This window comes from Caballeronia sp. GACF4 (assembly GCF_023631025.1).
GTDB lineage: Bacteria > Pseudomonadota > Gammaproteobacteria > Burkholderiales > Burkholderiaceae > Caballeronia.
This window is the reverse complement of record NZ_JALQDW010000020.1, coordinates 111,635-225,099: the sequence shown is the minus strand read 5'-3', so window position 1 is coordinate 225,099 and position 113,465 is coordinate 111,635. Positions and strand designations below refer to the sequence as shown.

The 113,465-nt window shown below is 61.6% G+C and carries 108 protein-coding genes, 2 pseudogenes and 1 riboswitch (2 of these 111 running past the window's edge); of the genes and pseudogenes, 54 read left to right on the top strand and 56 right to left on the bottom strand.

Going from position 1 to position 113,465, the window contains the following annotated elements:
• From NCR40_RS20435 to NCR40_RS20425, 3 genes are all read right to left on the bottom strand, one after another.
• On the bottom strand, nt 1-626 hold the 5' portion of the coding sequence (locus tag NCR40_RS20435) for a LysR family transcriptional regulator (RefSeq protein WP_250510490.1). It extends 280 nt beyond the left edge of the window; 626 of the gene's 906 nt are visible here — the first part of the coding sequence; the start codon lies at nt 624-626; its stop codon lies beyond the left edge, outside the window.
• A 69-nt stretch (nt 627-695) separates the two neighbouring features.
• Complete coding sequence (locus tag NCR40_RS20430; protein WP_250510472.1) at nt 696-2,762, bottom strand: 2Fe-2S iron-sulfur cluster-binding protein; 2,067 nt, start codon at nt 2,760-2,762, stop codon at nt 696-698.
• Between the two features lie 7 nt (nt 2,763-2,769).
• A complete protein-coding gene (locus NCR40_RS20425; protein WP_250510471.1) occupies nt 2,770-3,390 on the bottom strand; it encodes a glutathione S-transferase family protein in 621 nt (206 codons plus the stop codon).
• A gap of 395 nt (nt 3,391-3,785) precedes the next feature.
• Between NCR40_RS20425 and NCR40_RS20420 the strand changes: the two genes are divergently transcribed.
• Both NCR40_RS20420 and NCR40_RS20415 read left to right on the top strand, forming a co-directional pair.
• Entirely contained in the window at nt 3,786-4,091 is a 306-nt protein-coding gene (locus NCR40_RS20420) for a helix-turn-helix domain-containing protein (protein ID WP_250510470.1), read from the top strand.
• Between the two features lie 2 nt (nt 4,092-4,093).
• A complete protein-coding gene (locus NCR40_RS20415) occupies nt 4,094-5,383 on the top strand; it encodes a HipA domain-containing protein (protein ID WP_250510469.1) in 1,290 nt (429 codons plus the stop codon).
• A gap of 141 nt (nt 5,384-5,524) precedes the next feature.
• Here the strand turns inward: NCR40_RS20415 and NCR40_RS20410 are convergent, their stop codons facing one another.
• The 3 genes from NCR40_RS20410 to NCR40_RS20400 form a co-directional block, all read right to left on the bottom strand.
• Entirely contained in the window at nt 5,525-5,890 is a 366-nt protein-coding gene (locus NCR40_RS20410; RefSeq protein WP_244828939.1) for a response regulator, read from the bottom strand.
• A gap of 222 nt (nt 5,891-6,112) precedes the next feature.
• Nucleotides 6,113-6,415: a hypothetical protein gene (locus tag NCR40_RS20405; RefSeq protein WP_250467680.1), complete on the bottom strand. Its 303-nt coding sequence runs from the start codon at nt 6,413-6,415 to the stop codon at nt 6,113-6,115.
• A gap of 120 nt (nt 6,416-6,535) precedes the next feature.
• The gene (locus tag NCR40_RS20400) at nt 6,536-6,718 is read right to left on the bottom strand and encodes a DUF1289 domain-containing protein (protein WP_244828938.1); all 183 of its coding nucleotides are present in this window, start codon (nt 6,716-6,718) and stop codon (nt 6,536-6,538) included.
• Between the two features lie 238 nt (nt 6,719-6,956).
• On the opposite strand from NCR40_RS20400, the gene NCR40_RS20395 reads away from it, so the two are divergent.
• A complete protein-coding gene (locus NCR40_RS20395; RefSeq protein ID WP_250467679.1) occupies nt 6,957-8,972 on the top strand; it encodes an AI-2E family transporter in 2,016 nt (671 codons plus the stop codon).
• Between the two features lie 14 nt (nt 8,973-8,986).
• Here NCR40_RS20395 and NCR40_RS20390 read toward each other — a convergent pair whose 3' ends face one another.
• The 3 genes and pseudogenes from NCR40_RS20390 to NCR40_RS20380 form a co-directional block, all read right to left on the bottom strand.
• Complete coding sequence (locus NCR40_RS20390; protein WP_244828936.1) at nt 8,987-9,220, bottom strand: hypothetical protein; 234 nt, start codon at nt 9,218-9,220, stop codon at nt 8,987-8,989.
• A 68-nt stretch (nt 9,221-9,288) separates the two neighbouring features.
• Nucleotides 9,289-9,561 (bottom strand): annotated as a pseudogene (locus NCR40_RS31635) (chemotaxis protein); the annotation flags it as partial.
• A 43-nt stretch (nt 9,562-9,604) separates the two neighbouring features.
• Nucleotides 9,605-10,396, bottom strand: coding sequence for a 3-hydroxybutyrate dehydrogenase (locus NCR40_RS20380; RefSeq protein WP_244828935.1), 792 nt, complete (start codon nt 10,394-10,396; stop codon nt 9,605-9,607).
• Between the two features lie 154 nt (nt 10,397-10,550).
• Between NCR40_RS20380 and NCR40_RS20375 the strand changes: the two genes are divergently transcribed.
• The 4 genes from NCR40_RS20375 to NCR40_RS20360 all read left to right on the top strand — a co-directional run bounded on the left by NCR40_RS20375 (nt 10,551) and on the right by NCR40_RS20360 (nt 13,191).
• The gene (locus NCR40_RS20375) at nt 10,551-10,928 is read left to right on the top strand and encodes an ester cyclase (protein WP_250510467.1); all 378 of its coding nucleotides are present in this window, start codon (nt 10,551-10,553) and stop codon (nt 10,926-10,928) included.
• Nucleotides 10,929-11,032: 104 nt separating this feature from the next.
• Nucleotides 11,033-11,590, top strand: coding sequence for a carboxymuconolactone decarboxylase family protein (locus NCR40_RS20370; protein WP_250510466.1), 558 nt, complete (start codon nt 11,033-11,035; stop codon nt 11,588-11,590).
• Nucleotides 11,591-11,599: 9 nt separating this feature from the next.
• Nucleotides 11,600-12,433 (top strand): helix-turn-helix domain-containing protein, encoded by an 834-nt coding sequence (locus tag NCR40_RS20365; protein ID WP_250510465.1) that lies wholly within the window; start codon nt 11,600-11,602, stop codon nt 12,431-12,433.
• A gap of 50 nt (nt 12,434-12,483) precedes the next feature.
• Nucleotides 12,484-13,191, top strand: coding sequence for an SDR family oxidoreductase (locus NCR40_RS20360; protein ID WP_309848310.1), 708 nt, complete (start codon nt 12,484-12,486; stop codon nt 13,189-13,191).
• 42 nt (nt 13,192-13,233) lie between these two features.
• On the opposite strand, the gene NCR40_RS20355 is transcribed toward NCR40_RS20360, so the two are convergent.
• Nucleotides 13,234-13,992: a spherulation-specific family 4 protein gene (locus NCR40_RS20355; RefSeq protein ID WP_250467612.1), complete on the bottom strand. Its 759-nt coding sequence runs from the start codon at nt 13,990-13,992 to the stop codon at nt 13,234-13,236.
• 100 nt (nt 13,993-14,092) lie between these two features.
• Nucleotides 14,093-14,173, bottom strand: a riboswitch (cyclic di-GMP riboswitch).
• A gap of 382 nt (nt 14,174-14,555) precedes the next feature.
• Between NCR40_RS20355 and NCR40_RS20350 the strand changes: the two genes are divergently transcribed.
• From NCR40_RS20350 to NCR40_RS20315, 8 genes and pseudogenes are all read left to right on the top strand, one after another.
• Nucleotides 14,556-17,303: a bifunctional glycoside hydrolase/polysaccharide deacetylase family protein gene (locus NCR40_RS20350; protein WP_250510464.1), complete on the top strand. Its 2,748-nt coding sequence runs from the start codon at nt 14,556-14,558 to the stop codon at nt 17,301-17,303.
• Nucleotides 17,293-21,171: a tetratricopeptide repeat protein gene (locus tag NCR40_RS20345; protein ID WP_250510463.1), complete on the top strand. Its 3,879-nt coding sequence runs from the start codon at nt 17,293-17,295 to the stop codon at nt 21,169-21,171. Before NCR40_RS20350 ends, NCR40_RS20345 begins: the two co-directional genes overlap by 11 nt.
• A gap of 32 nt (nt 21,172-21,203) precedes the next feature.
• Nucleotides 21,204-21,755 (top strand): LpoB-related protein, encoded by a 552-nt coding sequence (locus tag NCR40_RS20340; protein WP_250467609.1) that lies wholly within the window; start codon nt 21,204-21,206, stop codon nt 21,753-21,755.
• Nucleotides 21,756-21,842: 87 nt separating this feature from the next.
• A complete protein-coding gene (locus tag NCR40_RS20335; RefSeq protein WP_250492983.1) occupies nt 21,843-23,231 on the top strand; it encodes a PelD GGDEF domain-containing protein in 1,389 nt (462 codons plus the stop codon).
• Nucleotides 23,224-24,234 carry a hypothetical protein gene (locus NCR40_RS20330; protein ID WP_250510462.1) on the top strand — a complete coding sequence of 337 codons (1,011 nt, stop codon included), beginning with the start codon at nt 23,224-23,226 and terminating at the stop codon, nt 24,232-24,234. The genes NCR40_RS20335 and NCR40_RS20330 overlap by 8 nt, the downstream gene beginning before the upstream one ends.
• Nucleotides 24,231-25,868: a GT4 family glycosyltransferase PelF gene (gene pelF / locus NCR40_RS20325; protein WP_250510461.1), complete on the top strand. Its 1,638-nt coding sequence runs from the start codon at nt 24,231-24,233 to the stop codon at nt 25,866-25,868. The genes NCR40_RS20330 and pelF overlap by 4 nt, the downstream gene beginning before the upstream one ends.
• Nucleotides 25,868-27,241 (top strand): exopolysaccharide Pel transporter PelG, encoded by a 1,374-nt coding sequence (gene pelG / locus NCR40_RS20320; protein WP_250510460.1) that lies wholly within the window; start codon nt 25,868-25,870, stop codon nt 27,239-27,241. Before pelF ends, pelG begins: the two co-directional genes overlap by 1 nt.
• 13 nt (nt 27,242-27,254) lie before the next feature.
• Nucleotides 27,255-28,097: pseudogene (locus NCR40_RS20315) on the top strand (endo alpha-1,4 polygalactosaminidase); the annotation flags it as partial.
• A 211-nt stretch (nt 28,098-28,308) separates the two neighbouring features.
• Here the strand turns inward: NCR40_RS20315 and benD are convergent.
• The 5 genes from benD to catA all read right to left on the bottom strand — a co-directional run bounded on the left by benD (nt 28,309) and on the right by catA (nt 33,005).
• Nucleotides 28,309-29,085, bottom strand: coding sequence for a benzoate diol dehydrogenase BenD (gene benD / locus NCR40_RS20310; RefSeq protein WP_250510459.1), 777 nt, complete (start codon nt 29,083-29,085; stop codon nt 28,309-28,311).
• The gene (benC, locus tag NCR40_RS20305) at nt 29,082-30,104 is read right to left on the bottom strand and encodes a benzoate 1,2-dioxygenase electron transfer component BenC (RefSeq protein ID WP_250510458.1); all 1,023 of its coding nucleotides are present in this window, start codon (nt 30,102-30,104) and stop codon (nt 29,082-29,084) included. Before benC ends, benD begins: the two co-directional genes overlap by 4 nt.
• Nucleotides 30,105-30,142: 38 nt before the next feature.
• Nucleotides 30,143-30,631, bottom strand: coding sequence for a benzoate 1,2-dioxygenase small subunit (gene benB, locus NCR40_RS20300; RefSeq protein ID WP_250467602.1), 489 nt, complete (start codon nt 30,629-30,631; stop codon nt 30,143-30,145).
• Nucleotides 30,628-31,986 (bottom strand): SRPBCC family protein, encoded by a 1,359-nt coding sequence (locus tag NCR40_RS20295; RefSeq protein ID WP_250510457.1) that lies wholly within the window; start codon nt 31,984-31,986, stop codon nt 30,628-30,630. The genes benB and NCR40_RS20295 overlap by 4 nt, the downstream gene beginning before the upstream one ends.
• A gap of 83 nt (nt 31,987-32,069) precedes the next feature.
• The gene (gene catA, locus NCR40_RS20290; protein WP_250510456.1) at nt 32,070-33,005 is read right to left on the bottom strand and encodes a catechol 1,2-dioxygenase; all 936 of its coding nucleotides are present in this window, start codon (nt 33,003-33,005) and stop codon (nt 32,070-32,072) included.
• Between the two features lie 175 nt (nt 33,006-33,180).
• Between catA and NCR40_RS20285 the strand changes: the two genes are divergently transcribed.
• From NCR40_RS20285 to catC, 3 genes are all read left to right on the top strand, one after another.
• Nucleotides 33,181-34,104 (top strand): LysR family transcriptional regulator, encoded by a 924-nt coding sequence (locus tag NCR40_RS20285; protein ID WP_244828892.1) that lies wholly within the window; start codon nt 33,181-33,183, stop codon nt 34,102-34,104.
• 104 nt (nt 34,105-34,208) lie between these two features.
• A complete protein-coding gene (locus NCR40_RS20280) occupies nt 34,209-35,336 on the top strand; it encodes a muconate/chloromuconate family cycloisomerase (RefSeq protein WP_250467600.1) in 1,128 nt (375 codons plus the stop codon).
• Nucleotides 35,337-35,407: 71 nt separating this feature from the next.
• Nucleotides 35,408-35,686 carry a muconolactone Delta-isomerase gene (catC, locus tag NCR40_RS20275; RefSeq protein ID WP_250467599.1) on the top strand — a complete coding sequence of 93 codons (279 nt, stop codon included), beginning with the start codon at nt 35,408-35,410 and terminating at the stop codon, nt 35,684-35,686.
• A 15-nt stretch (nt 35,687-35,701) separates the two neighbouring features.
• On the opposite strand, the gene NCR40_RS20270 is transcribed toward catC, so the two are convergent.
• Nucleotides 35,702-35,923: a hypothetical protein gene (locus NCR40_RS20270; RefSeq protein WP_250467598.1), complete on the bottom strand. Its 222-nt coding sequence runs from the start codon at nt 35,921-35,923 to the stop codon at nt 35,702-35,704.
• A 296-nt stretch (nt 35,924-36,219) separates the two neighbouring features.
• Between NCR40_RS20270 and NCR40_RS20265 the strand changes: the two genes are divergently transcribed.
• Complete coding sequence (locus NCR40_RS20265) at nt 36,220-36,504, top strand: hypothetical protein (protein ID WP_244828888.1); 285 nt, start codon at nt 36,220-36,222, stop codon at nt 36,502-36,504.
• Between the two features lie 72 nt (nt 36,505-36,576).
• Here the strand turns inward: NCR40_RS20265 and NCR40_RS20260 are convergent, their stop codons facing one another.
• The 5 genes from NCR40_RS20260 to NCR40_RS20240 all read right to left on the bottom strand — a co-directional run bounded on the left by NCR40_RS20260 (nt 36,577) and on the right by NCR40_RS20240 (nt 41,137).
• Nucleotides 36,577-37,005 (bottom strand): PaaI family thioesterase, encoded by a 429-nt coding sequence (locus NCR40_RS20260; RefSeq protein WP_250510455.1) that lies wholly within the window; start codon nt 37,003-37,005, stop codon nt 36,577-36,579.
• Between the two features lie 61 nt (nt 37,006-37,066).
• Nucleotides 37,067-37,732, bottom strand: a complete 666-nt coding sequence (locus NCR40_RS20255) for a DUF4286 family protein (protein ID WP_250510454.1) — start codon at nt 37,730-37,732, stop codon at nt 37,067-37,069.
• 53 nt (nt 37,733-37,785) lie between these two features.
• Nucleotides 37,786-39,150, bottom strand: a complete 1,365-nt coding sequence (locus NCR40_RS20250) for an MFS transporter (RefSeq protein ID WP_250510453.1) — start codon at nt 39,148-39,150, stop codon at nt 37,786-37,788.
• 99 nt (nt 39,151-39,249) lie between these two features.
• On the bottom strand, nt 39,250-40,065 hold the full coding sequence (locus NCR40_RS20245; RefSeq protein WP_250510452.1) for an IclR family transcriptional regulator: 816 nt from the start codon (nt 40,063-40,065) through the stop codon (nt 39,250-39,252).
• A 124-nt stretch (nt 40,066-40,189) separates the two neighbouring features.
• Nucleotides 40,190-41,137 (bottom strand): LysR family transcriptional regulator, encoded by a 948-nt coding sequence (locus NCR40_RS20240; protein ID WP_250510451.1) that lies wholly within the window; start codon nt 41,135-41,137, stop codon nt 40,190-40,192.
• 100 nt (nt 41,138-41,237) lie between these two features.
• Between NCR40_RS20240 and NCR40_RS20235 the strand changes: the two genes are divergently transcribed.
• Complete coding sequence (locus NCR40_RS20235; RefSeq protein WP_250510450.1) at nt 41,238-41,897, top strand: NAD(P)-dependent oxidoreductase; 660 nt, start codon at nt 41,238-41,240, stop codon at nt 41,895-41,897.
• Between the two features lie 79 nt (nt 41,898-41,976).
• Nucleotides 41,977-42,399: an H-NS histone family protein gene (locus NCR40_RS20230; RefSeq protein ID WP_350029314.1), complete on the top strand. Its 423-nt coding sequence runs from the start codon at nt 41,977-41,979 to the stop codon at nt 42,397-42,399.
• Nucleotides 42,400-42,469: 70 nt separating this feature from the next.
• On the opposite strand, the gene NCR40_RS20225 is transcribed toward NCR40_RS20230, so the two are convergent.
• Nucleotides 42,470-43,228 (bottom strand): SDR family NAD(P)-dependent oxidoreductase, encoded by a 759-nt coding sequence (locus NCR40_RS20225; protein WP_250510449.1) that lies wholly within the window; start codon nt 43,226-43,228, stop codon nt 42,470-42,472.
• 93 nt (nt 43,229-43,321) lie between these two features.
• On the opposite strand from NCR40_RS20225, the gene NCR40_RS20220 reads away from it, so the two are divergent.
• Complete coding sequence (locus NCR40_RS20220) at nt 43,322-44,224, top strand: LysR family transcriptional regulator (RefSeq protein ID WP_250510448.1); 903 nt, start codon at nt 43,322-43,324, stop codon at nt 44,222-44,224.
• A 28-nt stretch (nt 44,225-44,252) separates the two neighbouring features.
• Here NCR40_RS20220 and NCR40_RS20215 read toward each other — a convergent pair whose 3' ends face one another.
• On the bottom strand, nt 44,253-45,653 hold the full coding sequence (locus tag NCR40_RS20215) for a GntP family permease (protein WP_250467590.1): 1,401 nt from the start codon (nt 45,651-45,653) through the stop codon (nt 44,253-44,255).
• A 296-nt stretch (nt 45,654-45,949) separates the two neighbouring features.
• On the opposite strand from NCR40_RS20215, the gene NCR40_RS20210 reads away from it, so the two are divergent.
• The 3 genes from NCR40_RS20210 to NCR40_RS20200 all read left to right on the top strand — a co-directional run bounded on the left by NCR40_RS20210 (nt 45,950) and on the right by NCR40_RS20200 (nt 49,071).
• Nucleotides 45,950-47,380 (top strand): sigma-54 interaction domain-containing protein, encoded by a 1,431-nt coding sequence (locus NCR40_RS20210; RefSeq protein ID WP_244828877.1) that lies wholly within the window; start codon nt 45,950-45,952, stop codon nt 47,378-47,380.
• Nucleotides 47,381-47,514: 134 nt separating this feature from the next.
• Nucleotides 47,515-47,769 carry a hypothetical protein gene (locus NCR40_RS20205; RefSeq protein ID WP_250492962.1) on the top strand — a complete coding sequence of 85 codons (255 nt, stop codon included), beginning with the start codon at nt 47,515-47,517 and terminating at the stop codon, nt 47,767-47,769.
• 78 nt (nt 47,770-47,847) lie between these two features.
• Nucleotides 47,848-49,071 (top strand): serine hydrolase domain-containing protein, encoded by a 1,224-nt coding sequence (locus NCR40_RS20200; protein ID WP_250510447.1) that lies wholly within the window; start codon nt 47,848-47,850, stop codon nt 49,069-49,071.
• Between the two features lie 6 nt (nt 49,072-49,077).
• Here NCR40_RS20200 and NCR40_RS20195 read toward each other — a convergent pair whose 3' ends face one another.
• Nucleotides 49,078-49,647 (bottom strand): lipocalin family protein, encoded by a 570-nt coding sequence (locus NCR40_RS20195; RefSeq protein WP_250492960.1) that lies wholly within the window; start codon nt 49,645-49,647, stop codon nt 49,078-49,080.
• Between the two features lie 502 nt (nt 49,648-50,149).
• Here NCR40_RS20195 and NCR40_RS20190 point away from each other — a divergent pair.
• Entirely contained in the window at nt 50,150-51,130 is a 981-nt protein-coding gene (locus NCR40_RS20190; RefSeq protein WP_250510446.1) for an AEC family transporter, read from the top strand.
• Nucleotides 51,131-51,255: 125 nt separating this feature from the next.
• Here the strand turns inward: NCR40_RS20190 and NCR40_RS20185 are convergent, their stop codons facing one another.
• Nucleotides 51,256-51,495, bottom strand: coding sequence for a DUF4148 domain-containing protein (locus tag NCR40_RS20185; RefSeq protein ID WP_250510445.1), 240 nt, complete (start codon nt 51,493-51,495; stop codon nt 51,256-51,258).
• A 726-nt stretch (nt 51,496-52,221) separates the two neighbouring features.
• On the opposite strand from NCR40_RS20185, the gene NCR40_RS20180 reads away from it, so the two are divergent.
• Nucleotides 52,222-52,773 carry an NADPH-dependent FMN reductase gene (locus NCR40_RS20180; protein WP_244828871.1) on the top strand — a complete coding sequence of 184 codons (552 nt, stop codon included), beginning with the start codon at nt 52,222-52,224 and terminating at the stop codon, nt 52,771-52,773.
• A gap of 68 nt (nt 52,774-52,841) precedes the next feature.
• On the opposite strand, the gene NCR40_RS20175 is transcribed toward NCR40_RS20180, so the two are convergent.
• Together NCR40_RS20175 and NCR40_RS20170 are read right to left on the bottom strand one after the other, a co-directional pair.
• On the bottom strand, nt 52,842-54,239 hold the full coding sequence (locus NCR40_RS20175) for a hypothetical protein (RefSeq protein WP_250510444.1): 1,398 nt from the start codon (nt 54,237-54,239) through the stop codon (nt 52,842-52,844).
• Between the two features lie 169 nt (nt 54,240-54,408).
• Nucleotides 54,409-56,652: a hybrid sensor histidine kinase/response regulator family protein gene (locus NCR40_RS20170; RefSeq protein ID WP_250467582.1), complete on the bottom strand. Its 2,244-nt coding sequence runs from the start codon at nt 56,650-56,652 to the stop codon at nt 54,409-54,411.
• A 482-nt stretch (nt 56,653-57,134) separates the two neighbouring features.
• On the opposite strand from NCR40_RS20170, the gene hpnD reads away from it, so the two are divergent.
• The 5 genes from hpnD to NCR40_RS20145 all read left to right on the top strand — a co-directional run bounded on the left by hpnD (nt 57,135) and on the right by NCR40_RS20145 (nt 62,562).
• On the top strand, nt 57,135-57,983 hold the full coding sequence (hpnD, locus tag NCR40_RS20165; RefSeq protein WP_250510443.1) for a presqualene diphosphate synthase HpnD: 849 nt from the start codon (nt 57,135-57,137) through the stop codon (nt 57,981-57,983).
• Complete coding sequence (gene hpnE, locus NCR40_RS20160; protein ID WP_250510442.1) at nt 57,983-59,260, top strand: hydroxysqualene dehydroxylase HpnE; 1,278 nt, start codon at nt 57,983-57,985, stop codon at nt 59,258-59,260. The genes hpnD and hpnE overlap by 1 nt, the downstream gene beginning before the upstream one ends.
• Nucleotides 59,260-61,239, top strand: coding sequence for a squalene--hopene cyclase (shc, locus tag NCR40_RS20155; protein WP_250510441.1), 1,980 nt, complete (start codon nt 59,260-59,262; stop codon nt 61,237-61,239). Before hpnE ends, shc begins: the two co-directional genes overlap by 1 nt.
• Before the next feature lie 74 nt (nt 61,240-61,313).
• Entirely contained in the window at nt 61,314-61,970 is a 657-nt protein-coding gene (locus tag NCR40_RS20150; RefSeq protein ID WP_250510489.1) for a phosphorylase, read from the top strand.
• Nucleotides 61,971-62,091: 121 nt separating this feature from the next.
• Nucleotides 62,092-62,562, top strand: a complete 471-nt coding sequence (locus tag NCR40_RS20145) for an acyl-CoA thioesterase (protein ID WP_250510440.1) — start codon at nt 62,092-62,094, stop codon at nt 62,560-62,562.
• 70 nt (nt 62,563-62,632) lie between these two features.
• Here NCR40_RS20145 and NCR40_RS20140 read toward each other — a convergent pair whose 3' ends face one another.
• Together NCR40_RS20140 and hpnN are read right to left on the bottom strand one after the other, a co-directional pair.
• Nucleotides 62,633-63,583 (bottom strand): MlaA family lipoprotein, encoded by a 951-nt coding sequence (locus NCR40_RS20140; protein ID WP_244828864.1) that lies wholly within the window; start codon nt 63,581-63,583, stop codon nt 62,633-62,635.
• Nucleotides 63,580-66,240 (bottom strand): hopanoid transporter HpnN, encoded by a 2,661-nt coding sequence (gene hpnN / locus NCR40_RS20135; protein ID WP_250510439.1) that lies wholly within the window; start codon nt 66,238-66,240, stop codon nt 63,580-63,582. Before hpnN ends, NCR40_RS20140 begins: the two co-directional genes overlap by 4 nt.
• A 255-nt stretch (nt 66,241-66,495) precedes the next feature.
• On the opposite strand from hpnN, the gene NCR40_RS20130 reads away from it, so the two are divergent.
• The 3 genes from NCR40_RS20130 to NCR40_RS20120 all read left to right on the top strand — a co-directional run bounded on the left by NCR40_RS20130 (nt 66,496) and on the right by NCR40_RS20120 (nt 67,912).
• Nucleotides 66,496-67,110 (top strand): MlaC/ttg2D family ABC transporter substrate-binding protein, encoded by a 615-nt coding sequence (locus tag NCR40_RS20130; RefSeq protein WP_250492951.1) that lies wholly within the window; start codon nt 66,496-66,498, stop codon nt 67,108-67,110.
• Between the two features lie 170 nt (nt 67,111-67,280).
• Nucleotides 67,281-67,520, top strand: coding sequence for a type II toxin-antitoxin system Phd/YefM family antitoxin (locus tag NCR40_RS20125; protein WP_502801008.1), 240 nt, complete (start codon nt 67,281-67,283; stop codon nt 67,518-67,520).
• Entirely contained in the window at nt 67,517-67,912 is a 396-nt protein-coding gene (locus NCR40_RS20120; protein WP_250467576.1) for a type II toxin-antitoxin system VapC family toxin, read from the top strand. Before NCR40_RS20125 ends, NCR40_RS20120 begins: the two co-directional genes overlap by 4 nt.
• 62 nt (nt 67,913-67,974) lie before the next feature.
• Here NCR40_RS20120 and hpnH read toward each other — a convergent pair whose 3' ends face one another.
• Nucleotides 67,975-69,129 carry an adenosyl-hopene transferase HpnH gene (hpnH, locus tag NCR40_RS20115; RefSeq protein ID WP_250492950.1) on the bottom strand — a complete coding sequence of 385 codons (1,155 nt, stop codon included), beginning with the start codon at nt 69,127-69,129 and terminating at the stop codon, nt 67,975-67,977.
• Between the two features lie 13 nt (nt 69,130-69,142).
• The gene (gene ispH / locus NCR40_RS20110; protein ID WP_250510437.1) at nt 69,143-70,114 is read right to left on the bottom strand and encodes a 4-hydroxy-3-methylbut-2-enyl diphosphate reductase; all 972 of its coding nucleotides are present in this window, start codon (nt 70,112-70,114) and stop codon (nt 69,143-69,145) included.
• 463 nt (nt 70,115-70,577) lie between these two features.
• On the opposite strand from ispH, the gene NCR40_RS20105 reads away from it, so the two are divergent.
• Complete coding sequence (locus NCR40_RS20105; RefSeq protein WP_250467574.1) at nt 70,578-71,780, top strand: glycosyltransferase; 1,203 nt, start codon at nt 70,578-70,580, stop codon at nt 71,778-71,780.
• A 16-nt stretch (nt 71,781-71,796) separates the two neighbouring features.
• On the opposite strand, the gene NCR40_RS20100 is transcribed toward NCR40_RS20105, so the two are convergent.
• From NCR40_RS20100 to hpnA, 3 genes are all read right to left on the bottom strand, one after another.
• The gene (locus tag NCR40_RS20100) at nt 71,797-72,312 is read right to left on the bottom strand and encodes a hypothetical protein (RefSeq protein WP_250467573.1); all 516 of its coding nucleotides are present in this window, start codon (nt 72,310-72,312) and stop codon (nt 71,797-71,799) included.
• A gap of 196 nt (nt 72,313-72,508) precedes the next feature.
• Entirely contained in the window at nt 72,509-74,761 is a 2,253-nt protein-coding gene (locus NCR40_RS20095; RefSeq protein WP_250467572.1) for an NADP-dependent isocitrate dehydrogenase, read from the bottom strand.
• A gap of 222 nt (nt 74,762-74,983) precedes the next feature.
• Nucleotides 74,984-75,994 carry a hopanoid-associated sugar epimerase gene (gene hpnA / locus NCR40_RS20090; protein ID WP_250510436.1) on the bottom strand — a complete coding sequence of 337 codons (1,011 nt, stop codon included), beginning with the start codon at nt 75,992-75,994 and terminating at the stop codon, nt 74,984-74,986.
• Between the two features lie 173 nt (nt 75,995-76,167).
• Here hpnA and NCR40_RS20085 point away from each other — a divergent pair, with 173 nt between their 5' ends.
• The 5 genes from NCR40_RS20085 (at nt 76,168) to NCR40_RS20065 (ending at nt 82,407) form a co-directional block, all read left to right on the top strand.
• Entirely contained in the window at nt 76,168-79,326 is a 3,159-nt protein-coding gene (locus NCR40_RS20085) for a response regulator (RefSeq protein WP_250510435.1), read from the top strand.
• Between the two features lie 30 nt (nt 79,327-79,356).
• Nucleotides 79,357-80,193 (top strand): CheR family methyltransferase, encoded by an 837-nt coding sequence (locus NCR40_RS20080; RefSeq protein WP_244828854.1) that lies wholly within the window; start codon nt 79,357-79,359, stop codon nt 80,191-80,193.
• 2 nt (nt 80,194-80,195) lie between these two features.
• Entirely contained in the window at nt 80,196-80,888 is a 693-nt protein-coding gene (locus tag NCR40_RS20075) for a chemotaxis protein CheB (protein WP_250510434.1), read from the top strand.
• Nucleotides 80,889-82,028 carry a hybrid sensor histidine kinase/response regulator gene (locus NCR40_RS20070; RefSeq protein WP_250467569.1) on the top strand — a complete coding sequence of 380 codons (1,140 nt, stop codon included), beginning with the start codon at nt 80,889-80,891 and terminating at the stop codon, nt 82,026-82,028.
• A gap of 82 nt (nt 82,029-82,110) precedes the next feature.
• On the top strand, nt 82,111-82,407 hold the full coding sequence (locus NCR40_RS20065) for an acylphosphatase (protein WP_244828851.1): 297 nt from the start codon (nt 82,111-82,113) through the stop codon (nt 82,405-82,407).
• Nucleotide 82,408: 1 nt separating this feature from the next.
• Here NCR40_RS20065 and egtD read toward each other — a convergent pair whose 3' ends face one another.
• Complete coding sequence (gene egtD / locus NCR40_RS20060) at nt 82,409-83,377, bottom strand: L-histidine N(alpha)-methyltransferase (RefSeq protein WP_244828850.1); 969 nt, start codon at nt 83,375-83,377, stop codon at nt 82,409-82,411.
• A 325-nt stretch (nt 83,378-83,702) separates the two neighbouring features.
• Here egtD and rarD point away from each other — a divergent pair, with 325 nt between their 5' ends.
• The 3 genes from rarD (at nt 83,703) to NCR40_RS20045 (ending at nt 86,091) form a co-directional block, all read left to right on the top strand.
• Nucleotides 83,703-84,689: an EamA family transporter RarD gene (gene rarD / locus NCR40_RS20055; RefSeq protein WP_250510433.1), complete on the top strand. Its 987-nt coding sequence runs from the start codon at nt 83,703-83,705 to the stop codon at nt 84,687-84,689.
• Between the two features lie 554 nt (nt 84,690-85,243).
• Nucleotides 85,244-85,570, top strand: a complete 327-nt coding sequence (locus NCR40_RS20050) for a hypothetical protein (protein ID WP_250467566.1) — start codon at nt 85,244-85,246, stop codon at nt 85,568-85,570.
• 125 nt (nt 85,571-85,695) lie between these two features.
• A complete protein-coding gene (locus NCR40_RS20045; RefSeq protein ID WP_250510432.1) occupies nt 85,696-86,091 on the top strand; it encodes a hypothetical protein in 396 nt (131 codons plus the stop codon).
• 112 nt (nt 86,092-86,203) lie between these two features.
• On the opposite strand, the gene NCR40_RS20040 is transcribed toward NCR40_RS20045, so the two are convergent.
• From NCR40_RS20040 to NCR40_RS20030, 3 genes are all read right to left on the bottom strand, one after another.
• A complete protein-coding gene (locus NCR40_RS20040) occupies nt 86,204-86,770 on the bottom strand; it encodes a transglycosylase SLT domain-containing protein (RefSeq protein WP_250467564.1) in 567 nt (188 codons plus the stop codon).
• 117 nt (nt 86,771-86,887) lie between these two features.
• The gene (locus NCR40_RS20035; RefSeq protein WP_284503394.1) at nt 86,888-88,324 is read right to left on the bottom strand and encodes a DHA2 family efflux MFS transporter permease subunit; all 1,437 of its coding nucleotides are present in this window, start codon (nt 88,322-88,324) and stop codon (nt 86,888-86,890) included.
• 83 nt (nt 88,325-88,407) lie between these two features.
• Complete coding sequence (locus tag NCR40_RS20030) at nt 88,408-88,959, bottom strand: phosphonate degradation HD-domain oxygenase (RefSeq protein WP_250467563.1); 552 nt, start codon at nt 88,957-88,959, stop codon at nt 88,408-88,410.
• Between the two features lie 134 nt (nt 88,960-89,093).
• Between NCR40_RS20030 and NCR40_RS20025 the strand changes: the two genes are divergently transcribed.
• The gene (locus NCR40_RS20025) at nt 89,094-89,639 is read left to right on the top strand and encodes a DnaJ domain-containing protein (RefSeq protein WP_250510431.1); all 546 of its coding nucleotides are present in this window, start codon (nt 89,094-89,096) and stop codon (nt 89,637-89,639) included.
• Nucleotides 89,640-89,651: 12 nt separating this feature from the next.
• On the opposite strand, the gene NCR40_RS20020 is transcribed toward NCR40_RS20025, so the two are convergent.
• From NCR40_RS20020 to NCR40_RS20010, 3 genes are all read right to left on the bottom strand, one after another.
• Complete coding sequence (locus tag NCR40_RS20020; protein WP_250467561.1) at nt 89,652-89,900, bottom strand: hypothetical protein; 249 nt, start codon at nt 89,898-89,900, stop codon at nt 89,652-89,654.
• 329 nt (nt 89,901-90,229) lie between these two features.
• Complete coding sequence (locus NCR40_RS20015; RefSeq protein ID WP_250510430.1) at nt 90,230-90,604, bottom strand: VOC family protein; 375 nt, start codon at nt 90,602-90,604, stop codon at nt 90,230-90,232.
• Nucleotide 90,605: 1 nt separating this feature from the next.
• Entirely contained in the window at nt 90,606-90,920 is a 315-nt protein-coding gene (locus NCR40_RS20010) for a hypothetical protein (protein ID WP_250467559.1), read from the bottom strand.
• 158 nt (nt 90,921-91,078) lie between these two features.
• Between NCR40_RS20010 and NCR40_RS20005 the strand changes: the two genes are divergently transcribed.
• The 4 genes from NCR40_RS20005 to NCR40_RS19990 all read left to right on the top strand — a co-directional run bounded on the left by NCR40_RS20005 (nt 91,079) and on the right by NCR40_RS19990 (nt 94,486).
• A complete protein-coding gene (locus tag NCR40_RS20005; protein ID WP_244828841.1) occupies nt 91,079-91,624 on the top strand; it encodes a DUF3280 domain-containing protein in 546 nt (181 codons plus the stop codon).
• A gap of 168 nt (nt 91,625-91,792) precedes the next feature.
• Nucleotides 91,793-92,857 (top strand): beta-propeller fold lactonase family protein, encoded by a 1,065-nt coding sequence (locus NCR40_RS20000; protein WP_250510429.1) that lies wholly within the window; start codon nt 91,793-91,795, stop codon nt 92,855-92,857.
• 133 nt (nt 92,858-92,990) lie between these two features.
• Nucleotides 92,991-93,398, top strand: coding sequence for a hypothetical protein (locus NCR40_RS19995; protein WP_244828839.1), 408 nt, complete (start codon nt 92,991-92,993; stop codon nt 93,396-93,398).
• A 104-nt stretch (nt 93,399-93,502) separates the two neighbouring features.
• Nucleotides 93,503-94,486, top strand: coding sequence for a glycosyltransferase family 2 protein (locus NCR40_RS19990; protein ID WP_250510428.1), 984 nt, complete (start codon nt 93,503-93,505; stop codon nt 94,484-94,486).
• A 9-nt stretch (nt 94,487-94,495) separates the two neighbouring features.
• Here the strand turns inward: NCR40_RS19990 and NCR40_RS19985 are convergent, their stop codons facing one another.
• Nucleotides 94,496-96,850, bottom strand: coding sequence for a TonB-dependent receptor (locus tag NCR40_RS19985; RefSeq protein WP_250510427.1), 2,355 nt, complete (start codon nt 96,848-96,850; stop codon nt 94,496-94,498).
• A 164-nt stretch (nt 96,851-97,014) separates the two neighbouring features.
• Between NCR40_RS19985 and NCR40_RS19980 the strand changes: the two genes are divergently transcribed.
• On the top strand, nt 97,015-98,052 hold the full coding sequence (locus tag NCR40_RS19980; RefSeq protein WP_502801005.1) for a sensor histidine kinase: 1,038 nt from the start codon (nt 97,015-97,017) through the stop codon (nt 98,050-98,052).
• On the opposite strand, the gene NCR40_RS19975 is transcribed toward NCR40_RS19980, so the two are convergent.
• The 11 genes from NCR40_RS19975 to NCR40_RS19925 all read right to left on the bottom strand — a co-directional run bounded on the left by NCR40_RS19975 (nt 97,980) and on the right by NCR40_RS19925 (nt 108,297).
• Nucleotides 97,980-98,681, bottom strand: coding sequence for a response regulator (locus NCR40_RS19975; RefSeq protein ID WP_250467555.1), 702 nt, complete (start codon nt 98,679-98,681; stop codon nt 97,980-97,982). The two genes, NCR40_RS19980 and NCR40_RS19975, sit on opposite strands and share 73 nt — an antisense overlap.
• Complete coding sequence (pqqE, locus tag NCR40_RS19970; RefSeq protein WP_250510425.1) at nt 98,678-99,877, bottom strand: pyrroloquinoline quinone biosynthesis protein PqqE; 1,200 nt, start codon at nt 99,875-99,877, stop codon at nt 98,678-98,680. Before pqqE ends, NCR40_RS19975 begins: the two co-directional genes overlap by 4 nt.
• A gap of 15 nt (nt 99,878-99,892) precedes the next feature.
• Nucleotides 99,893-100,201, bottom strand: coding sequence for a pyrroloquinoline quinone biosynthesis peptide chaperone PqqD (gene pqqD / locus NCR40_RS19965; RefSeq protein ID WP_250510424.1), 309 nt, complete (start codon nt 100,199-100,201; stop codon nt 99,893-99,895).
• The gene (pqqC, locus tag NCR40_RS19960; protein WP_250510488.1) at nt 100,198-100,932 is read right to left on the bottom strand and encodes a pyrroloquinoline-quinone synthase PqqC; all 735 of its coding nucleotides are present in this window, start codon (nt 100,930-100,932) and stop codon (nt 100,198-100,200) included. The genes pqqD and pqqC overlap by 4 nt, the downstream gene beginning before the upstream one ends.
• A 40-nt stretch (nt 100,933-100,972) precedes the next feature.
• Nucleotides 100,973-101,902 carry a pyrroloquinoline quinone biosynthesis protein PqqB gene (pqqB, locus tag NCR40_RS19955; protein WP_250510423.1) on the bottom strand — a complete coding sequence of 310 codons (930 nt, stop codon included), beginning with the start codon at nt 101,900-101,902 and terminating at the stop codon, nt 100,973-100,975.
• Nucleotides 101,903-101,927: 25 nt separating this feature from the next.
• Nucleotides 101,928-102,497, bottom strand: coding sequence for a cytochrome b (locus NCR40_RS19950; protein ID WP_250510422.1), 570 nt, complete (start codon nt 102,495-102,497; stop codon nt 101,928-101,930).
• A 69-nt stretch (nt 102,498-102,566) separates the two neighbouring features.
• Nucleotides 102,567-103,385 carry a formylmethanofuran dehydrogenase subunit C gene (locus tag NCR40_RS19945; RefSeq protein WP_250510421.1) on the bottom strand — a complete coding sequence of 273 codons (819 nt, stop codon included), beginning with the start codon at nt 103,383-103,385 and terminating at the stop codon, nt 102,567-102,569.
• Entirely contained in the window at nt 103,382-104,332 is a 951-nt protein-coding gene (gene fhcD / locus NCR40_RS19940; RefSeq protein ID WP_250510420.1) for a formylmethanofuran--tetrahydromethanopterin N-formyltransferase, read from the bottom strand. Before fhcD ends, NCR40_RS19945 begins: the two co-directional genes overlap by 4 nt.
• Complete coding sequence (locus NCR40_RS19935) at nt 104,333-106,036, bottom strand: formylmethanofuran dehydrogenase subunit A (RefSeq protein WP_250510419.1); 1,704 nt, start codon at nt 106,034-106,036, stop codon at nt 104,333-104,335.
• The gene (locus NCR40_RS19930; protein ID WP_250510487.1) at nt 106,033-107,334 is read right to left on the bottom strand and encodes a molybdopterin-binding domain-containing protein; all 1,302 of its coding nucleotides are present in this window, start codon (nt 107,332-107,334) and stop codon (nt 106,033-106,035) included. The genes NCR40_RS19935 and NCR40_RS19930 overlap by 4 nt, the downstream gene beginning before the upstream one ends.
• A gap of 234 nt (nt 107,335-107,568) precedes the next feature.
• Nucleotides 107,569-108,297, bottom strand: coding sequence for a HisA/HisF-related TIM barrel protein (locus NCR40_RS19925; RefSeq protein ID WP_250467548.1), 729 nt, complete (start codon nt 108,295-108,297; stop codon nt 107,569-107,571).
• Between the two features lie 13 nt (nt 108,298-108,310).
• On the opposite strand from NCR40_RS19925, the gene NCR40_RS19920 reads away from it, so the two are divergent.
• From NCR40_RS19920 to NCR40_RS19910, 3 genes are all read left to right on the top strand, one after another.
• Entirely contained in the window at nt 108,311-109,342 is a 1,032-nt protein-coding gene (locus tag NCR40_RS19920) for an ATP-grasp domain-containing protein (protein ID WP_250510418.1), read from the top strand.
• Complete coding sequence (locus tag NCR40_RS19915) at nt 109,342-110,442, top strand: hydantoinase/oxoprolinase family protein (RefSeq protein ID WP_250510417.1); 1,101 nt, start codon at nt 109,342-109,344, stop codon at nt 110,440-110,442. The genes NCR40_RS19920 and NCR40_RS19915 overlap by 1 nt, the downstream gene beginning before the upstream one ends.
• 90 nt (nt 110,443-110,532) lie before the next feature.
• Nucleotides 110,533-111,120 carry an amino acid kinase family protein gene (locus NCR40_RS19910; protein ID WP_244828824.1) on the top strand — a complete coding sequence of 196 codons (588 nt, stop codon included), beginning with the start codon at nt 110,533-110,535 and terminating at the stop codon, nt 111,118-111,120.
• A 48-nt stretch (nt 111,121-111,168) separates the two neighbouring features.
• Here the strand turns inward: NCR40_RS19910 and NCR40_RS19905 are convergent, their stop codons facing one another.
• The 3 genes from NCR40_RS19905 to pqqA all read right to left on the bottom strand — a co-directional run bounded on the left by NCR40_RS19905 (nt 111,169) and on the right by pqqA (nt 112,659).
• The gene (locus NCR40_RS19905; protein ID WP_250510416.1) at nt 111,169-111,870 is read right to left on the bottom strand and encodes a (5-formylfuran-3-yl)methyl phosphate synthase; all 702 of its coding nucleotides are present in this window, start codon (nt 111,868-111,870) and stop codon (nt 111,169-111,171) included.
• Between the two features lie 33 nt (nt 111,871-111,903).
• The gene (locus NCR40_RS19900; protein WP_250510415.1) at nt 111,904-112,488 is read right to left on the bottom strand and encodes a DUF447 domain-containing protein; all 585 of its coding nucleotides are present in this window, start codon (nt 112,486-112,488) and stop codon (nt 111,904-111,906) included.
• Between the two features lie 96 nt (nt 112,489-112,584).
• Complete coding sequence (pqqA, locus tag NCR40_RS19895; RefSeq protein WP_008354335.1) at nt 112,585-112,659, bottom strand: pyrroloquinoline quinone precursor peptide PqqA; 75 nt, start codon at nt 112,657-112,659, stop codon at nt 112,585-112,587.
• Nucleotides 112,660-113,040: 381 nt separating this feature from the next.
• Here pqqA and NCR40_RS19890 point away from each other — a divergent pair, with 381 nt between their 5' ends.
• Nucleotides 113,041-113,465, top strand: partial view of a form I ribulose bisphosphate carboxylase large subunit gene (locus tag NCR40_RS19890; protein ID WP_244828822.1) — the 5' portion only. It continues 1,066 nt past the right edge of the window; 425 of the gene's 1,491 nt are visible here — the first part of the coding sequence; it begins with the start codon at nt 113,041-113,043; the stop codon falls past the right edge of the window.

Sequence of the window (113,465 nt, the reverse complement as noted above, 5' to 3'; positions counted from 1 at the left end):
TGCCGCTCGCCCTCGTAAAGACGCCATTCGGGCGGCGTCGAGGAGCCGGTGGACGTGATGATCGTATGTGCATCGAGGTCGGCGGGATGTCGCGGCGTGCCGTGTTCATCGAGATATTCGGGCGACGCGCACAGCACCCGCCGCACGTGGCCCACGGGAATCGCCTGCAGCGACGAGTCCGGCAGTTCCGCGATCCGCACCGCCACGTCGATACCTTCGTCGACGAGATTCACCACGCGATCGACGAACCAGCAACTGGCGTCGGCTTCCCGATAGCGCGAAAGGTAGTCGAGCATCACCGGCATGACATGCAGTCGGCCGAACATGACTGGCGCGGTGATGGCGAGGACGCCACGCGGCGACGAATGCGTGCCGGTCGCGGCGAGGTCGGCGCTGTCGAGTTCGCCGAGAATGCGGCGGCAGTCCTCGAAGTAGCCACGGCCTGCGTCGGTGAGACGCACGACGCGTGTGGTGCGCGTGAGCAGCCGCACGCCAAGCCGTTCTTCGAGTTCCGTGACGACGCGGCTCACCACCGATGGCGACACTTCGAGCTTGCGCGCGGCGGACGCGAAGCCTCCGGTTTCGACCACGGTGACGAAGGTCGACATTGCCTGGAAACGATCCATGTTGGGGCGCACGGCCTGCGGGCTGGGAAGTTGCCGTGCATTCTCGGGCATGCTGGCGCGCCGCGCAATCTAGAGATCGAGTAGCAGCGGCGCGCTTTGTTCCGCGGGAAGCGCGCAGCAGATCAAGGCTTCGTCGTTGCCGACATGAAACGCGGGCTCGCTTGCATAGGTCACCGCGCCTTCCCTGATGCGCGTCCTGCACGTGCCGCACGTTCCGCCGCGACAGTTGAACTCCGCGTCGATGCCGTTTGCTTCGGCCAGATCGAGCAACGAGCCGCTTTCGGGCGACCATTGCACGCGCTTGTCCGACTTGAGGAAACTCACCGATACGGCTTGCGTGGCCGCTGGCGGCATCGGCTTCGTCTCGATACCGCGATCGGCCGTGCGTCGCAGCGATGCGGGACCGAAGGCTTCGGCATGGACGCGCGTGTCGGCCACGTTGAGCGCGCGCAAGCCATCGTAGAGCGATTGCATGAACGCGCCCGGTCCGCACAGATAGAAGTCGTAGTCGTTGAACGGCAGAAAGCTCGTCAGCAAGTCGATATCGATCCGCCCCGACACCTCGTAATCTTCCTTGAAGGTCGCGCCTTGCGGGTCGCTCAGCACGCGAATCACGCGCACCGCGCCGCCCGCGCTTTGCACGAGTGCATCGATCTCGGCGGCGAACGCGCGATTGGCGAGCGTTCGCGCCGATACGATCAGCCACGTCGGGCGGATGCGGCGCTTGCGCAGGCCTTCGTAGACGACGTGCCGCAGCATCGCGATCATCGGCGTTATGCCGACGCCCGCCGCGATCAGCACGGCCGGGCGTCGCTCCAGCGCGTCGATGGTGAAGTCGCCCGCCGGCGCGCGCGCCTCGACGACATCGCCCACTTTCAATGTGTCGTGCAGGTGCGCGGACACGCGTCCTGCGCGCTTCACGCTGATGCGATACATCCCGTCCGATGGCGCCACCGACAGCGTGTACGTGCGGATCAGCGGCTTCGCTTCGCCGGGAAGATGCGCGCGAATCGGCAAATGCTGGCCGGCCGCGTGCGCCACGATGCCCGCGCCATCCGCCGGTTGCAGATGGAAAGAGCGGATGACATCGCTTTCATCGACGATACGGCTCACCCTGAACGGCCGCCACGCGTTGGCGAGCGCGGCCGCCTTCATGCGTTCGGATGCCTCCGCCCAGTCGCCCGTCATCAGCGCATTGGGCGAAAAGCCTTCGCGGCGCAGCGCCCAGCGCAAGGGCAGCGCATTCTCGCGCAGCACGATACGACGCGGCGTGAAGCGCCACAGCCTTTCCGCGCCTTGAAACGCGGCGATTTCGGGTGAATCGGTGAGCACTTCGGCGTCGCCCGTAAGTTGCAGCAGCGTGCCGCTTTCGAAGTCCGTGAAGAGCAGACCGGCGCGTCCGTTCACAAGAATATTGCCGAGCGTGTTGAAGAAGAGATTGCCCGCGAAGTCGGGAATGGTGAGCACGCCATCGTCGGAGATGCGCACGAAACCCGCCTTGCCGCCGCGATGCGACACATCCACCTGACGATGCCCGTCTTCGCGGTCGAAATACGATGCCACGAAGAAGGTGTCGGCGCGTTCGATCATCGCCCTTGCGCGTGGCGAGTGCGGATCTTCTTCGACCGGCTTCGAGCTCGAAGGCTCGGAAGGCTCGCGCACGAATTCGAAATCGCGCAGTTGAATGTATTGCGGGCAATTGCCGAAGCTCTGTTCGACGGCCACTTCGAACGCGCGGTCGCCATGGCGATGAATCACGCCGTTCATGCGGTTACGCCGCCGCGTATGCAGTTCGATGCCGAGCATGCCGACCGATGCGCCATCGTTCATGCCGGCATCGGCGGGATCGTTCTTGTCGCGCGGATGCCTGACGGCGAGAGTCGTCGCGTCAGGCGTTTGCAGAAAACCAGGACGGCCCGCGAGGAGCGTGGCCCAGGCGTCGCCGTTTCGATCGACCGCGCCCGTGACGATGAACGGCAGCTGCGCGAAGAATTGCCGATGCTGCTCCGGCATGAAGCTGCGCACCACGCGCCGCCCTTGTTCCTGCATGCGCTCGTAGACGCCCGCGGTTTTCTGCAGCGTGATTTCGCCGCGATGCCACGGCGCGTCCATCGTGACGGGACTGGAGAAGGACATGATCGTCTCAGGCCCGCAGCCCGGCCGCCGTCTTTTGGAACTCGATGAATCCGGGCAGCGCTTCCACGCGCGCCAGCCACGCGTTCACATGGCGATAACCGGACAAATCGACGTTGCCTTCGGGCGCGCTGGAGATGTAGCTGTAGAGCGCGACATCCGCGATGGTCGGATGCGAGCTGCCGATATCGGCGATCCAGTCGCGCGACTGCAATTCTTCGTCGATCACTTCGAGCGAAGCGTGCGCCCGGCCGATGACTTCTTCGGTATCGAACTTCCGGCCGAACACGGTGACGAGACGCGCCGCGCATGCGCCGTAGGCGATCTGGCCTGCGGCAACGGAGAGCCAGCGTTGCACCTGGGCCGCTTCGAGGGGCGTTTCGGGGAGCCAGCGGGCATCGCCGCTTTTCTTCGCGAGGTAGACGAGGATGGCGTTCGAATCGGCGATGACGTGATTGCCGTCGGTAAGCACCGGGATTTGGCCGAAGCGATTCAGGCGCAGGAATTCAGGCGACTTGTGCGCGTTGGCGGCGAGGTCGACGACTTCTTCTTCGTGATCGAGGGCAAGAAGGTGCAAGAAAAGCCGCGCCCGGTGGGAGTGGCCGGAGAGGGGATGGTGATAGAGCTTCATGGCGGGCTTCAGTCCTTATGGTTGGGTTCTTGGCGGTCTTCTGACGCGGAGGCGCGTTTCGCTGACCTTTACGGAGGGTCTCTCCGTGTACGAACCAAGTATGGGGACTTGTCCTGCTGAGTTGAATACCAGATGGATTCAAATCACTGTTCTTGTTTGGAGAACGGTGAGGTATTTGGGAGGCTGGAATTCCCGCTTGAGCAAGCTGTTTCCTATTTGCAAGATCCTGCGGCTATATCGGGAATGCATGCATCGCCGAGATCTGCGTTCCCGAGCGGGTACGAGATGCGATTTTTACAAGTTGTTGAGGGCCTTCGTTCCCGAGCGGATACCAAGGCAGCCTATTTGAGGCCAGCGTGGCATAATGTTCCCGAGCGGGAACGAGAGGGCCAGCTATGACTGAACAACGCAACCAGATAACAGATGTTGTCGCATTAGGTGCGCTAGTGCGGGCCGTACGCATCGCGCAAGGTTTCAAGCGCGACGAGTTGGCAACGGCGACTGGCCTATCGCCCAAATTCATCACTCAAATTGAGTTGGGGAAGGAAACGGCTCAGGTCGGGAAGGTGCTTCAGTTGCTGAGTGAACTCGGCATGCATCTCTACCTGGAAACGCCCGGCACGACATTTACAAAAGAAAGCCTCGAATCCGCATTGAAGCGACGCCGGTCGCGCCGAAACACTCCACCTGAGGCAGCCTGATCGTGACGTCTCGAACTTTGATTGCCTATGCCAACGGGCGACGCGTTGGTACGCTACTCGATGAAAACGGTGTCTGGAGCTTTGGTTATGATCCTCACTGGGTCGCAGCGAAGGATGCCTTTCCTCTATCGCCGGCTTTACCTTTAAGCAGCGACCGCGTCGTCGATGGCTCGTCAAAGCGCCCTGTGCAATGGTTCTTCGACAACCTGCTTCCAGAAGAAGCCATGCGCGAGGCGCTCGCCAAGGAAGCGTCGATGGATGCCAGCGACGCATGGGGATTACTCGCTTATTACGGTCGCGAAACCGCGGGTGCGCTTTCGCTAATGGCCGAGGGTGAAACCGAGCCTGGAGCTGACCGGGCCCCGCTGGCGCTGGAAGAACTCGAGAGGCGCATTCAGGCGATGCCGACACACGCGCTGACTGCGACTTCGCCGAAGCGAATGTCGGCGGCAGGTGCTCAGCAAAAGCTGCTCATCATTCTGACGGGGGAGCACCCTGAACATGAGTTGTTCGAGCCAGTGGGCGCCGAGCCTTCCATGCATCTACTCAAGCCGGATATGCGAATGGCCGGCTATCCCCATTCGGCCATCAACGAGTTCTTTTGCGCGCGGCTGGCGCGCCAGTTGAGCTTGCCCATACCCAATACCCATTTTCTGCGCGTGCCTTCGGCGTGTTACGTCATCGACCGCTTTGATCGTGACGTCGCGAGCGCACCAATGTCGCGAATTCACATGCTCGATGCGACCCAACTGCTTAATAAGGATAAAGCGTTCAAATACAACAACGCCAGCGCCAAAGCGCTTGGAGAGTGTGTGTCCCTGCTCGGAACGAAAGCATTGGCCCGACTCGCACTTTTTAGATGGACTGTGTTCAACGTCCTCGTGGGCAATGCGGATGCACATCTGAAGAACGTTTCGTTTTTCTCGCGTTCTTCCGGCTACGCACTTGCACCCTTCTATGATCTCGTTAGTACAGTCGTCTATAGCACGCCCTCGTACCATGAACACGGCGAGCGCTGGCCTCATGTGGAGCTCTCCATGCCCATCGGCAACGCAAGGCGCTTTGCCGAGATATCGCGTGCAAATGTGCTCGCGTTTGCTGAAGAACTCGGAATACGTGCGTCGGGCGCGGAGAAGGACTTGGAAAAGATGCTCGCTGAACTGCCCGGCGCCATTGGACGAACGCGCGCAGAGGTCAACATCGTTGCTCAGCCTAGCGCCGGTGAAATTCGGCTCCTGGACAGCATCCAACATATGCCGCTGAGCGAAATGAGCCGAGCGCTGAGCTTATAACGAGCGCCAAAAACGCAGGTCGATCTATGCCGCTGCACGACGGATAACAACGTCTTCGCGGCTATGCCGGAACTGTCGGATAAATATTCGTTTATGGCGAGTGCGCGTTCTGTTCAACAACGCGCCGCCGCGCCTACGCTCTCAATCCAGTCCCGCCGCAGCCTGCCATTCCTCAAGCGCTCGTTCGAGACCACTAAACGTCACCGGCTTATGCATATACCCGTCGAACGACGGAAAGTCGTTGTCGCCCAATTCCGTGCGCCCTGTCATCGCGATCATGTATGCGTCGTGAGAAGCGCCTTCGGCCCGCAAGCCCTCACACATTTCACGGCCGTCGCCATCGGGTAGCTCGACATCCGCGAGGATCACATCGAAGGTATGTGCATGCGCAAGTTCGCGTGCGACGCCGCAATCGTGAGCAAGCTGAACCTGATGCCCCAGTTTGCCGATCAGCGAAGCAATGCCTGCCGCGAAATCGCGATCGTCGTCCAACACCAGAATTTGCATAAGTCGCCCCGTTCGCGCGTTGGTTGAGTTGCTAGCTTCCTATGCAATTCCTATGCAAGGACAGTGCCATCAGCCCGCGATAAACACAGCGCCTTGCGCCGTGTGGCCGGGCCAACGAAGCGAACGGTCGTATCAGCCGCGATTTGGAATAGTTACCGGGCAAGCGCGCTCATTGTTGACGAGACTGCTACGCGCATCAGGCGCCGCGGGCCACGCGCAACCTTAATTCTGGGGCGGCACATTCGCCTTGTTCCCCGCCAGCGGCGACCCATACCCGCCACTATTCGCGTTGTTAGGCAGTCCATTGACTAGTTGCGCTCGCGGATCGCTCGGATTCAAATTCAACTCTCCCGCCTGCGCATTCCCGTGCGTCGGGTACTGGCTTCCAAGCGGCGCGTCCGGCATGAGCTTGGGGTTGTTCTGAGGCGCGCTCATATCCGTTTCCGCACTCGGCGGATGCAACTGCGCAAACGCGCTCGACGCCGCGAGCAACAAGCCCGTAAAAACACAAAGGCGAACGTTCATGACAAAACTCCCGAGGTGGCGGCGCGAAGCGGTCCGCATTGCTTGAGTCTAGACCCGCGCCGTGCCACGAACGCTGATCTCCCTACCGTCGACCAGTCCAGCGTTTGTCTCAAGCGCGCGCTATTTCTTGTGTTTCTTGAGTTTGGCTTTGCGCTTGCCGCGCTCATCGATTATCCGCACGCGATGCTTGTCCTTCATCTTCTTCCATTCCTTGCATTCTTCCTTCGTGCGCAGGCAACCAATGCAGAAGCCCGTCTTTTCATCGAACTTGCAGATGCTGATGCAGGGCGAATCGACTCCCATGATTTATCCGTGAAAGTGCCGCATGGGCGTGACAGTGGGCCAACAATTTCGCACGCTGCGTGCCCGCGTCGCCAACTGATTGTTTCGATGATCCTCATAGCGCCGCCAAGCGGTGCCCCGCAAACCCTCACCTTTGACCCGAATTGCGGCATGACGCTTGCTTCATGCGGACAAATGCGTGACACGTCCGTTGCGCCGATGACGCTTTTCCCTCCTCACGAGCGAGCGAATAATTCAAATGCCTCCCGCACCCGGCTCGCGCCGTCCACCCGCCAAAATACTGCCGCCCGACGCGCCTGGCCTGCGCGCGCTGGCGTCGCTGGTGACTGGTGTCATCGTCATATGCGCTTTGTACTTCGGGCGCGCGGTACTTATTCCGATCATCCTCGCGATTCTGCTGAGCTTTCTGCTCGCGCCTTTCGTCGATATGTTGCGGCGCATTCGCTTCGGGCAAGTGCCATCGGTGATCGTCGCGGTGTTGCTGGCGTTGTCGGTGCTGACGGCTGTCGGCGCGCTGATCGGCGCGCAGGTCGCGCAACTTGCGGGCGATCTGCCGAAGTATCAGGTCGCGGTCGAACGCAAGATCGACTCGGTGCAGCGCCTGACAGTCGGTCGCGCCGATGAATTTCTGGGGCGCGCATCGCGTGCGCTCAAACGCATTTCGCCCGCGCGCGAGCAGGAGCAGCGCACCGCCGAGAACAATCCCGCCGCCTCGCCGATCGATCAGCCGATGCCGGTGGAAGTGCACGAACCATCGCCGTCGCCGCTGGAACTGGCGCAGCGCTTTCTCTCGCCGGTCATCAGTCCGCTGGAAACGACGGGCATCGTGCTGGTGGTCGCCGTGTTCATCCTGTTGCAGCGTGAAGATCTACGCGACCGGCTGATACGCCTATTCGGCTCGCGCGATCTGCATCGGGCAACCACCGCGATGGACGAAGCCGCGCGCCGCCTTTCGCGCTATTTTCTGGCGCAGCTCGGCATCAACGTGAGCGTGGGCATCATCATTTCGATTGGGCTCGCGGTTATCGGCGTGCCGGGCGCATTGCTGTTCGGCGTGATGACGGCGCTTCTGCGCTTCGTGCCGTATGTCGGGACGTGGATTGCCGCGCTCGTCGCGGTGGTGTTCGCGGCGGCGGTTGGCCCCGGCTGGACCATGCTGATCTGGACCATCGTATTGTTCGGCGTGACCGACATCGTGGCGGGACAGATCGTCGAGCCGCTCCTGTACGGTCACAGCACCGGGCTTTCGCCGTTCGCGGTGATCGTCGCGGCAATCTTCTGGAGCTGGATCTGGGGGCCAATAGGTCTCGTGCTGTCGACGCCGCTCACGCTGTGCCTCGTGATTCTCGGGCGCCATGTGGATCGCCTCGAATTTCTCGATGTGCTGTTCGGCGACCGGCCAGCGCTCACCCCTGCGGAAAATTTTTATCAGCGCCTGCTTGCCAACGATCCCGACGAAGCGCTGGCGCAAGCGGAATCGCTGCTGACGGAACGCTCGCTGATCGCTTACTACGACGAAGTCGCGCTCGAGGGCTTGCGGCTCGCGCACAACGACGTGCTGCGCGGCGTGGTGACGGTGGATCAGTTGCGGCGCATCAACGAGTCGGCGCTCGACATCATCGAAGGGCTGGAGGAAACCGACGATACCGCCGTGCTGCCGCCGCCTCATCGCGAAGATCCGCCCGCGAGTCTGGAGTCGCCGGACGAAGCGGTGCCGCTCGCCTACGAAGCGCCGCCGCCGCATTTCGACGCGCAAGCGGAAGGTCACACGGCGTCGGTGTTGTGCATTGCAGGGCGCAGCGAACTGGACGATTTGGCCGCGACAATCGCGGTGCAACTCTTTAGGAAGCACGGGCTGGGCGCCGATCTGGCGGGCTACGAACGCTTCTCGCGCGGACGCTTCGGCGAAGTGAACCTGCACGGCGTGTCGATCATCTGCGTGGTCTCGTTCGATGCCGCCGAGTCGCCGCCATATCTGCGCAATCTCTTGCGCCGCCTGCATCAGCGTGCGCCGGCAGCCGAGCTGATCGTGGGACTCGTGTTCCCCGAAAGTCCGCTGCAGGGCGAAGCGCTGGTGCGCACGAGTTCGGCGGCGGTGTCGTTCAAGGAACTGGTCGAGGCATGCGTGGCGGCGGCACGCCGTCAATCGACCGATGGCGTCTCATGGACCGGACTCGATCCCTCGGATGGCGAAGCCGCGCTCGAAGGACCGCCCGCGCCCGAAGAGGACGCGCCGGCGTTGCGCAACGGCTGAAGCCTGCGGCCGCCTTAGCGGTTGCCGTCGAACAAGTCGTTGAGCATGGTGTCGAATGCGGCTTGCGCCTCTTCGAGCTCTTGCAGGGCGGCGTCGAAGGCCGTCAGCGCGAGTTGCGTCGGGCGGCCGTCGCCTTCGGGCGCGAACTGCTTCTGCAAGGCAAGAAAGGCGGATTGAACCTGGCGCGTCGCGTTGACGATGCGTTCCATCGCGCGCGCTTCTTCTTGCCGGTTGGCTTCTGCGGTCATGTGGGGCACTCCTTGTTGACAATGCCCGATATTATCAAGCGCGGAAGCCTTCGCGGTCCAACTCCGACTCAAGCCGTCGCTTTAGGGCCGGCGACCGTGAACAATCTTACCGCTTCCTCCAGCACCACCGCCCGCTTCGCCGGGCGCTTGGCCGTCACCGCCGCCTGTTCGACCAGCGCCGCGTTCTGCTGGGTCGAATTCGTCGAGATGCGAGACTGCCTGATTCACTTGCGCGATCCATCCGCCTGCTCGCTGCTGGCTTTCGCCACTTCATGATGATCGTCATACGCGGTTCACCGCTTCGTCGATAGCACGCATTGGCGCGTCGTGCGCGTGACGAGGCGTGCGTTTCGTGCCGATAACGGTGCCGCTTCGCTGGGCGCTTTATTGCGCGCTCCAGCCGCCGTCGATCTTCAACTCCGAACCGCGCATTTCGCTCGCGGCGTCGGAGCAGAGGAACACGGCGAGATCGCCGATCTGCTCCGTCGTCACGAACTGCGCCGACGGCTGCTTCTCGCCGAGCAACTTCGCGCGGGCGTCGTCAGGCGAGAGCGATTCGCGTGCGGCGAGATCGTCGATCTGCTTCTGCACGAGCGGCGTATGCACGAAGCCGGGGCAGATGGCGTTGACCGTCACGCCGCTTCGCGCGTTTTCGAGCGCGGCGACCTTCGTGAGTCCGAGGATGCCGTGCTTGGCCGCCACATAAGCGGACTTGCCGACCGACCCGACGAGTCCGTGCACCGAAGCGATGTTGATGACGCGTCCCCAGCCGCGCTCGCGCATGCCGGGCAGCGCGACGCGCATGGTGTGAAACGCCGAGCTGAGATTGATGGCGATGATCGCGTCCCAGCGTTCCACCGGGAACTGGTCGATGGTCGCGACATGCTGGATGCCTGCGTTGTTCACGAGAATATCGACCGCACCGAAGGTTTCGTTGGCGAAGGCGAGCATGGCTTCGATTTCGCCGGGCTTGGTCATATCGGCATCATGATGCACCGCTTTCACGCCGATGGCTTCGATCTGCGCGAGGGCGCCGTTCACATCGCCGAAGCCGTTGAGCACGAGATTCGCGCCGGCTTGCGCAAGCGCCGTGGCAATGCCTAAGCCGATGCCGCTCGTCGAGCCGGTGACGAGCGCGGTCTTGCCGGCGAGCGATTTCGATGCGAGTTGAGTCATGGACGGGTTTCTCGATGAGTTTGAAGGGAGATGCGCGTTCGGCTGACTTTACAAAACGTCGCTAACTTTGCCTAGTGCGTAAAACACCGCGCATTGAAACACGGCCGCAAGGAGCCGATGTTATCTTTGCCAGCAACCCCAAGGAGCCCGACCCATGCTCTCACTCATTTACCGCGACTACATTGCCTGCCTGAACGGCAAGGACTGGACGAAGCTCGGGCAGTTCGTTCACGACGAGGTGTCGTATAACGACGTGCCAGGCACGCTGGCGGGCTATATCGGCATGCTGGAGCGAGATTACGAGCAGATTCCCGATCTGCATTTCAATATCGAACTGCTCGTTGAGGACGCGCAGACGGTGGCGGCGCGCCTGCTGTTCGATTGCTCGCCGAAAGGGACGTTCCTCGGCGTGCCCGTACACGGCCGGCGCGTGTGCTTTCGCGAGAACGTGTTTTATCGGTTTCGCGATGAGCGTATCGAGCGGGTGTGGTCGGTCATCGATAAGGCGGCGATTGAAGCGCAAGTCTTGTGAATGATTACATGCCATGTAATTGGCGAGCCTCACGCGCGCTCCTACTCTCTCGTCATCGCGGTGCAGCCATGTTGGCTGCACCGTTCGAGAACAAGGAGCCTCTCATGTCGAACCATACCGTTCATACGATTCAAACCGCCCCCGAGCAATCGAAGCCTGTGCTCGAACGCCTGCAACGAACCTTCGGCCTCGTGCCGAACATCGCGGGCGCGATGGCTGCATCGCCCACGCTGATCAATGGCTTCATCGGCTTGTTCGAGCGCGTGCACGCGAGCAGTCTCAGCGAGCCGCAGATTCAGACGCTGCTGCTCACCAACGCGGTGACGAACCGCAGCGAATGGGCCGCCGCGTTTCATACGGCGCTCGCGTTGCAACAGGGCGTGAGCCGCGCCGATGTCGATGCCATCCGCGAAGCACGCTTGCCCGCCGATGTAAACCTCGCCGCGCTCTCGGCGCTGGCGCGCACGCTCATCGACAAGCGCGGCCGGATCGATCGTGCGGACGAAGAGCGTTTCATCGATGCCGGCTTCGGCGCCGCGCAGATACTCGATGTAATCGCGGTCGTGGCGGCATCGACCATCACGAACTACACCGGTAGCGTCACGCAACCGCCGCTCGAAGCGCAGTTCGTCGAGTATGCGTGGCAAGCGCCGACACGTTGAGGAAAGCACATGACGACAGCCGCTCACGCCGAGAAAAGTCGAACGTCGAACGCTATCGGCGACCTGCTGCGTTACTGGCGCGATGTGCGCGGCGTGAGTCAGCTCGGCTTGTCGCTGGACGCGGGCGTATCGCAGCGGCAGATTAGCTTCATCGAAAGCGGCCGCAGCGTGCCGGGCCGGCAGACCGTACTCGATCTTGCCGAGACGCTCGACGTGCCGCTGCGCGAGCGCAATGCGCTGTTGCTTGCAGCAGGCTACGCGCCGCTCTATTCCGATGCGCCGTGGAACGCCGAAGAGATGCAGGGCGTCGTGCGCGCGCTCGAACGCGTGTTGCGTCAGCACGAGCCTTATCCCGCCATCGTCATGGACCGGCATTGGAACGTGCTGATGACCAACGCTGCCGCGCCGCGCTTCTTCAATCGTTTCATCGATATGTCCGCGCGCACGGGGCCGCGCAACATGCTGCATCTGGTGTTCGATCCGCTGGGCATGCGCCCGTTCATCGAGGACTGGGGTAACGTCGCGCGCAGTCTCTTGCAACGCGTGCATCGCGAAGCAGTAGGGCAGTTTGTCGATGAAGGCACGCGTAATCTCTTCGATGCCTTGCTCGCTTATCCCGATGTGCCGCGCGACTGGCGCTCGCGGGAAGTATCACGCGGCGCTTCCGCGTTGCCGGTCGTGCCGCTCGGCTTCGTTTTCGAAGGTACGGCGCTCGACTACTTCTCGATGGTGACGACGGTCGGCACGCCGCGAACCATCGCCGCGCAGGAGTTGCGCATCGAGTGTCTCTTTCCCGCCGACGATGCAACGGAAGCGCGGCATTTGGCGACGTTCTCGACATAGGCGCTTGCAGCGCATAGAGTGCTTCATTCGACTCTATGAAGGAGAAACGTATGACGACCACGGACAAGGTTGCACTGATCACGGCGGCGGGCAAGGGCATGGGCGCGGCCATCGCGAAGGAACTCGCGGCCAACGGCTACAAAGTCGCGCTGATGTCGCCTTCGGGCAGCGCCGTTACGCTCGCGGAGCAGTTGAACGGCTTCGGCATGACGGGTTCGGTGGCGCAGGACGCGGATATCGAAAAGTTCGTGCAAGGTACGCTCGAAAAATACGGCCGCATCGATGCCGTGGTGAACAACACGGGGCATCCGCCCAAAGGCGATCTCCTCGCACTCGACGACGCCAAATGGCACGAAGGCCTCGACCTCATCATCCTCAACGTGGTGCGTGTGCTGCGCCGCGTGACGCCGGTGTTTCAGAAGCAGGGCGGCGGCGCCGTCGTCAATATTTCGAGCTTCGCAGCGGTGGCGCCGGAGCCGGTGATGCCGGTTTCATCGGCGTTGCGTGCGGCGTTGAGCGCATTCACGCGCCTCTATGCGGAGCGGCACGCGGCGGAAAACATTCGCATCAATTCCGTGCTGCCGGGGTTTATCGATAGCTGGCCGGAAACGCCGGAGATCGTCGCACGCATTCCGGCAGGGCGCTTCGGTAAGACCGAAGAGATTGCGAAGACCGTGGCGTTTCTGTTGTCGGACGGCGCGGGCTATATCACCGGACAGAACATCCGCGTCGATGGGGGAATCGTTCGGGCGCTTTGAATGCGATGCCTGTGTCCGGCGTCGCTTCGTGTGGCCGTGATCTCAAGGCGCGATGGCGTCCGCCGTTTCCTGATCCCAATACGGCGGCAGCGCCTTATAAGGATTCGAACCGGCAAGCGACGTGACATACACGCCGCCCGCGCCATGTGTCTTCGCATACTGAACGACGCCCGGCAACTGCGCGGCCGTTGCGCCATACACCATATGCACGAAGCGGTTCTTCGGATACGCGGCTTGCCAGCTCATCGGTTGATAGCGCGCGTAACTCTTGACCGTGCTTTCGAAGACCACGAACTGATCGGCGGTCGGCAGGCTCGCATAAAGCTCGGGAACGTTCGTTCCCGGGTTACCCATGACCGAGTATGTCGACTTCAATCCCTTGATGTAGTTGTAGATGGACTGATAGAACTGGACGTGCGACATCTGGCTATCGGCCGTCATCTCGTCGATGAAAAAGCCATCGACCTTATAAAGCGTCACGTACGCGTTGATGTCCGCCACGACCGCCGAAAGCGAGCGCTTTGCATACGACGTCGATACATAGCCAATCACCTTGCCGCCCGCCGCATGAAGTCGTGTTACGGCGGCGGCATAGGCGACGTCTTCCTTGATACCGGGACCGCTGTTCGGATTCAGAATGGCCGTGGTCGGAACCTTGCGCGCGGTGGCGGTCAAGCTGTTCCAGTTCGAGACGCTGCTCGTGGCATTGAAATACGAGGGGATGACGACGCTGGTGGCCGTGTTGACCGTTGTGGCCGCGAAGGCCGTGCTACCGGTGCCCAACAAGGCGGCGAGAGGCATTGCCCACTTCAGACAGTTCAAGCATTTCAAAGCTGCGTTCAGCATTTAGCCTCCTGACGCGGTCATTCAAGCCGCTGTCTTTTGGCCCGCCGCACAGACGGCGGGCAACTGGCAAACTCTCGTTAAGAAAGTCCCTTTAGTTTTGCGTCGCCGGATCACTCCGGTTTTGCCCCTCTCCCCTAACGGCAGGCTTTGAGATTTCTTTAGCGTAATAAAAGGAATCTTTGGCATCGCTTGATGACGCTTGGACGACTCGTTATCTCTCAGCGCGTCGCCAAACGTTTGCCTTAAAGTTCTATTGAACATGGTCGTTAATGCCTAGCAACGTGCACTGGTTTTTTCGATGCATAAGCGGTCTTGAGCGGCTAAAGGTCATGTGCTATCGTGCGCGCCCTTAGCATTTAAGCAAAAAAATATTGCTTCGCGACCCGCGCAACGCGGGCTTTGCGTAGCGCGATTGCGGCTAGCCGAATGAGCTTGCGGTGACGATTTCCTCAAGGCGATGTCCTTGAGAAAAGCGCGCTGCACTCGTATAAAAATCAAACGGGGAAAAGATCTTGCCGATGGAGAAGTGGACCCGGGCACGCGCCGGTATGTTCTCTTGCGCGCGTGCGGAACGGGCGCCTGAACGTTTCGTGATGCGCGTATTGGCAGCCGTTCTGTTGAGCACGGCGGGCCTTGATCCGTTCATCGCTTATGCGCAAGCAGCGGCGCTGCAGTCCAATGCGCCGCGCGCTTCACAGTCCGCTGCATCTCAACCCAATATCGCTTTCTATTACGCGGCGAATCCGCCTGTCGATCAATTGCAGGCATTCGACGCAGTGGTCCTCGACCCGGTAGCGGGCTTCGATCCGTCCATGCATCCGCTCGCGCATACGACATGGATCGCGCGTAGTCAAAGCGGCAATGCCGCTGAAATCGAAGCGCTGTGGCAGCGTGGTTATCGCGGATTTTTCCTCGATACGCCAATCGCTCTTGCCGCAGCCCTTCGAATTCATGCGGCGCATCCGGACGCGCGTCTTATCGCGGGTGGCGAGAACATTGCGCAAAGCGCGTTGCCCTATGCAAGCGCGCTGTATGCGGTCGTCGGCGATTCGCTGATTCGCGGTATAGACGAAAGTGGTCAGTTCACGGAAGTTCCTGAAGCGTTGCGCGCACGGCGCATGGCGGCGGCGCGCGAATTCACGCAGCAGAGCGGCGTGCCGGTCGTGTCGATCGAGTATTGCAATCGCAACGACCGGCAGTGCGCGCGCGATACAGCGAGCCGCGTCGTGTCCGCAGGCATGCTGCCTTACGTGACGAGCAAGGCGCGCGATGTGGTCGGCATCGGCAAGATAGAAGTGCTGCCGCGCAAGATTCTCGTCGTGCAGGACCGCGATACCAAGGACCCGCTCGATTTAAGCGCGGGGGTGCGTGACCTCGCCACGCCGCTCAATTACATGGGCTACGACGTCGAGTACGCCGACTTTTCGTCGCGCTTGCCGGATAACATCACACCCGACCGTTACGCAGGCGTGGTCGCATGGATTCAGCGCGGCGCGGTGCCCGATGCACAAGTCTGGCAACGATGGGTTGCCGCGCGCATGGCGGATCACATTCCTGTCGCGTTTCTCGGTCAGTTCGGTTTCGATTCAGCCGGTTCCGCTGGCGCCGCGCTCGATCTGCAACCGGTCGGCGGAACGTTCGCGGCGCCCGTCACGGTCGTCAAGAGCGATCCGATGATCGGCTTCGAGATCAGCCCGAAACCGGAACCGCGCGATCTGCAAGGCGTGCGCGTGGGTCCGCGCAGTCAGGCTTTGTTGCGCGTCTCGGCAAGCGGAGCAGAGGTAGACCAAGTCGCGCTCACGCCGTGGGGCGGGTACGCGCTGAGTCCTTACACAGTCGTATCGTTGGACAGCATCGAACAGGAACGCTGGGCCATTCAACCAATGGCTTTCATGAAGGCGGCGCTGCATCTGCAAGACATGCCCGCGCCGAGCGTGACGACGGAAAACGGCCGACGCCTTTTCATGTCGCACGTGGATGGCGATGGCTTCGCCTCACGCGCGGAATTCCCCGGTCCCGACTACTCGGGCGAAGCGTTGTATCAGCAGATTTTCACGCGCTATCAAGTGCCGATGACGCTCTCCGTCATCGAAGGCGAAGTCGGTCCTGCCGGTCTGCATCCGGATATCTCGCCCCGTCTGGAAGCCATCGCGCGCAAGATGTTCGCGCTGCCGCACGTCGAGATCGGCACGCATACGTACTCGCATCCGTTTCAGTGGGAACAGGTCGACAGCAAGGGCGCACAGATGGATCGCGGCGGTGGCGACGCGGCGTTCTCGTTGAATATCCCGGGATATCGCTTCAATATCGATCGTGAGATCACGGGCTCGATCGACTATATCAACTCGCGTCTTGCACCTGCCGGCAAGAAGACCGTGCTCCTGCAATGGTCCGGCGACTGCCGTCCGCCTGGCTTCGTCGTGCGCAAGGTGGCCGAGGCGGGCGTCTACAACTTCAATGGCGGCGATACGGTCATCACGAAGTCGGCCAATAGCTGGACCAATATCGCGCCGGTCGGTGTGGACAAGGGACCCGGCGCATATCAGGTATATGCGCCGAATCAAGACGAGAACGTCTATACGAACGACTGGCAAGGTCCGTTCTATGGCTTCACGCGCGTGCTGGAAACGTTCGCGATGACCGAGCGTCCGCAGCGCTTCAAGCCGATCGACATCTATTACCACATGTATAGCGGCACCAAGGTGGCGTCGCTGCGCGCGTTGGATCAGATCTTTTCGACGACACTCAAGCAGCCGGTGATGCCGGTCTATGTGAGCGAGTACATCCGCAAGGTGCTCGACTGGCATACCTTCGCGGTGGCAAAAGACATCGATTCGAAGTCCGGTCAATGGCTCGTGCGCGGCAATGGCGAAGTGCGGGAATTGCACTGGCCGCAAGCGGCAAAGCCATCGGTCGATGATGCTTCGGGCGTCACGGGTTTCGCGCCAGGGCCTGACGGTACTTACATCCATATCGATAACGGCAGTGCGCGTTTTGCCATGGGCGGTACCACGACCGCGCCGTATATCGAAGAGGCAAATGGTTTCGTGCGCAACTTTAGCCGCACGCCGCAAGGCATGCAGTTCGAATTTGCCGGCCACTATCAGCCGTTCGTCAGGGTAGCGAACGCGCAGCAGTGCAAGGTCCGCGTCAACGGTCAGAGCGTTGCTGCTCGACGCGATGGCGATTTCCTGCGCTTCGACACGTCGGCCGACGTCGGATCTATCTTGAACTACAAGCCGGTCGAGGTCGCCTGTGCTCGTTAATCGCCCTCGTATTGCGCCAACGTGGCTCGTGATGTTGCTCGCGGGCGTCGTGATGATCACGCTATGGTTCATGCATCCGCGTGGCGGATTGCGCAACCGCTTGACATCCACCGATGCACCGAGCGATCTCAGCATCGCTTATCTTGAAGCGTGGCTGCGCGTGCAGCCCGGCAACACGGAGATTCTCTCGGTGCTCGGCACGCAATACGTGCGTCTCGGGCGCGATGAAGATGCGCGCCGCATTGCTGACCGCATGGCCGCCGCGCCTGGTGACGAGCTTCATCGCGCCGCACAGTTGCTGCGCCTGACCGTGGATACGCGCGAGACCTTCGCATTGCCCGCGAACGATCCGGGCCGCGAGGCCGCGCTGGTTCGCCTGCGCACGCAACTGACCAACGCGGCGGCGCTGTCGTGGTCGAATGCGGACCTGCAAATGCTGGCCGAAGCGGCTGCATCCGCGAATGCGCAACAGCTTGCGGGGCAGCTCTATGCGCGGCTTGCCGTGCAGGACCCGGCACGACAGACGCGCTGGAATCGCGAAGTGGTGCGCTTTGCCATGTATGGCGGCGACTATCGCGGCGCGGCGGAAGGCTGGTTCCGTTTGCAAGCGAAGGCACCCACGTTCGATACGAAGCGTGATTGCTTCATCAACGGCATTCGCGCGCTACAGTCGGGCAATCTGCTCGATGAAGCGCTTGGCGCCGCGAAGGAACATGGCGCGGCGTTCGCGCACGATCACGCGACGCTTGTCGTGCTGCTGAATCTGGCGCGCGCGGCGCATCGGCCGGACCTCGTGGATCGTTATGCAAAGGCGCTCGCGGGTTATGCGCAAGCGCAGCCAACGGATGAAGACGGCGCGCTACGGCTGGTCGCGTATCTTCGCGAGCGCGCATCACAGAAAGAATATGCGTACATGGATGGTTCGCAGCCGATGCATACGCACCGTCACGATGTGCATGTCGTTCGTGTTGCCACGCCTGCATCGGCTCCGAACGCCACGGACGATGTCCCGGGTCTCCTGTACCAATCGTTCCTCGAATCGAACGACTTGCAGAACGCACAGCGCGTCGCGAGCGAACAGGTCGAGAAGAATCCCGGCTCGACGGTGTGGACGAAGCGGCTCGCTCAAGTATCCGAATGGAATCACGCGTCGCCGCTCGCGCTCAAGATGTGGCTCGCTTACGCGCAAGCCACGCACGACCCGGAAGGCTGGAAAAACGTCATGCGTCTGGCTCCGATGCTCAACGACGACAACGCGTATCTCGCCGCGTTGATCCAGGCATCGAATGCCGCACCCGCCGATCTCAAGCTGCTCGACTCGGTCGTCGCGGCATACGAACGTCTCGGCCGTCCGGACGATGCACTGGCGTTCCTGCGCACCCGTCAGCGCACGATATCGAACGAGGCCATCGTTTTGCGGCTTGGCCAACTCGCGGAACGCTCGGGCCACGACGACGAAGCGCTCGCCGCTTATCGCGCGCTGAACAAGCGCAATCCGGCGAACACGCAATACGCATTGCGCACCGCGAGCCTTTTGTATCGTCATGGCGACTACAAGGGTGCGCTCGATGCCTTGCTCGCTGCACGCCAAGGCGCCAGGAACGATGACATTCTGTTCTGGTGCAACGCGGCGCAACTCGCGCGTCTTCTGCAACGGGATGACATCGCCAACGACGCGTACAAGCATCTGCTTGCAAGCGGCGAGGCCACGCCCGAAGACTTGAGCGCCATGACGTACTTCTACGACGCTTATCCAGTCGATGCCGCTCGCACTTCGGAGTTGCAGTATCGCCGCGATCGTTCGCCGCGCTCACTGGAAAGCGCAGTCCACTATCACACCGATGCCGAGCAATACGATCGCGCCGATGCATTGCTCAAAAGCCTGAGCCCGGAGCAACTCGCCGTTGCGTCCGAGTCGCCGTCGTTCCTGCGCATTCGCGCCGAATACTATCGACAGACGAACCGTCCGCTCGATGCGCTCGCCGATCTTCAACATGCCGTCACGCTGCCGGGTGCCGCGCTCGACTTGCGCGCGGCATTGCTCTGGACGCTCGTCGACTACGGCACGGATGCGCAATTGCACGACGCGCTCAAGCCATGGCGCGATACGCCTGCGCAAGAGCCCGCGTTGTGGGGCCCGCTCGCTGCTGCCTATATGCGCTTGAACAAGCCTGAAGCCGCGCTCAAGTACTTGCGTCTGCAAGCGGCGTCCGCATCGCGTGATCCGCTGTGGCAGTTGAGCTATGCCGAAGCGCAAGAGATGGCGGGACGCAGCGACCTCGCATGGTCCATTCGCCGCAATGTCTGGCGCCAGATGCAGGACGAGGAAGCGGCCGTTCGCGCGAACACGGCGGTGGGAAAGAACATCGTGCAGACGCACCAGTCGCAAGGCAGTGAAGTGCGTGAACAACTGCAAGGCCGGCGCGTGACGCTGGCATCGATATTCGAGAACGCGGATGTATCGAAGGCATTGCTCATCAACCTGCTCGCAACCGATGCCGGGCGCAACGACGACACCGCCGCACGCCGCACCTTGCTGGGCGATACGGCCGGTTTGCCTGCTGCGCAATTGAAGGCATCGAACGCGAGTGCATCTGCGAAAGAGACACGACTGACCTCGTCCGTTGCACGCGATGTCGCGCTTGCCTGGGCCATGTCGCACGAAGCGAATCCGTTGGCGAAGCGCTGGCTCGCGCGTCAATACGCCGACGTGCTGGTTCAGCCTTCGGAGCAGTTGATCGCCATTGCGCTTGCCGACAACGACAAGCCCGCGATGGGACGTCTTCTCGATGATCAGAAGGCGCGCCTGCCGATCTATGACCGTATCGATGCATCGATCGCGGTGGATCGTCCGGGCGATGCACAAAAGCTCGCGTTTCAAGGCCTCGAAGATGCGCCCTATGACGATGAACTGCATGGCCGCCTCGTGCAGACCTCACTGACCTGGCCGCAATCGCTCGATGCAAGCGTCACGAGTTATGTCGAACATCCGCTCGATTACATCGAGCAGACGCTTGGCGGCAGCCTCAAGATCGCGGACAAATACATGATCGGCGTAAAGGGCGTTCAACGCTTCCAGCATTCGACGGATTCATCGCAACTCACCGATGTCCCTTCGGTGGATCGCTCGTTGGAAGTCTTCGCGCGCCGCCAGACTTACGACACGGCGTTCATGGTCACCGTGGGCCGCCGCGAAGCGCTCGACAGTTTTTACAGCGTATCGGCGGGTGCCGAATGGGGCCGAAATTCCGCTTTGTCGCTCGCCGTGAAGGCGGGCTACAACCAGACCGCACGCGAGTCGCAAGTGTTGCAAGTGGGCGGTGTGAAGGACAACGTCGCAGGCACCGTGACGTATCGCGCGACGGAAAGCCTCTATGCCACGGGCACGGTCGAAGCCGATCGCTTCTATAGCCAAGCGCGTAACTATCTCGGTAGCGGCGTGCTGTCGACGGGCGAGATCGGTTATCGCATTCGCACGAATTATCCGGACTACACGCTGCGCCTGATGGGCGCGCATGGCGGATACGGCGCAAGTGGCGCCGCCGATGGCCTGATCTCGCGCCTCATTCCGGTGACCGCCGGTCCGGTGAGTGCGGCGAGCTTCATTCCGCAAAGCTACTCGCAATACGGCCTGTTCTTCGGTTTCGGCAACGATCTGCTCGATCAATACACGCGCGCATGGCGGCCATTCTTCGATGCAGGCGTGCTGCACGACTCGAATCAGGGCTGGGGACCGTCCATCAGTCTTGGCCTCGCGGGCACCGTGTTCGGCGGCGATCATGCGGCGCTTTATTTCTCGCATCAGCGTGTGTCGCGTCTCGGTACGCCGGTCACGCAAATCGGTGCGCGCTATAGCTGGTTTTATTGAAACGATTCTGGATCCACGGAAGGGGAAGCAACATGCACGGTATCAAACGACTCGCGCGTTCAGGCGCATGGTGTGTGGCGGCAACCGCGCTCGCGCTTGCAATGAGCGCATGCGGAACGGTGCGTCAGACGGCCGGCCCGACGCTCACGCATGGCGACAAGGTGGCTGTCGTGTCCATCGCCAACTACACGGAAACGCCGGATGCGGGCAAGAGCGCAGAATCCATCGCGGCGAATACGCTGCGCGCAGGCGGTGTCGGTGATGTACGTATCGCTCCCGCCGATACCAACCGCAACGCGCTCTTCGATAACGCGCAACGCGGCGATGGCGACAAGTCGCTCGAATGGGCACGCTCGCAAAACGCGCGCTATGTGCTGACGGGCGCGGTCGAGGAATGGCGCTACAAGACCGGCGTAGATGGCGAACCGGTAGTGGGCGTGACCTTCGAACTGATCGATGTCGCGAACGGCTCGGTCGTCTGGAGCGCAACGGGAACGCGTACGGGCTGGAGCCGCTCGGCATTGTCGAGTGTGGCGACCACTTTGATCGGCAATGTGCTGTCGCCGTTGCAAGCGCGCCAGTAAGTCGCCGATCAAGCTTGCCCGCCTGCCGCCGACATACAGAATGCAGGCCGATACGAAATGAGCACGAGACAAGAAAAGGAAATGGCCGTGAATACCGCAGCCGTCGAAACCAACCCGGGCGCCGCCAAGCGCCACGCGCATCCGTTCGGCAATCTGGGCCGCGTGCGCCGCTTTCTCGCGCCCGCGGTGGCGCGGCCCTTCGCTATCGTCGAAAGCGTCGCGCTGATGCTCATCATGCTGTCTGTCGCGCGCTGGCTTCAGCATGACGATCCCTTACTCGTGCGCGGCGGCTTTCCGTGGCTATGGATGGTGCCGCTGCTCGTCGCGTTGCGCTACGGTACGCTGCTTGGCTTGCTGTCCAGCTCCATCATGTTCGGTGTGTGGGAGTTGTTCTATCCGCCGGGCGGCACGTTTCCCGCGTTGTATTTCGCGGGCGGTCTTTGTCAGACGATCCTTGCCGGTCATTTCGGCGATACGTGGGGCAGCCGCGCGGAACGTGCATCGTCGCTGAACGATTATCTGAACGACCGCCTCGTTGCGTTGACCAACAGTCACTACTTGCTGCGTCTTTCGCATGAGCGGCTTGAGAAGGATCTGCTGTCGCGTCCGACGACGTTGCGCGATTCGATCACCGAGTTGCGGCGGCTTTCCGTCGCCGGCGACACGGCGAAGAACGATTCATCGATGCGCGGCGCGGATGGCCTGCTCGAGTTCATCGCGCAAGCATGTCAAATTGAAGTGGCCGCGCTTTTTCCGGTGCATCGCGGCAAACTGGGCATGGAGCCGATCGCCCAACTCGGCGATGCCTTCACGCTCAAGCTCGACGATGAACTCGTCATGCATGCGCTCGCCACGCAAAACGTCGCGCATCTGAAGAACGTCGATTCGACCGTGCCGGTCAGCGAGTATCTCGTCTGCGCGCCGCTGGTATCCGCCGATGGCGAATTGCGTGCGTTGCTCGTCATCAAGCGCATGCCGTTCCTGTCGCTCAACTTCGACAATCTGCAACTCCTGCTGGTGCTGTTGGGTTACTACGCCGATGGCGTGGCGCACGCGTCCTTCGTGCAGCGCATTGTCGATCAGGTACCCGATTGTCCGCATGAATTCGCGCTCGATCTCGGCCGTCTGACGCGTCTGCAGAAGAAAGCGGGCGTGGCTTCCTCGCTGGTCGCGCTCGTGTTTCCGCGCGATGAAGAAGGCGATGAACTCTTCGAACACGTCATACGCCGCCGCCGTTCGCTCGACGTCATGTGGCCCCTGCAGACGCCGCGGCAATCCGTGCTGCTCAATCTCATGCCCGCAACGGATACGACCGGCATCGACGGCTATCTCGCGCGTATCGAAGCAAGTCTGAAAGCGCAGTTCAATACCGACCTCGAAGGCGCGCGCGTTGGCGTGCATACGCTGCATCTCGGAGGCGAGGAACCTGGCGCGGCGCTCAAGCGTCTTCTCAAGCGAAGTGGCCTCGATGTCTAAAGGGTCCTCACTCCTCCTCGGCGCGCTCGCGGCTATCGTCGCGGGAATCGTGCAATACCTTGCGATTGCGAGCCTGATGCAGGCGCCGGGCGCGTTCGATCCGCTCATGCGCTTCCTGGCTTGGCAGGCCGCAGCGGGTCTGGCCGAAGCCATTGCGTTTCGCGCCTGGTTGCCGCGGAACTATCGCGAGCCGCTTGCTTGGTCGTTGCTCTCGTTGTGGCTTGCGTGCACGTTCGTACCGCTCTTGGGTGGCGTCGTGGTGCTCGTGAGCTGTATCTGGGCAGCGCTCTTCCCCGCGCTCAAGGAAAGCGGCGAACTCGACGATGTCGCGCGTCCCAAGTTCGTCACGTATCTGGTGTCGCGCGTTCAGCATGGCGGCGGCGCGCGCTTGCAGGCACGTCTTGCGAACACGCAGGTGGCATCGACGGATCGACTGTCCGCGTTGGTTGCCATTCAGAGCATGCCGACCCGCACCACCGGCACCTTGCTGCGCGACTTGCTCGCCGATCCCCTGGAAGATATTCGCCTAATTGCATACGGCACGTTGGACCATGCCGAGAACGAGATCATGCAGAAAATCTTCAGAACGAGCAGAACGCTCGAAGCAACCGGGAAGCCGGCCGAGCGTCACGCGCTGAATCGACTGCTTGCCGAACTCTACTTCGAGCTCGTGTACCAGAATCTCGTGCAAGGCGCGGTCTATAAGCACACGCTGCAGCAAGCCGACCGCTACGCGCAGGCCGCGCTCGAAACCGATTCATCGGATGCCGCACTGTGGCTCATTCGCGGACGTTTGGCGCTCGCAAGCGGCTTGCCCGATGAAGCGCATGAACACATTGGCCGCGCGCTCGAGCTCGGCTTTCCGCGCGAACGTCTCGTTCCCTGGCTTGGCGAAGCGGACTTTCTGCGCGGCGAATATTCACGCGTGGCGAACCTTCTGGCGACGCTCGGCAATGCCGCTTCGTTGCCCACGCTCAAACCGGTTGTGAAGTACTGGTCATGATGAAAGAACTCCCGATCCGCCGCGCCGCCGATGCCGATGTCTGCCTTCTCCTCGAAGGCACGTTCCCGTTCGTGCGCGGCGGCGTATCGAGCTGGGTCAACGAGATGATCCGCTCTTACCCCGACACACGCTTCGCGATCGTCTTCATAGGCAGCCAGAAGTCGGATTATGCGGGCGTCGCTTATGCATTGCCCGACAACGTCGTGCATATCGAAACGCATTACCTGTACGAGCCGACCACGGCGGATTTCACGCCGCGCGCGGCCGCTGGCGACAGCGCCGCATTCGTGCGCTCGCAGCAGTTGCACGACACCTTGCGCGACCCGCGTAACGGCCGCGATGCTGGCGCGTTGCTCGCCGACATGATCCCGATGATCGGCACGAGCGGCGCGCTCAACGAAGAGCAGTTCCTCACGAGCCGCGCGGCGTGGCATACCATCGTCGATCAATACGAGCAGTTCTGCACGGACCCGTCCTTCACCGATTACTTCTGGACCGTGCGTATCATGCACAAGCCGCTGTGGCAGCTTGCGCGCGTGGCGGAGCAGTTGTTGCCGGCCAAGGTTTATCACACGGTATCGACGGGATATAGCGGCTTTCTCGGCGCGTTGATGCACTACCGTACCGGACGGCCCTTGCTGATCTCCGAGCATGGCATCTATACGAAGGAACGCAAGATCGACTTGCTGCAAAGCCAGTGGGTTCGCGACAACCGCGGTGTGTTCGAACGCGACATCTCGCGGGTGAGTTACTTCCGCGAACTGTGGGTGCGTTTCTTCGAAGCGATCGGCAAGCTTGCCTACGACGCCGCCGACGATATCGTCGCGCTCTACGAAGCGAATCGCCAGCGTCAGGTGATGGACGGTGCGCGTGCCGAGCGCACGCAGTGTATCCCCAACGGCATCGACGTCGATGCGCTCGGGCCGCTCGTCGCGCAACGCAAGCCGCGTTCGAATCGCGTGGTTGCGCTGATCGGACGCGTGGTGCCGATCAAGGACATCAAGACTTTCATTCGCGCGATCTTCATCGCGTCGCGCAGCATGCCGGACCTGGAAGGCTGGATCATCGGACCGGAAGAAGAAGATCCCGCCTATGCGCTCGAATGCCGCGCATTGGTGGAGAGTCTCGGCTTGAGCCGCAATCTCAAGTTTCTCGGCTTTCAGCGTATTGACGACATGCTGCCGCAAGTCGATGTCATCGCGCTGACCTCGATCAGCGAAGCGCTGCCGCTCGTGGTGCTCGAAGGTTTCGCAGCAGGCGTGCCCGCCATCACGACGGATGTCGGGTCGTGCCGCCAATTGATCGAAGGCGTGGATGAGGAAGATCGCGCGCTCGGATCGGCGGGCGGCGTCGTGCAGCTTGCGGACCCGGCCGCGTTCGCGCAGGCCGTGCTGTCCTTGCTCGCGGATGAAACGCGCTGGCAAGCCGCACAACAAGCCGGCCTCGCACGCGTGCGCCGCTATTACACGAAGAAGCAGATGATCGACCGTTATCGCGCGCTGTATGACCGGCTGTCGGCACTGCCGGATCGCGCGCGCAGCGGCATGTCGGCCAGCGCCGCGCAATGCCCGATGCATCATCACAAACCGGCAGGCGCCGCGAAAGAGCCGCTTGCATCGCAGGAGTCACGCTGATGGCCGGCATTGGTTTCGAATTGCGCAAGATCATGCGCCGCGACACGCTCGCGGGCGTGGCGCGCGCGTATGCCTATGCAGGGTTGATCAGTTCAGGTCCGCTCATTCTGTCGATCTTCGGCATTTTGATCATCGGGCTCATCAGCCTGGCTTCAGTCATACCGAAGTTTGCGATCGTGCAGTTTCAGGTGTCGGTGACATATTTGATCGCGCTTAGTCTGATATTGACGGGACCGTTGCAACTCTCGTTCACGCGCTTCATTTCCGACCGCTTGTTCGAGAAGCGCGATGACCTCGTGCTGTCCAATTACAACGGCGTCGTGCTCGTGTCTTCGGCTCTTTCGAGCGTGGTTGCGGTCGTTGCGATGTTACTAGGCTTTCGTGAAGAGCCGATCGTCTATCGCCTGTTGATGATTACCGGCTTCGTCGTGGTCAGCAATATCTGGATCGCGGTGATCTTTCTGTCGAGCGTGAAGCAGTATCGGCAGATTCTTTACGTGTTTGCCGTGGGTTATGCGTGCGTCGTTTGTCTTGCGCTCGCACTGAACGGCTATGGACTCATCGGTTTGCTGGGCGGCTTCGTGGCCGGCCATATCGTCTTGCTGGCGGGTTTGTCGGGCTTGATTTACCGGAACTATCGCAGCGAGCGCTTCGTGTCGTTCGAAGTGTTCGAAGGACGTTATGCCTATCCTAGTCTCGCGCTCGTCGGCTTGCTGTTCAATATCGGCGTGTGGCTCGACAAGTTCATGTTCTGGTATGCGCCGGGCACGGGTACGCGAGTCATTGGGCCGCTGAATGCATCGGTGATCTACGACATCCCCATTTTTATCGCTTACGTATGCGTGATGCCGGGCATGGCGACGTTCCTCGTGCGTATCGAAGCGGACTTCGTCGAATACTACGACGCGTTCTACGACGCCGTGCGCAGCGGCGCGACGCTGCGCCATATCAGCGAGATGCGCGACATGATGGTGGGCAGCGTGCGTGCCGGACTCTATGAAATCATCAAGGTGCAGACGGTGGTGCTGCTGCTGATCGTTGCGTTCGGTGAGCGCGTGCTGGGCTTGCTCGGCATCTCGCCCTTGTATATGCCGCTTTTGGTCGTCGATGTCGTGTCCGCGAGTCTGCAAGTGCTGCTGCTCGGCCTGCTCAACGTCTTCTTCTATCTCGATGGACGACGCACCGTCATGAAGCTCACCGGCGCGTTCGTCCTGTTGAATGGCCTTTTCACGGGCATTACGTTGCGGCTCGGACCGGATCTCTACGGCTATGGGTTCGCACTGGCGTTGCTCGTCGTCGTGGTGGCCGCCGTGAAGGTGCTCGACCGCAAGTTCCTGTCTCTCGAATACGAGACTTACATGCTGCGCGGCTGAGTGGCTTAACGACATGAACAAATTCGTCCGACGATCTGGCCTGCGCGCATTGCTGCATTTCGCGCGGATCGCCGCCTTCGGGGCGATGGTGACGGCCGCGCACGCGCAAACGCCATCGGTCGCGCTGTATTACGGCGCAAATCCGCCTGTCGAGGAACTCACCGGTTTCGATGTCGTCGTAGTCGAGCCCGATGCACATTTCGATCCGCAAGGTCATGCGGATGCGCACACGGCGTGGTTTGCTTACGTGAGCATCGGCGAAGTGAATCCGCATCGCGCTTACTTCAAGGCAATTCCGTCTGCGTGGATGCCTGGCGTGAATCAGGCGTGGGCGTCGCATGTGGTGGATCAAACGGCGGCGCAATGGCCGGCGTTCGTCGTGAACAAGGTTATCGCACCGTTGTGGAAGAAGGGTTATCGCGGCTTCTTTCTCGATACGCTCGATTCGTATCAGCTGATCGCCACGACCGATGCCGCGCGTGCGGCACAGGAAGCGGGACTCGTGCGCGTCATTCGCGCCATCAAGGCGCGTTATCCGGAAGCGAAGCTGATCTTCAATCGCGGCTTTGAAGTACTGCCTCAAGTGCATGAATCAGCCTGGATGGTCGCGTTCGAATCGCTGTATCGCGGCTGGGATGCAGGCAAGCAACGCTATACGGAAGTACCGCAGGCCGACCGCGACTGGTTGCTGATGCAGGCCACGACCATACGCGATCGATACCATCTGCCGGTCCTTTCGATCGACTATTGCGCACCCGCCGACGCCGATTGCAAGGTCGCGACGGCCGCACGCATCGCGGCCGACGGCATCGTGCCCTATGTCACCGATGGCGCGCTCGCTACGGTAGGCACAGGAGCGCCACTAGCGAATTGAACGCAACGAAGAACAACATCATCTGAGAGAGCAAAGCCATGTATGGCATCGTCGGCGCCATACCCAACGCAATATCGTTCCCGTATTGATCGAAGGGCTGCACGGATGTGGATAAGCCGCGGACTCTGGCAAAGTCGGTCACGGTGGAGTAAGGGGCCGTTGCGAACACTGAGCAGCAGCGTGTTCCTTGGCCTCACCCATTATCCCCACCCGCCACGGCCAGCACCGCACCCGTGATATACGCAGCCTCATCCGAGGCAAGAAAGAGAATCGGCGCGATCTGCTCGTCGAGCGTGCCGTAACGCTTGAAGAAGGTCGACTCGGTGACCTGCTTGACCGCCTCGCCCATCCATGCTTTCTCTTGCTCGCTATCGCCTGAGGCGTTACGAGGCACTCGTCGCGGAGGTGCCTCTGTCCCGCCAGGCGCAGCCGCAACGACGCGAATGTTGTACGCGCCGTACTCCATCGCAAGCGATTGAGTCATCGCGTTCACGCCGCCCTTCGCCGCGGAGTACGGTACGCGCCGAATCCCGCGAGTCGCATTCGATGAAATGTTGACGATGGTGCCGCAACCCTGCGCGAGCATGTACGGAAGCACGGCATGACACGCGTAAAGCGTTGGCATAAGCGAACGCCGAATCTCCGCATCGATATGCGCGGGCTCGAACTCCGCGAAAGGGCGCATGCGAATGGCGCCGCCCACGCCGTTGACGAGAATGTCGATCCGACCGAACCTTTTCTTTGCAAAAGCCATCGTCGATGCCGCACCGTCGTAGGTTTCGAGATCGGCGACAAACGCAGCCGCATCATCGCTTTGTGCTTCAGCGGCGACTTCCGCCACGAAGTCCGCTCGATCGACGAATAGAACCTTCGCTCCTTCCGCGATCGCACGAAGCGCAACGCCTCGCCCGATCCCTTGCGCCGCGCCTGTGACCACCATGACTTTGCCAGCGAATCGGTTGGTGTTCATGCGGTCTCCGGCGCGGCGTTAGGGGTGAACTTCTCGTAGTGAAAGCTATTCGGCTTCACGCCGGTATCGTCGAAGTACTTGCGCACGGCATCGACCATTGGAGGAGGACCGCAGAGATAGACATCGACGTCACCGTCATTCAATGACTCTGCCGACATGTGCTGCGTGACCCAGCCTTTGCGTGGATGATCCGATTCGGCATCGGCCACGACGGTGCTGTAAGTGAAGTGCGGGAGCTTCATGGCATACGCAGCTATTGCATCGGTTTGCACGAGGTCGAGGTCTCGCGTCACACCGTAGATGAGATGAACCCTTTGCTGCGCGTTCGTCCGGTATAAGACTTCCAGCATCGACAAGAAGGGCGCTAAACCAGTGCCACCCGCAAGAAAGAGCAACGGCCGCTCGACGGGGCGCAGATAGAAGCTACCCAGCGGCCCGGTCAATTGGGTCTTGTCGCCCGGCTGCGCGGATTCGAGCCAGGTACTCATCACGCCGCCTGGAATCTTTTTGATCAGGAAGCTGACCTTGCTTGCACCAGGCGCAGAAGAGAACGAATAGGAGCGATGCTGCCCGCTGCCCGGCACATCGATATTGACGTATTGACCGGCGAGGAACACAGGCGCGGCAGCTTCGACATCGAATTCGAGCACGACGGCTGCGTCGTTATGCGGTTCGACCTTCGCGACGGTCGCGGCAAATTTGCTTTGCTCGGTCTTGCACACTACTGACGATGCCGGCACTGCAATCACGCAGTCGCTTTGCGGCACCATCTGGCACGTGAGGACAAGGCCGGTTTCCTTTTCGTCGTCGCTTAGCGCGTCTTCGATATAGTCGTCGCCGAGGTCGTACGCGCCGCTTTCCGCGCGGCATTTGCAGGTGCCGCATACGCCGTCGGAGCAATCCATCGGCAAGTTGATCCGGGCTCGAAATGCGGCATCGAGGACCTTCTCGCCCGCCTTGCATTCGACAAAGCGAGTCACGCCGTCTTCGAAGTTCAATGCGATGTTGTAGCTAGACATGTTGTCTCCTGCTTCGTGTCTCGTTCCCATCAAGCACTTCAGACGTGATAGACGTCGAGTACCTGGCGGATATAGTCGTTCTTCAACGCAATCTTCTTGCTGGCAATCAAGAGACGGTCATCCACCTTGCGGAAGGTAACGAAAATGGTGCCGAAGAAATAGTCGGTCATCTTGTAGCGATGGCTCTGCGTATTGAAGTTGTAGCGCACGTCCACTTCATTCGCGCGTTCGGCCAGCAACTCGACGTTCGTCACGTTGTGGCTGGTGCGCGGTTCCGGCATCGACGCACCGCTGCGCTCGGTCTTGATGCGGAACACTCGATCTTCCAGGCCGCCGCGGTCGGCGTAGTACATCAAGGAGATTTGACTGTGCGGGTCGTCGGTGAGCTTGTCATCGTCGTCCCAGGCGGGCATCCAGTACTCGACGTCTTCGGTGTAGCAAGCGAGCCACTCGTCCCACTGACGGTCATCCAGAAAGCGCGCCTCTTGATAGAGCGCGGCACAGACCTTTTGATAGTCGATGCTCATACCGTCGCCTCCGTCTGTTCCTTGCGCAGAGCTTCGCGCATGACGTGCATCCAGTACTCGTGTTGCACCACGAAGAGCCCTTCGTCTTCGCTGCGCTCGCCCGAGATAAGCGGCTTCAGTCCCATGCCTTTTGCATTTGCATCGGGTCCGTGCACCCATAGCGGCGCGCCGCGCGACATGTCGTTCCACATCGATGTCGTGCTCGCATAGCCCGCCTGACACGCGCGAAATTCTTCGAGGTCGTCGCTCGTGCCCATGCCCGAGACGTTGAAAAAGTCTTCGTATTGACGAATGCGGATGGCACGGCTTTCCGCGCTCTCGCCTTTGGGTGCGAAGCAGAAGATGTTCACTTCGGTCTTGTCGACGCTGATCGGGCGGATCACGCGAATCTGCGTGCTGAACTGGTCCATCAAGAACACGTTCGGATACACGCAAAGATTGCGCGTCTGATTGACGATGTACTTCGCCTTTTCGTCGCCCACGCGTGCTGCGATCTCATCGCGATGTTGATACACCGGACGCACTTCCGGATTCATCGTGTTGGTCCAAAGCAGGATATGTCCATGCTCGAAGCCATATACGCCAGCGACGGACTTGCTCCAGCCGTTGGCATCGACGGCCTTCGTGCCTTCGACCTTGCGACGGCCCATGGTTGCAGCGTAGTTCCAGTGCACGGTGCTGACGTGATAGCCGTCGCAGCCGTTTTCCATCTGCATCTTCCAGTTGCCGTCGTAGATGTACGAGGAATTGCCGCGCAACACTTCGAGACCTTCAGGCGCCTGCGAGACGATCTGATCGATGATGACCTTGGTCTCGCCGAGATAGTCTTCGAGCGGCATGACGTCTTCGCTCAGGCTGCCGAAAAGGAAGCCACGGTAGTTCTGAAAGCGCGCAACCTTCTTCAAGTCGTGCGAGCCTTGCTTATTGAACTGCACCGGGTACTCGGTCGTCTTCTCGTCCTTGACCTTCAATAGCTTGCCTGCGTTGGAAAACGTCCAGCCGTGGAACGGGCACGTGAAGCTGCCCTTGTTGCCGTGCTTGCGACGGCAGAGCATCGCACCCTTGTGTGCGCAGGCGTTGATGACGGCGTGCAATTCGCCGACCTTGTCACGCGTGATGACGATCGGCTGACGGCCGATCCACGTGGTGTAGTAATCGTTGTTGTCTGGAATCTGGCTCTCGTGCGCGAGATACACCCAATTACTCTCGAAGATGTGCTTCATTTCGAGTTCATACAAATCGGCGTTCGTGAAAATATCGCGGCGGCAGCGGAACACACCGCTTTCCTTGTCATCCTGAACGGCGTTGTTCAGCAAGTCGTGCAGTTGTCGTGCTTTATCGATGGTTGCGGGCATGACTCGTCTCCCTATGCAGGCTCCGTGCGAAGCGCTTGCATCGGTTCAAAGAATTTGCGAAAGAGGTTTGGCCGCGTGGGCGGTTAAGCCACGACAGATACGCGAGGGCGATTGACCAGCTGGTTGTCCTTGCCTTGAACCAGCGGAGTCAACTCGATGTTGAATTCGATTTCCTTGTACGCGTCGGACTTGAGTCCCAGCGCAGCACCGCCCGTCTTCCCGCTCACGCGCGGCACGAGTTCTTCGCGAGTCGCATAGGCAAAATCATCCCAGATGAGCGGGTCGCCTTCGATGTTGATTTGCGTCGTGAGCTTGCGAGTCTTGTCGCTAGTCACGAAGAAATGCACGTGCGCCGGACGATTGCCATGGCGCGCGATGAGGTCGAGCAGTTGCTGAGTCGCGCCGTGCGGCGGGCAGCCGTAACCCACGGGCATGAGCGTGCGGAATTCGTACTTGCCATCGGCACCCGTCTTTACCGCGCCACGAAGATTGAAGGCGTCTTGCGCGCCCGTCGGGTCGAAGTGCGAATAGAAGCCCTTCGAGTTTGCGTGCCAGCATTCCACGACCGCATTCGGTACGGGCTTGCCATCCGGGCTCGTCACCGTGCCGCGGATGATGAGCGGACCCGCGTCTTCGTCCGCGTTGATGTCGATTCTGGAGACGCCATCACGCACCGGAGCGCCGGCAACGTACAACGGACCTTCAATGGTGCGCGGCGTGCCGCCGTGGATATCTGCTTCACGGTCTTCCGCATCCATGCGGATGTCGAGATACTTCTCGATACCGAGACCAGCGGCCAAGAGTGCAGCCTCGCCATCTTGTCCGAGCTTGTTGAAGTAGGTCACGCCGGCCCAGATCTCGTCGGGTGTCATGTCGAGGTCGTCGATGGCCTTGAAGAGGTCACCCAGCAAGCGATGAGTGATCTGCTTGGCGCGTGCGTTACCGTCCTTGCTTCCGAGATTCGCAGCGGCCTTCAAGAGGTCCTGCGCTTCCTTCGAATCGAACACTTTGACGCTCATTTGTCTGCTCCTGAATCTCTTGTTCGGTGGGGGTTAACCCTCGTTTTTCCGCAGTCCGTATAATGTTTGGAAGGTATGATCGGCGGCGAAAACAGAGTGTGATTGCAGAATAATGAGCCGCTAGAGCGCCGTCCAACACTGATTTGGTATCGGGCTATACCAAGGAGGTATAGAAATGGAATTGCGACACCTGCGCTATTTCGTGGCCGTGGCGGAAGAGCGGAACTTCACGCGCGCCGCGCAGCGGCTCAACATTGCGCAGCCGCCACTGAGCCGTCAGATTCAGCAGCTTGAAGAGACGCTGGGCGTTCAACTGCTCGAGCGCAACTCGCGGCCGCTCAAGCTGACAGAGACGGGCAAGTTCTTTTATTCGCATGCCGCGCAGCTGATTGCGCAGACGTCCGAACTCGAATCGATGACAAGGCGCGTTGGCAATATCGAACGCAGCTTGTCCGTTGGTTTCGTAGGCTCGACGCTATACGGCATGCTGCCCAAGATCATCCGCCGCTTTCGCGACGAAAATCCTACCGTCGAGTTGAGCTTGCATGAGATGTCGACGATGGACCAGCTTCGCGCGCTCAAGGACGGTCATATCGACGTGGGGTTCGGTCGAATCCGCAATGAAGACGCGAATATTCGCCGGGTCATTCTGCGGGAAGAAAAAATGATCGTGGCGCTTCCGCAGGGGCATGCGCTCTCGGTTCTCAAGCCGGTGCTCGCGCTGCGTGACTTGCTCAACGAAACGTTGATCGTCTATCCGAAGGCGCCTCGCCCGAGTTACGCGGACCAGGTGCTTGCCGCTTTCAAGGACCGGGCGCTCGAACCCCGGCGAATTTACGAAGTGCGCGAGCTGCAGATAGCGCTTGGTCTCGTGGCGGCGGGTGAAGGCATCTCGATCGTGCCGAGCAGTGTGTATGGCCTCAAGCGTGATGATGTGAGTTACAAGGACCTGGACGACCCCACGCTGGTTTCGCCCATCATCATGAGCATGCGAGCGCTCGACGAATCGCGCGACATTCGCGAGATGCTCGAATTGATTTATCGGCTCTACGATGAGGAACACGTGCCTTACGCGCCTCGCACCGACCGAGGGCGCTAAGTTTCGATACCTGGCGAGTATGGCATTAGACGTCGAAGGTCTTGGACAAGGTGTTATTCGCCGTTCGATACTTCGTTCAACCCATCCACTTCGCCATTCCAGGTATGAACCCTCACATCGAATCCGTCGAGGCGATACTGGTCGATTTACCGACCATTCGCGCGCATCAGCTTTCCATGGCGACGATGCAGCAACAAACCATGGTCATCATCCGCCTGCGTTCGAGCGATGGCATCGAGGGCATCGGCGAAGCCACGACTATCGGTGGCTTGTCTTACGGCGAGGAAAGTCCCGAGGGTATCAAGCTGACCATCGATACTTACCTGGCTCCGGCGCTCGTCGGACAGGACGCGAACAATATCAACGCGGTCATGCTCAAGCTGAACAAGGTCGCGCGTGGCAACCGCTTCGCCAAGTCGGGGATCGAGACGGCGCTGCTGGATGCGCAAGGCAAACGCCTTGGCGTGCCGGTGTCCACGTTGCTCGGTGGCGCGGTTCGCAAGACGCTGCCGGTGCTGTGGACGCTTGCCAGCGGCGACACGAATCGCGATATCGAAGAAGCCGAGATGCTGCTCGCCGAACGCCGCCACAATGTGTTCAAGCTGAAGATCGGCCGCCGCGGCGTGCGCGATGACGTCGCCCATGTCTCGAAGATAAAGTCGGCTTTAGGTGACCGGGCCAAGGTAACGGTAGACGTCAATCAGGCATGGAGCGAAGTCGATGCCACGCTCGGCATTGCAGCGCTGGAAGCGGCGGGCGTCGATCTCGTCGAGCAACCGACGCCGCGTGAGCATCGCGGCGCGCTTGCCCGGCTCGCCGCGCGATTCAACGTGCCCATCATGGCCGATGAAAGCGTGACCGGTCCCGAAGATGCCCTCGAACTCGTGCGCGACGCATGCGCCGATGTATTCGCGCTGAAGATCGCGAAGTCCGGCGGCATCTTCGGCATGATGCGCACGGCTGCGATTGCCGATGCAGCGGGCGTGCTGATTTACGGCGGGACGATGCTAGAAGGGAGTATCGGTTCCGTTGCTTCCGCACATGGCTTTAGCGCGCTTCCGCAACTCGCTTGGGGTACGGAGCTCTTTGGGCCGTTATTGCTCAAGGACGACATAGTGACCGCTCGTCCGCAGTATCGCGACTTCGATCTGCATATGCCGGCAGGTCCGGGGCTGGGGCTGCAAATCGACGAGGAAAAGCTGGCGTTTTATCGTCGCGACAAGAAGGCCTGAAGGTTCATTGCCGGATGAGACATGACGCTTGTTTTCGCATGCGGAATCAGCGTCGCCGCTTAGGAGGAAATATGCTGTATCTCGTAAGAATGGACGTGCATCTGCCGCACGACATGCCGCAAGCGCAAGCTGAAGACATCAAGGCTCGCGAGAAGGCGTATTCGCAGCAATTGCAGCGTGAAGGGAAGTGGCAGCAGTTGCATCGCGTGGTTGGTGAGTACGCGAATTTCAGCGTCTTCGACGTGGACTCGCATGACGAGCTTCATACGATCTTGTCCGCGTTGCCTTTGTTTCCGTTCATGACGATGCAGGTGACTGCGCTGGCGCATCATCCTTCTTCTATTCGCTAGCCGCGACTCACGCGATTAGTGATCTTTAGCCCCCTGACGCAAGCGCCTAAGCTGCGTGAACGCGTAGATTGCATAATCCTGAGCCGCGGCCGCCGGGTCCCAGTTGATTGCGCGGCCGATGTCGGGCCACGCCGCTCCGCCTTCCAGCATGCACTCGATAGTCGAAATGTGGCCTTGCGTGACGAGGCCAATTCGCACTTGCGAGTTCTCAGAGAGGTATTTGTTGGTCGTAGGCATGGCTCTGGCTGCTTTTCTAACTGTTGCTTCAATGGCATTACGTTGTCGGGACGTCACGGCTCCGCGTGCATCCTCGGACGCCTGGGCCATGCTTCTCGTGTACCAAAGTAACGTCACAGGGCTGCGGTTTCTATTCGCTACACCACACATCGGCGCGGCGGTCAAAAGGCTACTTACGGGGAATGGCGTTGGGCGTTTGAAGTCGCACGCTCCGACGCAATGTCTCGACGCATCTTCCGCCAAAGAAGGACGTTTCCGCGATGTGCGGTAAGCTAGAGGGCTTTGGGAGACACTTTATGACGCGTTACGTACAGGAAGAGCTCACCGACTTTTGGGGACGCCTGACACCTTACCTCGCGTTGCTCGAATCATCGCAAGAGGGCGATGCGGAACCCGTCAAGGGTCCGATTGGACGCGTAACTGTCGATACGCACGACCGCCAGGCCTTTGCGCTTCACACCACGGATGCAGTGCAGGCCGACGATGCCTCGGACACGCCGACAGGCCAAAGCGCAACGTACACGCGCACCAAGGCGATGGGCGGTGAGTGGGGACCGTGGCAGCGCGAAGCCTACGTTTAAAGCTTTAATTGAACGATGACACATTGCCAGTGGTTCCTGATCTCACCAGGGCCGCCGGCTTTCAACGGTGCTTCATACCTTCGAGGAAACCGTAGCGATGGTTGCCTGCATCACCGCTATCAATTTCGGCGCCGATTGAGCATCGCCAATAGCGAACACCTCACCGGTACAAACAGTCAGAAGCCTGCCAGCGTTGACGACCTTGCCCACGGCCACAAACGACGTTCCTATTGCGGGCCGCAGAAAATTCACCTTGAATTCCGCCGTCACCACGTCGTGCCCTTCCGGTGCCTTGGTTAAAGCGGCATAGCCACAAGCATTGTCCACGATGCTCGTAATCACACCGGCATGAGCGAAGCCTTGCTGCTGCGATAAAGCCGCTGAAAAGGGCAGACTGATTCGGACTTCGCCTTCGGATACCGACATCAATGTGGCGCCAAGCGTTTTCATCAAGCCTTGAGCAAAGAAGCTCGATGAAATTCTCGATTCGATATCGTTCATGTCGCGCGTTATGGATAGGCCGGGGATGCCTTTAGTCTAACGGCACTTAGGCTCGTGCGCCTCAAGGCTTATGGCAACTGAAGATGGCGTCGAACAACTCGAATTTTCCTTCGGTCGTCGGAAGCACGCGAGTTGCGTGAGTAATGGCGTTATCGAGCGATGCATGATCGAGCGCTTGTATCACGAGCAGCCCGCAAAAAGCGCCTTCCTGACTACGCCGCATCGACTTTTCTCGTGTGGCAATGGACGTTCCGTCGGTTTGTACCGTCATCGCTTGAACGGTGACGACCCAATCGAGCCGGGCCAAAGCGTCGATCAGTTCTTGCCCTGTCGAACCGGTCAACTCGTCCGGCATGATGTCTTCAAAGCGTGCGATGGCGATATGACTTCCATATCCGCCGACATGACCCCCCTTCAGCACCACTGAACCCCCGCCACGCCGGAAGCGCATCAGGTTCGGCATGATTCGTTGCGTCCATTCGCTCGGGTCGTTGAGACGCGAAAGATAGCCGGTACTCGACATCACGTTCGCAGTGTCGAGCTCGTAGAGCATGAGGTATTCCGAAGGCTTGCCTGCGCGACGCTTGAATACGCGGCCCGAACGAAATCCCGGCACGCCTACCCGCTCGAAGACATGTTCACGCGTGAGCCAGTGCAAGTAATCGGTTTCGTTGTGTGCTTCGATCGTGCTCCAAATGGCGAGCAAACCTGTGTGTCGATCGGTCATGTGCTTTCTCGCGGTATCGATTGAATGGTGGATGGAAGCGTGATTCACGCGTCTCAGTAAGTAGCCTGATGCGCGCTCGAATTCTGTTTGCCGATGACGTCGTCGGTGGAATCGAGCCGATTCATGTCGATGCCTTTCGTCTCCGGTCCGATCGCGATCATGCAAAAGGACAGCGCATTCAACGACGCCACGAGTGCGACCAATGCCCACGGCGAGCCGTGACTGAGATTCAAAAGCCACGTAGCGACAACCGGAATCGGGCCGCCTGCGAAGAGGCTTGCGCCGGTGAACGCGAGTGCCGATGCCGAGTATCGGACGTTCGTCGGGAAGGCTTCCGCAAACGCGACCGGCTGAATGCCCGTCTGAACCTGAACGAAGCCCATGAAGAGTCCCATGGCGATGGCCATCGTCGCAAAGTTCTTCGTGGCGAGCAGCGGGAAGTAGAACATCATGATGATGAACGTCGCTGCGGATGCGATGAGCAACGCGCGCTTTCGGCCGATGCGGTCGCTCAACAATCCGCCGAGAATGGAACCGGCGATTGCGCATGCGTTGCCGATCATCAGCAGCGTGAACCCAGTCTGCTTCGGCACGCCGAGCGAGTTCGTCAGATAACCGAGCGTGAACACGACCGCAAGATAGAACAGTGCCGTGGGGCCGCAGAAGAAGAGCATCATGCGAATGATGGTCTTGTAGTGAAGACGAAACGCGTCCTTGAGCGGGCTGCTTACGTTGGCTACCGCAGACTGCTTCATCTGCACGAATGCGGGCGTTTCCGACACGCGCAGACGAATGTAGATGCCGACGATCACGAGCAGGAAACTCATGACGAAGGGAATGCGCCAGCCGTAACTCGTGAAGGCATCGGCGCTCATTGTCCCCGAAAGAATCAACAGAACGGCATTCGCGAGGATCTGACTCAGCGGCGCGCACATGCCGATCAAGCCGGAATATTTTCCGCGCCGGTCCGCGGGCGCGTGTTCGAGCGCCATCAGTTGTCCGCCGGTGGATTCGCCACCGAGCGCGAATCCCTGGATGATGCGCAAGACGACGAGCAGAATGGGCGCGAGCATGCCGATCTGCAGATAAGTCGGAAGCAGGCCCATCAACACGGAGGTAATGCCCATCACCGAGACTGTGCCGAGCATGAGGTTGCGCCGTCCGATTTTGTCGCCGAAATGGCCGCAAATGATGGCGCCAAGCGGCCGTGCCGCGAGACCCACGCTGAAGGTCGCGAGCGACGCCAGCAGCGCGGAGTTTGGCTCCATGCTCGGGAAGAAGAGTTTGGGAAGCACCGTGGCCGCGACCGAACCGTAAAGCGTGAAGTCGAACCATTCGAGCGCCGTTCCGAGCGTGGCGGCGCTTACCGCGCGATTCGCCATGGAGCGTTGCGAGCCGTCCGCGTTTTCCATTCCCATTTGTGTCTCCTCCTGATGTGTCAGAACCGATCTTCGGGTTATATATTTAGTTATACGATTTAATGAGGACGCGTTTTCAACGCTTTGTTTCGCCGCGCATCAACTAGCGATGCTGACCGCGAAGTTAGGGCCTTTCATCGCCTGACGAAGCATGGGCGACACTCCGCTTGCTTCAGACAGCTCTTTCGACGTCGACATCAATGACGGCACGAGCTCTTTCATCTTTGCGTCGGTCAATCGCGACATGGGTCCCGCGATGATGAGAATTGCGCGAACCTCGCCGTTCTCGGCATGCACGGTTGTCGCCATCGAGCTCATCGCAGGCAAGAACATGTCGTGCGTGGTTGCGTAACCGTTGGCGCGGGCGGCATCGATATGCGGAATCAGTGCCTTGAACGTCGTGGGCGCGTTCGGGCCGAAATCCGACGGCACGCCGAATCCCTGTTTCGATACAAGCCGCATGACTTCTTCGTCGCTCTTGCCCGCGAGCCAAATCATTCCCGCCGCGCTGCAGGACAACGTAACGGGGCGTCCCATCTCCGGGTCGTAGCGAATGCCTTGCCGCGCGCCTTGCGCCTTCGCGACATAGATCAGTTGTTCGCCATCGACGATTGCAAGCCGCACCAACTCTCCCGATGTCGATGCGAGACGCTCCAGAATGGGCTGCGCTATATCGACGACGCCGCCCGCGCTCAAGAAACGCAGTCCAAGCGACGGCATCTTCATGGTCAGCGTGAATTCGCCGCGCCGTTCGTCTTTGCGAACGTAGTCCTGCTCCATGAGGTCGGCGAGCAAGCGGTGCGTCGCCGTAATGGGCAGGTCGAGACTCGTCGACAACTCGGAGAGTGTCTTGCCCTCCGGCGAGTTGGCAAGCTCTTCCAGCACACGAAGAATGCGTTCAGCGACGGCGCTCATGGTCGGGGCATCGGACGGTTGTTGTTCGTCGGATCGGGTATGCGTGCCATTTTAGTGAAAAGTCTTTGCAAATTGCAAACTCTTTTCACTTTTATGTCTTAGACGTTTTTGGGGCGCGGGGTGTTCACCTATCCCGAGTCGACGAAAGACGGGTGAAGTAAGCCTTCAACGCTTCGACCGCTGCGCGAACCTTCGCAGGCTCGGTGCTCTTCTTCGGCGATACCAACGTCACCGGTAGCACAGGAAGCCGCCAGTCTGGAAGCACATGAACGAGCGTCCGACGCTTGATCGAGCTTTGCGCGTCGATATATGCCAAGCGCGCAATGCCTAAACCTTGTTCGCAGATCTGTTGAACCGTGGGTTGTGTAGTGCTTGCAATGCGCACTGGCGCGCGCACCGTCTCTTTCACGCGCTTGTCTCCTTGCAAACCGAGGACGAGCGAAGGTGCGTCATCGTCGGGCGTGCTGGCGTTCTGGCCGGATTCGTCCAGTTCGCGTTCCAGCGATATCCAATGATGCGTCGACAGTTCTTGCGGACTTTGCGGCGTGCCGTGACGCTGCAAGTACGCCGGCGAGGCGCAGAGAATCGTTTCGAGTTCGCAGAGTGGACGGCCGACCCAACCGGAATCCGCGAGCTTGCCAACGCGAATGGCGATATCGACGCGCGCATCGATGAGATCGACCATCTCGTCGCTGACCAAAAGGCGCAGTCGCAACTTTGGCCACGTGGAAAGGACCGGAGCCAGCGCGGGCGCGATATACGACCCGAAGCCAATCGGCGCGGCGACGCGCAATTCGCCGGTTGGCGCGTCCCGTGCCTGAGCGAGCGATTCGGACGCTGCTTTCCACGCCTCGATCAACCTCAGGCAATGGGCGTAACAGCGCTCGCCGTCCTCGGTCAGCGTCAATTTGCGCGTCGACCGATGAAGCAAGGTCACACCGGATTCCCGTTCAAGCGCCTTGATTGCCTGACTCACCGCCGATGCACTCATCCCCAGACGCGCGGCGGCAGCGCTCATGGAACCGTGGGAGACGGTCTCCGCGAAGATCACGAACGGCCGAAGGTCATTCATTTTGAAGTGTGACTTAAATTTGATTGTCGATTTCCGCGGATTATAAATCGCTGCTTGAGAAGCTAGCATCCTCGTATCGCTATTTTTTAGAGGATGTCACGTGAAAGTCGCTCTCATTGGTTCGACCGGTTTTGTTGGAACGCATCTCAAGAAAGAACTTCTTCAACGAGGCCACGAGGTCACGGTATTGCTTCGCAACGCCGCAAGCGCGGCGTCGTCCGAGCGTCTCAAAGTCGTTGTCGGCGACGCGTATTCGTGGGAGTCGGTTGCGAACGCGGTGCGCGGTCACGATGCCGTGGTGTCCGCGTTCAACCCCGGATGGAGCGACCCCGAACTGTTCGAGAACTTCACTCGCGGCAATTCGGCAATCGTTCGCGGCGTCGAGGCAAGCGGCGTTCGGCGCTATGTGGTCATTGGCGGCGCCGCGAGCCTGTTCGTCGCGCCTGGCGTGCAACTCATCGATACCGACGAGTTCAGTTCGCATGTGCCGGCGAACATCATTCCGGGCGCAACCGCCGCCCGCGACGCGCTCAATGCAATTCGCGGCAACACGGTCCTGGATTGGACTTTCGTAAGCCCGCCCGCTTTTCTCGAAGAAGGTGAGCGCACGGGTTCTTATCGACTTGGCTCGGAGAACCTTTTAATGGATGGCGACAAGCCGGCCGGCATCTCCGTCGCCGATTTAGCGGTCGCAGTGGTCGATGAACTGGAGAATCCAAAACACGTCAGAGCCAGATTCACGGTTGCGCGCGAACTTTAAGCATTCGAAGGCACTGCGAGATTCCATGCGTGGACGTAAGAGGCTAAACGGACGAGCAGACTCGTTTCGAGTCCATGGCTTGCGCGAGAAGTCTTATAATGCTTCTACTCCACGCATCGATGGCGATACGGCTCATCGAACAAATACTACGCACATGGCTTATCAAAACCCTGAAATTACCCGCCTCGTCGCGCAGCAGCAAGCGCTGGAGCGGCAGTTGAACGAAGCTAAAGAACAAGAGACGCAGCTCGTACTGAAGGAAATCGTTCAGAAGATGCGTCAGTACGGTATTTCGCTTAACGAATTGTTTGGCCCGAAGTCGGGCGCCCAGCGCGCCGACGCCCCGGCGAAATATCGCGACCCGGTAAGCGGCGCGACCTGGAGCGGCCGCGGCCGCGCGCCGCAATGGATTGCCGGGAAAGACCGCGACGAGTTTCTCGTCGACAAGGGCGAAAATGTCCGCGCGATGGTTCAAGCCGCGCTATTCCCCGAAAAGCATTAAGTCGAAAGAAAGCTCGCCCGCGCCCGCTTCGAACCACGGGCGCAGCGATCTATTCTCCTGTGCGTAGGCGTTAAATCGCCATGCCGCCCGACACTTCAATACGCTGAGCGTTGATCCACCGATTATCTTCGGAGAGCAGCGACGCGATCATCGGGCCAATGTCGTCGGGCAATCCGGCACGGCCCAGCGCCGTCATGTCGGCAATGCGCTTATTCAACTCGGCATTATCCCGCACTATTCCGCCGCTGAAATCGGTCTGAATAGCACCGGGCGCGACCACGTTTACTGCGATCCGGCGCGGCGCGAGTTCCTTCGCCATGTATTTCGTCAATACTTCGACCGCGCCCTTAAGCGAGCCGTAAGCGCCGCTTTCCGGTACGATGATTCGCGTCAGCCCGGAAGACAAGTTGACGATCTTCCCGCCGTCGCGAATAAGCGGCAGCAGTTTCTGCGTCAAAAAGAACACGCCTTTGAAGTGCACGTTATATAGGCCATCCAATTCTTCCTCGGTCGTTTTCTCGATGCTGTTGTGATGTGATGTACCCGCGTTGTTGATGAGGAAATCGAAGCGTTCTGCTTTCCATTCGGCCAGAGTTTCGCGGACCTTGCCGATAAAGCTATCGAAGGCGCCGACGTTTCCGGTGTCTAGCTGAAGCGCCACTGCTTTTCGACCGAGATCGGACACGGATCGGATGACGTTTTCAGCTTCCTCGCGATTCCGGTGATAAGTAAAGATAATATCGACGCCTCGCTTGGCGAGATTCAGCACTGTGTTTCGGCCTAAGCCCCGGCTGCCGCCGGTGACAATCGCAATCTTTTCTGCGGACATGTTTGCTCTCCTGTGACAGGAGACAGAATAGCCAACCGAGCCTCGAAAGATAACGTGCTCGAGTCTGCACAGGGTGTATTGAAAGAGCGAACAATGGGACCCAACCTCAAGGAACTGGAAGCATTCGTGGCCGTCGTCGAAGCGGGCGGTTTTCGCGATGCCGCGCGCGCCATCGGCAGCAGCCCTTCCGGCGTAAGCGAAGCGGTGCGCCGTCTCGAAGCCCGCACCGGCGTGCGTTTGCTTCATCGCACGACACGCAGCGTCACGACGACCGAAGCGGGCGCGCGGCTCTTGGCTCGACTCAAGCCCGCGCTCGATGGCCTCGACGCAGCGCTGGACGTGGTGAACGGCTTTCGGGACAAGCCAGCTGGCAAGTTGAAGCTGAATGTGCCGGTGGTCGCGGCCAAACTCATCCTGCCGCGCCTGGTGCCGGCGTTTCTCGCGGCTTACCCGGATATCGAACTGGAGGTGATTGCCGACGATGGCTTCATCGACCTGATGGCGGAAGGATGCGACGCAGGCATTCGCTACGGCGAACGTCTGGAGCAGGACATGATCGCCGTTCCTATCGGTCCGCGCGAGCAACGAATGGCGCTCGGTGCGTCACCCGCTTATCTGGAGCGTCGCGGTCGTCCTCAGCATCCGAGCGAACTCTTGCAGCATGCGTGTGTGCGCTATCGCTTCGCGAGCGGCGCGATGACCACATGGGAATTCGAGCGCGACGGCGAGCACATTCGCGTCGAGCCGAGCGGCCCGCTCATCGTTCGAGCGGGCGCCGCAACCGATCTTGGAATAGATGCCGCGCTGGCGGGTTGCGGCATCGTGCAACTCTTCGACGACTGGATGAAGCCGTTCTTCGAGAACGGCTCGCTCGAGCCTGTGCTCGAACCTTGGTGGCAGCGGTTTCCGGGGCCGTTTTTGTACTATTCCGGTCACCGCTACGTGCCGACGCCGCTGCGTGCGTTTCTGGATTTCATCCGCTCGGCGTCGTTCTGAAGCGCGACGCGAACAGCACTTCCAACTCTCAAACCAGCCCCGTCATGTAATACACCGCGATCACGAAGAACACCGCGAGCGTCTTGATGACCGTCACCGCAAAGATGTCGCGATACGACTCCCGATGCGTCAGACCCGTCACCGCGAGCAGCGTGATGACGGCGCCGTTGTGCGGCAAGGTGTCCATGCCGCCGCTTGCCATGGCCACGACGCGGTGCAGAACTTCCAGCGGAATATGTGCGGCTTCGGCGCCCTTGATGAAGGTATCGGACATGGCGGCCAGCGCGATACTCATGCCACCCGACGCCGACCCCGTGATGCCCGCGAGCGAACTCACCGATACCGCCGCATTGACGAGCGGATTCGGAATGCTCTTCAGCGCATCGGAGACGACGAGAAAACCCGGCAACGCGGCGATCACGCCACCGAAGCCATATTCCGACGCCGTGTTCATCGCCGCGAGCAAAGCGCCCGCGACGGCTACGCGCGTGCCCGTGGCGAAGCGATCTTTCACGCGCGAGAAAGCCGTCAGCAACACGAGCACGATGCCGAGCAGCAGCGCGCCTTCGACTGCCCAGATCGCGACGACCGTCTTGACGGCCGTGGTCACGGGCGCATGCACGCCGGGCAGCACTTCCGGCGCGATGGTATAGCTCGCGCCGTACCACGTCGGAATCCACTTCGTGAGCGCGAAGTTGGCGACGCCCACGAGAATCAGCGGCGCAATCGCCAGCGCCGGATTCGGCAGATTGGTCGACTCGACGCGCTCAGGCTCGTTCACGAGCGAGGTGCCGTAGCCTTCGCCCGTGGCCATCGCGCGGCGGCGGCGCCATTCGAGAAACGTCAGTCCCACCACGATGATGAACACCGAGCCGATCACGCCGAGCCACGGCGCGGCCCAGCCAGTCGTCTTGAAGAACGTCGTCGGGATGATGTTTTGAATCTGCGGCGTGCCCGGCAGCGAATCCATCGTGAACGAGAACGCGCCGAGTGCAATCGCGCCCGGCATGAGGCGCTTGGGAATATTGCTCTGCCTGTACATCTCCGCCGCGAACGGATACACGGCGAACACGACCACGAACAGTGACACGCCGCCGTACGTGAGCAGCGCGCACACCGCGACGATCACCGCATTGACGCGCGACTTGCCGATATAGCGAATCGCGGCGGCAACGATCGACTCCGAGAATCCCGACAGTTCGATGACCTTGCCGAACACCGCGCCAAGCAGGAACACCGGGAAGTACAGCTTGACGAAGCCAACCATCTTCTCCATGAAGATGCCCGAAAACACGGGCGCGACGGCTGCCGGATCGGTCAGCAGAACAGCCGCGAGCGCGGCGATCGGCGCGAAAAGAATGACGCTGTAACCGCGATAAGCGGCCAGCATCAGGAACGCCAGGGCGGCGAGCACGATGATGAACGACATGGAGTCTCCATTGATGTTTTGTTATCACGGGTCTCTCTTGAAGACCCTCGACGCGATTGATCGCGCGCCGCGCGGGCAAATGCAGCTTCCGTGCCATCCGCGTAGTCACAGGGCTTTGCGCTCGTTTGACCATGCATGAAGGCCGCAAATGCATTCGGAATGTCTCTGTGCCGAGACAAACTCTCGCGCGTCACGGTCGGGCATGCGCCTCGAAGCCTAGCAGATTGCCCCAATGCAGGCAGTCTCCCGTTTGAGATATCCTGTCTCGATAAAGAGATATCGGAGACAAACGCAGCATGCTCAACGACTGGATCAACGTTCCCCTGGACTATAGCGACGTCATGCGCCGCGCGATGGAATCGCTTTTCAAGACCTTCGAAAATTTGAGCGAAGGCACCTTCATCGTCGATGCGGACGCCCGCGTCGTCTGGATCAACAAGCGCTACGCGGCGCGCTTCGGTTTCCCCGATCCCACCGACGTAATCGGCCTCGATTGCGAAGCGGTCATTCCCAATAGCCTGATGCGCGAAGTCGTCGCGACCGGCAAGCCGATTCTGCTCGACGTGCTGGAGACCGACCGCGAACCGCTCGTCGTCACGCGTTTGCCGCTGAAGGACGAGCAGGGCGCGACCGTTGGCGCCATCGGCTTCGCGCTCTTCGACGAGATGAAAGCGCTCACGCCGCTTTTCGCGCATTACTCGCGCGTGCAGCAGGAACTCATCGCGACGCGCCAGTCGCTCGCGCAGGCGCGGCGCGCCAAGTACACCTTCGCGAGCTTCGTCGGCACGAGTGCGGTGAGTCTCGAAGTGAAGCGGCAAGCGCGGCGCGCGGCGCTCGTCGACTCGCCGGTCTTGCTGCTCGGCGAAACCGGCACCGGCAAGGAGCTGCTTGCACACGCGATCCACGGTGCCTCGACACGCGCCGCGAAGCCGCTCGTCACCGTCAACGTGGCCGCGATTCCCGATACCTTGCTCGAAGTCGAGTTCTTCGGCGCGGCGCCTGGCGCGTACACCGGCGTGGAGCGCAAGGGACGCGTCGGCAAATTCGAACTCGCCGATGGCGGCACGCTGTTCCTCGATGAAATCGGCGACATGCCGCTGCCGTTGCAGGGCAAGCTCTTGCGCGTGCTGCAGGACAAGGAATTCGAGCCGCTCGGGTCGAACCGCATCGTGCGGGCGGACGTTCGCATCATCGCCGCGACTTCCGCCGATCTGCCCGCGCTCGTCGCGGCGGGGCGCTTTCGCGCGGACCTGTTTTATCGCCTGAACGTGCTGACCATTCACGCGCCGCCCTTGCGCGAGCGTCCGGGCGATATCGAAGCGCTCGCCTATGCCATTCTCGAAGACCTGTCGGGCGAGGCGCGCACGGGCCGCATCCGCCAGTTCGTGCTGCATGAAAACGCGCTGCGGCTGCTAGCCGGTTACGCCTGGCCGGGCAACGTGCGCGAGCTTCGCAACACGCTCGAACGCGCGCTCATGCTTTCCGATAGCGAACATATCGATGCCCGCGCGCTCGCAGGCTTCATCGATTCGACACCGGCCGCGCCCGCGCCGCCAGTCGAAAGCGCGTCCATGCCCTATGCCGCCGCGATGACCGACTTCGAACGTCGCTTCCTGTCCGACGCCCTGCGCGCGAACAATGGCCGCGTGGCGGAAACGGCGGAACGCATCGGTATCGGGCGGGCGACGCTTTACAAGAAGATCGCCGCGTTGGGCATCGACGTATAGGAAACGTAAAGGCATGTGAGATTGTGTCAAACGTGAGCGCGCGCACATTTGCGGCAATCGTCGCGAAAGGCCGGCGTGGCATACTCGCGAAGGCATCGACATCGAAAATAACGACTGAAAACAAGGGGTAAGGGATGAAACTCGGCACTGCGATCGGCTTTTCCGTGATGCTCGCCGCGAGTGCATGGGCACTCGCCGGATGCAGCAGCGCGCCGCCTCTTTTCTCAGCCGATGGCCGTCCCACTCAGCTCGTGCAATGCCCGGTCTACGGTGGCTGGCGTCTTTGCACCGACAACGCGAAGGTCGCCTGCCCCGGCGGCTACGACGTGCTCGAACAATCCAGCGCCGACAACCAGAACGGCTTGTTGATCGCCTGCAAGGCAAACTAGCTGGAACCCGTCGCGCGCTTCCTCATCGAAGCGTGATGCCGCATGCGGCGTCTTTCTCTGTTCTTCGAAGGAGCACCGATGTCCAACGCCGGTTTCGATTCCGCGCGCCTTGCCGAAATGCGCGCCGCCATGCAACGCTTCGTCGATTCCGGTGAGGTCGCGGGCATCGTCACGCTCACCTGGCGGCGCGGCGAGATTGCACAAGTGGATGCGCTCGGCTGGCGCGACACCGGCACGCGCACCCCGATGACGCGCGACACGCTGTTTCGCATTGCGTCGATGACCAAGCCGGTGACGAGCGTCGCCGCGCTCATGCTGGTCGAGGAAGGCCGTCTTGCGCTCGAAGCGCCGGTGGCAAAGTGGTTGCCCGAACTGGCGAACGCGCAGGTGATGCTCGACCCCGAAGGCCCGCTCTCGCAGACCGAGCCGGCGCGCACGCAAATCACGCTGCTCGACTTGCTCACGCATCGCGCGGGCTTCGCATATCACTTCACCGCGACGGGCGAACTCGCCGCCGCGTACGAGAGCGTATTCAACGGCTTCGACACGATGGTCGATCCCGCGAGTTGGCTGGAACACGTCGCCAGAATTCCGTTGATGTTTCATCCCGGCGAGCGCTGGCAGTACGGCGTGTCCACGGATGTACTCGGCGCGCTGGTGCAGCGCGTGTCAGGCATGCCGCTCGGCGAGTTCTTCCGCACGCGCATCTTCGAGCCGCTTGGCATGCACGACACGGCTTTTGCCGTGACGCCCGAACAGGCGACGCGGCTTGCGACGTCCTATGTCGTCGATTCCCCGGGCGCGCAACCAGTGGTGGAGGATCATCCTTCGTCGAGCCGTTGGATCGACGCCGCGCGTTATCAAAGCGGTGGCGGCGGGCTCGTGTCCACCGCCGACGACTATCTGCGTTTCGCGCGCGTGTTGCTTGGACGCGGCCGTCTGCAAGGCGATGCTAAAGAGCGCGCAGCAGGTCCGCGGCTTCTGTCGCACAAGTCCGTCGACTTGATGCGCTCTAACTTTCTCACGCCTGCGCAGCGCGAGATCCCGGCGTTCGGCTATCCATTGTGGCGCGCGCAGGGTTTCGGCCTCGGGCTGTCGGTTGTCGACAATCCGGCGTTTCAGTTGCCCGCGGGATATCGTTCGACGGGTTCGTTCAGTTGGCCGGGCGCGCTTGGAACAAGCTGGTTTGCCGATCCCGTCGAGGACATGATCGGCATCATGCTCATTCAGCGGCGTGCGCTCGAACCGTTCCCGCTCGCGCGCGAGTACGAGCGGCTCGTGTATGCGGCTCTCGACGACTGACCGTTGTCAGCTTTGCTGCGTCTCCCGCAGCATCGTCACGTCGTAGCCGAGTGCGCGCGTGCGCTCAATCAGCGAGCGCCGCATATCGGGCGATGGCCGCGCGTCGCGCGTCAGAATCCACAGATAGCGGCCGGTCGGTTCGCCGACGATGGACCAGCTGTAGTCGTCGGCGTGATCGAGAATCCAATAGTCGCCGACATAGAACGGCCCGAAAAACGACACCTTCAGCTTCGTTCCGTTCGATCCCGCAACGATCTTCGCGCGTCCTTCCGATGTTTTATATGGCCCGCTCAAGCCGCCTTCGTGGCATGCGTTGATGACCGAGACGAGCCCGTCTTCGCGACGCGCATAGTTCGCGGTCACGCCTTCGCAGCCGCGTTCGAAGCGGTTTTCGTAGCGGGCGAACTCATGCCAGTGGCCGAGGTATCGATCGAGATCGACAGCCTTCGAAGGCTCGGGCACGTTCTCGTTGCCGCTCTTGCGTGCGCCGTTCGTGGCGCATGCCGCAAGCGCCGCAACGCCGCCAAGCGTGATGAGCGCAGCGGCGCCGTAGATCCATGGACTTCTGATTTTCATGTTGCGCGTCTGCTTTTGATTGCGAAGACCTAGCATTGAGCAAACTTCATTCCGATGTTTTTGCACTCCCGGAAAGCCTCACCTTTCGAGCGTCGGAAAAGGCTTTTGCATGTCTCCCGAGGTTGCGGCATCAAATGCAACTCCTTGTCCCATATCGTTTTTCGTTCGTCGAAAGCTAAGCCGAGGTCGATTCGACTAGTCGTTTTGACGCGCTCCTGTATTCGCTCACCTCAGGCAAACGGCTGTACGGACGGAGCGCATCAGCGGTCTTCCAGGGTCGAATTGGCGTGCTGGTTGGCACTTTTCGACGTCAAGATGAAAACGTTACAGAACAACGGCTTGTCGACAGAACTTAGAGCACATTAAAACGTTTCGCGGTACGGATAAACTTTGAAGCGTGAGCCTTGGGCGGATCTCGCGGCTCACCATCGCACCGCTCCCGAAATGCCTCACCTTTTTGACAGCGGTTATTCTCTCGGCTCCTTTCTGTTGAAGCCTTGTCATGCCATCGCCGGATCATCTGCATTTCGCTTTCTCTTCGCTGTCTTCGCTTCTCACGCCGCTTTTCACCATCATCCTGCCGGTCTTCGGACTCATCTTCGCGGGCTACGCGTGCCGCAAGCTCAACAAGCTCGGTCCCGCCGCCGCATCGGAACTGAACCGCTTCGTCGTCTATCTCGCGTTGCCCGCGTTGCTCTTCGACACGATGTCCAGGACGCCGTGGAGCATGCTCGATCAACCGGCGTTCATCGCGGTGTTCGGCATCGGGTCAGCCGTGGTGTTCGTGCTTACGCTTATCGCGCGGCTCATGCGTGCGCGTCCGCTCGCCGATGCCAGCATCGACGGACTCAACGCTGCTTATGCGAATACCGGTTTCGTCGGCTTGCCGCTTTGTTTGCTGGCGTTCGGCAAGGAAAGTCTCGCGCCCGCCGTCATCGCAACGATCATCACTGTGTGCGTGCTGTTCGCGGTGGCGATCGTGCTGATCGAACTCGGCTTGCAAAGCGAAAAGCACATCTTCTGGACGCTATGGCGCGTGGCGAAGTCGCTTGGCAAGAACCCTCTTTTGATCGCGCCGCTTGCGGGCACGTTGCTGAGCGGTTCGGGCGCGCACGTGCCGGATGGCGCCGAAGCATTTCTAAAGCTGCTGGGCGGCGCGGCGAGTCCTTGTGCGCTGGTTGCGCTCGGACTCTTTCTCGGCGCGAAAGGCGAGGCGCGCAGTCTTCGAACGACGGGCGCACTCGTCACGCTCAAATTGATCGCGCAGCCCTTGCTGACTTACTGGCTGGCGTTTCATGTCTTCAGCATGCCGCCGCTATGGTCGAAGACCGCCGTGATTTTGAGCGCGCTGCCAACCGGCACCGGTCCGTTCATGCTCGCGGAGTTTTATCGACGCGATGGCGGCGTCACGTCGAGCGCCATTCTGTTTTCCACGGTGCTCTCGCTCGTCACCGTGACGTTTTGTCTGACCGTGCTGCTTTGAACCGGCTTCGCCCGCATTCGACCCGTCGCTCGCCCGCGATAAAAAATGCCCGGCGCGCGGGCGTCGGGCAAAGCCACCTTCTGTTCGATGGTGGAGGAGGGCCGGTTTGTTCTGCCTGTCCTTAATTACTGTGCGCTGCCATCGCTGCGAGTGTTGGCTCGCACTTGCGCATGACGTTCCTGATACGGCCGCAGTTGCGGATAGCTCAATGCGTTGACCGCTTCGAGATCGCCCGCGCGACGGGCGCTCGCCAGTTCCGCTTTCACTTCCGCACGCGATTTTGCGCCGTAAGCCGATTGAGCGAAGGCCGGAGCCGTTGCAAGAAGCGCGGAGATGAGCAGGCCGCCGATAAGTGTGTTTTTCATGGAAGAACTCCTGGATTCGCTTGCGTCCGGTTGACGCTTGAAAAAAGTCTAGGAGTTTTCCTATTGGACAAAAATACCCATTGAGCCAACACATTGTTGTCGGGAATGGTTGAATGCCGACGCACGAATCGCAGGTTGGCGGGTGTTACCTAGCGCGATTCTTACCATGCTGGTAAGAATAAATTGAGCTTTGTGGGCTTTTTATGCGGATGCTTCATAGATAGAGTCACGGCATCGATCGAACACGGTCGGCCAAACACTCATTCTGGAAATGTCAAATGAAGCGCATCCTTTCTGCTGTCCTCGCGTCGCTGGCCCTTTTTTCGGCAGTCGGCGCAGCGCAAGCCGCCGATTCGAATCCGACATCCTGCCAAGGTCCCGCATCGCAATGCAGCGTGTTTTTCGGCCACTGATCTGCCGAGGCGCAGCGGTTCGAACGCACTGAAATCATGCTCTTATCGGGGGAATGTTTCGTCAAAGTAACATTTTCGAACCATCTTTTCGGCAAACACCGAGTTATCCACAGTTTCTGTGGATAACAGTGGGGATAATCGGCCACAAACCTCGCAACAATGCGGGGGGAACTGGGTTGCTCAAATCATCGCAAAAATAGGCAGTCTGTTTGGTTCGTGACGGCGGTCAGACGGCTCGCCTATGATGTTGACTCGAAGCCGCGTCGTGTTTTTGCACGCGGATTTGTTGGCATCCTTCATGGAGCAAAACCTCATGGCCTACAAGATTGCGGTGGTCGTCGGAAGTCTGCGACGGGAGTCGTTCAACCGGCGGCTTGCGCACGCAGTCGAATCGCTCGCACCGGAAGATTTCTCGTTCGAGCATCTCGATATCGCCAGCCTGCCGTTGTACAGCCAGGACTACGACAGCGACTATCCCGAAGTCGCGGTGAAATTCAAGCAGAAGATCTCGGAAGCAGACGCGCTCCTTTTCGTCACGCCGGAATACAACCGCTCGATTCCGGGCGTGCTCAAGAATGCGATCGATTGGGGTTCGCGGCCGTGGGGCCAAAGCGCCTGGGGCGGCAAGCCGGGCGCGGTGATCGGCACCTCGGTGGGCGCGATCGGTACGGCTATCGCGCAGTCGCATCTGCGTGGCGTGTGCGCGTATCTCGACATTGCAATGCTCGGTCAGCCCGAGATGTACATCAAGCACGATGACTCGCGTATCGATGCGAACGGCGCAATCGTCAGTGACGACACGCGTAAGTATCTGCAAACCTTCGTCGATAAATACGTCGCGTGGGTCAAGAAAATCGCCGGATAAGAAGGTGTTCCAAAACGAATCGGCCCGCGCGTGCGGGCCGATTCGTTATTGCGTGAAGCGTTTTGCACTTAGACGTGATGATGTCCCGTCACGCGATCCCAACCATGACGCACGGCAGCCTTGAAGCGCTCCCAGGTTCCGTCTTCCGGATGGCGCGTCTCCCACTCACGGCGCATCTCATATTCCATCTGATCGTCCCATGCGCGGCTGCGGAAGCGGTCGTCGTTGCCGAGCGTGGCGCCGTACCGATACGCGCCTTGATAATCCTCGTACGGCTCGCCGGTTGCAGCGTAGCGGGTGTCGTAGTCGGCGCGGAAGTCTTCCTCATATTCCATGTACTCGTTCGGCACAGCAGCCGTTCCAGCCGATGAACCCATCGCGCCCATCGATTGCGACTGGCTTTGACTCAGCGTGCCGCTTCGACTCTGCGCGGGTTCATCGAGCGGGCTCAGCGGTTCGACCGGACGCCAGTCGGCGGCGTTATCGGTACGTACGCCGGGCAGCGGATCGCCCATGTTGCCCGAACGCAGCGGATCGCGACCGGCAAGAGCGTCGCGCTCCGAAAGCGATTCGCCCGAGAGTTCGTCACGGGCGGCAAGCGGGTCGGCCGGCGTACCGGTCAGCGGGTCGCGGGCAGCGAGCGGGTCCATGCCAGTGGTGGCGAGCGGATCGCGGCCAGTGACGGGATCGCGTCCCGACAGCGGATCGGCGGCGGTGCGCGTCTCGACTTGCGTGTACTGCGTCGTCTCGTGACGCGTCGTGCCGGCATGCGGCATCAGCGAATCGTCTGCCGGGTCGCTCACGAAGTCGCGTGCACCGAGTGCGGCGGCATCGCGGCGCGTCAACGGGTCGCCGAGCGGATCGGCAAGCGGGTCGAGCAGCGGATCGGCGGCGGCGCCCGTCGCCGGGTTTGCTGCGTCGGTGCGCGGATAAGCGCGGGCGCGCATTGCGTCCATGCGCGCATCGTTCACCGGCTCGCGGCCCGGCACTGCACTGCCGCGTCCGAGTCCCAGTTCGTCGAGTATCGAATGATCGCGGTCATCCACGCCGGCTTGCGGCATCGCGGTGCCGTGTTCGAGCGTGGACCAGCTTGCGGCGCGCTCATCGATATCGATCGCGCCTTGATCCGCAAGCGTCGCGCGGGCGACATCGGCTTGCTCTTCGCTCGGGGTATCGACGGCTACAAGCACTGCGCCACGACGCACGGCTTCCGAATAATGCGCGACTTCTGGCGGGTGATCGCGCCCGCCGAAAAGCATGCTGAAGAAGCGCTCGATGTTCGCCAGCACGCCTGGTTCGGCGTGCGTTTGGGCATCGGGCATGACGGACGGCTCGGCGGCATCGTCGCGTTTTGGATTCGCTTGCAACTCGATATCAGCGCGCGGGAAGCCCGCTGTAACGAGGGCCGAGCGTGCGTCCTCGGCCTGCGCGTAGGTGTCGAAAACTCCGATGACGGTGTGTCGCATATACGCCTCCTGCGGATGGGCGGAACTTCGAAATCGGCAACGTTGCGAGGTTGCCGTGCATGTTTGCCCGTCACGCAACGAGCGTGCCGGATGCGCCGTGGCCTGTCTGGCAAGGCTCGAAGCGATGGATCACGCAAGGCGCTTTTACAAAACTGGTACAAAAAGCAGATCAGCGGCCGATTGCCCGAGCTTCGTTGAGACGTTCGCGAATCTCGTGCAGCAAGGCGTCGAGCAGCGCGATATCGAATGGTTTAGACAGCACGCGTGCATCGACGTGACGGGCGCGGTCCAGTTCTTCCGCATAACCCGTGACGAGAATCACGGGGATGCGCGGCTCGAAGCGTTGCAGCATTTCCGCGAGGTCGATGCCGCTCATCTTGCCCGGCATGTGGATGTCGGAGAGCACGACATCGAAGGGAAATTCGGACGCTTCGCGCGCGCCTTCGAGCACGGTGACGGCGGTATCGGCGTTGAATACGTAGCTCACGTGATGACCCATCATGGCAAGCAGCGCCTCGGTGCCGGCGGCCACTTCCTCGTTGTCTTCGACGAGCAACACGCGCAAGCCTTCGGTCTCCTTGACCACGGCGGGTTCGTCTTTAACCGCCGCGTTGGCCTCGGTCTCAGCCGCCGCGCGCGGCAGATAAAGACGCACCGCCGTGCCCGCGCCGATTGCGCTGTCGATAGTCGCGAGTCCGCCCGCGCGCTCGCAAAACGCAAACACCTGCGGCAAGCCGAGACCGGTGCCCATGCCTTTCGGCTTGGTCGTGAAAAGCGGCTCGAATGCGCGGCCCAAAACTTCGGAACTCATGCCGAAGCCCGTGTCTTCCAGCGTGACCTGAACGAAATCGCCGGTGATCGGAAAGCCGTCTTCGTGACGGAAGCGCACGTTGTCGGCGCGCACGGTGAACGTGCCGCCGCTTGGCATCGCGTCGCGCGCGTTGACCGCGACGTTGATGAGCGCAAGCTCCAGCTCGGCGGGGTCGACGCGCACGGGCCAGACATCCGCGGTCACTTCGACGTGGAGCGCGACCTTCGCGCCAAGCGACGCGCGCAGCAGTTCGCGCCCCGCCGGCACCCATTTGCCGATGGCAATGGTTTCGCTGCGCAATGGCTGCTTGCGCGCCACGCCGAGCAATTGCCGCGTGAGCGACTGTCCGCTCTTGAGCGCGCGTTCCATCGCGGAGAGTTCACGTTCAAGACCGGGCGCGCCGCGCCGTCGCGCGATCTGCACGTTGGTCGAGACGATCATCAGCAGATTGTTGAAGTCGTGCGCCACGCTGCCAACGAGATTGCCGAGCGCTTCCATCTTGCGCGCCTGCCGGTAGGCAGATTCGATCGAGCGCCGCATCGACGCTTCGGCTTGCCAGCGTTCCCACGCTTCTTCCTCGATGGCGAGACGCCGCAGCGATTGTCCGATGACGCCCCACAGCACGATGCAAGGCGCGAAAATCGACAACGCGAGCACGCTCAAATGCCGATACCACTCGGCCCATAACGTGGAGATCGGATAGCCGCTCGACACATAGACCGGATAGCCGCCGACCCTGCGGAACGCGACGATCTTCAGCTCGTTGTCGAGCCCGGACATCATCTCCACGACGCCGCTGCGCCGTCCCGCGCGATATGCCTCGCGCAAGGGCGAACTGGCCGCGAGCGCCATGCGGTCGGGCGGCCGTTGCGGATACCACGCGAGCACTTCGCCATCGCTGCGTGCAAGGCCGAGCGAAACAGTCGGACTGTCGCCGAGGAGTTCGCGATAGAACGCGTTGAAATAAGCAGGACGCAGCGCAATCGACACGATGCCGTTGAACTTGCCCTTGTCGGTGCGTCGCACGACCGCCGTGTTGAAGACCTGTTCGCCCGCCACGCGCCCGAGCATCACGCGCGAAATCTGTTCGATGCTGCGGTCGTCGCGCATGCCACCGAAGTCCTCGCGCGTCGCGACGGACACATCGGGCGTCGGCCAGGTGCGGCTCGTCACGAGCAGCTTGCCGTCGGCGCCGAACACAGAAACGGCAGCGACTTGCTGATAGTTGTTGCTCATCATCTTGAGACGGTCGTGGATGAGACGACTGTCGCGGCGGATCGGTTCGTCGTCGAGTCCATCGAGCAGATCGACGATACGTTCGTTCAGCGTGACGTTGAGATCGAAGACCTTGAGCGCGTGCTCTTCGGCGACGCGTGCATTGCGGGCGACGGTTTCGGCGGCGAGCGCCTCGCGGTCGTGATAGTCGGTGTATGCGGTGACTGCCACGTAAATGCAGGGCAGCAGAATGGCGGCGACGAGCAACGCATAAAGCGTCAGGCGCTGTGCGGCGAAGTTGCGCTCGGGAACCACCGGGAATGGCGGTTCATCCTGCCTCTGTTCGGCGGCAGGATCGGCGTCGGACTCCTCACGTTGCAGCGTCATATTTGGCAGCGAAGTGGAAAACTTTACGCGCGCGCGTGTCGTTCGAAGCGTTGAACGCTTCGTTCACAGTGTTCCAAAGCACTTGAACGGATTGGGCTGTGGAGTAACCGGTTCGGGCAAGCACGAAGAATGCCGATTTGGGTTTAGAACGTGCGTACGCGCAGGACTAGCGACATTACCAGAGAGGAGGGTATGCAGGTAAATACGATGCCGCCGCATGCAAGCGCTCGAGTCACGCGTGCAAGTCACGCCGCTGAAAGCCACGCCGCTGAAAGCCACGCCGGTCAAGGCGCAGGCTCGATGGCCAAAGAATTGTTATACTCTTTGCCGCTTCCGGCGTACTTGCCACCGGCCCGCCGGCATTCATCGACTCGATCCACTCAGCGCCAAGCCGTTCCGCGCGCACCCGGAATCGTCGAGGCTGGCGTCATCCAACAATTCGCCCTCGGGGCGCGATAGCGAAAGAACTCGCGGAGTCCGTCTTGGCCGTTTCCCACACCATCGCTGACGAATCTGCTCCCGATGCCGCGAAGGCGTCATCCGGCAGCTCGTTTTATCTCGCGATGCGCATCCTGCCCGCCGACCAGCGGGACGCGATGTATCAGATCTACGCTTTTTGCCGCGCGGTCGACGATATCGCCGACGAAGGCAACTTGCCGCGCCGCGAACGCGCAATCGCGCTCGACCGCTGGCGCGAAGACATCGACGCGTGCTATGCCGGCGCGCCGCGAAAATCGCTCGAACCGCTCACGCGTCACATCCAGGCTTTCCAGCTTTCCCGCGACGACTTCCACGCTGTCATCGACGGCATGGCCATGGACGCCGCATGCGACATCGTCGCGCCCGACGAAGCCACGCTCGACCTCTATTGCGACCGCGTGGCAAGCGCGGTGGGCCGGCTATCGGTGAGAATCTTCGGGATGCATGAGGACGCCGGGCGACGGCTTGCACACCATCTTGGCCGCGCGCTGCAGCTGACGAACATCCTGCGCGATATCGACGAAGACGCGGGCATCGGCCGCGTCTACCTGCCGCGCGAACTGCTCGCGCGCGAAGGCATCTCGACGAGCGACGCGGCGAGTATCGTCGCCGATGCGCGCCTGCCGCGCGTGTGCGCCGTCATCGCCGAACGCGCCAAAGGGCATTACGCGCAGTCGGACACGATCATGGCCGCTTCGCCGCGCCACGAAGTGCGCGCGCCGCGCATCATGTCGGCGGCGTATCACGCCGTGCTCGACGCCAATCTGAAACGCGGCTTCGACCTGCCGCGCCCGCGCGGGCCCACGCCGCGTGCGCGGCTGCTGTGGATCGTCGCGCGCAATCTTCTCTGATGTCACGGCTGGTACACGTCGTCGGCGCGGGCCTAGCGGGCCTTGCCGCAGCAGTTCAGGCGCAACGGCGCGGCGCGCGCGTCGTGCTTCACGAGGCGGCGGCGCATGCGGGCGGACGCTGCCGTTCCTATTTCGACGTGAGACTCGGCGCGACCATCGACAACGGCAATCATCTGCTGCTGTCCGGCAACCATGCGGCGTTGGGCTTTTTGCGTGCGATCGGTTCCGCCGATACGCTCATCGGCCCGAGCCAGCCCGACTACCCTTTCTTCGATTTTGCCAATGGCGCGGCGTGGACCATTCGCATGTCACCGGGACGCCTGCCGCGCTGGATTTTCGACGCCAACGCCCGCACGCCAGACACGCAGCCCGCCGACTACTTCGCGCTGCTGCCGCTCTTCTTTGCGAAGCCGGGCCGCACCGTCGGGGAATCGATGCGCGCCAAGGGCCCCGTGTGGGACGCGCTCGTGCGCCCGCTCTTGCACGCCATGCTCAACACCGAGCCCGCCGAAGCCAGCGCGGCGCTTGCCGCCAATCTATTGCGCGAGACGGTCGCGGCGGGCGGACAGGCATGCCGGCCGCTCATCGCGCGTAACGGGCTTGCGCATGCTTTCGTCGAACCCGCGCTGCGGCTTTTGCAGTACGGCGGCGCGGACATCCGGCTGGGCGCGCGCGCGGCGGGTATCGCCTTTTCGGGCACGGATTCGCAGGAACGGGTAAGCTCCATCGCTTTCGAAGATCGCGCCGAGCCGGTCGTGCTCGCACCGGGCGATGGTCTCGTGCTTGCCACGCCGTCCGAAACCGCGCGTCGCCTCGTGCCGGATCTCGTCGCGCCGGACGAGTTTCGCGCCATCGTCACCGTGCATTTCGCGGTCGATGCGCCGTCCGATCTCGGGCCGATCACCTGTCTCGTCAACGGCACGGCTAATTGGCTATTCGCCAACGACGGCAGACTGAGCGCGACAATCGCTGCCGCGGATCACTTGCTCGCAACGCCGCACGACGAACTCGCGCACACGGTCTGGCAGGAAGTGGCGCGCGCGGTGCGGATGTCCGCCGAGCCCATGCCGCCCTGGCAGGTCGTGGCCGACCCGCACGCAACATTTGCCGCCGTGCCGTCGCAGGAAGGCTTGCGGGCCGCGACGCGCACGCGCTGGAACAACTTCACGCTCGCGGGCGACTGGACGGCGACCGGTCTGCCCGCGACGATCGAGGGCGCGATCCGCTCCGGCCAGAAGGCGGCGGACGTGCTGATGAACCCATCGATGGAACGCTGATGAACGATTTATCCCTGTCGGCCGTGGGCGCGCCGGTATCGAAAGCCGCGCTGGACCATGCCGTCACCGAAGCCACCGATGCGCTACTCGCGGCGCAACATCCCGAAGGCTACTGGCTGTACGAACTCGAAGCCGACGCAACCATCCCGGCTGAATACGTGCTGCTCGTCCACTATCTCGGCGAGGAAGCGAGTCCGACGCTCGAAGCGAAGATCGGCCGCTATCTGCGCCGTATCCAGCGCGCGGACGGCGGCTGGCCGCTCTTCACCGACGGCGCGATGGACGTCAGCGCCACCGTCAAGGCGTATTTCGCGCTGAAGATGATCGGCGATTCGCCCGACGCGGAGCATATGCAGCGCGCCCGGAGCGCGATTCTCGCCGCTGGCGGCGCGGAAAAGGTCAACGTGTTCACGCGCATTTTGCTGGCGCTTTTCGGCGTCGTGTCGTGGCGCGCGGTGCCGATGATGCCCGTCGAAATCACGCGTCTGCCGATGTGGTTCCCGTTCCATCTGTCGAAGGTCTCGTATTGGGCGCGCACGGTCATCGTGCCGCTGCTCGTGTTGAATGCGAAGCGGCCGGTGGCGAAGAATCCGCGTGGCGTGCGTATCGACGAGCTGTTCTTGGATGCGCCGGTCAATACCGGCATGCCGAGCCGCGCACCGCATCAGAGCCGCGGCTGGTTCGGCTTTTTCCGCGTGGTCGATACCGTTTTGCGCGCAACCGACAACGCGTTCCCGAAAGCGGGCCGTCAGCGCGCAATCGAGGAAGCCGTGCGTTTCGTCGATGAACGCCTGAACGGCGAAGACGGCCTGGGCGCCATTTTCCCGGCGATGGCCAATTCCGTGATGATGTACGACGTGCTCGGGTATCCGCCGGAGCATCCGCATCGCGCGATCGCACGCAAGTCGCTCGACAAGTTGCTCGTCATCGAAGAAGCCGAGGACGGCGAGGCGTACTGCCAACCGTGTTTATCGCCCGTCTGGGATACGTCGCTCGTGGCGCATGCGCTGCTCGAAACCGGCATGCCAAAGGCGCGCGCGGCGGTCGGGCGCGGTCTCGAATGGCTCTTGCCGCTGCAGATTCTCGACACGCGCGGCGACTGGGTTTCACGCCGGCCGAACGTGCGGCCCGGCGGCTGGGCGTTCCAGTTCGCCAACCCGCATTACCCCGATGTCGACGACACCGCCGTCGTCGCCATGGCCATGGAACGCGCGGACCGCGAAAACGGCTCGGCCATCTACGCCGAAGCGATCTCGCGCGGACGCGAATGGGTCGTCGGCATGCAAAGCAGCGACGGCGGCTGGGGCGCGTTCGAACCGGAAAACACGCAGTTCTATCTGAACAACATCCCGTTTTCGGACCACGGCGCGCTGCTCGATCCACCTACCGTCGATGTCTCCGCGCGCTGCCTTTCCATGCTCGCGCAACTCGGCGAAACGCCCGCCAACAGCGAACCGGCGCGGCGCGCGTACGACTACATCGTGAGGGACCAGGAGCGCGACGGAAGCTGGTATGGCCGCTGGGGCATGAACTACATCTACGGCACCTGGTCGGCGTTGTGCGCGCTGAACGCGGCCGGCGCGGCGCCTACCGACTCGCGCGTTAAGCGCGGCGCGGAATGGCTCATTCGCATTCAGAACGCGGACGGCGGCTGGGGCGAGGGCGGCGAAAGCTACAAGCTCGACTATCGCGGATACGAACAGGCGCCGAGTACGGCATCGCAAACGGCGTGGGCCGTGCTCGGGCTGATGGCCGCGGGCCAGATCGAGCACCCGGCGGTGGCGCGCGGTATCGACTATCTCGTTCGCACGCAGCAAAGCCACGGTTTGTGGGACGAGACGCGCTTCACCGCGACGGGTTTTCCGCGCGTGTTTTATCTGCGCTACCACGGCTATCGCAAGTTCTTTCCGCTGTGGGCGCTCGCGCGATATCGCAACATGACGCGTGAAGGCCTGACGCGCGTGACGGCGGCCGTGTGAACGCGCCCGACGCGCGCTCGCTCCACGCATTGCGCCACGCGGCGGGCGGCTTGCCGGTCATTGCCGTGACCGGCATGGCGTTCGAGGCGAAGATCGTGCGCGGACGCGGCGTGGAAGTCGTGTTCGCGGCGCGCTCGGACTGGCTGGAGCGTGCGTTGTCGGACGCCATTTCGCGCGGCTGCACGGGTGTCATCAGCTTCGGAACAGCGGGCGGACTCGCGCCCGATCTGGAGCCGGGCGCGCTCATCGTGGCCAGCAGCGTGTGCGGACCTTTCGGCGAATTGCGTACCGACGACGCCTGGTCCGCGCGTATCGTCGATGCCTTCGCGGGCACGCCGCTACAGCGCCTCACGCGGCGCGGCGTCATGGCCGGCGTCGCCGCGCCGGTCAAGAGCGAAGCGGAGAAACGCTCGTTGCATTCGTCGACGGGCGCGCTCGCGGTGGATATGGAATCGCATATCGCCGGGGCGATTGCCCTTGCGCGCGGTCTGCCCTTCGCCGTGTGCCGCGCGATTGTCGATCCGGCATGGCGCACGCTGCCGCCCGCGGCCACGGCTGGTTTGCGCGATGACGGCACCACGGCCATCGGTCCGATACTGCGAGAACTCGCGCGTCAGCCCGCGCAACTGAGCGCCATGCTGCGTCTCGCCGCCGATGCCCGCGCCGCGCGAACATCGCTCGTACAAGCGCGTCACGCGCTTGAAACCGCGCATGCACTAGCGTTCGATTGACCGCGTAACGTGCCGCTTGCTTTCTGCGGGTTAACCCGCATCTGCGTATAATCAGGGAAAACCCTAACAAAACTGCGTGCGATCAGTCACGTGCGCAGGGTCAGCAGAAAAGGAAGCGCAAATGAATTTTCACACTCGCAAATGGGTCAAGCCCGAAGACCTGAATCCGAACGGCACCTTGTTCGGCGGCAGCCTGCTGCGCTGGATCGACGAGGAAGCCGCGATCTACGCCATCTCGCAACTGGGCAATCAGCGCGTCGTGACCAAGTTCATGTCGGAGATCAATTTTCTGGCGTCGGCGCGGCAGGGCGACATCATCGAACTGGGAATCACGGCGACGCATTTCGGCCGCACCTCGATCACGCTGCGCGCCGAAGTGCGCAACAAGATCACGCGCAAGAGCATTCTCACGGTCGAGAAAATGGTGTTCGTGAACCTCGACGCGCAAGGCGACCCGGCGCCGCATGGCCGCACGGCGATTCGCTATGCGGACGAGTTGTTCGAAGCATATCGACGCGACCAGCGCGTGGTGGAAGCACCGAAGGCATCGAGCGATGACTACATGCAGGAAGCCGCGGAAGAAACGCACTGAGGCAATTGAAACGGGCGCTGCAAAGCGCCCGTTTCATTTTGAAGCTGAGAAAAGCCTTGGCAACACAGGCTTACTTTGCGCCCGGATCTTCGTACTGCGGCACGTCTTGATCCTTGCTCGAACTCGACGGCGTGGTTTCCGCCGGCGCTGGCGACTTGCCGCCCATTCCGCCCGCTGGCGCGGCGGCCGCGCCCGGATCGGCGTAATTCGGCAGACCTTGCGCCGCGCTGCCGCCGCCCGTCGCGCCAGGAACGCCCGGCGCGCTCGCGGCATCGGGAGCGGATGCGCCTTCATCGCCATAATCGGGCAACGTCGCCGTCCCGCCGCCCGTCAACAAGTACTGCCGGCGCTGCGTGTAGGCATCGCGCACGAAGGCGTATTTGTCGAGCGCGGCCTGCGAAAGAAGATCCGTCGCGCCGATCAGATCGGCCCGCGCGCTCACGAAATTGATGCCGTACAGCGGCCAGCGGATTTCGTTATCCGCGTAGCTGATCGGGTTCACGCGCCAGTCGACGAGCCACGTCGTCGAGTCCCGGAACGAGCTCGGGCCGAGCAGCGGAATCACGAGATACGGACCGGACGGCACGCCGTAGTGTCCGAGTGTCAAACCGAAGTCCTGATGATGCTTGGGCAAACCGGCCGGCGATGCAATGTCGATCAAACCGCCAAGACCGAACACCGAGTTGATGGCGATCCGCATCAAATCCTGCGTGGCGTCCGTGATCTTCAGTTGCAGCAGGTTGTTGGCGAAGTTGCTGAAGTCGCCGATATTTGAAAAGAAGTTGCTGACAGCCGTGCGGAACGGGCTCGGCGTGTAGTCCACGTAGAACTGCGCGACCGGCTTCGCGACGTAGGTATCGAGCGTGTCGTTGAATTTGAAGATCGTGCGGTTCATCGGTTCGAGCGGATCGCGCGGATTGCGGTCCGGTCCGGTCGCGCATCCCGCGACCAAAAGCGCGCTCGCAATCACCACACTCGTGGCCAGCTTGCGATGCGCACCAGCGGCTAAAGCCGTTCTCATTCTTCGATTCCTCTTAGGTTGTCGTGCCGCTGGCTCGCGCGCAGCTTCGCCCGATCGGCTGCGCGTACACGGCGGGGCTTGCCCATCAATACCGGCTGAAATACCACGGCGCCGATCAGCGTGCACAAAAGCGACAGCGCGAGCAGCCGCCCCATGCTGGATGTGCCGGGGTGATGCGAAAACCACAGACTGCCGAACGCGGTTGCGGTCGTTGCCGCGCTGAACATCACGGCATGCGTGAGACTCGATTGCAGCAAGCGCGTCTGGCCGGAGCGCCACGCCATCACGAAATAGATCTTGAACGCCACGCCGACGCCCAGCATGAGCGGCAACGCGATGATGTTCGCAAAGTTGAGCGGCATCCTGAAGACGACGCACAGTTCCAGCGTGACGATCGCGGAGACGAGCAACGGTACCAAAGTTCGTAAAACATCGCCCAAACGGCGCAAGGCGATCCACAACAACACGGTGATCGCGATCAGCGAGTAGATCGCCGCCTGCTGGAACGCCTTGATGATCGTCTCGGCCGAATGGCGCACGGAGATCGGACCGCCTATGGCGTTCGGCTCGGCGTGGCGCACGGCATCTGCGAAACGGGCGAGCAGGGTGTCGTCGTTCGGATCGGCGCCCGGCGGCACTTTCGGCGAGACATCGACGAGCGCCTGACCACTCGGCGTAACCCACGTCTCGACCATTTGCGGCGGCAAGGTGGCGCGCGTGATCTCGACCGGCTGCAACAGCGCGCGCAACTGTCCGAGCGCGAGGCGCAATGGCTCGGCCATCGCGTGGTCGGCGCGATCGCGCGTGGCGGCATCGGCGGCGGCGAGCTTCTTGAGCGTGGCGGAGAGATGCTGCGCTTCGGCCGCGCCCGCGCCGGGGTGATCGTCGGCCGCGAGCGACAGCGCACCCGCGACGCGCTTGAGCGTGGCGACGCGCACTTCATCCGTCACGGGCGATGCCACCGGCTGGTTCAGCGCCGGCAGCAACTGATCGGCGGCAGCCTTGATGAGCGCGAGCTTTGCCGGCTGATCGGCCGGAATCAGCGACGACAACGTGGTCGCGCGATCCACTTCCGGCAGCTTCTGGAGCTTCGCCGCGATGCGATCCGCTTCCGCTAGCGAAGGCGCGAGCACCGCGACATCGTTGACCGCGCCCTCGGGTGAATCCTTGAGCGAGGCGAGCGTCGCCATCGACTCCGTATGCGGATCTTTCAGATGCAGCGGGTTGAAGTCGAAGTGCAGATGGAACAGGAGCGGCAACGCGCCGATCACGACGACGAGCGTGCCGATCAGCACCGGCTTGCGATGCCGGTCGAGGAATTCATCGACGGGGGCGAGCACCGGAAAGCCCGGCGCGCTTGCTTCGCCCGGCGGCGCAAACACCTTGATGAGCGCGGGCAGCAAGGTCATGTTGGTGATATACGCGACGAACATGCCGACGCCCGCGATCAACCCGAGTTCCGACACGCCGCGATACGCGGTCGGCAGAAAGGAGAAGAAGCTCGCGGCAGTCGCGGTGGCGGCGAGCGTCAGCGGCACGGCCACATGCCGCGCGGTTTCGGCGAGCGCCACGTCGAGCCGCTTGTGCTTGTGCCGTTCCTCGCGGTATTTCACGCCGAACTGAATGCCGAAGTCCACGCCCAGACCCACGAACAGCACCATGAACGCGACCGAGATCATGTTGAGCGCGTGGACCATCATGAGGCCGAGCGCGGCCGTGATCGCGAGCCCGACGAAGAGCGTGATGAACACCGCGAGAATCATGCGCTTGGAGCGCAACGCAACCCACAGAATGACCAGTACGACCAGGAACGTGAGGATGCCGTTGAGCTCGGCGCCATCGGCCACGGAGGCGAATTCTTCGTCGGCGAGGGGTTGCGCGCCGGTCAGATGCAGCGTCGCGCCGTACTTCTTGTCGAGGTTCAGCCTGGCCGCCACGGCGCGAATTTCGTCCGATGAGCCCGCCGCCGCCTTGAGCGCGTTGAAATCGAGTTCCGGCAACACGGTGACGAACGCGCGCGCCGGTCCGGTGCTCTTTGCGGAATCCGCCACGTCGCGCCAAGAGAAGGCAACCGGCTGATTGGCCAGCACGCCGTCGAGCACGGTCGCGCTCTTGCCGAGCAAGCTGGCCATCTGGCCGAGATTGATCTGGCCTGTCAGCAGCGGCACATTGAGCGTGGTGTTCAGCGTCTGCGCGAGGCCGGTGAGTGTCGGGTCGTGCGCGAGCGTGTTGATGAGCGGACGCGCCTGCACGAGCTGCTTCGTGACTTCGTCGACCTTGGCGGTGGGTAAGTACAAAAGGCCGCTGTGCTCGAAGAAATCGCCGCCTGAAGGTTGCGACACCGACTTGAAGCGCGCCGGCTCCTGCTTGAGCGCGGCGGCGAGTGCGTTCGCGGCGGCATCGGCAAATTCGGGGGCCGCGGCTTCGACGACGATCAGTAGCGTGGCGCCGCGCTGCGGAAACGCGGCGTCGATTGCCTTGCTGCGCGCGGCCCACTCCGGCTCGTTCTCGATGAGTTGGCTGACATCGGTGCTGATCTTGAAGTGATGGACGACATAAATCGTGCTCAGCACGCCGAGCAGCAGCGAAATGGCGATAATCCACGCCGGACGGCGTATGGCGATGGTGACGAAGCGAGTAATGTTGGACGTCAGCATGAAGACGCTACCTGGTGTGTCCTGTTATTTTTGCGGGCCGCGTGCTGCCGGCGAGATGATGCGCGCCGGCGTCCGGCGATGCCGCGCAAGTATACCGGTCGATGCCGGGCACGAACGCGCCATGCGTCTTGAACTGTCGATGCCCCCGCGTGTCGATATACTGGCTCGACGCGTGCCGGCTGCATCGGCGTTACCGGGTATTGCGCCGTCCCCATACCAATTCCAACCTCAGAACTCATTCAGAGAACGGGTGCCATGAAACGCTATCTGTCCATTTGCTTCGCATTTCTCCTTGCCCTCGGCCTGTCCGGCGAGGTTTTCGCGCAAACTAGCCCCGACGCCGTCGTCAAGGCTGCTGTCGAAGGCACCGTCGACGCGATGAAGGCCGACCCGCAAGCGCGCGGCGGCGACATGGCGAAGATCACACAACTCGTGCAAACGCGCTTTTTGCCCGCCACCGACTTCCAGCGCACGACGCGCATAGCGGTCGGCAAGGCATGGGCCAGCGCCACGCCCGAGCAGCAGAAACAGCTTTACGATCAGTTCCAGACGTTGCTTGTGCGGACCTACGCGGCTTCGTTGTCGCAATTACGCGATCAGGACGTCAAGTTTAGCTTCGAGTCGCCCAAGGCCGATGCAAACGCGCGCGACGTCGTGGTCGAATCGCACGTCGTTTCGACTGGCGGCGACAATCCGGTGCGTTACAGATTGGGTAAGACGGCGCAAGGCTGGAAAATCTACGACATCGACATGATGGGCGCGTGGCTCATCCAGGTCTATCAGCAACAATTCGCGGGGCAACTGCAGAAAGACGGTGTCGATGGGCTGATCAAGTATCTGTCGGAGCACAATTCGCGCTCGGCGGGGTGACATGGAGGCGCAATAGCGCCTGCGACGCCACCTGCACCAGCCGGACTCATGTAATAAGAAACGCGACGGTGATGAGCCGTCGCGTTTTTTTGTTTATGACGCGCTTGTCCCGTTTTCCTATACCATTTGGCCGAGTCTAAAATGACTATCGTTACGTGACCAGGGACATTATCATGGCTGTCAAGCAAGTTTCTAAATCCGAGTTCAAGGCGAAAGCATTGGAGTACTTTCGTCTCGTGGAATCGACAGGAGAACATATGATCGTGACGGACCATGGCAAGCCCGTGCTCGAAGTGCGGCGCTACGACAACTCATCCCTCACGCCGCTGGAGGAATTGCGCGGAAGCGTGTTGCGTTATGACGACCCCATGGAGCCCGTCGGCGAGGACGACTGGGAGGCGCTGGAATGATCGTGCTGGACACGCACACGTTGCTGTGGTGGGTGAGCGGAGCGGCGCTCGGCAAGCTAGCTCGGGCAGCGATCGAGCAAGAATTGGAGGAAGGCGGGGAGATTGTGATCTCGACCATGACCGCATGGGAAATCGCGATGTTGGTGAAGCGAGGTCGGGTTGTCCTCTCCGCGGACGTTGGCGACTGGCTCGACAAAGTGAGTCGAATAGAAGGCGTGCGCTTCGTCCCAGTGGACCGAAACATCGCAGTCAAATCCGCCGATTTGCCGGGCGAGTTCCACAAAGATCCGGCAGACCGCATGATCGTGGCGACGGCGCGTTCGCTTTCTGCACCTCTGGTCACGAAGGACCGGAGAATTCGCGACTATCAACACGTCAAGACCATTTGGTAACCCGAAAACAAAAAGGGCGGACAACCAGAGTCATCCGCCCTTCCATCAATCACCCTCGGCCACTAATGCGCCGCAGCGGCTGCCTTTGATCCCTTGCCCTTCGACATCCGCCCGATCTCTTCCAGCTTGATCTCGACGTGCTTCGAGAACACGTACTCGGCCGGACGCTGCTTGTCGATCGGCAGATCCTTCGCGTACGCGCCTTCCGTACGCGGGCCGCGCATCGACACACCAAGCGCCTTCAGCGGATGCGCCACGGTATCCATCACGGCGGTGGCTTCGAAGCCGCTATGCACCATGCAGTCCGCGCACTTCTCGTAGTTGCCCGTGCCGTACTTTTCCCACTCGGTGGTTTCCATCAGTTCCTTGAAGGTCTTCGCGTAACCTTCACCGAGCAGATAACACGGACGCTGCCAACCAAACACCGTGCGCGCCGGGTTGCCCCACGGCGTGCACTGATACGTCTGGTTGCCCGCGAGGAAGTCCAGGAACATGGCCGACTGGCTGAACGACCAATTCTTGCCGTTGTTGCCGCGCTTGAAAATCTCGCGGAACAACGTCTTGGTCTTGTCGCGGTTCAGGAAGTGCTGCTGATCCGGCGCGCGTTCATAAGCATAGCCGGGCGACACCGTGATGCCGTCCACGCCCATCGGACCGAGCGTATCGAAGAACTTGGCGACGCGATCGGGATCGGCGTCGTTAAACAGCGTGCAATTGATGTTCACGCGGAAACCGCGCCGCTTTGCTTCCTTGATCGCCTTCACGGCCTTGTCGTAGACGCCGTCTTGCGATACCGAGTGATCGTGCGCCTGCTGGTCGCCATCGAGGTGAACGGACCAGACGAAGTACGGGCTCGGCTCGTAATCGTCCATCTTCTTTTCCATCAACAGCGCGTTCGTGCAGAGATACACGAACTTCTTGCGCGCGATGATGCCCTTCACGACCTGCGGCATCTCCTTGTGCAAGAGCGGCTCGCCGCCCGCGATGGAAACGACCGGCGCGTTGCACTCGTCGACCGCGCCCAGGCACTCTTCCAGCGACAGACGCTGGTTGAGAATGGGATCCGGATAGTCGATCTTGCCGCAGCCGTTACACGCCAGATTGCAGCGGAACAGCGGTTCGAGCATCAGTGCAAGCGGGTAGCGCTTGTTGCGCGAAAAATGCTGGCGAAAGATATAGGCGCCAACGCGGACTTTCTGAAGCAGCGGAATAGACAATTGCTTGCTCTCCTTATTCTTCGCGGGTGGCCGTCGCTGCCGTGGTCGCCAGGGCGGCGAGCGGTTGCAACAGCTTCGCGGGGAGTTTGAATTCGACCTTTTCCTCGCGGCCTTCCATCGTCGTGACTTCAACGTGGCCGAACGCGCGCAGGGCATCGATCACATGTTTGACCATTTCCTCGGGCGCCGAAGCACCCGCGGTGATGCCGACAGTCTGCGCCTTTGCAAACCATTCGGCCTTGACTTCCGAACCATCGGCGACGAGATAACTCGGCACGCCGGTTTCCGCGCCGATCTCGCGCAGCCGGTTCGAATTGGAACTGTTCGTGGCGCCTACTACGAGCAAGACATCGACCTGAGTGCTCAACTCGCGCACGGCGGCCTGGCGATTCTGCGTGGCATAACAAATGTCGCGCGTGTCCGGACCCACGATATCGGTGAAACGGCGCTGCAAGGCGTCGATGATGCCGCGCGTGTCGTCCACCGAAAGCGTGGTCTGCGTGACATAGGCGACCGGGGCATTGACAGGCAAAGCTAGCGTTTCCACTTCCGCCTCGCTTTGCACCAGCACGACCTTGCCCGGAATCTGCCCGATGGTGCCTTCCACTTCCGGATGCCCCGCGTGGCCGATCAGAATGAGTGTACGGCCTTGCGAGACATACTGCCGGCCCTGCACGTGAACTTTGGTGACGAGCGGGCAAGTGGCGTCCAGCACGTCGAGCCCGCGTGACAGCGCGTCTTTCTCCACCTTCTTCGCGACGCCGTGCGCGCTGAAAATGGCGACCGCGCCGTGTGGCACCTCGTCGAGCTCCTCGACGAAACGTGCGCCCTTGCCGCGCAGATTGTCTACGACATGACGGTTGTGAACGATCTCGTGACGCACATACACCGGTGCGCCATGCCGTTCCAGCGCCCGATCGACGATTTCGATCGCGCGAACCACGCCCGCACAAAAGCCGCGGGGTTGAGCAAGGATGATACGCATATTCGAACGAACTCCGACTGGCGCGGGTTTCGGATCAGGCGGCGCGATGCTCGCGCGTTCCATGGGACCACATTATCGTGCCGGCCATGCCGCAAACGGGCGGCTTGGCAAGCCCGGAATGCAGACCGGAAAAAACGACGTGCCGGGTTCGGTCTGCATGCCGAAGATGACCGCGTATTCTAACTCGTTCCCTTTATGGGTGCTTGTCGCATACGTTGCGGCTGAGCCTTGCGGCACGCGGCAATACGGCGACCGGCATATCCCATTAAACTGTCGGGTGCTCCGGGCGGGGCGCTCGCTCGCCACGGTGCGATAGCGTCGTTTGCGCCTTGTTTGCGTGCCTCGCGCGTTATTCATTCGTGTATTTTTGGCGCAACGCCCCGGCCCGCTGCAATCCCTGATCCGACCTGATTCAACGCAAGCGCACTCGGTCGTCCGAGCTGCCGCCTTCGACTTTCATCTCATGCTACTGATCGCCTGGCTGTCATTTCTGATCTGGATCGTGTTGCTGTTCGCCCGTGGCGGCTTCTGGCGCGCCCAGCCCGCACCCGCGCTTTCCGCGACGACCGTGCACGCGGTCGGCAAAGCCGAAATCGCCCGGCGCGGCGCGTGGCCGGCGCTCGTGGCCGTGGTGCCCGCGCGTAACGAGGCCGACGTGATCGGCCGCGCGGTCGGCTCGCTACTCAGGCAAGACTACGCGGGCGCGTTCCACGTGATCGTCGTGGACGATCACAGCACCGACGGCACCGCCGCCGCCGCACTCGCCGCCGCCCGCGATCTCGGGCTCGATGACCGCCTGACCGTGCTCACCGCGCAACCGTTGCCGCCTGGCTGGTCGGGCAAGGTATGGGCGCAGTCGCAGGGCATCGGTGCCATCGATTCGCTCGGCCTGCCCGCCGAATTCCTTCTGCTTACCGATGCCGACATCTACCATCCGGCCGATGCCGCCACGCAACTCGTCGCGCGCACGATTTTAGAAGACCGCGATCTCGTCTCGCTGATGGTGCGACTGCGCTGCGACTCGCCGTGGGAGAAGGCGCTGATTCCAGCGTTCGTGTTCTTCTTCGCTAAGCTGTATCCGTTCGCGTGGGTCAACGACGTGCGGAAAACGACCTCGGGTGCGGCCGGCGGCTGCATGCTGGTGCGCCGTTCGGCGCTGGTGGAGGCGGGCGGTATCGAGTCGATCCGGCAGGAACTCATCGACGATTGCAGTCTTGCCGCGCGCATCAAGCATCGCGCGGGGCGCAACGGCGCGCGGCCCATTCGGCTCGATCTGGCCGAATCGAGCGAGTCGCTGCGTCCGTACGATCACTGGCGCGAAATCTGGAACATGATCGCGCGCACCGCGTTCACGCAGTTGCGCTACTCGCCGCTTCTGCTCGCGGGTACGGTGCTGGGCATGGTGGTGATCTATCTCGCGCCGCCGTTGTTGGCGCTCACGATGGGCGCGCGTGCCTGGCCCGCCTGCGCGGCATGGGCGCTCATGTGCATTGCGTATGGGCCGATGCTGCGCTACTACCGGCGTTCGCTGCTGTGGGCGCCGTTCCTGCCGCTGGTGGCGCTGTTCTACGTGAGCGCGACGATCGGCTCGGCCGTGCGTTACTGGAGCGGCAAGGGCGGTCAGTGGAAGGCGCGCGTGCAGGCGCCGACGCAGGAAGGCTCCTGACCGACTTGAACGCGCGTTACTTCTTCGTCAGAAGGGCATACATCTCGACGACGGCGTGCGGCGAAAACGTGAACGGCACCCAGCCGTGTCCGCCGTGACGCATGATGAGCAGTCGATCCCCGTTTGCGTGCTTCTGCACGGCCATCAGCGGGTTTTTCGTTGCCGCGAAACGCCAGCCGGGCGCGATGCCGCCAGGCTGATCCGGCGTCATCGATGCACGCACGTTCGCCAATTCCTCGATCAGCTCCGACACGCCTTCGGGACTCAGTAGCACCGATTGGCCGGCGATCGTCATTTCGATTGCATCGCGGTCGGGGCGCGAGACGGTCAGCGTAGGCTTTTCCGCAGGTCTTGCGGCTTGTTCGCGCTCGGCTTCGGCGCCGAGCGGCGCGGGTTCCGCAGCGGGCGCGACGGGCTCGGCGCTCGTCACGCGCATGGGCAGCGGAGCGGGTTGGTCGTCTGGAGAAGTAGCGGACTGGAGGAGCGTGTCGAGGCTCGACTCCAGCGCGCCGAGCTGGTCATGTAGATTCATGCGAAGGTATCTGTGTCTTTCGATGCTGGCAGCGAGACCGTGATTTTACCTTCTCCGTCAGGAGCCACCGGGCACACGTTGTAACGAAATGCTTGGAAACGGCTGCCGATGAAGCGCTTCGCCGTTGCCCGCCGCAAAGAAGAAGGCGTCTTCCGGATTGCTCCGGAAGACGCCTTTCGAGACGGCGCCGACTACTTTACTTCGCGCGTGCCTGTGCTTCGGTCAGTGCTGCGTTGAGCGTCTTGCTCGGACGCATCACCGTTTCGAGCTTGGCCGGGTCCGGCTGATAGTACCCGCCGATATCCGCCGCATTGCCCTGCACGGCGTTGAGTTCGTCGATGATCTTCTGCTCGTTGTCGCCTAGTTGCTTCGCGAGCGGCGCGAACAGTTCGGCGAGTGCGCGGTCTTCCGACTGGTTCGCGAGTTCCTGCGCCCAGTACATGGCCAGATAGAACTGGCTGCCGCGATTGTCAAGCTGACCGGTCTTCGGCGACGGGCTCTTGTTGTTGTCGAGCAGCTTGCCGGTGGCGGCATCCAGCGCCTTCGCGACGAGTTTCGCGCGCGCGTTGTCGTTCTTGATGCCGAGTTCTTCCAGCGATACCGCCAGCGCCAGAAACTCACCGAGCGAATCCCAGCGCAAATGGTTTTCTTCAACCAGTTGCTTGACATGCTTCGGCGCCGAGCCGCCCGCGCCGGTTTCGTACAGGCCGCCGCCCGCCATCAGCGGAACGATGGAGAGCATCTTCGCGCTGGTGCCGAGTTCCATGATCGGGAACAGGTCGGTCAGGTAGTCGCGCAGGATATTGCCCGTCACCGAGATCGTGTCCATGCCGCGGATCACGCGTTCGAGCGTGTAACGCATGGCGCGCACCTGCGACATGATCTGGATGTCGAGCCCCGTGGTGTCATGGTCCTTGAGATACGTCTCGACCTTCTTGATGAGCTCGTTTTCGTGCGGACGGTACGGGTCGAGCCAGAACACGGCCGGCGTGCCCGAGTTCTTCACGCGCGTCACGGCGAGCTTGACCCAGTCGCGGATGGGCGCGTCTTTCACGAGACACATGCGCCAGATGTCGCCTTGCTCGACTTCCTGCGTGAGTGAATCGAGCACTTCGTTGGTCGCGTTATCGACGATACGCGCCGTGCCGGCTTCGCTGATCTCGAAAGTCTTGTCGTGCGAGCCGTATTCTTCGGCCTTCTGCGCCATCAGGCCGACGTTCGGCACCGTGCCCATGGTGCGCGGATCGAACGCGCCATTGGTCTTGCAGAAGTTGATGATTTCCTGATAGATGCGCGCGAACGTGCTTTCCGGGATCAGACACTTGGTGTCTTGCGGACGGCCGTCGGCGCCCCACATCTTGCCGCCCGCGCGGATCATGGCGGGCATGGACGCGTCGACGATCACGTCGTTCGGTGCGTGCAGGTTCGAAATGCCTTTAGCGGAATCGACCATGGCGAGCGCCGGGCGATGTTCATGACAGGCGTGCAGGTCACGGATGACTTCATCGCGCTGCGATTCCGGCAGCGTGTCGATTTTCGAGTAGAGATCGACCAAGCCGTTGTTCACGTTGACGCCGAGTTCCTCGAAGAGCTTCGCGTGCTTGGCGAACGCATCTTTATAGAACACCTTGACCGCATGACCGAACACGATGGGGTGCGAGACCTTCATCATGGTCGCCTTCACGTGCAGCGAAAGCATGACGCCCGTCTTGTGCGCGTCTTCCATCTGGTCTTCGTAGAACGCGACGAGCGCGTTCTTGCTCATGAACATGCTGTCGACGATCTCGCCTTCCTGCAGCTTGACCTTCGGCTTCAACACGATGGTTTCGCCGCGCTTCGTGACGAGTTCCATGCGCACTTCACGAGCCTGGTCGTTGGTGATGGACTTTTCGCCGTGATAGAAGTCGCCATGCTTCATGTGCGCGACGTGCGTACGCGACGCCATGCTCCATTCGCCCATGCTGTGCGGATGCTTCTTCGCAAAGTTCTTGACCGCGAGCGGCGCGCGGCGGTCCGAGTTGCCTTCGCGCAGCACCGGGTTCACGGCCGAGCCGAGGCACTTGGAGTAGCGCTGACGAATGGCCTTCTCTTCGTCGTTCTTCGGCTCTTCGGGATAGTCGGGCAGCTTGTAGCCCTTCGACTGCAATTCCTTGATCGCGCTGATCAGCTGATGCAGCGACGCGCTGATGTTCGGCAGCTTGATGATGTTGGTGTCTTCGAACTGCGTGAGCTTGCCGAGTTCGGCGAGATTGTCCGGCACGCGCTGTTCTTCGCTCAGAAACTCGGGAAACTCGCCGAGGATACGCGCGGCGACCGAGATGTCGCTCGTTTCGACATTGACGCCGGCCGGCGCGATGAAAGTGCGGACGATCGGCAGAAAGGCGCTGGTTGCGAGCAGCGGAGCTTCGTCGGTCAGGGTGTAGATGATAGTGGGTTGCTGATTACTCATCGCTTGTCTCGACTTCGCAGAACAGGTTGGAAAAAAGCGCCGGCTGCATTCACCCTTCCGGCCGTGAATCCGCTATTTTGCATGATTTTGAGGGGCGCGCGTGTGAAAGCTGGTCGCCGCGCGAGCGTAAAACAAAGCATTTTTATTTCAAATCAATAACTTGTAAATTTTTAGGTCTTATAGAAGAGTTGAACCAGTCTCGCAATGCGGAACGTTGCACTGTCAACTGCCCAGATAGCCGTTCGTACGGAACCAGTCGAGCGCGTCCTTGAGTCCTTCGCGATACGGCCGCGCGCTGTAGCCTAGTTCCCGCTCCGCCTTTGCCGACGTGAAATACATCTTGTTCTTCGACATGCGCAGTGCGTCCACCGTCACGAACGGCTCCTTGCCGCTGAATTTGGCGAACATCTCCGCGCCCACGGCGAGCGGATAAAGCGGCCCGCGCGGCAGCTTGATGGTCGGTGGCTTCCTCCCGACGAATCCGGCGATGTCCGTGAGCATCTGCTGCAATGGCAGATTCTCGCCCCCCAAAATATAACGTTCACCGATCTTGCCGCGTTCGAGCGCAAGAAAGTGGCCGTTGGCGACATCATCGACATGGACGAGATTCAGGCCCGTATCGACGAAAGCGGGAATCTTCCCTGTCGCCGCTTCGACGATGATGCGCCCGGTAGGCGTCGGCCGCACGTCGCGCGGACCGATGGGCGTCGAAGGATTCACGATCACCGCCGGTAACGCGTCATTCGCGACCATGCGCTCGACGTCGCGCTCCGCCATCACCTTGCTGCGCTTGTACGCGCCAATGGTGCTCGCCGTGTCCGACGGCTTCGTCTCATCCGAGATTGCGCCCGAACTCGTGACCTTGAGCGTCGCCACGCTGCTCGTGTAGACGATGCGCTCCACGCCTTCGGCCAGCGCCGCGCGCATGGTCGCCTCGGTGCCCTGCAGGTTCGCGCGCTCGATTTCGCCCGGGTCCGGCGCCCAGATCCGGTAGTCGGCGGCCACATGGAACAGATAGCGCACGCCCTTCAGCGCGGCGCGCATCGAGGCTTCGTCGCGCATGTCTCCGACGACGATCTCGGCATCGAGCGCTTCGACGTTCTTGCGCGGACTCGTGGCGCGGAGCAGCACGCGCACCTTGAAACCGCGCTCGATAGCGAGCCGCGCAACCGCCGAACCCACGAAACCCGAGGCTCCCGTGACAAGCACGCGTGAGCCGGAAAATTCAGTCATTCTTACCTCGCCCTTACATTTGCGCGGCCGTTTTTTCGTAACAAGTGCCGCGCGACAATGGATGCGTCAAGAACCCGCAAAGCCAGATATGACAAGGGCTTGCGGGTCGTGCTATGGTCCGGACCTGCCTGCTTTGTAGGCGCTTTTGCAAAACATGAACATCCTGGTCAACGATGCCCCAAGACACTCGAAGCCACGCCTCGTGGATTTACCTTGCCATTGCGATCGCGCTTGCCGTCGTGTTCGCCATCGACTTGCTCACGCCCACGCGTCTCGCGATCTGGGTGTTTTATGTGCTGCCGGTCGTGCTGTGCATGTGGCTCGACAAGCCGCCTGCGCCGATTATCGTCGCGGGCGCGTCTTCGGTGCTGATGATCGGCGGCTACGTCTTCTCCAACGCTGAACCCACCGCAAACCACGAAGTCCTGCAACTCAATCGCGCGATGGGCATTTTCGTGTTGCTCGTGGTGTCGGCGGTGGCGCACCTGTATATCAAATCGCGGCTCGCGGTACAACGGACCACGTGGCTGCAGCAGGGCATCATGCAGATGAGCCTGCAATTGCGCGGCGAACAGTCTCCGGCTTCGATCGGCGTCAGCATGCTTCGTTCGCTCGTTCCGTATGTCAACGCAAAAGTCGGCGTGGTTTATACGTTCGAAGCCGATACGCTCACGCGCGTCGCCGGCTGGGCGCTTCCCGACGAAGACAGCGCGCCGCGCCGCATTGCGCGCGGCGTCGGGCTCGCGGGTCAGGCGGTCGAGGACAAGCGCATCCTGCAAATGCGCGATGCGTCCGCGCACTATCTGAAAGCCGGCTCCGCGCTGGGCACGGTTGCGGCGTCGAGCGTAGTGGTCGCGCCCGTGATGGCCGATGGCGAAGTGATGGGCGTGGTCGAGCTCGGCTTTGTCGGCGACGAAGGACGCTTCAACGACAGCCGCGAGCTGCTCGAAATGGCATCGGAAGCGATGGGCATGGCGTTGCGCTCGGCGCGGTATCGCGTGAGGCTCGTCGAACTGCTCGAAGAGACACAGCGTCAGAGCGAGGAATTGCAGGTGCAGCAGGAAGAATTGCGCGTCTCGAACGAAGAACTCGAGGAACGCGGCCGCGCCCTGCAGGACTCGCAGGCGCGGCTAGAACAGCAGCAGGCCGAACTCGAACAGACCAATGTGCAGCTCGAAGAGCATTCGCAGAATCTAGAACGGCAGAAGGCCGAACTGCTTCAGGCGCAGCAGGAACTGACCGCGAACGCGTTGCAGATGGAGCGCGCGAGCCAGTACAAGTCGGAGTTCCTGGCGAACATGTCGCATGAATTGCGCACGCCGCTCAATAGTTCGCTGATCCTCGCCAAGCTCCTGCAGGACAATAAGCAAGGCAATCTCTCCGACGAGCAGGTGCGCTACGCGGCGACCATCCACTCGTCGAACAGCGATCTGCTTTCGCTCATCAACGACATTCTCGATCTTTCGAAAGTCGAGGCGGGCCAGATGGATGTGCAGTTCGCGCCCGCTTCCGTCGATTCGATTCTGCAAGCGCTCAAGCAATCCTTCGCGCCGGTCGCGGCCAGCAAGGGGCTCGAGTTCTTCACCGTGCATGGCGAGAACGTGCCGGAGTATTTCGTCACCGACAACCAGCGGCTCTTACAGGTGCTGCGCAATCTGCTGTCCAACGCGTTCAAGTTCACCGAGCGCGGCAGCGTGACCATCGCGGTGGAACGCGCGAACGAACAGGCGCTGCGGTTCGAGGTTCGCGACACGGGCATCGGCATCGCGCGCGACAAGCAAGACCTGATCTTCCAGGCGTTCCAGCAGGCGGACGGCACCACGAGCCGTCGATACGGCGGCAGCGGACTCGGCCTTTCGATCTCGCGCGAATTCTCGCGTTTGCTCGGCGGCTCGGTCGGTGTATCGAGCGAAGTCGGCAAAGGCAGCGTGTTCTCGGTGACGCTGCCGATCGCCACGCGCGAAGGCACCGTCACCGCGAAGCTCGACACCATCGGACATATGCGCGAGCCCGAGCCCGCCGCCGTGCGCGATCCTGCCTTGGTGCCGGTCGCACCTTCGCCGGCTCCGCAAGAACGCCCGGCGCCGCAACCTCCGCAGGCGTCGATGCCCGAGCCAAAAGGTATCGCCGACGACCGCGCGGACCGCAAGCGGCCGGGGCGCGTGATCCTCGTCATCGAGGACGATCAGCCTTTCGCGCATATCCTCTACGATCTCGCGCATGAACTCGATTTCGATTGCGTGCATGCGGCAAGCGCCACGCAAGGCGTGGAACTGGCGCGTTCGCTGCAACCCAACGGCATCCTGCTCGACATCGGCTTGCCAGACCAGTCGGGCCTCACCGTGCTCGAATGGCTGAAACACGATCCGCTCACGCGTCATATCCCGATCCACATCGTCTCCGCGACGGATCACGCCGATGTCGCGCTGCATCTCGGCGCAATCGGCTACACGCTCAAACCGAGCGCACGCGACGATCTCGCGCAGGCCATCCTCAAGCTCGAAGCGCGCTCGTCGCAAGGCATGCGGCGCGTGCTCGTGGTCGAGGACGATCCGGCCTTACGTCAGAGCATTCATGCGTTGCTCGCGAGCGAAACCGTGGGAATCGTGGAAGCGGGCTCCATCGCCGAAGCACTCGACGAGATGAAAAGCGCCGCGTTCGATTGCGTCGTGATGGACCTGGCGCTGCCCGACGGTTCCGGCTACGAACTGCTCGAACGCGTTTCGACGAGCAGCGGACACGGCTCGCCGCCAGTGATCGTCTACACGGGCCGCATGCTCTCGCAAGAGGAAGAGCAGCGCCTGCGCCGTTATTCGAAATCGATCATCATCAAGGGTGCGAAGTCGCCGGAGCGTCTGCTCGATGAAGTGACGCTCTTTTTGCATAGCGTGGAAAGCGCGTTGCCGCCCGAGCAGCAACGCATGCTGCGCGCGGCGCGTCAGCGCGACGACGTGTTCGAAGGCCGCACGATCCTGCTCGCCGAAGACGACGTGCGCAATATCTTCGCGCTGTCGCGCGTGATCGAGCCGCTCGGCGCCACGCTGGAGATCGCGCGCAACGGCCGCGAGGCGCTCGAAGCGCTCGCGCGTCCCAACGAGATCGACCTCGTTCTGATGGACGTGATGATGCCCGAGATGGACGGCCTCACCGCCATGACCGAGATTCGCAAGCAGCATGAGCACGCGCGCCTGCCGATCATCGCGCTGACGGCGAAGGCCATGCAGAGCGATCGCCAGAAATGTCTCGAGGCGGGTGCGGACGACTACATATCCAAACCCATCGATGTCGATAAGCTCGTATCGCTGTGCCGCGTCTGGTTGCGGCAGCGTTGACGTGAGATGTCAGATCAGACGGCCCACTTGATGAACGAAAGCATGCACGACGAAGAAGCCACGTTCGATATCGAACTGAAGCTGATTCTGGAGGCCATCTACCTCAAGTATCAGCACGACTTCCGGCACTATTCGGTGAGTTCGCTGCGGCGCAGGCTCGGCCAGGCAGTGCGCGATCTCGAATGCGCGACGCTCTCGCAATTGCAGGAGCGCATTCTGCGCGACCCGTCGCTCTTCGGCAGGCTATTCCAGTACCTCACCGTGCAGGTGAGCGAGATGTTCCGGGACCCGCAGTATTTTCGTGCGATTCGCGAGACGATCGTGCCGATTCTGCAGACTTATCCTTCGATCAAGGTATGGGTCGCGGGATGCAGCAGCGGCGAGGAACTGTGGTCGCTCGCGGTGCTGTTCGCCGAGGAACGGCTCGCCGAGCGCACCGTGTTCTACGCGACCGACATCAACGCGGAAGCCTTGCGTATAGCGGAAAACGGCATCTATTCGCTGGATCGCATGGCGGGGTTCAGCCAGAACTACCTCGCGGCGGGTGGCAAGCGTTCGCTCTCCGACTACTATCACGCGGCCTATGGCGCGGCGAAATTCTCGCAGACGCTCAAGTCGCGTGTGGTGTTCGCGGACCACAGCCTCGCCACGGACAGCGTGTTTCTAGAAGCGCATCTGGTCTCGTGCCGCAACGTTCTGATCTATTTCGACCGCGCGTTGCAGGACCGCGCGCTCGGCCTTTTCAGCGAGTCGCTCGTGCGGCGCGGCTTTCTCGGACTCGGCAGCAAGGAGAGCCTGCGTTTTTCGAAACATGCGGACCAGTTCGCCGACTTCAATCCGCGCGAGCGGCTTTATCAGAAGGTGTAGCGATGAGCACACAGATGCAGCGCCCGCTCGTCTTCGACGCCGTCGTGATCGGCGCGTCGGCGGGCGGCGTCGAGGCGCTGAATCTGCTGTTGCCGGCGCTGCCGAAAGCGTTCGCGCCGTCGGTTCTCGTCGTGGTGCATGTGCGGCAGGGTCAGCCGAGCCTGTTGCCCGACCTGTTCGCGCAACGCTGTGCAATCGCTGTGCGCGAACCCTTCGACAAGGACGAGATCGCGCCGGGCACGGCGTATTTCGCGCCGCCGGGGTATCACATGCTGGTCGAGGCGGAAGATGGCGCGGCGCCTTCCATCGCGCTGTCGGTCGATCCGCCCGTGCGCTTTTCGCGGCCATCGGTGGATGTGTTGTTCGAATCGGCGGCGCACGCGTATCGCGAGCGGCTGCTCGGCATCGTGCTGTCGGGCGCCAACGACGATGGCGCGCGCGGCGCGCTGGCGATTCGCGATGCGGGCGGCGCGTGTTGGGCGCAGGACCCGCGCACGGCTTCGTCGTCCGCGATGCCGCTTGCGGCTATCGAAAACGGCGCGGTCCGAGAGGTCCTGACGCTGGAGCAAATGGTGACGCGTCTTTCCACGCGCATCGGGTACTTATCAGAGAATAAGTTAGGCAATGAGGCAGGCAATGAAGCTGGAAGCGACGCAGGAAGCAAAACAGGCAATGCAGGCAAGGGGAGCCGCTAAATGACGCAACCCATTTATGTGCTGATCGTCGATGACATCCGCAACAACATCACCGCACTCGAGGCGTCGCTGGCCCGGCCGGATCTCTCGGTGCTGAAGGCGGAATCGGGACCGGCCGCGCTCGAACTGCTGCTCAAGCACGACGTCGCGCTCGCCATTCTCGATGTCAACATGCCCGGCATGGACGGCTTCGAACTTGCCGAACTCATGCGCGGCAGTCCGCGTACGGCGCATGTGCCGATCATCTTTCTGACCGCGACCGCGCAGGACGGCAACCGCACGTTTCGCGGCTACGAAGCGGGCGCGGTGGACTTTCTCTACAAGCCGTTCGATTCGCGCATCCTCAATTCGAAGGTAGATGTCTTCATTCAGATGGAGCGTCAAAAGCAGCAACTCGCGACGCAGCTCGCAACCGTGCAGCAACTGCTCGATGCAAACGAGATGCTGATGGCCGTGCTCGGTCACGACCTGCGCACGCCGCTGTCCGCCGTGATCGCTTCGGCGGAATATCTCGCGCGCTTCGTGCCGGACGAGAATGTCGCGAATATCGGCAACCGCATCAAGTCGAGCGGCATGCGCATGGTTCGCATGGTCGATCAGTTGCTGAACCTCGCGCGTCTGCGCGGCGGCCGCGTGACCTTGCAGCCGCGTTCCGTGGAACTCGCGACGCTCGCGAAGAATATCGTCGAGGAATACGAGGCGCGCGTCGGCAAGGGGCGCATCTTCGTGCTGCGCCACGGCGATACGCTTTTGCAAGGCGACGGCGATCTGCTTTCGCAAGTGTTTTCGAATCTCATCGGCAACGCGTTGCAGCACGGGCTCGAAGGCTCGGCCATTCAAGTGCGTCTCGAAGGCGGCAAGGACGACGTGACCATCGTCGTGCAGAACGCGGGCGAGATTCCGCCTGAAGTGGTGCCGACCATCTTTGCGCCGTATCGCTCGGGGCGGCGTCAGAGCGAGTCCAGCGGCCTCGGGCTCGGCCTCTACATCACGCGCGAAATCACCGAAATGCATGGCGGCGACGTGACGGTGCAATCGTCCGCGCAGGCGGGCACGGTGTTCGAAGTGCATCTGCCGCGCACGCCGCGTCCGCGTCCTGGCGAACGCACGGATTCCGCGCAGCCGTTCCGTCTCAGCTGAAGCGCGAAATCGAGCTGATCCTGAAGCGTTTCGATACGCCGTCTACAATGCGGCCTATCAACGCTTACGAGGGGAATGCGCGATGCCTGGCCCGGATCTGGATACGAGAATCGAAACCTATTACGTGCACGTGAAAGGTGTCGTGCAGGGCGTGGGCTTTCGACATCACACCGTGAGGCGCGCGCATGCGCTCGGCGTGCGCGGCTGGGTCGCGAATCTCGAAGACGGCTCGGTGGAGGCGATCGTACAAGGCGCGGCCAATCAAGTCGACTTGATGCTCGAATGGCTGCGACGCGGGCCGCCGCATGCCCGCGTCACCGAGTTCTTCAGCGAAGAACGCTACGTCGAAAAGCGCTACGAGCGCTTCGAGCAGCACTGAATCAACGCGCCACCAACAAACTCTCCGCGAACTGCCATTCCTCGTCGCGCCACTGATGCGAGCATTCGAAGCCCGCGTCGGCGGCCATTGGCGCGACTTCATCGGCGGCGTACTTGTGGCTGCTTTCCGTCCAGATCGTCTCGCCTTCGCGGAACTCGACACGCAGATCCGCACTTGGCACATGCGCCGTCAGCGCACGCTTGGCGCGCAGATGCATTTCGATACTGCGTGCTTCGGAATTGAAGCGCGCGACGTGCTCGAAGGCATCGAGCGGAAAATCGCCACCCAGTTCGCGGTTGATGCGCGCCAGCAAGTTCAGGTTGAATGCAGCCGTCACGCCGATGGGATCGTCGTACGCGGCAATCAACGTCGGCAGCGGTTTGAGAAGGTCGGTGCCGAGCAAAAGGGCATCGCCGGGAGCGAGCATGCTGCGTATCGACTGTAGAAACTTGGTCGCCGCGAGCCGCGAAAAATTACCGATGGTGCTGCCGAGAAACAGCACGAGCAGCCTTTCGCCTTCCTTCCGTTTGGCGCTGACTTCCGACAAGCCGGCCAGATAATCGCGCTCATAACCGACGATCGAAATGCGCTCGATATCGCCCAGTTCCCGGCGGCACAACTGCAAAGCGGTGCGCGATATTTCAATCGGGTAATAGGCGGTGGGCTGCTTTTTACAAAGCGCCTCCAGAATGCGGCGCGTCTTGCGGCCGCTGCCGCTGCCGAGTTCGGCGACCTTCACGTTGCCCGGCATTGCCGCGACGATATCGGCGGCATGTTCCGTGAGCACGCGCTCTTCGGCGCGCGTCACGCCGTATTCGGGCAGCGCAGTGATGACTTCGAACAGGGCCGAGCCCACTTCGTCATACAGATACATCGATGGCAATTCTTTTTGCGGCTCTTTCGACAACCCGGCGCGGACGGCCTCGGCAAAGGCGCTGTCGACGCGGGTGGATAGGGCGGGTTGAATCATGACGTCTCCATCTATGCGGCGTTTTATTCGCGTGCCGTCCTTCGTTGCAACGGCGCGGCGCTTGGATGCTGCTGATGCAATGACGTGAGCGGCTTCGCTCGAATCAGGCAGGTGGAACCGTTGGGTTAGATATGAAGAGTCGCCCATCGGCATGACGGGTTGAAGACAACGTCGCGCTCGGTGAAGTTCATCCGGCGCAAGAAGCGAACTAGCGAAGCAAAAAACGCGCACGACCCAAGGCGAAGTTTGAAGCACGCTCTGAATAGCGTCGATGCACAGCGTTTAGAATGCGCAGTTCCCGCTTCGCTCGAGCTTTCACTCATTGATGAATCAACACGTTCTCGGTCGCGGCATCGCGCTTTCCGTTGTCGCATCGGCGCTCTTCGCGCTCATGTCGGGCTACACCAAATGGCTCGCGCCGCTCGATGGCCTCGACATCTTCGCCTGGCGCATCGTGTGGACCATGCCCGGCGCGCTGCTGCTCGTCGCCTTGCGTAATCGCTGGCCGCAATTGTGCGCGCTCATTGGAAAGCTTGCTCGAACCCCGAGTCTGCTTTTGGCGTTCGCCACGGTCGCCACCTTGCTTGGCCTGCAATTATGGATTTTTCTTTGGGCGCCGTTGCATGGACGCGCGCTCGAAGTGTCGCTTGGCTACTTTTTGTTGCCCCTCGGGATGGTCCTTCTGGGTCGCTTTTACTATCACGAAGCGCTCGATCGTCTGCAATGGGCGGGCGTCATTGCGGCGGCGCTTGGCGTGGCGCATGAGCTCGTCATTTCGCATGCGTTCGCTTGGCCGACGCTCGTCGTCGTGCTCGGCTATCCACCGTATTTCATCTTGCGGCGACGCCTGAACGCGGACCCGCTCGTTTCCTTCGCGATAGAGATGATGTTGCTCGCGCCGGTCGCAATCGTCATGTTGTTCGCACGGAATTCGTTTTCTATGGCTGCAAGCGACGCGCGCTTGTGGATGCTGTTGCTTCCCGGACTCGGCGCGTTGAGCACGATTGCGCTCGCGTCTTATCTGCGCGCGAGCCGTTATTTGCCGCTCGCGCTCTTCGGCATTCTGGGCTATGTCGAACCGGTCTTGCTGGTCGGCGTGGCAGTGCTCGTACTCGGCGAGCCGTTCTCAGCGACGCAACTCGGAACCTATGTGCCCATCTGGATTGCCGTGGCGCTGACCGCCGTGCACAGCGCGCGGCTGCTACGGCGTGAACGCATGTCGGCGGCGAGTTTGCCGGTCAGCGAACATCACGCGAGTATCGAGCATGAGATTGGCGCGGAACACAGCGAGCGCGTGGAGCCGACGCAATAAAAAAGGCGAGCCCGTGAGCTCGCCTTGCCTGAACGCATCGATGCAACCGATGCGCGATGCGCCTACGCGCAGCCTCCCTGACTGCCTGCTGCGTCTACTGTTTGCATCGGCGGCCGTTTTTTGCGTCGCTGGATTTCGCGACTTGTTACTTGTCGGCCTTCGTTTTGGCTCCCCACCGGCACCTTCGCTGCGCCCCGTTAAACCTTGATGCGCTGTTTTTTTCGTCGCGATGCAGATGAAACGCCGCGCTTCAGTGGCGCGTTGACGTCCGTCTGGTGACAAAGGGTAACGAGTCGCGAGCAAATGAAACGGCGCGTTATGACGCCGAGCGTCGTGGAAAGTCTTTACCGATTCAACATGCCAAGTGTTACGGCCAAACACATATGTCGGCATTTATAGCAGCGCCGTGGAAATACTTCGATATCCGAACGAATGCCTGCCGCAGGACCAACTTGTAAGCGTTGAAATGTACGGTTACCAACTGCATCAGTTATTTCTTCATCGCCTGCTTAAGATGACTCTACGAACCCGGCTCACGGGAATTGGAGAGTCTCATGAAACGCGCAGCACTTGTCTTGTTGATGATCGGAAGTCTGTCGGTGGCAGGACAGGCGTCGGCCCACGGACGCGGCGGCGGCTACGGCGGCCACGGTGGTGGCGGCAATGGCGGCGCGATTGTCGGGGCGTTGATCGGCGGCGCTGTGCTGGGTGCCATCGTGAGCTCGGTGGCGAATGCGCAGCCTGTCTACGCACAGCCGGCTTATGCGCAACCGGCTTATGCGCAGCCTGTGTACGCGCAACCTGCCGTTCCTCCCGGCTATTGCTACGACGGCTATCGCCGCGCCTACGTGCCCTGCGCGCCCGCTGGCTACGGATATTGATTGCACGACCATCGTCGCCACGCGGCACGACGTTTGCGCTAACAAGTCCACGTGCGTTGCAGCGTCTCTGCGGCCTGGACGGACGATGGATGGACACGTGAAACGCAAACTTTTGGAGACTTGCTATGAACGCGACTAAGAAGCTGGTGATCTCGGCACTGGTGTTGGGTCTTTCGGGCGGTGTCTACGCGCAGGCCGGAGGCGGAGGCGGCGCAGGTGGTGGTGCGGGCGGCGGCGCAGGCGGTGGCGGTGGCGCGGGCATGGGGTCGGCAGGTGCGGGCGGCAATGGCGCCGCGGGCGCTGGCGTTGGCATGGGCGCGTCGGGCAAGGGTGGTGGCGTCGGCATGAGCGGCGCGACAGGCACGGGTGTCGGCGGCTCGTCGGATGGCACGAGCGGAACCGGCACAGGCGCGAAGAGTGGCATGAACAACGGGGTCAACAACAACATGAACCCGGGAACCATGCAGCGCAGCACGCCGGACAGTACCGGCAACGCTAACGGTGCACAAAAGAGCTACTGATGTCGTGGTACGTGTACGCTAGCGCGCATGCAGGTGCGATCGCCGGGGCAGGTTGCGGCATCCGCTATGCAGCGGCGCGCGAAGAACGAAAGATTGAATCGCGAATAACGTTTTACTGCTCGGTCGCGGACGCTGCACTTGCCGCCGCTGCCGGCTCGAATGTCTTGACGCGCAAACTGACCTTCTCGGCATAAGCGCGTGAACCGCCGTAGCTCTTCAGCGCGGCGTCGATATCGCCTTGTGCGGACTTCAGATAGCCGTGCAGGATAGCCGAACCGACTTCGATATTGGTTTCCGGCTCTGTCAAATCCACATCGCGAACCAACTTCTTGTGAGCGGAAGGCACGACCTGCATGAGACCGGTTGCGTCGTTCGGGCCGTGGGCCGTTTCCTTGAAGCGCGATTCTATGGAAATGATCGCAAGCAACAATGCCGGCGGAAGCGAGTATTTCGATGAAGACGCCATTACCGCCGATGCGATGGTCTGCGCCTTCTCGCGCGCAACGCCGAACTTGCGAACGATCAATTCTGAAATCTTGTGACTGACTTGCTCTGTTTTTACGTCGTTGCCCGAGGGCGCCTGCGTGTCGTTTTGGCCGCCGGGCCGCACGGCTTCTTGCGCGCTTGCAGCTTGTGCGAGGCTGATCAGTAGAAGGATTGAGAGAATATTTCGACGCATCGGACTGGGTAATCTTGAGGAAAGCGCATTATAGCTTCATAAAAAAGTCTTGCGGATCATGGGCTTGTCTTAAATATGATGAATATTTTTGCAATTCGGTATTGCTTACCCGGTAAATCAGGTGCGCTCTGCGCGCTTCGCCGTGGGCGCTGAGATGCCAGCGCCGGCTTCATCGGAGAGACGTGCGAACATTGGAAGAGACATTAGGACGACTGCCGCTGTCGCCAAAAAGGCGCTCGCTAGTTGCCAGCGTTCGGTCTGAACGCTGCCGGAAATCAGCATCGTGGCTTGAATCGTCCCGGCCGCGACGGTTACACCAAGCGCCTTCATCAACTGCTGCGCGGTGCCCTGAAACGAAGTCGCGGCGGCGAGGCGCGGCTTCGGAACATCGGCGAAAGCGAGCGCGCCCATCGTCGCGAAACTGAGCGAGCGGCCTAGTCCGCCGACGAGGAGCAGCACGAAAATGGCTGCTGCGGGCCAAGCCTGCGACATCGTCGAGCACACGACCAGAACCAGCGCAAAGATCACGCTGCCTGCGCACAGAACCGCGCGCACGGAGAATCGCCGGAGTGCGAGCGCGGTCATCGGACGCATGCAAAAAGAGCCGAGCGCGCTTGCAAAAGTCACCAGTCCGCTAGCGGACGCGCTGTAACCGAAGCCGGTCTGTAAGGTGAGCGGCACGAGAAAAGGCAGCGCACCGGCGCCCGCGCGGAAGAGGCTGCCCGCGACCGTGGCCGCGTGAAATGTCGGAATGGCAAGCAGCGAGAAGTCGATGGCAGGATTCTCCACGCGCCGGCAGTGAACGACGGTTGCCCAGAACAGTAGGAGGCCGACCGCGACGCATGCCCAGGGCAGCCCTTCGGGCATCACGCCGCGTCCCGCGCTTTCGATTCCGATCATGAACAGACTCAGCGATGTCCCTGAAAGCAGCATGCCGCGCAAATCCGGCGGTGTGCGGCTTTCAGGCGGCGAGGGCGGCAAAAGCTTCCACGTGAGGACGAGACCGATCGCGCCGACTGGCACGTTGACCCAGAAGATGCTGCGCCAGGAGAGCGCATCGGTGAGAAAGCCGCCGAGCGGCGGCCCAAGCAAGGGGCCGACAAGCGCGGGCATGGTGAGCCACGTGGTCGCTTGCAGCAGCTCTTCGCGCTTCACGCCGCGAAAGAGGATCAGGCGGCCGACGGGCACCATCATCGCGCCACCCAGACCTTGCACGATGCGCGCGCCGATGAGTTGCGGAAGATTCGCCGCCGCCGCGCAAGCGATCGACGCGAGCGTGAACGTGGCGATTGCCCACATGAAAACGCGCCGCGCGCCGAAGCGGTCGGCCACCCAGCCGCTCGCCGGAATGAAGACCGTGAGCGCAACTAGATAAGCGGTAATGGCGCTGCTCAGATGGACGGGATCGATATGCAGGTCGCGCGCCATCGTGGGAATGGCGGTCGCGACGATGGTGCCGTCCATGTTCTGCATGAAGAGCGCCGAGGCCACGACGGCAGCGGTGATGCGAAAGTTGCCGTCGTTCACGATGCAGTGTGTGCTCGCACGCTGCATGGGCGCTGCAAGGCATTTCGAGTGGATGACGAGTGCATGCCCGCCAGTCTACGCGAAGCCCGCGGAGGCGCGCGGGTCGCCTCTCAATTCCGCAGTGCGATGTCTTCGGCGTATTCCAGATAGTGAGCAAGCGGCGGCGTGCCACGTGCGGCGTCCTTCGCTTCGTCATCCCAGCGGCGCAACGCCAAGGCATCTTCGGCGAACGGGCGCGCCAGAAAATCGCGCGCTTCGTCGGCATCGAATACGCCGCCTTGCAGCTGCAAACTGCGCACCGAATCGGGCGAAAGAAGCGCGTGATATGAGGCATCGACCGCGCAGAGGCAGCGCTTGGCATCCACGTGAAGGCGGATCGGTTCGAGCACGGCATCCGCGAACAGCGGGCGTAAGAACGGCAGCGCGTAATACTGGTGGAGATCGTCGATACCGCGTGTAGTCGGCGTATCGCCCTGCAAATTCAACAGATGCCCGAGGTCGTGCAGCAATGCCGCGACGATCAACTCGCGTTGCGCGCCCGCCTGCTCCGCGAGATACGCTGTCTGCAGCGCGTGTTCGAGTTGCGTGACGGGCTCGCCGCTATAGGCAAGCGCCCCGTAGGTGTCGAAGAGATGCCGGATGTCGTTGAGGGAGAGCGCCATCTTCCTGTGCAGTGCGAGGAGAAACGGTGATTGTCGCGAGTCTTCATGACGTGCCGATGGCATCGCGCACCTGCATAAAACCGCTGTTTTTAGCGTGTTACGATGCCCTTCGATCCGTCAATCATTCAATGCAGATGGCAACGTTATACGAAACGCTTGGAGTAGGCGAGCACGCCACCGAGGAAGAGATCAAGCGCGCTTATCGCAAGGCCGCGATGCGCTCGCATCCGGATCGCAACGCGGGCAACGAAGACGCCGCGCGCGCGACGTTTCAAGAGATCAAGGAAGCCTACGCCATACTTTCCGATCCCGCGCAACGCGAAGTCTACGATCGCATTTTCGCGGAGGAAGTCGCGCGTCTACATAAGGCGCAAACAGAGCGCGAAGCGAAGGAGCGTGAAGTACGCGAGGCGCGCTATGCGGAATATGTATCGCTCGCCGTGCGGTTCGCATCGCAAGGGCATAACCGCGATGTCGTCTTTGGCGTGCTGCTTGGAAAGCAATGCGAGGAAGTGCAAGCGCGGCAAATCGCGGATAGCGCGATAGCGCTGCATGATTCGCGACAGACGGCTGACGCCGAGCCAGCCGAAGAACCCGTCGTTGAAAAGAAACCGGCGGGTCCCACGATCAATCCGCTTGGTTCCGTGTGGTTCCAGTTTCTCAACAACCTGAAGCTTTAAATCGATGCCGTGCTACGCGGCCAGTCTTTCGCCACGCATGTTACGGTGACGCGGCGCGGGCGGATACACACACCAGTGGCCGTCGTCGTGACGGAAGAAAAACAGCGCACGCGATGCAGCGCCCTGCAGCGTTTCCACACAAACGAAGCGGCGCCGGTCTGCGCGCGTGCGGCTGAATTGCCTGACATGGACCGGCGTGCTTCCGGGCGCCAGCCATTTTTCGACCTGATAGCGAAGGGATTGCTCTTTCGTGCATTTCATTCCGAGTCTCCAACACGCGGCATTCATGTTCGGGCTAACGGCCAGATGCGCTCAAGGCTTTACGCCCCGCCACTGAAATAACTATGCCGCAATGCATCACGTACCTGACAAAGCACTTTAACTCTACGCCTGAAAACCAGGCGCCTGCTCCAAGTTTGCGAAATAGCAACACGCTCACTTTGAACTGGCGGAGTACGGCTTCGAGTCGATTGAATGGTCATTCAACGCGATGGACGGGTATGTACGCGAACGGTCATATCAATGATCCGATGCGTGCGCTATCCGTCATTTGTGTAAGAGCCAGTTCCGTGCCGCGGCGCGGCATTTTTTTAGAGCGGCCGTGCGAAACTCAGTTCGTGGCCGTCGGGATCAGTGAGATGGAAGTAGCGCTCGTTCCAGGGCGCATCGCGCGGCGCGAAGTGCGGTTTCGTTCCGCAGGCAAGCGCACGGCGATAAAAAGCATCCACGTCGGAGACATGAATGATGAAGCGGCCCCACCATTGAACGGGACCATGTGTTTCGGTTGTGATGTTGAGAAAGGACGCACCTAGCGCAAAAGAAGTGAATGCCTCGTTCGCGCCGCCATGCACGATACGAAAACCGAGCGCTTCGTAAAAGGCGACGGCACGGGGCATATCGTGCGTGGCGAGCGTAACGGCGCTGAGACTTTCAATGCGCGGGTCGTCTTGATTCGAATCGGTCATGTCATCCAGTGTGATGATGATGCGACACGAGCGGCAGCACGTTCAAATCCGGATGCGTACCATCGACGATACTTCGGCCGACATGCCGCGCGTCGTCGGCTGCGTCGTCGGGAGTCTTGAACGCGTCGTCGCCATCGGAATGAAAATGCACGGCGTCGCCAGGCGTATCCGCATGCGCGCCGGGTCTGCATACATAGGCAATATAAAGGTAGCTGTTAGACGCGGATTCAGGCGCTGCCTTGATTTGCGGCAGTGCATGAATCTCGAAGCCTTCGTATTCGAAAACGTGACACTTCGGCGTGGGGTCGTCGGGCATGATCGCCTCCTTTCCATCTTCGCGCGGGCTATTCAACGTTACTCCTGTTGGCGCGATGAATCCATGTTTAAGCGCGTTGAAACGAACGATACGCTTGCTCCGCAGCGCGTTGGACGTTATGTTGAGCCACGGGCCTTTCGCCCGACGAGACTTCAACCATGACCGTCATCCGTCGCGTAGTGCGTGCGCTGTTTCTCGTGGTTATCGCAAGCTTAGGCTTTGCTACAGGCAACGCCGGTGCGCAGAACGAGAAGCCGTCGCTTGCACTCATCGACTGCACGCTTATCGACGATAACGCCGCGTATAACGATGCCGACATCAACCGCATCCAGAGCCAGCGCCTCGCGATGATCGGCACCGCGCTGCGCGACGACATGCGTGAGCGTGGCCTGTTCCGCATTGCCGATAACGCGCCCGCCAAGGATCTCATCGCGTCGCTTCAAGGGGCGCAAGACATGAGCGCCTGCAACGGCTGCGAACTGCGCGTAGCGCGCCAACTTGGCGTGGAGCGCGTGGGCATTTGCTGGGTGCAGAAGATCAGTAATCTAATCCTCAACATGAACCTTCGTGTGGAAGATGCCAAGAGCGGCGCCACGCTCTTTCAGCGTTCCGTCGATATACGCGGCAACACGGATCTCTCGTGGCAGCGTGGCGCCAAGGCGCTCGTCGTCCTGCTCGCCGACGATCCTTCGATGAAGCCCTGACGCGGCGATTGAACCCACGGAAACGAATTCGGGAGTTTCTCCCGCCTTCCGGCGTTGCCAGAGCGGCGCATGTTGGGCTAAGTTCCATTCGGGCACGCCCGTTCGACGCGGTCGCGGTGCCTGTCAAAACAAATTCGATTCGAACACGAATCAAAGCCGGAGACGACCATGCAAGCCAGATACAGGGCGGCGCGCTTTGCCTGCGCGTCGGTACTCGCGCCGACGCTCGCGCTTGCCGCAAGCTCCACGCACGCGGCCACGCCCACCGCCTACGTGACGACCGAGTCCGCCGGTGTCGGCGTCATCGATCTGGGCGATCTCTCGCTCAAGCAAACTTTCGATGTGGGCAAAGACGGTCCGCGCGGCCTGAGTCTCAACAAGGAAGGAACACGCCTTTACGTCGCGAACAAGGAGACAGCGGACCTTTCGGAGATCGATACATCGACGGGTAAGGTCGTGCGGCGCGTGAAGATCGGCAAGAATCCGGAGTTCGTGCGCGTGCGTGGCGGCTTCGCTTACGTGACCTACGAGCCGGGCGAATCCGGCGGTCCCCCGAAGCCTGGTCAACTCGAAAAGGACGATGACGATCCCAATGCGCCGCCCGCCGAGATCGCCATCGTCGATCTCAAGACGCTTAAGGTTCTGCGCTCGGTCAAGAGCGGACACGAAACGGAAGGCGTGGAATTCTCGGCCGATGGCAAGTCCATTCTCGTGACCAATGAAGGTGACGACACGGTGTCGGTGTATCGCGTGGGCAGCGGCAAGTTCGTGCGCACGGTCACGTTGCCGAAAGGTTCGCGCCCACGCGGCATCAAGGTATCGCCGGATGGCAAGCAGTATGTCGTGACGCTCGAGAACACGAACAAGTTCACCGTGCTCGATGCGGCCGATCTCAAGATCGTCAAGACCGTCGACACGAAGACGGGCCCGTATGGCGTATCGTTCGATCCTTCGGGCAAGCGTCTTCTCGTTGCCGCTTCGCGCGACAAGACCTTGCAAGTCTTCGATGGCAAAAGCTTCGAGCACTTAAGCGATGTACCGATTGGTCAACGTTGCTGGCACTTCAGCTTCACGCCCGATGGCTCGAAGATTCTCTTTGCATGTGGACGGTCCAACGCCGTGTATGTGCTCGATGCATCGAACTATCAGACGGTCAAGCAGATCGGTGATCTACCGCTCGCATGGGGCATCGTGACGTATCCGCCGAGCGCGGGATCGATCGAAGGGCGTTGAGCTTGATGCATGAAACGCGATGGCCGCCATGCGCGGCCATTTCGGTTTGTGCCTTGCATCGTTTCGTAAAGGAATCCGCGCCGCTCAAGAGAGCGCTGGTAGTATCGGGACAGGCTCGACGGCGAGGTGCACCATGTTCACATTGGCCGAGGCTTTCCAGGAGCTCCTGGATTCGCCCTCACGTAAGCGTCTGTTGATCGCAGCTCAAGGCGGCACTGCCAATTGTCATTGGCTACCCGCATACGTCGGCAAGCATGGCGAGTTTCGTTGCGACCCGCGCGCTGCTAACATCGAAATAGACGACGATGCCGCCGAAGCAATCCGCCTCTTCTCCGCTGGTTCGCTTTCTTCATGCGCGCTCGTCGTGCATCTGGGTGAGCTTGGCGTCGGCGCACTCGTCATGGGTCCCGAATCGCCAAGCGACGCCATGCGCATGCTCGAACAACTCAAGGCCAACGCGCTTGGCCGCTTTGTCGAAAACTATCTGGCGGAATTGCAGCAGCGCAGGCCAGCTAAGGTTTATCCCTTCAAGCCGCGTTGAAAAATAATTCGGATGGCTGATAAAACCATCTTTGACAATTCGAAGCAAGAAGGCGCGGATAATGTCGAGCCGAACCCGACCGCGGAAAAGCCGCTGCGCTCAACATGCCAAAGATATCCGTCGTCATCCCGACTTACAACGCAGAGCGCTTCATCGTCGAAACGCTGCAATCGTTGCTGAATCAGGACGCCGATTTCGAAGTCCTGATTCTCGATGACGCGAGCCATGACGACACGCTTGCACGCGTGCGCAGCCTGAACGACGCGCGCATTCGCATCTTTTCCCTCGAGCATAATCAGGGGCGCGCGAGCAACGCAAACCGTGGCTTTAATCTATGCCGTGGCGAATACATTGCGCGCATCGATCACGATGACATTGCCGAGCCGGGCAGACTTCGTAAGCAAGCGGAATATCTCGATGCGCATCCGCATGTCACCGTGCTCGGCACGCAAATCCGCCACTTCGGTGAAGATTCCACCGTCAGCAATTTTCCGCTCGAAGACGGCGAGATAAAGGCGCGTTTCATGATCGGCGCGGCTTACCTCGCCAATCCGAGCGTGATGTTCCGGCGCGCGTTCATCCAGCGCTTCGAGATTCGCTACGATCCGAATCTGCACATTGTGGATGATCTCGGCTTCTGGTTCGACTGCATGCTGCATGGCGCGCGCTTCGCCAACCTTGCAGAGCCTTTGACGGCATACCGGATTCATCGAGAGATGACGTCGTTGAATCTCGATGTCGTAAAGCTCTACGAAGCCAAGAAGCGCCTTTTCATGCGTATCTTTCCCACGTTCTTTCCGCGTCTCACCGGACATGACGTGCAACGCCTGTGTACGTTGCACGATTGGCCACTCAAGCCGGAAGCCGAACTCGATACATTGATCGACGCGTATCGCGCGGGCGGCGTCGCCCTTTCGCAGATCGACACGCGCTATGGTGTAAGCGCACTCGAACTCGAGTATCGAATGGTCGATATGCTCGATCGTAAATGGCGGGCGTCAGCACAAAGCTATCCTCGTAGCGAAGAGGACAAGTTCCGCTGTCACCGCGCGATTGCGGAAGCAATGAGTCAACTCAAGCATGCTTGAGCGGCATACTCACTTCCACGCATAGCGCATCCCCACCCACACGCCACGCGGCGCGCCAACACCCAGAAATTGCTCGTTGGTGGTATCCGCGCCGTTGAACGTGTGATTCGGTCCGTTGAAGAAGTTCTCGCCAAGAATGGCGAAGTTCGCGTAGCGCTTGTTCAACAGATTCTTTACGGTCGCATAGACCTGCAACTGCTTGGTCACGTTGTAGGTCGTATCGAGATCGATCAGAAAGTAGCCGGCAATGCTGCCATTCGTGTCCTGATTGTTCTCGTCGCCGCGCGCGAAGATGCTGCTGCGATACGTGAGGTTGCTGCCGATATTCCATTGCGGCAGCGCGTTGTAGTCGAGTCGCACCTTGACCGTATTCGCCGGAATGCCCGGAATGCGATCGCCGGAGTGAACGGTGATATTGCCGCCGTCATCCGCGCTCGAATTGCTGGCGCTGCTCTCGGTCCATGTCGAACGATAAGTCGCGTTCACGTAGCTATAGCTCGCGGCCATGCCGACCGGTCCCCATTGCGTGCGGCCCGCGAGTTCGAAGCCTTGCCTGCGCGTCTTGCCCACGTTCTGAAAGTAGCCGAGCGTGCTTGCCGCGCCCTGGCTGCTGACGAACTGGATATCGTCGGAAAGGGTCGTGCTGTAGGCCGCCGCGCTCCATGTCGTCGCGTTGCCAAGGCGTCCACGCGCGCCCACTTCGAAGGTGCGCGAAATCACCGGCTTGAGGTCGGGGTCGGCGATGAAATCGTTCGGCAGCGAGCACGGTGCGGCCGGGTCGGCGCAAGCGAGTTCGATAGCCGTCGGCGAACGCATGCCTTCGTTATACGTGGCGTAGGCGGTGAAGGAGCGCGTCGGATTCCAGTTGAAACCGATAGCCGGATTGAAGCGCGAGAACGTGTGATTGCCATCGAGTAATGGCTGCACGCCGCTCTCGTCGCCGATCACCGCCTTCGACCAGTTATAGCGCCCGGCGAGCGTCATGGACCATTGCTGCGTGAAAGAGAAGGTGTTCTCGAAGTAGATGCCCCAGTTCTGATTGCGCGTCTTGGCGTCCGTCTGCGGAACGAACGGACCCATGCCGATGGTCGCGCGGCTATCCGTGAACTCGGCATCCTGCGACGATTGCGAAAAATGCGAGTTGGCGAAGTCGCCCGCCGCACCGATCACCAACTGGTTGTCCTTGCCGAAGAGCTTGTTGAGCAAGGTGAGTTGCAGGCTTGCGCCGTAGCTGTCCGTGACGATCACCGACTGATCGTTGGTGGCCTGCGTGAGATCGATATCGTCGTCATCGTCGCCCTCCACGGTGCCGAAGTCGTCGTTGACGTTGCTGCTCACGTTCTTGTTGCGATAGTGACGGTAGTACAGATTGCCGCTCAACTGGATGTTCGGCGTGATGTAACGATCCGCCGACAGCGTGATATAGCCGACCTGATTCTCGTTGGTATCTGGGAACGTATAGGCTTGCTTGAAGTTGTTGAGGAACGAGCGCGGGATCGTCTGCGAGCCGTTTAGCGTGTTGTCCGCACCGCCCATCGAAAGGGAGATGGTCGTATCGGCGTCGGTGTAGCGCAGCTTGCCGAAGGCCTGGCGCAAGCGGCTCGAATTCTGCGCCGCCCAGCCGTTATCGTTCGTGATGTTGGCCGTGAAGTAGTAGTCGAGATGATCGCCGATCAACCCGCCTTGTTCGAACTGCGCTACCTTGCGGCCGAACGAACCGAAGCTCACATCCACCGCGCCGCCAGGGTTGTCCCGGCCGTTCTTCGTCGTCACCGCGATTGCGCCACCCAGCGTGTTCAAGCCGAACGTCGGGTTCGAGCCGGGAATGATCTGCATCGTGCTGATGGCGGCCTGCGGAATCAGGTCCCAGTTCACGACATCGCCGAACGGCTCGTTGATGCGTACGCCATCCAGGAACACCGAAAGGCCCTGCGGCGTGCCGAGCAGCGGCGAAGCCGTGAAGCCGCGATAGAGAATGTCCGTCTGCGATGGGTTGCCTTGCGCGTCGTTGATATCGACGCTGCCGACGTTCTTCTGCAAATAATCAGTGATGGTCTGGGAATGCTGCGCGTCGATCTGGCTGCCCTTGATGGTCTGCACGTTCGCGGGCACCTTTTCGAGCGGCGTGCCGACGCCGATGAGCGGTGTCGTGCCCACCACGACTACCGTGGGCAAGTCGGTATTCGGCGGCGGACTCGCTTCGACGACCGGTGCCACAACGGCGGGAGGCACCTCTGGAGCGCTTGCCGCCTGCGCCCATGCGCCGACAGTGATGCTGGCAAACGCACCGCCGAACACGAGCCGCAATCCGGCTCGGGGTTTGAACCGATGCGCTGACTTGCGCTCGCGCGGCATGCTTCTCATCGTCGTCTCCTCTCGTTATTGCAATGTCGGCTTGAGGTAAGTTCCTTTCATTGAAAGCGTCGCATGAGAACCCGCGCGCGCACCGGGAGCTTTTCCCGATTCAGCAGGGAAGCGTTCCCAATCGCACAAACGGTGTCGCGCCCGAGGATGAAGCCGTGCGTAGAATGCATTCCGTGATACCAAACGAATCTCTTCCCTCGCTCTCCGAACGCCCGCCCGCGCGTTCCATGCGCTCGACCGTATGGAGCGATCTCGCCTGCGTCGTCCTTATCACGGTGCTGGCCGGCATGCTGTTCGCGGCCTTCGACTTCAACGAGTTCACCTACCGATGGACGCGCAGCGCCGAGCGTTTCCAGCTCGATGAATTGCCCGCCACGCTCGTCGTGCTCGCAATCGGCTTCGCGTGGTTCGCGTGGCGGCGCTACCGTCAGGCGCAGCGTGAAGTTCGGCGGCGCCGGGCGCTGGAGGAAGAGGCGGAGCATCTGCTCGCGGAAAACCGCAGGCTCGCGAGTCAGGCCATTGCCGCGCAAGAAATCGAGCGCCGGCATCTCGCGCGCGAACTGCATGACGAACTGGGTCAGTACCTCAACGCCATTTCGCTCGATGCAGGGCGTATCCGCGATTTATCGCTCGAACGCGAGCCTGAAGTGCATCGTCTTTCGCTTGCGCTCATGCAAAGCGCGACGCATGTGTACCGCGAAATCGGCGGAATGATCCGCAAGCTGCGTCCGATCGGTCTCGATGAATTCGGCTTGCCGACCGCACTCGAACATTGCGTGGACGGCTGGCGCGAGCGCTTGCCCGATGCGGTGTTTACGCTAGCCGTCGATGGCGACTTCGACAATCTCAACGATGCGCTCAACATCACGCTCTACCGTCTCGTGCAGGAAGGCCTGACCAACGTGTCGAAATTCGCGCGCGATTCACGCGTCGAGATTTATCTGGCGCGTGCGCCGGCAGGCGAGATCGTGGTGACGATGACCGACAATGGACCGGGCGTCGATCTCGCGAAGCCGCGCATGGGGTTGGGTCTCATCGGCATGCGCGAACGCGTGGAAGCGCTCGGCGGCGAATTTCATATCGCCAGTCAACCCGGTGCGGGCTTCCTGTTTTGCGCGCGCGTTCCGGCTCAGGCGGGACTGCCGTTGCCTAGCGAACTGAACGAAGGAGCGAACGGCGCGTCGGTGAAATCGGCGAAATGAAGGCCTAGCCGGTTTGCTATTTGCGCGAGTTGCACGCCGTTATCGGCGCCGAATTTCTGCCGGATCACGGATTGATGGTTCGCCACTGTCTTCTGACTCAAGCCGAGTTTTTCCGCGATACTCGGCAATGTATAGCCTTGGACCAAGAGCCGCAGCACCTCGAATTCGCGTGCCGAAAGCTGACGTCCGGGCGGTCCTTCCTGAATGGTTGCGCGCAACGCCAGCGCCTGTGATATGTCAGGGCTTAGGTAACACACGCGCCGCGCGACGGAGCGTACCGCTTCGACCAGGACATCGGGTGCGCTCGCTTTCGTGACGTAGCCACGCGCGCCCGCATCGAGCGCGCGGCGCACGAAGATGGCTTCCTCGTGCACGCTGAAGATCAGGACATGCGCATGTGGCTCGCGCGCGAGCATGCGGCGCATGGCTTCTATTCCACTCGCGCCGGGCAGCGCGAGGTCCATCACCACGACATCCGGCTGCAAGGCGCAGAATTTCTGATACGCCTCCGCCGCGTTGCCCGCCTCGCCCGCGACGCTCACGTCGGGACTCAATTCGAGCAAGCGCTTGTAGCCTTCGCGCACTACGGCATGATCGTCCACCAGCAGCACGGCGATGTCGGCAGTCATGGTTGTCTCTCTCCGTTCTTGTTCGAATTGTTCTCGCGCGATTCGGCGGCAATGCGCCGCGAATTCGCATCGTTGCGAAACATGATCGGTTTTTCTTCCGGCTCCTGACGCATCGTGGCGGCCCGCACCACTTCGATCACGCGCTCGTGATGCGGGGACTTGTCGCAGACCGGGTCCGCGTTCGCGGGATCTTGCGTCAGCAGATACGCCTGACAGCGGCAGCCGCCGAGATCGATCGCTTTCTCGTCGCAACTGCGGCAGGGTTCTTTCATCCAGCCGAAGCCGCGAAATCGATTGAACGCATCGCTCTCGTACCAGATGTCCTTGAGCGGCGTCTCCGTGACGTTGGGGAACGTAAGGCCAGGCAACGAGCGCGCGGTATGACAAGGCAAGGCGGCGCCATCGGGCGCAATGCCGAGAAACACCGAGCCCCAGCCGTTCATGCAGCGCTTCGGACGACGCTCGTAGTAATCGGGCACGACGAAGTAGATCTTGCACCGGTCGCCAATCTCTTTGCGATAACGCTCGACCACCGCTTCCGCTTCCTGCAGTTGCTCGGCCGTCGGCATGAGCTGCGCGCGGTTCGCGTGCGCCCAGCCGTAATACTGCGTGTTCGCGAGTTCGAGATACTCCGCGCCCATGTCGAGCGCCATGTCGATAATGCGTCCGATATGCGGCAGGTTATAGCGATGCAGCACGCAATTGAGCACCATCGGAAAGTCGTGCGCCTTGATCATGCCGGCCACGCGCTTCTTGAGATCGAACGTCTTCGTGCTGGAAAGGAAGTCGTTGAGTTCCTGCGACGAGTCCTGAAACGAGAGTTGAATGTGATCGAGCCCCGCGTCCTTGAGCGCGGTAAGACGCTTGTCGGTGAGACCGATGCCCGACGTGATGAGGTTCGTATAAAAGCCGAGCTTGCGCGCTTCGCCGACCAGTGTTTCGAGGTCGTCGCGCAAGAGCGGCTCGCCGCCGGAAAAGCCCAGTTGCGCCGCACCCAGCGCACGCGCCTGACGCAACACGTCGAGCCATTGATCGGTGTTGAGTTCGCGCGTGTGATCCGCGTAGTTCACCGGGTTGTAGCAAAAGACGCAATGCAACGGGCATCGATACGTCAGTTCCGCAAGCAACCACAACGGCGGCGGAATGACCGCTGCTTCGGGGTCCGGCTCGGCAATCGGTTCGGACAAGTCAGTCATGCTTCACTCCAGCACTTACGCAAGCCAGCCGCGCGCGCGCGCTCCGGCAATGAAAGCCCGCACGTCGTCACCGAGATTGCTCGCGCCGAACGCTTCTTCGAGATCGGCGACGAGCTTCGGGATATCGCGCGTGCCGTCGCAGCGCAAAAGAATCTGCGCCGCGCTCTGATTGAGCTTCACCATGCCTTCCGGATAAAGCAGCACATGCGCGTCCTGCGCCGGTTCCCATTGCAGACGAAACAGGCGCTTGAGTTGCGGGCGCAACGCGTCGTCCGGCGCTTCGATCGCTTCCGTGATTCGTTGAGGAGGATTGGCGTCGCTCATTGCGGGAAGGCCTTTTCGATCGAATCCAGCATGGTCCAGAGGATGTCGAGCTTGAACTGCAGGATGTCGAGCGCGCGTTGTTGCTGCTCGCGCGTGTTGAAATGCGCGAGCGTGACTTCGAGCCCGTGTTCGACATCGCGCTGCGCAAGCGACACGCGTGAACGAAAATACGCAAGCCCGTCCGGCTCGATCCACTTGTAGTGCTCGGGCCACGTCGCAAGCCGGTCCTTGTGAATCTGCGGCGCGAACATCTCCGTGAGCGACGAACACACCGACTCTTGCCACGGCGCACGACGCGCGAAATTCACGTAGGCATCGACGGCGAAGCGCACACCCGGCGTCACGAACTTGAGCGACCAGAGATCGTCGCGCGAGAGGCCGACGGCATCGCCCAGACGCGCCCACGCCTCGATGCCGCCAGGCTGATCTTCGTAACCGTCGTGATCCAGAATGCGCAGCACCCAGCGGCGGCGCGTCTCGCGATCGGGACAATTCGCCATGACGGCCGCATCTTTCAGCGGGATGTTGATCTGATAGTAGAAGCGGTTCGCCACCCAGCCGCGAATCTGTTCCGGCGAACAGCCGCCGCTATTCATTTTCACGTTGAAGGGATGGTGGATGTGATACGCCGTGCCTTTCGCGCGCAGTTGCTCTTCGAACTGTTCGCGCGTCCAGGCGGGGCCGGCTTTCTTCAACGCGGTGAAGATCGGGCCGGTCGTGGGATTGAGCATCGGCGTGGCGGGAAAATCGGACATCCAGTTTCTCCGGAATTCAAAGCTCGAACGTCATGCCGTCATGCGCGACTTCTATGCCGTGCTCGGACAGTATGCGCCGCTCGGGTCCATCCTCGATGAGGATCGGATTGGTGTTGTTGATGTGAATGAGCACTTTGCGCACCTTGCGCGTCTTTTCGCGGTCGATCGAATCCAGCACCTCGATCATGCCGCCGGCGCCGCTTTGCGCGAGGTGGCCCATGTCGGCGCCGGTTTTCTTCGTGAGGCCGAGGCGGATCATCTCGTCGTCGGTCCAGACGGTGCCATCGACGAGCAACAGGTCGGCTTCGCGCATGGCATCGAGCACATGCGGTTCGAGTGTCCCTAAACCCGGCGCATAGAAAGCACGCTTGCCCGTGGCCGTATTCGTGAACATGAGGCCGATGTTGTCGCCGCGCTCGGGCGCCTCGCGATGCGGCGAATAAGGCGGCGCCTTGCTCGACAGCGGCAGCGCATCGACGACAATACGCGGCAGTTCGGGCACCGTGAGCGAAGTGCCATCGAGCGCGATACGCCGCTGCTCCACGCCGCAGTAATGCGAAAGAATCGACGTGATGGGAAAGCCGGTGGAAAGGTCTTGCCACACTGCGTCGGTCGTATAGAGCGGCAGCGGTGCGCCGCGCTCGCGCAACATCAAGAGTCCGGTGACGTGATCGATCTGCGCGTCCATGGTGATCACCGCGGCGATTCCGGTGTCACGCACGCGCCGCGCGGGCTGCAGTTCAGGATTCGCCGCGATCTGCGCGAGAATATCCGGCGATGCGTTCACGAGCAGCCAGTCTTCGCCGTTGTCGCTGACCGCAATCGACGACTGCGTGCGTGCCCGGGCAGCAATGGTCCCGCGCCGCACGCCGTCGCAATTGCGGCAATTACAGTTCCATTGCGGAAATCCGCCACCCGCCGATGAACCCAGCACGCGGATCTTCATAACGCCTCGCTCAAAACCAGTGCCGTCATGGCCACATCCTTCTCAAGAGACCATCGCGGTCGATCAACTGATGCTTCAACGCACCAAGAAAATGCAACACGACCAGCGCGGCCATGATCCACGCCAGATAGCCGTGGATGCCGAAGAACAGGCCGCGCAACGCCTTGTCGTCCCAGCCCCATTGTGGCAGAAGCACACCCCAGAAGCGCGTGCCGAACTTGTTGAACGACGAACCGAGGTATCCGGTGAGCGGCATTGCCACCATGCCAACGTATAAAAGAGCCTGCGTGATGCTCGCGGCGGCGCGTTGCCACGTCTGCATCGGCGGTAGAGGCGGCCGGCCGTAGACCAGTCGCACTACGATTCGAAGCAGCACCAGCAGGAAAACGGTCAGGCCCAGCGACTTGTGGAAGTTGATGAGCGACGACTTGAAGGCCAGCCCGCGCGGCAGGCCGACCATATAGAAGCCGATGCACAGCATCGCGGTGATGGCGATGGCGATCAGCCAGTGCAGCGCGATCAGCGGACGGGCGAAATGCTCGTCCGACGCCTTCGCGCCGGGGCGTATGGCAGCGGGCGTTTTCGCTGCGCTCATGTCGTCTCTCCGTTGGAAGGGGTTCGGTCTCTTCGTAACAGGCCCACCGGGTCCATTCTTATCGTCTGCTTAACGCTTGGCGATCAGCAATTCCCCGCGTCCGTCGACAGCGAGATCGCCCGCGTAGCGTCGAGGCAACGCGCGCGAGTCGAGTGTCGCAAAAGGCGCCATCTCGCGGGCCAGCATGCGCGTGAAGAGCGCCCAGAAGACATCGAAGCCGTGACCGCCTTCGGTGAACGTCGGCGCAATGCGCGGCTCGTGAAATAGCACGAGCGTGCCGCGCCGCATGCCGTAGGCTACATGCGCGCCGGTCTTGCCTGCAATGCATACGCTGCCCGCTACCATGCGCGACGCCGCGAAGTCGCCTGCATTGCCGGCGACGAGCACGGTGCCTCGTCGCATACGGTCTGCAAGACGCGCGCCCGCGTTGCCGTGAATCACGAGCGTGCCGCCGCTCATGCCGTCCATGTCGCCGGCTAAAGCGCCTGCCGCGAAATCGCCTGTATTGCCGCGCACTTCGAGGCGACCGCCTTGCATCTCGCATGCAGTGAATGCGCCCGCGTTGCCATGAACGTGCAACGCACCGCCTGTCATGCCCATGCCCGCGTGATCGCCGGCATCGCCATGCACTTCGATCCTGCCTTCGGCGAGCTTCGCGCCGATGCGATCGAGCCAACGCGCATCGCCTTCGACGAGCAGGGACGGCGTATCTGCATCGGCTCTAGCGATGTCGAACAGTTCGCCAAGCGCGCAACGTTCACCCGCGCCCTGCAATTCCAGATGCGTCAATTCATCGGTGGATAAGGAAGCAAGCGCCGACGGTAGTAATGTCGATGCATCCACGCGAAAGCCCGGTGCACCTTTTACGCGCAATGTAATGGCGTTCATGCGCGGCTCCCGTCGATGCCCGCCGCCAATTCATGCAGCTTGAAGTGATACGGTCCGAGCTTGCCGCCATAGTTGCCTGCTGAAATGCGCAGCACGCCGCCCGCGCGGCCGATCGATGTTGCGGCTGCCATGCCCGCCGTCATCGCGGCGCCCACGTCCGCATCGGTCAATCCGTCGATGACTATCTCCAGCACGCAAGCCACGTCGCTCGTCAACTCGCTCTTCTTCGACAAGCCGACGAGCGTCGGGCAAAACGCATCGTTGGTCGATGCCGACGCGCCCGCGTACTTCGAGCCGATCTTCGAACCCGAGCGCACCACGCCGCCCGGAAACGGCGTGATGATGTTGGGCAAGCGATGCATCGCCGCGACCGCTGCCTCGGCCGCGGCAAGCGCGCTATTCAGGTCGCGCGCGAGCAACAGCAGATTGCCGCCGCCGACAGCCTTCACCGTCGCCGTGAATTCCTCGCAAACGAATTCGCCATCCATGACGGGCACGCGCCAGTAACGCGTGCCGTCGAGCATCTTCGAGATCTGATAGCCGTCGCCGAAAAAGCGCAAGCCTGCCCCGAGTGGCGCGTTGTCGGAGAGCGGCGCGCGGCTCGTCGCGGGATCGATGCCGCCATAAACCGCCGTCGTAGGACAGGTGAGCACGCACTGACCGACGCGCCGTGCAATCTGCTTGGCGAGTTCCTTCGACGATATCGCGAACATCAACACCGCGACGCCGGGCCTGCCGTCGGGCGTTTCATCGCCGTTCATGTCACGTTCGATGCCCGCCTCGCAGCCGCAATCGATCACGGAGGTCGCAAAGCCGGTCAACGAATTCGCCGCGTGGCGCGCCCACGTCGGCGTGTGCGCGGTGATGACAAGACGCGTCGCCTTCATCGGAAAGGCTTCGGCGAAGGTGTCGTCTATCTGTGTGTCGTTGATGCGAAGCGCGGTCATTCATCGACCCCCGCTTGCGTCGAAGCACGCGACCGGCAAGAGCCGTCCGCCATTGCAGCACGCGCAGATTTCGTCGTCGCCGATGGCTAGCTTCTCGAACTTGCTCGCGAGATTCGCTTCGGCGAATTCGCGCACGCGCTTTTCGATGGCGCGGTCGTATTCGGGCTGCACGTAATGAATGCCGCCCGTGGGCGTGGCGAGCAATGTGCCGTCCCGCGCGATCAGTTCGCCGTCCTTGAACACGAAGGCGGGTGACGTGAACATGCGTTCGCGGTCCGCGTCTTCACGATACACCGCGATATCCGCCGCCGCGCCTTCGCCGAGATGTCCGCGGTCCGTGAGCCCGAGCAGACGCGCGGGGCCGGCGCGCGTGATGATCGCGATATCGTAGAGCGAGAACTCGCGCTCGATGTTTCCAAGCGCGCTGGCGGTTTTGGCATCGGCGTGAAGCTTGGCAAGTTGTTCGTCGCGAAACGACTTGTCCATTAACAAGCGAATCAGATGCGGATAGCTCGTAAAAGGCGCGCCATTCGGATGATCGGTGGTCATCGACACTTGCCACGGATCGTTGACGAGCAAGAAGATTTCAAGGCCGATGATCCATTGCAGCGCATTCACGAAGCTCTCTTCGCGATAACGAAACGGCACGACGCCGCAGCCCGCATCGCATTCGATATCGCCCAGCACCCACTTGCGCGGATGCGCGAGCGGCGCGTTCTTGAACTGCATCATCGTGTCGCCGGAAGCGGTGACGGTCTGGCCGAACATGATCTGCCCGACGTCGATGGTCACGTTGGACCGTGCGTTGACCGCTTCGGCAATCGCGCGCGCGCCCGATGAAAACTTGCGCGGACCTTCCGTGCCGTAGCTATGAAACTGGATATGCGTGAGATGGATTGGCAGGCCTTCGGCGGCATCCATCGTCTTGATGGTCGATTCGAGATTGCCCGGCACGCCGAGATTGCTCGCATGCACATGCAAGGGATGCGGCACCCGCAACTCGGTCAGAGCGCGCGTGAGCGTGCGCAGCACTTCGCGTGGCGTGATGCCGTAATGCACGTGCTTTTCATCGACATCGAGCGAGCGCTGATTGAACTTGAACGCCGAGATGCCGCCCGGATTCACCACCTTCACGCCGAGCGCCTTGCTCGCGTTGACGGTCCAGCCCACGTAATCGCGCAGACGTTCGAACTCTTCCCGCGCGGCGAGCATCTGCAGGAACAGTTCGTCGTTGCCCATCATCACGTAGGCGCCGTGATCGATGATCGGTGTATCGCCCATTTCCAGATGCGCGTGGCGCGCGTTGGAGGCGATCATCGCGGGTTCGAACGCGGCCGTGTAGCCCATTTCCGCATAACGGTAGCCGGTGGCGAGCGTGCCGGGCGTGCATGTGCCGCATGAAGGCAGGCGCAGATAACGGCCTTCGTCGTCGTTGCGTCGCGTTGCGAGCGGATCGTTGCGATGATCCTCGGGCAATAGCAGCCGCGACAGATTCGTCTTGCCGCCGCCGATATGCGAATGCAGATCGATGCCGCCCGCCATCACCACCATGCCGCCCGCGTCGAAGTCGCGTTCGGGCGCGATGGATTCGCCCGCTGCATCCGCGACGATGCGGCCATCGCGGATATAGATGTCGCGCTTGTGCCCATCGACTTTGTTGACGGGGTCGAAGACCACGCCGCCGCGCAGACGCGTGAGGCTCATGACGGCCTCCCGGCTTGCGTCAGTTCGCGTACGATTGCCGCAACGGTGGGATAAGCGGCATCGCGCGCGGCAACAAGCGGCGCGATCACGGAACCGTCCACGCGAAACAAGTGCCCGCCACTGTCGATGCCCGGCGTGGCCACGGGGATGAACACGGTAGGCGCGCGACGCGTGCCGACAACCGTCGCACGATGGCCGAGGACGATGGCAGGCACATCATCGTCAAGCGATGCAGGTAGCGCTTCGGGCGCGAAGCTCGACACCCATAACAGCGCATCGATCTCGCCGCGGCTCGCAAGCGTCTCGGTGCGATAGCGCCATGAATCGTGATCGAGCGGCAAGCCGTAGGCCACGCGCGTGCGCAGCGGAAAACCCGAGAGCCATGTGACGGCCTGATTCACCGTGAGTGCGCCATCGTCGCCGCCAAGCGCAAGCGCGCCGGCACGCGTCGTCTTGTTGAGCGCCTTGACAATACGGCTCAACGCTTCGATGGCCAACGCCGCGTGCGGGCCCGGCAGCGCCGCCGGCTCATGGATGATGGCCGTGTATTTCGCGGCCAGAATGCGTTCGGTAAGCGCGGCGAGTTCGCTGGCGGCGCCCGTGTCGTCGTTCAGCGCTGCGGGCTTTCGGCCTTCCACCAGCGCGGACCATATGGCGAGCATGTCGAACGGTTCGGCGTTTTCCAGTCGCGCTTCGACACGCGCGCCCGCTGCGGGATCGACGCCGCACCCGACGAACACGATATCCACGCCGCGATCTTTGGCCGCGATGCGCTCGTAGAAACGCGGATAGCGCCGCGCCGGTTCGCACGCGACAACCACGATGAGGTCGGCACGCGAACGCACTTCCGAGAGCGTCGTGAAGAACGCGCCACGGTCCTGCAACGCGAGGTTCGCGGCGGCGAGGGCATCGCCGTGCAAGTGATCGAGTATCGCGCCGCTCTGGGCGGCGAGTTCATAGAGCGCGCGTGCGCCGGCTACGTCGGTTGCCAGTCCGCCAAAGAGCGGCCGTTTCGCCACGGACAGGATTTGCGCGGCACGCTGGAGCGCCGACGCGAGATCGGTGGCTTGCCCGTCTACCGTCGGCGGGCAGGGCACGCCGGGCGCGTCGAGCGCTGCAAGGGACGAGGCAAGCCGAGGGCAATCGGTGTTTGTCGCCGCGAGTTGTTGATCGCCGGTGAGCTTCAGCGAGATGTCGTCGCATAGCAATGGGCAGAACGGGCAGGTCCAGTTCCGTTGCCCTCTTTCCTCGGGCGACGACTGCGAAGCCGCGTTCGATGTTGTGGGAGATGCGTGCATGGGGCTGCAAAAGAGCAAGGTCCATGCCGATTTCACGCGGTGCTCCTGCGTGGTCGACAGGTCGCGCTGCCGATACTGCATTACCCACATCTGCAACGGCATTGTTCCGCAATGAAACACACTGTCACCCATGCACGCCCGGATGCAACAGCGGCATCCCGCACGCTTACAAAGCTCTGGCGTCGTGTTTGATGAGACATAACGGCGCGTGCCGCGCTTGGCATGGATATTGAGTCAACCTTCCGACGAACGGTGCTGGCCAAATAGCAAGGCCGCATCATGAAGCGCCGAAGCAACGAGCCAGGCCGCGGCGCCGCTGTGCTCCGCAACCACGAGATCATCACGATGACGAATGCCGCCCGCGCCGATGAGTTCGCGCGAACCCGCGAGCGCCTTCACTGCGGCGAACGTGGTCAAGTCCGGTCCCGCGCACGCGCCGACCTGATCGAGCGTCATGACGATGACGCGCGACGGCCACCAGTCGCTGCCCGATGGCGTCGACCCGAGCGCGCGGCCTGCGTGATAGTCGAGCGAGAGGATCGGGTCATGGTTTGCGGCAAGGGCTTCTTCGAGGGCGTTCGGATCGAGCAGGCTTTCGGTGCCGAATACAGGGACGACACGAGAACGGGAGGACGAGCGCCTGAATGAAGCGATGCGCTCGAACAAGGCCTGCATCGGCATGAAGCCGGTATAGCCTGCATCGAGCCAGATGGAAACGCCGTCGCCCAAAGCATCGCAAATGGCGGCTAGCACAGGCGCGTGATCGCCGCGCTCGAGGATCGCGCCGAGGTCCGCGATGTAGAGCGTGCGTGAGCCGGTCGCGTGGATCAGCGCGGTGGCGACATCGACGGGTGCGCTCGTCGTGCACAACGAGGACCGGATGGGCCGATAGCCTGAGCGTTCGCCGCGCACCGCGCGCACCGCGTGGCCGTCGAGCAGATCGAGAACGGGTATCACCTGCATGGATGGCTTTCCTTTGACCAAGATCTTTGTGTTCGAGTATCTCACTGGCGGCGGCATCGATCCCGATGTCGCGGGCGCGGGCAGTCTTGCGGACCTGAGCGCGCTGATCGTCGAGGGCCGCGTGATGCGCGACGCCATCGCAGCCGATCTGCGCGCGTTGCCGGGCATCGACGTGACCATCGCGAGTTCGCGCTTCGAGCATGTCGATGCCGCCTACGCGCACTGCAAGGCCGAGCCGGGCGAATCCGTCACGCGCTTCGTCGCCCGCATGGCGCGCGCCAACGACTACGCGTGCATCATCGCGCCGGAATGCGATGGTTTGCTGCTGCGTCTTTTCGATGCCGTGGGCGCCGCGCGCTGGCTTGGCTGCGCGAAGGAAACGATTCGCGCGGCATCGAGCAAGAGCGCGACGGCCGCTTGTCTCGCGGCGCGCGGCATCGCGGTCACGCCCGCACTCGATCCCGACGATGCATCGCCTGACGACGCACGCCGCTGGGTCGTCAAGCCAGATGACGGCGCAGGCGGCCTCGATACCTACGTCTACGACGAACTCGACGCCGCCCGCGCCGAATACCAAGCGCGCGCGGAAGCGGGCCGCAATCCCGTGCTTCAGGCGTGGGTCGATGGTGAACCGCTCAGCGTCTCGCTGATTTGCGACGACGAAGGCGCGCGCGTGGTCTCGATCAACCGCCAGAACATCGGGCTTTCGCATGCGGCCGGTAAGCACATCGTCCAGTTCGATGGCGTCGATGTAGACCGTATCGATCGGCATGGGCCGCAAGGGCGCGCGCTCGAACGGCTCGTGCTGCGTGTGGCGGAAGCGTTTCCGGGGCTGCGTGGCTTCGCGGGCATCGACGTTGTGTGGAACACGGCGCGCGGGCCCGTGGTCATCGAAGTGAACCCGCGTTTGACGGTTGCTTATGCAGGCTTGAGCCACGCGTTCTCGCGCAATCTCGCGGCGGAACTACTCGCGGCGCATCACGTCGCGGGCTTTGCGGATGAACGCGATTCGGGTCCGTTGCGCGCCTGTCAGGGAGCGTCCTGATGACGCATCGGCAAGCGCCGGTTTTCGGCTGGGACGTGGGTGGCGCGCACGTCAAGGTGTCGATGACGACTCGCGAGAGCGGACTCGCCGATGTCGCGCAATGGGCGTGTCCGTTGTGGCAGGGCATGACGCATCTCGAACGCGCCATCGATCACGTGTTCGAACGCTGGCCCGATGCCGCGCATGCTTCGGCGCGTCACGCGGTCACGATGACAGGCGAAATGGTCGATCTCTTCAGCGACCGCGCCGAGGGCGTGCGCACGCTCACGCGCACCCTTGCGCAGCGGCTCGGCCCGCGCACGCTGTTCTACGCGGGCGAAGCAGGCTGGCTCGCGCGCTCTGCCTGCGCGGATGGCTGGCGCAAGGTGGCATCGGCGAACTGGCTTGCGACCGCGCAATGGGTCGCGTCGTGCGTGCCGAATGCGGTGCTCGTCGATATCGGCAGCACGACCACGGACATCATTCCCATCGTGGCGGGACGCGTGGTTGCGCGCGGCTCGAACGACGCCGAGCGGCTCGTGAGCGGCGAGCTCGTTTATCAGGGTGTCGTGCGCACGCCCTTGTGCGGCGTTGCGCAACGTATCGCATTTCGTGGCGAGACCACCGGCGTGATGAACGAATGGTTCGCGACTTCCGCCGATGTGTATCGCCTGACCGGCGAACTGTGGCCGCAACACGATCAGCATGCAAGCGCCGACAACGGTCCGAAGACCGAGGCCGCGAGCCGCACGCGCATTGCGCGGATGATCGGCCGCGATGCAGCCGACGCGAGCGATGCCGAATGGCGCCGCTTCGCGCACGCGTGGCGCCACGAACAGTTGCGCACGCTCGAAACGAACCTTGCGCGCGTAAGTGCGCAGCATGAGGCGCTGGCTCGTGCACCGATCGTCGGTGCGGGCTGTGGGCGCTTTCTCGCCACGGCACTGGCGCGTCAGGAGGCGCGCGGTTATATCGATTTTGCGCGGCTGGCTGGTGTGGATGACAACGACACCGAGCGTGCCGAATGGGTTTCGACGTGCGCGCCGAGCGTGGCCGTGGGCTTGCTCGCGGCATCGGCGACGGAGCGTGCGACGGCGGGCAGCGTCATGGCATCGACGTGATGGACAGGCGACAAAGAAGAGCGGCGACGAACCGGGTGCGTGGCCCGGCGGCAGCATGAAAGCGGTCAATCTCGAACGAGGATAACGGCCATGTGGGTGGTGAAGATCGGGGGTAGCCTGAGTCACGACCCTGCGCTGCGCGAGTGGCTGACGCAGCTATGGGAAGTGGGTGGCGGGCGGGTCGTGATTGTTCCGGGCGGCGGCGATTTTGCCGATGCCGTGCGGCAGTATCAAAGCGAATGGCATTTCGATGACCTGGCGGCACACAACATGTGTCTGCTCGCCATGGCGCAGTACGCCATTCTCATGCAAGGCGTGGCGCCTGAGCTCGTGCTGGCGTCGAACGAGGAACGCATCCGGCGCGCATTGCGCGATGGCCGCGTGGCGGTGTGGGTGCCAACCGATCTCATGCGCTCCACGCCCGACTCGATGACCAACTGGGACACGACTTCCGACAGTCTCGCCGCATGGCTTTCCGCGAGACTCAATGCGGAGCGGCTGATGATCGTGAAGTCATGCGATGTCGAAGCGAACGCGCCCTTGGAGACGCTCGCAAACGAAGGCATCGTGGACAAGCGCTTTCCGGCCTATGTGCGCGATGCCAACTACGTCGTGGAGATTTTCAGCAAGGGCGATGTGAACGTCATGCGCGACAGGCTCTTGAATCTCGCTGTCTGATGCCTCGAATGCCCGGCGCTTTTATTCCAGGCGCCGGGAATGCATGCGTCAAAGCGTGAGCGCGCGTTCGCCGTGCAGCGCATTGACCCATCGCGTCACGCGCAGCGGATCGAGCCGTCCCGCGCGTCCGGTGTTCTCATCGCATAACGCGCCGCGAAAGCCCGCGATATCGGGCCTCAACGAACGGATGCGTTCGAGATCGCTCCATCCGAGCGAACCCGCGAGCGCGGTCATGCCGCCGCGTCTGCGCATGATGGCCATGCACTCCGCGAGCACGGTGACATCGACACAATCGAACAGCGTGCGTCCGTCCTTGTGAGCGGTATCGAAGACGATACCCACGAAGCCGAGTTGCACGGCAAGCGCCGCAAGCGAACGGTCCACGCCTTCGTCGGAGAGCAGCACGGGCACCACGGCCGCTGGCAAGCCCGCCAGATGACGCAAACATTCGACCGCACCGGGCCCGGCGTTCACGCCGACCTTCACGTAATCGACGCCCGCCGCGGCGACGTCGAGCACACGCGTGGTGATCTCATCGAGTGCGTCGTTGGGCAAGTCGCCGATAGTGGCGCTAATTGGCCGCACCGCGTAACGCGCGCGCAACGCGCCAACGATGCGCGCGATTTCATCGACATTCACACCGCCCAGCGCGCCCGCGCCCGGTTCCTTCAAATCGATCAGTTCCGCGCCTGCTTGCGCGGCATCGAATGCTTCATCGGCCGAGCGGACGCTCGCGAGCAATGCGGTCATGGTCAGACTCCAAGGGGGTGCTTCAGAGAGTAATCAGGAACCAAGGGCCGACGTGCTGAGCGCCCTGGCGCGATATTCGTCGATAGCCTGCAAGAGCCAGTTCCATGCCGTGCGTTCCGCATCGCCCGCGGTCTTGTCGATGGCAATGCGCAGATAAGCGATCTCGCTATCCACCTTCTCCGGCGGCAACATGAAAAGCCGGCTCACGAGCACCGCGCCTTCGACGACTGCCGCTTGAGCGCGATTGAAACCCGCGAACGGCGCATGCGTTTCGCGATAGACGCATTCCATGCGCAGTACGGGACGCGTCTCGTCCTCGCTCATATCGGCGAGTCGCAGTTCGGTATGCGCGAGCGTATCGGCAAGCCGCACGCTCGGCACCGCATTGGCTGGAACCGTGGGCCAGTCGCGCGCGATGCCGGTGACACAGCCAGCAAACACGCGCACGTCCGTCGTGACGTTGATGACGGCGCTGCGTGTGGCGATGACATTGTCGAGTGTGGTGGACGGCCTGAAAGGCGCAAGGATCGCGAGGCCGTCTTCGAAACGCACGCCCATGGGCGCGATGTGCGGCCGGCCATCGCTATTCGCTGTCGTGACGATGGTCTCGTAGATCATGGCGGCGCGTGTCGTTCGGTTGTGCGTAACCGCACGGGCGAGCCGCATCGTTCTTTGAACTTCGAGCGATGCAGCGCCGTGCGGGTTCATCCGCCTCTAGCGGGTGGCGATATACATCGTGATTTCAAAACCAAAACGCATATCGGTGAAGCTGGGCGTGGTCCATTGCATAGTCGATCCTCCAATAATGACGGTGGTTGCCTCGCTTGCACGTTTGACGGATGCATTCGTCACACAGCCGGGAGACGCCGGCGCGAATGGTTTACGCAAGCGTCATGCCATGCGTGCCGTGACGCCGGCAAATAGCACGGCCGGGCGGCAAAAGGCATTGCAAGCCGGCACTGTGACAAAAACGCAGCAAAGTGTTCCATCGGCGTGGCGAGGCTTCGCGAACGGGACAGTAGATAAGGGATTGCTTAGCCTCGTGCAAGTTAATCGTGAATTCCTTTCTGAAAGCCGCGAGCCTACTCTGCATTCACAGCAGGCGAACACAACAGCGCGGCGGGCGCCATCGAGCGAACGTCCTCTCATCTCCACTGTCGAGGAAACGTAATGAACGACTTCAACAAGGCTGCTGTAGAGGCAGCGCGCAATCCGTCCGATCCGCGCTCGCGTTATGCGGCCGGCGTCATGAAGTATCGCGAGATGGGTTACTGGCAGCCCGATTACGTGCCGAAGGATACGGATGTCATCGCGCTCTTTCGCATCACACCGCAAGCGGGTGTCGATCCTGAAGAAGCCGCGGCAGCCGTTGCGGGCGAATCGTCGACGGCGACGTGGACGGTGGTCTGGACCGACCGTCTCACCGCATGCGACATGTACCGCGCAAAGGCGTATCGCGTGGAACCCGTGCCCAATGCACGCGCCGACGATCCGCAATACTTCGCGTATATCGCTTACGACCTCGATCTGTTCGAGGAGGGGTCCGTGGCGAATCTCACGGCATCGATCATCGGCAACGTCTTTGGCTTCAAGCC

Coding starts and splice junctions, on each gene's coding strand:
- NCR40_RS20050 (WP_250467566.1), top strand. CDS start 85,244: ATGAAACGCGCAGCACTTGTCTTGTTGATGATCGGAAGTCTGTCGGTG.
- NCR40_RS20195 (WP_250492960.1), bottom strand. CDS start 49,647: ATGAAAATCAGAAGTCCATGGATCTACGGCGCCGCTGCGCTCATCACG.
- NCR40_RS20045 (WP_250510432.1), top strand. CDS start 85,696: ATGAACGCGACTAAGAAGCTGGTGATCTCGGCACTGGTGTTGGGTCTT.
- NCR40_RS20205 (WP_250492962.1), top strand. CDS start 47,515: ATGAAACTCGGCACTGCGATCGGCTTTTCCGTGATGCTCGCCGCGAGT.
- NCR40_RS20295 (WP_250510457.1), bottom strand. CDS start 31,986: ATGCCCGCAACCATCGATAAAGCACGACAACTGCACGACTTGCTGAAC.
- NCR40_RS20395 (WP_250467679.1), top strand. CDS start 6,957: ATGCCTCCCGCACCCGGCTCGCGCCGTCCACCCGCCAAAATACTGCCG.
- NCR40_RS20015 (WP_250510430.1), bottom strand. CDS start 90,604: ATGACCGATTCGAATCAAGACGACCCGCGCATTGAAAGTCTCAGCGCC.
- NCR40_RS19925 (WP_250467548.1), bottom strand. CDS start 108,297: ATGCAGGTGATACCCGTTCTCGATCTGCTCGACGGCCACGCGGTGCGC.
- NCR40_RS20170 (WP_250467582.1), bottom strand. CDS start 56,652: ATGACGCTGCAACGTGAGGAGTCCGACGCCGATCCTGCCGCCGAACAG.
- NCR40_RS20095 (WP_250467572.1), bottom strand. CDS start 74,761: ATGAGTAATCAGCAACCCACTATCATCTACACCCTGACCGACGAAGCT.
- NCR40_RS19990 (WP_250510428.1), top strand. CDS start 93,503: ATGCCAAAGATATCCGTCGTCATCCCGACTTACAACGCAGAGCGCTTC.
- hpnN (WP_250510439.1), bottom strand. CDS start 66,240: ATGCTGACGTCCAACATTACTCGCTTCGTCACCATCGCCATACGCCGT.
- NCR40_RS20025 (WP_250510431.1), top strand. CDS start 89,094: ATGGCAACGTTATACGAAACGCTTGGAGTAGGCGAGCACGCCACCGAG.
- NCR40_RS20100 (WP_250467573.1), bottom strand. CDS start 72,312: ATGAATCTACATGACCAGCTCGGCGCGCTGGAGTCGAGCCTCGACACG.
- NCR40_RS20210 (WP_244828877.1), top strand. CDS start 45,950: ATGCTCAACGACTGGATCAACGTTCCCCTGGACTATAGCGACGTCATG.
- NCR40_RS19910 (WP_244828824.1), top strand. CDS start 110,533: ATGTGGGTGGTGAAGATCGGGGGTAGCCTGAGTCACGACCCTGCGCTG.
- NCR40_RS20075 (WP_250510434.1), top strand. CDS start 80,196: ATGAGCACACAGATGCAGCGCCCGCTCGTCTTCGACGCCGTCGTGATC.
- NCR40_RS20425 (WP_250510471.1), bottom strand. CDS start 3,390: ATGAAGCTCTATCACCATCCCCTCTCCGGCCACTCCCACCGGGCGCGG.
- NCR40_RS20040 (WP_250467564.1), bottom strand. CDS start 86,770: ATGCGTCGAAATATTCTCTCAATCCTTCTACTGATCAGCCTCGCACAA.
- NCR40_RS20145 (WP_250510440.1), top strand. CDS start 62,092: ATGAATTTTCACACTCGCAAATGGGTCAAGCCCGAAGACCTGAATCCG.
- NCR40_RS20140 (WP_244828864.1), bottom strand. CDS start 63,583: ATGAGAACGGCTTTAGCCGCTGGTGCGCATCGCAAGCTGGCCACGAGT.
- NCR40_RS20220 (WP_250510448.1), top strand. CDS start 43,322: ATGGGACCCAACCTCAAGGAACTGGAAGCATTCGTGGCCGTCGTCGAA.
- NCR40_RS19985 (WP_250510427.1), bottom strand. CDS start 96,850: ATGAGAAGCATGCCGCGCGAGCGCAAGTCAGCGCATCGGTTCAAACCC.
- NCR40_RS20120 (WP_250467576.1), top strand. CDS start 67,517: ATGATCGTGCTGGACACGCACACGTTGCTGTGGTGGGTGAGCGGAGCG.
- NCR40_RS20420 (WP_250510470.1), top strand. CDS start 3,786: ATGACTGAACAACGCAACCAGATAACAGATGTTGTCGCATTAGGTGCG.
- NCR40_RS20020 (WP_250467561.1), bottom strand. CDS start 89,900: ATGAAATGCACGAAAGAGCAATCCCTTCGCTATCAGGTCGAAAAATGG.
- NCR40_RS19900 (WP_250510415.1), bottom strand. CDS start 112,488: ATGATCTACGAGACCATCGTCACGACAGCGAATAGCGATGGCCGGCCG.
- catC (WP_250467599.1), top strand. CDS start 35,408: ATGCTGTATCTCGTAAGAATGGACGTGCATCTGCCGCACGACATGCCG.
- benD (WP_250510459.1), bottom strand. CDS start 29,085: ATGAACACCAACCGATTCGCTGGCAAAGTCATGGTGGTCACAGGCGCG.
- NCR40_RS19935 (WP_250510419.1), bottom strand. CDS start 106,036: ATGAGCCTCACGCGTCTGCGCGGCGGCGTGGTCTTCGACCCCGTCAAC.
- NCR40_RS19975 (WP_250467555.1), bottom strand. CDS start 98,681: ATGACTGCCGACATCGCCGTGCTGCTGGTGGACGATCATGCCGTAGTG.
- NCR40_RS20150 (WP_250510489.1), top strand. CDS start 61,314: ATGGCGTTCGAGGCGAAGATCGTGCGCGGACGCGGCGTGGAAGTCGTG.
- shc (WP_250510441.1), top strand. CDS start 59,260: ATGAACGATTTATCCCTGTCGGCCGTGGGCGCGCCGGTATCGAAAGCC.
- NCR40_RS20250 (WP_250510453.1), bottom strand. CDS start 39,150: ATGGGAATGGAAAACGCGGACGGCTCGCAACGCTCCATGGCGAATCGC.
- NCR40_RS20080 (WP_244828854.1), top strand. CDS start 79,357: ATGAACGAAAGCATGCACGACGAAGAAGCCACGTTCGATATCGAACTG.
- NCR40_RS20030 (WP_250467563.1), bottom strand. CDS start 88,959: ATGGCGCTCTCCCTCAACGACATCCGGCATCTCTTCGACACCTACGGG.
- NCR40_RS20070 (WP_250467569.1), top strand. CDS start 80,889: ATGACGCAACCCATTTATGTGCTGATCGTCGATGACATCCGCAACAAC.
- NCR40_RS20185 (WP_250510445.1), bottom strand. CDS start 51,495: ATGAAAAACACACTTATCGGCGGCCTGCTCATCTCCGCGCTTCTTGCA.
- NCR40_RS20240 (WP_250510451.1), bottom strand. CDS start 41,137: ATGAATGACCTTCGGCCGTTCGTGATCTTCGCGGAGACCGTCTCCCAC.
- NCR40_RS20180 (WP_244828871.1), top strand. CDS start 52,222: ATGGCCTACAAGATTGCGGTGGTCGTCGGAAGTCTGCGACGGGAGTCG.
- benB (WP_250467602.1), bottom strand. CDS start 30,631: ATGAGCATCGACTATCAAAAGGTCTGTGCCGCGCTCTATCAAGAGGCG.
- benC (WP_250510458.1), bottom strand. CDS start 30,104: ATGTCTAGCTACAACATCGCATTGAACTTCGAAGACGGCGTGACTCGC.
- pelF (WP_250510461.1), top strand. CDS start 24,231: ATGATGAAAGAACTCCCGATCCGCCGCGCCGCCGATGCCGATGTCTGC.
- pqqE (WP_250510425.1), bottom strand. CDS start 99,877: ATGACTGACTTGTCCGAACCGATTGCCGAGCCGGACCCCGAAGCAGCG.
- NCR40_RS20130 (WP_250492951.1), top strand. CDS start 66,496: ATGAAACGCTATCTGTCCATTTGCTTCGCATTTCTCCTTGCCCTCGGC.
- NCR40_RS20085 (WP_250510435.1), top strand. CDS start 76,168: ATGCCCCAAGACACTCGAAGCCACGCCTCGTGGATTTACCTTGCCATT.
- NCR40_RS20380 (WP_244828935.1), bottom strand. CDS start 10,396: ATGACTCAACTCGCATCGAAATCGCTCGCCGGCAAGACCGCGCTCGTC.
- NCR40_RS20260 (WP_250510455.1), bottom strand. CDS start 37,005: ATGAACGATATCGAATCGAGAATTTCATCGAGCTTCTTTGCTCAAGGC.
- NCR40_RS20355 (WP_250467612.1), bottom strand. CDS start 13,992: ATGCCTCTCGCCGCCTTGTTGGGCACCGGTAGCACGGCCTTCGCGGCC.
- NCR40_RS20035 (WP_284503394.1), bottom strand. CDS start 88,324: ATGCAGCGTGCGAGCACACACTGCATCGTGAACGACGGCAACTTTCGC.
- NCR40_RS20005 (WP_244828841.1), top strand. CDS start 91,079: ATGACCGTCATCCGTCGCGTAGTGCGTGCGCTGTTTCTCGTGGTTATC.
- NCR40_RS20370 (WP_250510466.1), top strand. CDS start 11,033: ATGTCGAACCATACCGTTCATACGATTCAAACCGCCCCCGAGCAATCG.
- NCR40_RS20190 (WP_250510446.1), top strand. CDS start 50,150: ATGCCATCGCCGGATCATCTGCATTTCGCTTTCTCTTCGCTGTCTTCG.
- NCR40_RS20400 (WP_244828938.1), bottom strand. CDS start 6,718: ATGGGAGTCGATTCGCCCTGCATCAGCATCTGCAAGTTCGATGAAAAG.
- NCR40_RS20065 (WP_244828851.1), top strand. CDS start 82,111: ATGCCTGGCCCGGATCTGGATACGAGAATCGAAACCTATTACGTGCAC.
- hpnE (WP_250510442.1), top strand. CDS start 57,983: ATGTCACGGCTGGTACACGTCGTCGGCGCGGGCCTAGCGGGCCTTGCC.
- fhcD (WP_250510420.1), bottom strand. CDS start 104,332: ATGACCGCGCTTCGCATCAACGACACACAGATAGACGACACCTTCGCC.
- NCR40_RS20360 (WP_309848310.1), top strand. CDS start 12,484: ATGACGACCACGGACAAGGTTGCACTGATCACGGCGGCGGGCAAGGGC.
- NCR40_RS19915 (WP_250510417.1), top strand. CDS start 109,342: ATGACGCATCGGCAAGCGCCGGTTTTCGGCTGGGACGTGGGTGGCGCG.
- NCR40_RS19950 (WP_250510422.1), bottom strand. CDS start 102,497: ATGAGCGCAGCGAAAACGCCCGCTGCCATACGCCCCGGCGCGAAGGCG.
- egtD (WP_244828850.1), bottom strand. CDS start 83,377: ATGATTCAACCCGCCCTATCCACCCGCGTCGACAGCGCCTTTGCCGAG.
- NCR40_RS20010 (WP_250467559.1), bottom strand. CDS start 90,920: ATGCCCGACGACCCCACGCCGAAGTGTCACGTTTTCGAATACGAAGGC.
- hpnA (WP_250510436.1), bottom strand. CDS start 75,994: ATGACTGAATTTTCCGGCTCACGCGTGCTTGTCACGGGAGCCTCGGGT.
- NCR40_RS20280 (WP_250467600.1), top strand. CDS start 34,209: ATGAACCCTCACATCGAATCCGTCGAGGCGATACTGGTCGATTTACCG.
- NCR40_RS20215 (WP_250467590.1), bottom strand. CDS start 45,653: ATGTCGTTCATCATCGTGCTCGCCGCCCTGGCGTTCCTGATGCTGGCC.
- NCR40_RS20225 (WP_250510449.1), bottom strand. CDS start 43,228: ATGTCCGCAGAAAAGATTGCGATTGTCACCGGCGGCAGCCGGGGCTTA.
- NCR40_RS20000 (WP_250510429.1), top strand. CDS start 91,793: ATGCAAGCCAGATACAGGGCGGCGCGCTTTGCCTGCGCGTCGGTACTC.
- NCR40_RS19905 (WP_250510416.1), bottom strand. CDS start 111,870: ATGACCGCATTGCTCGCGAGCGTCCGCTCGGCCGATGAAGCATTCGAT.
- NCR40_RS20350 (WP_250510464.1), top strand. CDS start 14,556: ATGGAGAAGTGGACCCGGGCACGCGCCGGTATGTTCTCTTGCGCGCGT.
- pqqD (WP_250510424.1), bottom strand. CDS start 100,201: ATGAGCGACGCCAATCCTCCTCAACGAATCACGGAAGCGATCGAAGCG.
- NCR40_RS20175 (WP_250510444.1), bottom strand. CDS start 54,239: ATGCGACACACCGTCATCGGAGTTTTCGACACCTACGCGCAGGCCGAG.
- NCR40_RS20390 (WP_244828936.1), bottom strand. CDS start 9,220: ATGACCGCAGAAGCCAACCGGCAAGAAGAAGCGCGCGCGATGGAACGC.
- pqqC (WP_250510488.1), bottom strand. CDS start 100,932: ATGCTCAATCCCACGACCGGCCCGATCTTCACCGCGTTGAAGAAAGCC.
- pelG (WP_250510460.1), top strand. CDS start 25,868: ATGGCCGGCATTGGTTTCGAATTGCGCAAGATCATGCGCCGCGACACG.
- NCR40_RS20200 (WP_250510447.1), top strand. CDS start 47,848: ATGTCCAACGCCGGTTTCGATTCCGCGCGCCTTGCCGAAATGCGCGCC.
- NCR40_RS19930 (WP_250510487.1), bottom strand. CDS start 107,334: ATGCACGCATCTCCCACAACATCGAACGCGGCTTCGCAGTCGTCGCCC.
- NCR40_RS20430 (WP_250510472.1), bottom strand. CDS start 2,762: ATGTCCTTCTCCAGTCCCGTCACGATGGACGCGCCGTGGCATCGCGGC.
- NCR40_RS20405 (WP_250467680.1), bottom strand. CDS start 6,415: ATGAACGTTCGCCTTTGTGTTTTTACGGGCTTGTTGCTCGCGGCGTCG.
- rarD (WP_250510433.1), top strand. CDS start 83,703: ATGAATCAACACGTTCTCGGTCGCGGCATCGCGCTTTCCGTTGTCGCA.
- NCR40_RS20105 (WP_250467574.1), top strand. CDS start 70,578: ATGCTACTGATCGCCTGGCTGTCATTTCTGATCTGGATCGTGTTGCTG.
- NCR40_RS20330 (WP_250510462.1), top strand. CDS start 23,224: ATGTCTAAAGGGTCCTCACTCCTCCTCGGCGCGCTCGCGGCTATCGTC.
- NCR40_RS20285 (WP_244828892.1), top strand. CDS start 33,181: ATGGAATTGCGACACCTGCGCTATTTCGTGGCCGTGGCGGAAGAGCGG.
- NCR40_RS20265 (WP_244828888.1), top strand. CDS start 36,220: ATGACGCGTTACGTACAGGAAGAGCTCACCGACTTTTGGGGACGCCTG.
- NCR40_RS19945 (WP_250510421.1), bottom strand. CDS start 103,385: ATGAACGCCATTACATTGCGCGTAAAAGGTGCACCGGGCTTTCGCGTG.
- catA (WP_250510456.1), bottom strand. CDS start 33,005: ATGAGCGTCAAAGTGTTCGATTCGAAGGAAGCGCAGGACCTCTTGAAG.
- NCR40_RS19995 (WP_244828839.1), top strand. CDS start 92,991: ATGTTCACATTGGCCGAGGCTTTCCAGGAGCTCCTGGATTCGCCCTCA.
- NCR40_RS20410 (WP_244828939.1), bottom strand. CDS start 5,890: ATGCAAATTCTGGTGTTGGACGACGATCGCGATTTCGCGGCAGGCATT.
- NCR40_RS20375 (WP_250510467.1), top strand. CDS start 10,551: ATGCTCTCACTCATTTACCGCGACTACATTGCCTGCCTGAACGGCAAG.
- NCR40_RS20365 (WP_250510465.1), top strand. CDS start 11,600: ATGACGACAGCCGCTCACGCCGAGAAAAGTCGAACGTCGAACGCTATC.
- NCR40_RS20270 (WP_250467598.1), bottom strand. CDS start 35,923: ATGCCTACGACCAACAAATACCTCTCTGAGAACTCGCAAGTGCGAATT.
- NCR40_RS20245 (WP_250510452.1), bottom strand. CDS start 40,065: ATGAGCGCCGTCGCTGAACGCATTCTTCGTGTGCTGGAAGAGCTTGCC.
- pqqB (WP_250510423.1), bottom strand. CDS start 101,902: ATGAAGATCCGCGTGCTGGGTTCATCGGCGGGTGGCGGATTTCCGCAA.
- NCR40_RS20255 (WP_250510454.1), bottom strand. CDS start 37,732: ATGACCGATCGACACACAGGTTTGCTCGCCATTTGGAGCACGATCGAA.
- NCR40_RS20340 (WP_250467609.1), top strand. CDS start 21,204: ATGCACGGTATCAAACGACTCGCGCGTTCAGGCGCATGGTGTGTGGCG.
- NCR40_RS19980 (WP_502801005.1), top strand. CDS start 97,015: ATGCATTCCGTGATACCAAACGAATCTCTTCCCTCGCTCTCCGAACGC.
- ispH (WP_250510437.1), bottom strand. CDS start 70,114: ATGCGTATCATCCTTGCTCAACCCCGCGGCTTTTGTGCGGGCGTGGTT.